The 115,343-nt window shown below is 68.1% G+C and carries 87 protein-coding genes and 1 riboswitch (2 of these 88 only partly in view); of the genes, 29 read left to right on the top strand and 58 right to left on the bottom strand.

Annotation, left to right across the window (positions count from 1 at the left end; translation table 11 throughout):
• From PcP3B5_RS27820 to PcP3B5_RS27860, 9 genes are all read right to left on the bottom strand, one after another.
• Positions 1-314 carry the start of a PqiC family protein gene (locus PcP3B5_RS27820; RefSeq protein ID WP_009613516.1) on the bottom strand. The gene continues 400 nt to the left of window position 1, outside the view, so only the first 314 of its 714 coding nucleotides appear in the window; the start codon lies at positions 312-314; its stop codon lies beyond the left edge, outside the window.
• A 155-nt stretch (positions 315-469) separates the two neighbouring features.
• Positions 470-2,734, bottom strand: coding sequence for a DNA topoisomerase IV subunit A (gene parC / locus PcP3B5_RS27825; protein ID WP_009613518.1), 2,265 nt, complete (start codon positions 2,732-2,734; stop codon positions 470-472).
• 7 nt (positions 2,735-2,741) lie between these two features.
• Complete coding sequence (locus PcP3B5_RS27830; RefSeq protein WP_009613520.1) at positions 2,742-3,266, bottom strand: retropepsin-like aspartic protease family protein; 525 nt, start codon at positions 3,264-3,266, stop codon at positions 2,742-2,744.
• A complete protein-coding gene (locus PcP3B5_RS27835) occupies positions 3,263-4,273 on the bottom strand; it encodes an esterase-like activity of phytase family protein (protein ID WP_061562962.1) in 1,011 nt (336 codons plus the stop codon). Before PcP3B5_RS27835 ends, PcP3B5_RS27830 begins: the two co-directional genes overlap by 4 nt.
• Positions 4,273-6,171 (bottom strand): DNA topoisomerase IV subunit B, encoded by a 1,899-nt coding sequence (gene parE / locus PcP3B5_RS27840; protein ID WP_061562963.1) that lies wholly within the window; start codon positions 6,169-6,171, stop codon positions 4,273-4,275. The genes PcP3B5_RS27835 and parE overlap by 1 nt, the downstream gene beginning before the upstream one ends.
• 11 nt (positions 6,172-6,182) lie before the next feature.
• On the bottom strand, positions 6,183-6,788 hold the full coding sequence (locus PcP3B5_RS27845; protein ID WP_009613526.1) for a YqiA/YcfP family alpha/beta fold hydrolase: 606 nt from the start codon (positions 6,786-6,788) through the stop codon (positions 6,183-6,185).
• A 48-nt stretch (positions 6,789-6,836) separates the two neighbouring features.
• On the bottom strand, positions 6,837-7,649 hold the full coding sequence (gene cpdA / locus PcP3B5_RS27850; RefSeq protein WP_061562964.1) for a 3',5'-cyclic-AMP phosphodiesterase: 813 nt from the start codon (positions 7,647-7,649) through the stop codon (positions 6,837-6,839).
• Positions 7,650-7,805: 156 nt separating this feature from the next.
• Complete coding sequence (locus PcP3B5_RS27855; protein ID WP_009613530.1) at positions 7,806-8,264, bottom strand: DUF1249 domain-containing protein; 459 nt, start codon at positions 8,262-8,264, stop codon at positions 7,806-7,808.
• Positions 8,255-8,872 (bottom strand): NUDIX domain-containing protein, encoded by a 618-nt coding sequence (locus PcP3B5_RS27860; protein WP_061562965.1) that lies wholly within the window; start codon positions 8,870-8,872, stop codon positions 8,255-8,257. Before PcP3B5_RS27860 ends, PcP3B5_RS27855 begins: the two co-directional genes overlap by 10 nt.
• A 193-nt stretch (positions 8,873-9,065) precedes the next feature.
• Between PcP3B5_RS27860 and PcP3B5_RS27865 the strand changes: the two genes are divergently transcribed.
• Positions 9,066-9,821, top strand: coding sequence for an RsiV family protein (locus PcP3B5_RS27865; protein ID WP_061562966.1), 756 nt, complete (start codon positions 9,066-9,068; stop codon positions 9,819-9,821).
• Positions 9,822-10,334: 513 nt separating this feature from the next.
• Here PcP3B5_RS27865 and cytX read toward each other — a convergent pair.
• Complete coding sequence (gene cytX / locus PcP3B5_RS27870; protein WP_061562967.1) at positions 10,335-11,612, bottom strand: putative hydroxymethylpyrimidine transporter CytX; 1,278 nt, start codon at positions 11,610-11,612, stop codon at positions 10,335-10,337.
• A 129-nt stretch (positions 11,613-11,741) separates the two neighbouring features.
• On the bottom strand, positions 11,742-13,622 hold the full coding sequence (gene thiC / locus PcP3B5_RS27875) for a phosphomethylpyrimidine synthase ThiC (protein WP_061562968.1): 1,881 nt from the start codon (positions 13,620-13,622) through the stop codon (positions 11,742-11,744).
• A gap of 112 nt (positions 13,623-13,734) precedes the next feature.
• Positions 13,735-13,842: riboswitch (TPP riboswitch) on the bottom strand.
• Between the two features lie 182 nt (positions 13,843-14,024).
• On the opposite strand from thiC, the gene PcP3B5_RS27880 reads away from it, so the two are divergent.
• Positions 14,025-15,488: a TolC family outer membrane protein gene (locus PcP3B5_RS27880; RefSeq protein WP_061562969.1), complete on the top strand. Its 1,464-nt coding sequence runs from the start codon at positions 14,025-14,027 to the stop codon at positions 15,486-15,488.
• 781 nt (positions 15,489-16,269) lie between these two features.
• Here the strand turns inward: PcP3B5_RS27880 and PcP3B5_RS27885 are convergent.
• Together PcP3B5_RS27885 and PcP3B5_RS27890 are read right to left on the bottom strand one after the other, a co-directional pair.
• A complete protein-coding gene (locus tag PcP3B5_RS27885) occupies positions 16,270-17,055 on the bottom strand; it encodes a class II aldolase/adducin family protein (protein ID WP_061562970.1) in 786 nt (261 codons plus the stop codon).
• Between the two features lie 111 nt (positions 17,056-17,166).
• Positions 17,167-18,210, bottom strand: coding sequence for an ABC transporter substrate-binding protein (locus PcP3B5_RS27890; protein WP_061562971.1), 1,044 nt, complete (start codon positions 18,208-18,210; stop codon positions 17,167-17,169).
• Positions 18,211-18,550: 340 nt separating this feature from the next.
• Between PcP3B5_RS27890 and PcP3B5_RS27895 the strand changes: the two genes are divergently transcribed.
• The 3 genes from PcP3B5_RS27895 (at position 18,551) to PcP3B5_RS27905 (ending at position 21,683) form a co-directional block, all read left to right on the top strand.
• Entirely contained in the window at positions 18,551-18,901 is a 351-nt protein-coding gene (locus PcP3B5_RS27895; protein WP_009613539.1) for a cupin domain-containing protein, read from the top strand.
• Between the two features lie 103 nt (positions 18,902-19,004).
• The gene (locus PcP3B5_RS27900; RefSeq protein WP_237143120.1) at positions 19,005-20,888 is read left to right on the top strand and encodes an oxidoreductase; all 1,884 of its coding nucleotides are present in this window, start codon (positions 19,005-19,007) and stop codon (positions 20,886-20,888) included.
• Between the two features lie 201 nt (positions 20,889-21,089).
• Positions 21,090-21,683, top strand: coding sequence for a helix-turn-helix domain-containing protein (locus tag PcP3B5_RS27905; RefSeq protein WP_009613541.1), 594 nt, complete (start codon positions 21,090-21,092; stop codon positions 21,681-21,683).
• A gap of 322 nt (positions 21,684-22,005) precedes the next feature.
• On the opposite strand, the gene waaA is transcribed toward PcP3B5_RS27905, so the two are convergent.
• Both waaA and PcP3B5_RS27915 read right to left on the bottom strand, forming a co-directional pair.
• Positions 22,006-23,274: a lipid IV(A) 3-deoxy-D-manno-octulosonic acid transferase gene (gene waaA, locus PcP3B5_RS27910; RefSeq protein WP_061562973.1), complete on the bottom strand. Its 1,269-nt coding sequence runs from the start codon at positions 23,272-23,274 to the stop codon at positions 22,006-22,008.
• 190 nt (positions 23,275-23,464) lie between these two features.
• Positions 23,465-24,343, bottom strand: a complete 879-nt coding sequence (locus PcP3B5_RS27915) for a LysR family transcriptional regulator (RefSeq protein ID WP_061562974.1) — start codon at positions 24,341-24,343, stop codon at positions 23,465-23,467.
• Positions 24,344-24,455: 112 nt separating this feature from the next.
• Between PcP3B5_RS27915 and PcP3B5_RS27920 the strand changes: the two genes are divergently transcribed.
• The 4 genes from PcP3B5_RS27920 (at position 24,456) to PcP3B5_RS27935 (ending at position 28,039) form a co-directional block, all read left to right on the top strand.
• A complete protein-coding gene (locus PcP3B5_RS27920) occupies positions 24,456-24,788 on the top strand; it encodes a DMT family transporter (protein ID WP_058488179.1) in 333 nt (110 codons plus the stop codon).
• 56 nt (positions 24,789-24,844) lie between these two features.
• A complete protein-coding gene (locus PcP3B5_RS27925) occupies positions 24,845-26,020 on the top strand; it encodes an NAD(P)/FAD-dependent oxidoreductase (RefSeq protein ID WP_061562975.1) in 1,176 nt (391 codons plus the stop codon).
• Positions 26,017-26,820 carry an aldo/keto reductase gene (locus tag PcP3B5_RS27930; protein ID WP_061562976.1) on the top strand — a complete coding sequence of 268 codons (804 nt, stop codon included), beginning with the start codon at positions 26,017-26,019 and terminating at the stop codon, positions 26,818-26,820. Before PcP3B5_RS27925 ends, PcP3B5_RS27930 begins: the two co-directional genes overlap by 4 nt.
• Before the next feature lie 307 nt (positions 26,821-27,127).
• Positions 27,128-28,039, top strand: a complete 912-nt coding sequence (locus tag PcP3B5_RS27935) for a hypothetical protein (RefSeq protein WP_043268534.1) — start codon at positions 27,128-27,130, stop codon at positions 28,037-28,039.
• Between the two features lie 205 nt (positions 28,040-28,244).
• Here the strand turns inward: PcP3B5_RS27935 and PcP3B5_RS27940 are convergent, their stop codons facing one another.
• The 6 genes from PcP3B5_RS27940 to msbA form a co-directional block, all read right to left on the bottom strand.
• Positions 28,245-29,453: an acyl-CoA dehydrogenase family protein gene (locus PcP3B5_RS27940; RefSeq protein ID WP_061562977.1), complete on the bottom strand. Its 1,209-nt coding sequence runs from the start codon at positions 29,451-29,453 to the stop codon at positions 28,245-28,247.
• 11 nt (positions 29,454-29,464) lie between these two features.
• The gene (locus PcP3B5_RS27945; RefSeq protein WP_058070714.1) at positions 29,465-30,748 is read right to left on the bottom strand and encodes an acyl-CoA dehydrogenase family protein; all 1,284 of its coding nucleotides are present in this window, start codon (positions 30,746-30,748) and stop codon (positions 29,465-29,467) included.
• A 195-nt stretch (positions 30,749-30,943) separates the two neighbouring features.
• A complete protein-coding gene (gene hldE / locus PcP3B5_RS27950) occupies positions 30,944-32,368 on the bottom strand; it encodes a bifunctional D-glycero-beta-D-manno-heptose-7-phosphate kinase/D-glycero-beta-D-manno-heptose 1-phosphate adenylyltransferase HldE (RefSeq protein ID WP_061562978.1) in 1,425 nt (474 codons plus the stop codon).
• Between the two features lie 75 nt (positions 32,369-32,443).
• Positions 32,444-33,859 carry a PIG-L deacetylase family protein gene (locus tag PcP3B5_RS27955; protein ID WP_061562979.1) on the bottom strand — a complete coding sequence of 472 codons (1,416 nt, stop codon included), beginning with the start codon at positions 33,857-33,859 and terminating at the stop codon, positions 32,444-32,446.
• Between the two features lie 113 nt (positions 33,860-33,972).
• Positions 33,973-34,869: a GNAT family N-acetyltransferase gene (locus tag PcP3B5_RS27960; RefSeq protein WP_061563348.1), complete on the bottom strand. Its 897-nt coding sequence runs from the start codon at positions 34,867-34,869 to the stop codon at positions 33,973-33,975.
• 6 nt (positions 34,870-34,875) lie between these two features.
• Positions 34,876-36,696, bottom strand: coding sequence for a lipid A export permease/ATP-binding protein MsbA (gene msbA / locus PcP3B5_RS27965; RefSeq protein ID WP_058070717.1), 1,821 nt, complete (start codon positions 36,694-36,696; stop codon positions 34,876-34,878).
• A gap of 99 nt (positions 36,697-36,795) precedes the next feature.
• On the opposite strand from msbA, the gene PcP3B5_RS27970 reads away from it, so the two are divergent.
• Complete coding sequence (locus PcP3B5_RS27970; protein ID WP_061562980.1) at positions 36,796-37,443, top strand: lipopolysaccharide kinase InaA family protein; 648 nt, start codon at positions 36,796-36,798, stop codon at positions 37,441-37,443.
• Here the strand turns inward: PcP3B5_RS27970 and PcP3B5_RS27975 are convergent.
• The 14 genes from PcP3B5_RS27975 to glnE all read right to left on the bottom strand — a co-directional run bounded on the left by PcP3B5_RS27975 (position 37,430) and on the right by glnE (position 55,085).
• Positions 37,430-38,599 carry an O-antigen ligase family protein gene (locus tag PcP3B5_RS27975; protein ID WP_237143065.1) on the bottom strand — a complete coding sequence of 390 codons (1,170 nt, stop codon included), beginning with the start codon at positions 38,597-38,599 and terminating at the stop codon, positions 37,430-37,432. The two genes, PcP3B5_RS27970 and PcP3B5_RS27975, sit on opposite strands and share 14 nt — an antisense overlap.
• 71 nt (positions 38,600-38,670) lie before the next feature.
• A complete protein-coding gene (locus tag PcP3B5_RS27980; protein ID WP_082656888.1) occupies positions 38,671-39,537 on the bottom strand; it encodes a glycosyltransferase family 2 protein in 867 nt (288 codons plus the stop codon).
• Between the two features lie 50 nt (positions 39,538-39,587).
• Positions 39,588-40,544: a glycosyltransferase family protein gene (locus PcP3B5_RS27985; protein WP_061562981.1), complete on the bottom strand. Its 957-nt coding sequence runs from the start codon at positions 40,542-40,544 to the stop codon at positions 39,588-39,590.
• 25 nt (positions 40,545-40,569) lie between these two features.
• Positions 40,570-41,706, bottom strand: a complete 1,137-nt coding sequence (locus PcP3B5_RS27990) for a glycosyltransferase (RefSeq protein WP_009613568.1) — start codon at positions 41,704-41,706, stop codon at positions 40,570-40,572.
• Positions 41,690-43,447 carry a carbamoyltransferase family protein gene (locus tag PcP3B5_RS27995; RefSeq protein ID WP_061562982.1) on the bottom strand — a complete coding sequence of 586 codons (1,758 nt, stop codon included), beginning with the start codon at positions 43,445-43,447 and terminating at the stop codon, positions 41,690-41,692. Before PcP3B5_RS27995 ends, PcP3B5_RS27990 begins: the two co-directional genes overlap by 17 nt.
• Positions 43,448-44,011: 564 nt before the next feature.
• Complete coding sequence (locus tag PcP3B5_RS28000) at positions 44,012-45,496, bottom strand: lipopolysaccharide kinase InaA family protein (protein WP_061562983.1); 1,485 nt, start codon at positions 45,494-45,496, stop codon at positions 44,012-44,014.
• A complete protein-coding gene (locus tag PcP3B5_RS28005) occupies positions 45,493-46,248 on the bottom strand; it encodes a lipopolysaccharide kinase InaA family protein (protein WP_009613575.1) in 756 nt (251 codons plus the stop codon). Before PcP3B5_RS28005 ends, PcP3B5_RS28000 begins: the two co-directional genes overlap by 4 nt.
• Complete coding sequence (locus tag PcP3B5_RS28010) at positions 46,245-46,979, bottom strand: lipopolysaccharide kinase InaA family protein (protein WP_043268510.1); 735 nt, start codon at positions 46,977-46,979, stop codon at positions 46,245-46,247. Before PcP3B5_RS28010 ends, PcP3B5_RS28005 begins: the two co-directional genes overlap by 4 nt.
• On the bottom strand, positions 46,979-47,785 hold the full coding sequence (gene rfaP / locus PcP3B5_RS28015; protein WP_043268509.1) for a lipopolysaccharide core heptose(I) kinase RfaP: 807 nt from the start codon (positions 47,783-47,785) through the stop codon (positions 46,979-46,981). Before rfaP ends, PcP3B5_RS28010 begins: the two co-directional genes overlap by 1 nt.
• Positions 47,786-47,833: 48 nt before the next feature.
• Positions 47,834-48,955 (bottom strand): glycosyltransferase family 4 protein, encoded by a 1,122-nt coding sequence (locus PcP3B5_RS28020; protein WP_061562984.1) that lies wholly within the window; start codon positions 48,953-48,955, stop codon positions 47,834-47,836.
• Positions 48,952-50,019 (bottom strand): lipopolysaccharide heptosyltransferase I, encoded by a 1,068-nt coding sequence (gene waaC / locus PcP3B5_RS28025; protein ID WP_061562985.1) that lies wholly within the window; start codon positions 50,017-50,019, stop codon positions 48,952-48,954. Before waaC ends, PcP3B5_RS28020 begins: the two co-directional genes overlap by 4 nt.
• On the bottom strand, positions 50,016-51,050 hold the full coding sequence (gene waaF / locus PcP3B5_RS28030; protein WP_061562986.1) for a lipopolysaccharide heptosyltransferase II: 1,035 nt from the start codon (positions 51,048-51,050) through the stop codon (positions 50,016-50,018). Before waaF ends, waaC begins: the two co-directional genes overlap by 4 nt.
• An 80-nt stretch (positions 51,051-51,130) precedes the next feature.
• Positions 51,131-52,054, bottom strand: coding sequence for a branched-chain-amino-acid transaminase (gene ilvE / locus PcP3B5_RS28035; protein WP_043316973.1), 924 nt, complete (start codon positions 52,052-52,054; stop codon positions 51,131-51,133).
• A gap of 82 nt (positions 52,055-52,136) precedes the next feature.
• Positions 52,137-55,085: a bifunctional [glutamate--ammonia ligase]-adenylyl-L-tyrosine phosphorylase/[glutamate--ammonia-ligase] adenylyltransferase gene (glnE, locus tag PcP3B5_RS28040; protein WP_009613589.1), complete on the bottom strand. Its 2,949-nt coding sequence runs from the start codon at positions 55,083-55,085 to the stop codon at positions 52,137-52,139.
• A gap of 243 nt (positions 55,086-55,328) precedes the next feature.
• Here glnE and aceE point away from each other — a divergent pair, with 243 nt between their 5' ends.
• The 4 genes from aceE to msrA all read left to right on the top strand — a co-directional run bounded on the left by aceE (position 55,329) and on the right by msrA (position 63,355).
• Positions 55,329-57,977 carry a pyruvate dehydrogenase (acetyl-transferring), homodimeric type gene (gene aceE, locus PcP3B5_RS28045; protein ID WP_009613590.1) on the top strand — a complete coding sequence of 883 codons (2,649 nt, stop codon included), beginning with the start codon at positions 55,329-55,331 and terminating at the stop codon, positions 57,975-57,977.
• A gap of 11 nt (positions 57,978-57,988) precedes the next feature.
• Positions 57,989-59,638, top strand: coding sequence for a dihydrolipoyllysine-residue acetyltransferase (gene aceF, locus PcP3B5_RS28050; RefSeq protein ID WP_061562987.1), 1,650 nt, complete (start codon positions 57,989-57,991; stop codon positions 59,636-59,638).
• 299 nt (positions 59,639-59,937) lie between these two features.
• Positions 59,938-62,625, top strand: coding sequence for a putative bifunctional diguanylate cyclase/phosphodiesterase (locus PcP3B5_RS28055; RefSeq protein WP_043316982.1), 2,688 nt, complete (start codon positions 59,938-59,940; stop codon positions 62,623-62,625).
• 82 nt (positions 62,626-62,707) lie between these two features.
• Positions 62,708-63,355 carry a peptide-methionine (S)-S-oxide reductase MsrA gene (gene msrA / locus PcP3B5_RS28060; protein ID WP_043268492.1) on the top strand — a complete coding sequence of 216 codons (648 nt, stop codon included), beginning with the start codon at positions 62,708-62,710 and terminating at the stop codon, positions 63,353-63,355.
• Positions 63,356-63,573: 218 nt separating this feature from the next.
• On the opposite strand, the gene PcP3B5_RS28065 is transcribed toward msrA, so the two are convergent.
• Positions 63,574-64,422 (bottom strand): 23S rRNA (adenine(2030)-N(6))-methyltransferase RlmJ, encoded by an 849-nt coding sequence (locus PcP3B5_RS28065; RefSeq protein ID WP_058488163.1) that lies wholly within the window; start codon positions 64,420-64,422, stop codon positions 63,574-63,576.
• Positions 64,423-64,555: 133 nt separating this feature from the next.
• Between PcP3B5_RS28065 and PcP3B5_RS28070 the strand changes: the two genes are divergently transcribed.
• From PcP3B5_RS28070 to PcP3B5_RS28105, 8 genes are all read left to right on the top strand, one after another.
• Positions 64,556-66,373, top strand: a complete 1,818-nt coding sequence (locus PcP3B5_RS28070) for an acyl-CoA dehydrogenase (protein WP_058070728.1) — start codon at positions 64,556-64,558, stop codon at positions 66,371-66,373.
• Between the two features lie 418 nt (positions 66,374-66,791).
• Complete coding sequence (locus tag PcP3B5_RS28075; protein WP_009613606.1) at positions 66,792-68,534, top strand: potassium/proton antiporter; 1,743 nt, start codon at positions 66,792-66,794, stop codon at positions 68,532-68,534.
• Between the two features lie 132 nt (positions 68,535-68,666).
• Positions 68,667-72,035, top strand: a complete 3,369-nt coding sequence (gene mscK / locus PcP3B5_RS28080; protein WP_061562988.1) for a mechanosensitive channel MscK — start codon at positions 68,667-68,669, stop codon at positions 72,033-72,035.
• A 63-nt stretch (positions 72,036-72,098) separates the two neighbouring features.
• A complete protein-coding gene (selO, locus tag PcP3B5_RS28085) occupies positions 72,099-73,559 on the top strand; it encodes a protein adenylyltransferase SelO (protein ID WP_061563349.1) in 1,461 nt (486 codons plus the stop codon).
• 321 nt (positions 73,560-73,880) lie between these two features.
• Positions 73,881-75,158 carry a bifunctional O-acetylhomoserine aminocarboxypropyltransferase/cysteine synthase gene (locus tag PcP3B5_RS28090; protein WP_061562989.1) on the top strand — a complete coding sequence of 426 codons (1,278 nt, stop codon included), beginning with the start codon at positions 73,881-73,883 and terminating at the stop codon, positions 75,156-75,158.
• A 52-nt stretch (positions 75,159-75,210) separates the two neighbouring features.
• The gene (gene trxC, locus PcP3B5_RS28095; protein WP_061562990.1) at positions 75,211-75,645 is read left to right on the top strand and encodes a thioredoxin TrxC; all 435 of its coding nucleotides are present in this window, start codon (positions 75,211-75,213) and stop codon (positions 75,643-75,645) included.
• A gap of 104 nt (positions 75,646-75,749) precedes the next feature.
• Positions 75,750-76,193, top strand: coding sequence for a PaaI family thioesterase (locus PcP3B5_RS28100; protein WP_009613620.1), 444 nt, complete (start codon positions 75,750-75,752; stop codon positions 76,191-76,193).
• Between the two features lie 76 nt (positions 76,194-76,269).
• Positions 76,270-77,079, top strand: coding sequence for a universal stress protein (locus PcP3B5_RS28105; protein ID WP_061562991.1), 810 nt, complete (start codon positions 76,270-76,272; stop codon positions 77,077-77,079).
• 11 nt (positions 77,080-77,090) lie between these two features.
• On the opposite strand, the gene PcP3B5_RS28110 is transcribed toward PcP3B5_RS28105, so the two are convergent.
• Together PcP3B5_RS28110 and PcP3B5_RS28115 are read right to left on the bottom strand one after the other, a co-directional pair.
• Complete coding sequence (locus tag PcP3B5_RS28110) at positions 77,091-77,858, bottom strand: ParA family protein (protein ID WP_009613622.1); 768 nt, start codon at positions 77,856-77,858, stop codon at positions 77,091-77,093.
• A gap of 89 nt (positions 77,859-77,947) precedes the next feature.
• Entirely contained in the window at positions 77,948-78,841 is an 894-nt protein-coding gene (locus PcP3B5_RS28115) for a LysR family transcriptional regulator (RefSeq protein ID WP_009613623.1), read from the bottom strand.
• Positions 78,842-79,024: 183 nt separating this feature from the next.
• Between PcP3B5_RS28115 and PcP3B5_RS28120 the strand changes: the two genes are divergently transcribed.
• Positions 79,025-80,347, top strand: coding sequence for an MFS transporter (locus PcP3B5_RS28120; protein ID WP_058070735.1), 1,323 nt, complete (start codon positions 79,025-79,027; stop codon positions 80,345-80,347).
• A 261-nt stretch (positions 80,348-80,608) separates the two neighbouring features.
• Positions 80,609-82,006 (top strand): GABA permease, encoded by a 1,398-nt coding sequence (gabP, locus tag PcP3B5_RS28125; protein ID WP_058070736.1) that lies wholly within the window; start codon positions 80,609-80,611, stop codon positions 82,004-82,006.
• 151 nt (positions 82,007-82,157) lie between these two features.
• Here the strand turns inward: gabP and hemE are convergent, their stop codons facing one another.
• The 11 genes from hemE to PcP3B5_RS28180 all read right to left on the bottom strand — a co-directional run bounded on the left by hemE (position 82,158) and on the right by PcP3B5_RS28180 (position 97,972).
• Positions 82,158-83,222: a uroporphyrinogen decarboxylase gene (gene hemE / locus PcP3B5_RS28130; protein ID WP_061562992.1), complete on the bottom strand. Its 1,065-nt coding sequence runs from the start codon at positions 83,220-83,222 to the stop codon at positions 82,158-82,160.
• A gap of 289 nt (positions 83,223-83,511) precedes the next feature.
• Complete coding sequence (locus tag PcP3B5_RS28135) at positions 83,512-84,930, bottom strand: FAD-dependent oxidoreductase (RefSeq protein ID WP_061562993.1); 1,419 nt, start codon at positions 84,928-84,930, stop codon at positions 83,512-83,514.
• A 27-nt stretch (positions 84,931-84,957) separates the two neighbouring features.
• A complete protein-coding gene (gene gltB, locus PcP3B5_RS28140) occupies positions 84,958-89,403 on the bottom strand; it encodes a glutamate synthase large subunit (protein ID WP_061562994.1) in 4,446 nt (1,481 codons plus the stop codon).
• A 219-nt stretch (positions 89,404-89,622) separates the two neighbouring features.
• Positions 89,623-91,299 carry an AAA family ATPase gene (locus PcP3B5_RS28145; protein WP_061562995.1) on the bottom strand — a complete coding sequence of 559 codons (1,677 nt, stop codon included), beginning with the start codon at positions 91,297-91,299 and terminating at the stop codon, positions 89,623-89,625.
• 6 nt (positions 91,300-91,305) lie between these two features.
• Complete coding sequence (aroB, locus tag PcP3B5_RS28150) at positions 91,306-92,412, bottom strand: 3-dehydroquinate synthase (protein ID WP_009613636.1); 1,107 nt, start codon at positions 92,410-92,412, stop codon at positions 91,306-91,308.
• Positions 92,413-92,463: 51 nt separating this feature from the next.
• On the bottom strand, positions 92,464-92,955 hold the full coding sequence (aroK, locus tag PcP3B5_RS28155; RefSeq protein WP_043268468.1) for a shikimate kinase AroK: 492 nt from the start codon (positions 92,953-92,955) through the stop codon (positions 92,464-92,466).
• A gap of 35 nt (positions 92,956-92,990) precedes the next feature.
• Positions 92,991-95,078 (bottom strand): type IV pilus secretin PilQ, encoded by a 2,088-nt coding sequence (locus PcP3B5_RS28160; RefSeq protein ID WP_024128058.1) that lies wholly within the window; start codon positions 95,076-95,078, stop codon positions 92,991-92,993.
• A gap of 56 nt (positions 95,079-95,134) precedes the next feature.
• Positions 95,135-95,659 carry a type 4a pilus biogenesis lipoprotein PilP gene (gene pilP / locus PcP3B5_RS28165; RefSeq protein ID WP_009613643.1) on the bottom strand — a complete coding sequence of 175 codons (525 nt, stop codon included), beginning with the start codon at positions 95,657-95,659 and terminating at the stop codon, positions 95,135-95,137.
• Positions 95,656-96,312, bottom strand: a complete 657-nt coding sequence (pilO, locus tag PcP3B5_RS28170) for a type 4a pilus biogenesis protein PilO (RefSeq protein ID WP_009613645.1) — start codon at positions 96,310-96,312, stop codon at positions 95,656-95,658. The genes pilP and pilO overlap by 4 nt, the downstream gene beginning before the upstream one ends.
• A complete protein-coding gene (pilN, locus tag PcP3B5_RS28175; RefSeq protein ID WP_009613648.1) occupies positions 96,309-96,908 on the bottom strand; it encodes a type 4a pilus biogenesis protein PilN in 600 nt (199 codons plus the stop codon). The genes pilO and pilN overlap by 4 nt, the downstream gene beginning before the upstream one ends.
• Complete coding sequence (locus tag PcP3B5_RS28180) at positions 96,908-97,972, bottom strand: pilus assembly protein PilM (protein WP_009613650.1); 1,065 nt, start codon at positions 97,970-97,972, stop codon at positions 96,908-96,910. The genes pilN and PcP3B5_RS28180 overlap by 1 nt, the downstream gene beginning before the upstream one ends.
• Before the next feature lie 185 nt (positions 97,973-98,157).
• Between PcP3B5_RS28180 and PcP3B5_RS28185 the strand changes: the two genes are divergently transcribed.
• The gene (locus PcP3B5_RS28185) at positions 98,158-100,590 is read left to right on the top strand and encodes a penicillin-binding protein 1A (RefSeq protein WP_061562996.1); all 2,433 of its coding nucleotides are present in this window, start codon (positions 98,158-98,160) and stop codon (positions 100,588-100,590) included.
• A 503-nt stretch (positions 100,591-101,093) separates the two neighbouring features.
• Here the strand turns inward: PcP3B5_RS28185 and PcP3B5_RS28190 are convergent.
• The 8 genes from PcP3B5_RS28190 to tkt form a co-directional block, all read right to left on the bottom strand.
• The gene (locus PcP3B5_RS28190; protein WP_043268464.1) at positions 101,094-101,585 is read right to left on the bottom strand and encodes a M48 metallopeptidase family protein; all 492 of its coding nucleotides are present in this window, start codon (positions 101,583-101,585) and stop codon (positions 101,094-101,096) included.
• 61 nt (positions 101,586-101,646) lie between these two features.
• Positions 101,647-102,417, bottom strand: a complete 771-nt coding sequence (locus tag PcP3B5_RS28195; RefSeq protein ID WP_061562997.1) for a class I SAM-dependent methyltransferase — start codon at positions 102,415-102,417, stop codon at positions 101,647-101,649.
• A 42-nt stretch (positions 102,418-102,459) separates the two neighbouring features.
• Entirely contained in the window at positions 102,460-102,882 is a 423-nt protein-coding gene (locus PcP3B5_RS28200) for a hypothetical protein (protein ID WP_009613658.1), read from the bottom strand.
• 71 nt (positions 102,883-102,953) lie between these two features.
• On the bottom strand, positions 102,954-104,018 hold the full coding sequence (gene fba / locus PcP3B5_RS28205; RefSeq protein WP_009613660.1) for a class II fructose-bisphosphate aldolase: 1,065 nt from the start codon (positions 104,016-104,018) through the stop codon (positions 102,954-102,956).
• Between the two features lie 92 nt (positions 104,019-104,110).
• A complete protein-coding gene (locus PcP3B5_RS28210) occupies positions 104,111-104,452 on the bottom strand; it encodes an MliC family protein (RefSeq protein WP_009613662.1) in 342 nt (113 codons plus the stop codon).
• A gap of 105 nt (positions 104,453-104,557) precedes the next feature.
• Positions 104,558-105,721 (bottom strand): phosphoglycerate kinase, encoded by a 1,164-nt coding sequence (locus PcP3B5_RS28215; protein ID WP_043268456.1) that lies wholly within the window; start codon positions 105,719-105,721, stop codon positions 104,558-104,560.
• Between the two features lie 27 nt (positions 105,722-105,748).
• On the bottom strand, positions 105,749-106,795 hold the full coding sequence (gene epd, locus PcP3B5_RS28220; protein WP_061562998.1) for an erythrose-4-phosphate dehydrogenase: 1,047 nt from the start codon (positions 106,793-106,795) through the stop codon (positions 105,749-105,751).
• Between the two features lie 111 nt (positions 106,796-106,906).
• Positions 106,907-108,904: a transketolase gene (gene tkt / locus PcP3B5_RS28225; RefSeq protein ID WP_061562999.1), complete on the bottom strand. Its 1,998-nt coding sequence runs from the start codon at positions 108,902-108,904 to the stop codon at positions 106,907-106,909.
• Between the two features lie 302 nt (positions 108,905-109,206).
• On the opposite strand from tkt, the gene PcP3B5_RS28230 reads away from it, so the two are divergent.
• The 3 genes from PcP3B5_RS28230 (at position 109,207) to ligB (ending at position 113,584) form a co-directional block, all read left to right on the top strand.
• Positions 109,207-110,208: an ArsR/SmtB family transcription factor gene (locus PcP3B5_RS28230; RefSeq protein WP_024128059.1), complete on the top strand. Its 1,002-nt coding sequence runs from the start codon at positions 109,207-109,209 to the stop codon at positions 110,206-110,208.
• 16 nt (positions 110,209-110,224) lie between these two features.
• Positions 110,225-111,415, top strand: coding sequence for a methionine adenosyltransferase (gene metK / locus PcP3B5_RS28235; protein ID WP_009613672.1), 1,191 nt, complete (start codon positions 110,225-110,227; stop codon positions 111,413-111,415).
• Positions 111,416-111,919: 504 nt separating this feature from the next.
• Entirely contained in the window at positions 111,920-113,584 is a 1,665-nt protein-coding gene (gene ligB / locus PcP3B5_RS28240) for an NAD-dependent DNA ligase LigB (RefSeq protein ID WP_061563000.1), read from the top strand.
• 4 nt (positions 113,585-113,588) lie between these two features.
• Here ligB and PcP3B5_RS28245 read toward each other — a convergent pair whose 3' ends face one another.
• Positions 113,589-114,890, bottom strand: coding sequence for a ferredoxin reductase family protein (locus PcP3B5_RS28245; RefSeq protein WP_061563001.1), 1,302 nt, complete (start codon positions 114,888-114,890; stop codon positions 113,589-113,591).
• A gap of 170 nt (positions 114,891-115,060) precedes the next feature.
• On the opposite strand from PcP3B5_RS28245, the gene PcP3B5_RS28250 reads away from it, so the two are divergent.
• Positions 115,061-115,343 carry the 5' portion of a metallophosphoesterase gene (locus tag PcP3B5_RS28250; protein ID WP_061563002.1) on the top strand. 461 nt of this gene lie beyond the right edge of the window, so only the first 283 of its 744 coding nucleotides appear in the window; its start codon is at positions 115,061-115,063; its stop codon lies off the right edge, out of view.

Genomic DNA, 115,343 nt, shown 5'->3' on the forward strand with positions numbered 1-115,343 from the left:
CGGGTGGTGTCCAGGCTACTGGACAGCTGGCGCACCAGCAGCTGGCTGACGTTGGTTTCCAGGCTGCCGGCCCAGCGCGCCTCGGTGGACAGGTTGAGGATGCCATCGGCCTGGCGCTGGACCATGGATTCACGTTGCAGATAGTCGGCCAGCTGCACCGGACCGAGCAGTACGGCGATACCGTTGTCGCGGGTCGGCAGCGGGGTCGCACCGGCATCCAGTTGGTACAGTTGCGTCGGCCGATTCACCGTACAGCCCGCCAGCCCGAGGAGGCCGACGAGGGAAAGACATGCGAGGACGCGCAGGGCGCTCATCGTGCAATCACCGTTAATTCGCCGAAGATCGGCGTCACTTGCTACAAAAAACCACAAACCAAAACGACAATGGAGCCATGGCGCCAGCGTCAAAGGGACCTATCATCCCTTAACCGGCGCCATAGCTCCAGAGGCAGAGTGTATCGCAGAGCGTTTCAGTCCTGAGACAGTGACTCGACCAGCAGCGCATCGACCCTCTGGAAGCCACGCGGCAGCTTGTTGCCGCGCCGGCCGCGCTCGCCCTTGTAGTGCTCCAGGTCGTCGCCGCGCAGCGACAGGGTGCGCTTGCCGGCCTGCAGCACCAGGGTCGCCCCCGGCGGCAGAACTGCCAGGTCGGTCAGGTATTCCTCGCGACTGGCCACGCGCTCGCCCGGCACGCTGATGATCTTGTTGCCCTTGCCCTTGGCCAGTTGCGGCAGATCGGAGACCTTGAACAGCAGCAGGCGGCCTTCGGTGGTCACCGCCGCCAGCCAGTCCTGCTCGACGTCGGCCACCGGCCGCGGGGCCATGACCTGGGCGCCATTGGGCAGACTGAGCAGGGCCTTGCCGGCCTTGTTCTTGGCCTGCATGTCCTCGCCCTTGACCACGAAGCCGTAGCCGGCGTCCGAGGCCAGCACGTACAGGGCATTGTCCTCGGGCAACAGCACGCGCTCGAAGCTGGCGCCCGGCGGCGGCGTCAGGCGGCCGGTCAGCGGCTCGCCCTGGCCGCGCGCCGACGGCAGGCTGTGGGCCGCCAGCGAGTAACTGCGCCCGGTGGAGTCGATGAACACCGCGTACTGGTTCGAGCGCCCCGGCGCTGCGGCCTTGAAGGTGTCGCCGGCCTTGTACGAAAGCCCTTCGGCGTCGATGTCGTGGCCCTTGGCGCAACGCACCCAGCCCTTGTCGGAAAGCACCACGGTGACCGGCTCGGTGGGCATCAGCTCGGTTTCCGAGAGGGCCTTGGCCTCGGCGCGCTCGACGATCGGCGAGCGGCGGTCGTCGCCATAGGTCTCGGCGTCGGCGATCAGCTCGTCGCGCACCAGCTTGCGCAGCTTGGCGTTGGAACCGAGGATCGCCAGCAGCTTGGCGCGCTCCTTGGCCAGCTCGTCCTGCTCGCCGCGGATCTTCATCTCTTCCAGGCGCGCCAGCTGGCGCAGGCGGGTGTCGAGGATGTAGTCGGCCTGCACGTCGGTGAGGGCGAAGCGCTCCATCAGCACCGGCTTGGGCTGGTCCTCGGTGCGGATGATGTGGATCACCTCGTCGAGGTTGAGGAAGGCGATCAGCAGGCCTTCCAACAGGTGCAGGCGCTTCTCCACCTTGTCCAGGCGGAACTGCAGGCGGCGGCGCACGGTGTCGGTGCGGTAGGTCAGCCATTCGCTGAGCAGCTGGCGCAGGTCCTTGACCTGCGGCTTGCCGTCCAGGCCGATGACATTGAGGTTCACCCGGTACGAGCTTTCCAGGTCGGTGGTGGCGAACAGGTGGGTCATCAGCTCGTCGGCGTCCACGCGGTTGGAGCGCGGGATGATGACGATGCGGGTGGGGTGCTCGTGGTCCGACTCGTCGCGCAGGTCGGCGACCATCGGCAGCTTCTTGGCCTGCATCTGCGCGGCGATCTGCTCCAGCACCTTGGCCCCGGAGACCTGGTGCGGCAGCGCGGTGACCACGATATCGCCGTCTTCGACGCGGTACACGGCGCGCATGCGCACCGAGCCGCGGCCGGTCTCGTAGATCTTCTGCAGGTCGGCGCGCGGGGTGATGATTTCCGCCTCGGTGGGGAAGTCCGGGCCCTGCACGTGTTCGAGCAGCTCGCCGACGCCGGCGTCCGGCTGGTCGAGCAGGCGCACGCAGGCCGCGGCCACTTCGCGCAGGTTGTGCGGCGGCACGTCGGTGGCCATGCCCACGGCGATGCCGGTAGTGCCGTTGAGCAGCAGGTTGGGCAGCCGCGCCGGCAGCACTGCCGGCTCCTGCATGGTGCCGTCGAAGTTCGGCACCCAGTCGGCAGTGCCCTGGCCCAGCTCGGAGAGCAGGGTTTCGGCGTAGCGCGACAGGCGCGCCTCGGTGTAGCGCATGGCGGCGAAGGACTTGGGATCGTCCGGCGCACCCCAGTTGCCCTGGCCGTCCACCAGCGGGTAGCGGTAGGAGAACGGCTGGGCCATCAGCACCATGGCTTCGTAGCAGGCCGAGTCGCCGTGGGGGTGGTACTTGCCAAGTACGTCGCCGACGGTGCGCGCCGACTTCTTGTGCTTGGAGTCGGCGTCCAGGCCCAGTTCGCTCATGGCGTAGACGATGCGCCGCTGCACGGGCTTCAGGCCGTCGCCGATGTGCGGCAGGGCGCGGTCCATGATCACGTACATGGAGTAGTTCAGGTAGGCCTGTTCGGTGAACTCGGCGAGGGAGCGACGCTCCACGCCTTCCAGGCTCAGATCGAGGGTTTCGCTCATGCGTGCCTCACGGGGAAGTGTTCTGGCGCAGCACCAGGGTGCCGTCGCGCTGGGAGAATTCGAGTTGTCTGAGGGCGCTCATGCCGAGCAGCACCTCGTTGCCGCCCATGCCCGGGGCGATGATCGCCGGCACGTCCTTCAAGAGGATGTCGCCCAGCTCCAGGCGCTGCAGGCGCGTGCGCCAGCCCCGGGTGCGGCCGTTGGCGGTGTCCAGGTCGATGGGCGCGCCACGCTGCAGTTGCAGGCGCAGGGCCAGGGCTTCCGGCACGGCCACGGCGCTGGCGCCGGTGTCCAGCAGGAAGGTCGCCGGCGCACCGTCGATCAGGCCGTCGAACACGTAGTGGCCCTGGCGGTTGCCCAGCAGGCGCAGCTCCACGTAGCCATCGCCGTGCAGCGACTGCGGCTGCACGTTGGGGTTGTGCTGGCGCTTTTCCCACAGGCCGAAGAAGTGCGTGGCCAGGCCGATGCCGGCCAGCCAGGCGAGCAGCATCATGGCCTTGCCGAGGCGGCGTCCGGGTTGCGCGTCGTTCATTTGCCACCCAGCCAGCCCTCCGCCGGGGCGGCGAAGCGCAGCACGTAGGGTCGCGCATCGCCGTCGGCGCGGGCCGCGTCGCCATTGTCCAGGCCGATCCAGGCGCCCTTGTCGTCGATCACCAGGGCCTCGGCCACACCGTAGGGCAAGGCGTAGCGGCGCTCCGGGGCCAGGGCGCCGTCGGCGAACGACCAGCAGCGCTCGGCGGCGCCGCTCTCGGCGTTGCGCCGGCAGACCTGGTGCACCAGGCGCTCCAGGGTGAACAGCTTGCCCTGGTACAGCGCCAGGTCGGAGAAGTCCAGGGCCAGCGGCTTGTCGCTTTCCAGTTGCGGCGGCGGCAGCGCCGTCCCGGCCTCGCTGAGCAGCACGCAGGCGCCGTCGCATTTCCAGCTGCCGTTGTCGTTGCGCAGGCGCAGCAGGCCGCGGCGCTGGCGTTCGGCGGCGAGCCACAGGCGCTTGCCGTCGGCGTCGATGGCCAGGCCTTCGTAGTAGGCGTTGTTGACCATCAGCAGGCCGCTGGCGCGCGCCTGGCGCAGCAGCGTCGGCGGCAGCTCCAGCCATTGCGCGGCGCCGGCCTCCGGCACCCGCAGCACGCCGGCATAGGCCTCGCTGACCAGGTAGCGGTTGCCCTTGCCGTCGCAGCTGAGGCCTTCGAAGTCCATGGCCCCGCCGCGCACCAGGCCATACAGCCAGGTGCGCGCGCGGGCGCCCCAGGACAGGCCGCTGTCGGGCAGCCCGGGCGCGCTGAAGGTCTCGGCGCGAGCCTGCCAGACGCTGCCCGGGGTTTCGTCCGGGCGCAGGCCGTAGAGGCGGTCGTCGTCGCGGTCGGACACCGTCCACAGCTCGCCGCCGCACAGCGCCAGCCCCGACAGGTTGCCCGCGGGCATGCCTTCCACGGCGTGCTCGGAGAGGAACTGCAGGGCCGGCCCCTGCCCTACCGCGGGTGCGTCCGCCAGGGCCTGGGCGCAGCCGAGCACGGCCGCCAGGGCGGCCAGCGCGCGGCGCATCAGGCCAGGACCTCGGCCAGGTTGCCCTTGGTCTCCAGCCAGGACTTGCGGTCGCCGGCGCGTTTCTTGGCCAGCAGCATGTCCATGATCTCGACGGTGCCCTCGGCGTCTTCCAGGGTCAGCTGCACCAGGCGCCGGGTGTTCGGGTCCATGGTGGTTTCGCGCAGCTGCGGCGGGTTCATCTCGCCCAGGCCCTTGAAGCGGGTGACCTGCGGCTTGCCGCGGCGCTTCTCGGCCAGCAGCCGGTCGAGGATGCCGTCGCGCTCGGCGTCGTCCAGGGCGTAGAAGACTTCCTTGCCCAGGTCGATGCGGTACAGCGGCGGCATGGCCACGTAGACGTGCCCGGCTTCCACCAGCGGGCGGAAGTGGCGGACGAACAGGGCGCACAGCAGGGTGGCGATGTGCAGGCCGTCGGAGTCGGCGTCGGCGAGGATGCAGATCTTGCCGTAGCGCAGCTGGCTCAGGTCGGCGGCGCCCGGGTCGACGCCGATGGCCACGGCGATGTCGTGCACTTCCTGGCTGGCCAGGACTTCGCCGCCGTCCACTTCCCAGGTGTTCAGGATCTTCCCGCGCAGCGGCATGATCGCCTGGAATTCCTTGTCCCGCGCCTGCTTGGCCGAGCCGCCGGCGGAGTCGCCCTCCACCAGGAACAGCTCGGCGCGCATCGGGTCCTGGCCGGCGCAGTCGGCCAGCTTGCCGGGCAGCGCCGGGCCCTGGGTGATCTTCTTGCGCTCGACCTTCTTGCCCGCCTTCAGGCGACGGCCGGCGTTGCTGATGGCCAGCTCCGCCAGTTGCAGGCCCAGTTCGGGGTTGGCGTTGAGCCAGAGGCTGAAGGCGTCCTTCACGACGCCGGAGACGAAGGCCGCCGCCTCGCGAGACGACAGGCGCTCCTTGGTCTGCCCGGAGAACTGCGGCTCCTGCAGCTTCATCGAGAGGACGAAGGCGATGCGCTCCCAGACGTCTTCCGGGGCCAGCTTGACGCCGCGCGGCAGCAGGTTGCGGAACTCGCAGAACTCGCGCATGGCGTCCAGCAGGCCCTGGCGCAGGCCGTTGACGTGGGTGCCGCCCTGGGCCGTGGGGATCAGGTTGACGTAGCTTTCCTGCAGCGACTCGCCGCCCTCGGGCAGCCACAGCAGGGCCCAGTCCACCGCCTCCTTGCTGCCGGCCAGGGTGCCGCAGAAGGGTTCTTCCGGCAGGCGCGGCAGCTCGGACACCGAGTCGGCCAGGTAGGAACGCAGGCCGTCCTCGTAGTGCCATTCGACGCGCTCGCCGCTGCTCTTGTCCTCGAAAGTGACCAGCAGCCCCGGGCAGAGCACGGCCTTGGCCTTGAGCACGTGCTTGAGGCGGCTGACGGAGAACTTCGGCGAGTCGAAATACTTCGGGTCGGGCCAGAAGCGCACGGTGGTGCCGGTGTTGCGCCGGCCGACGCTGCCGATGACTTCCAGGTCGCTGGCCTTGAAGCCGTCGGCGAAGGTCATGCGGTATTCGTTGGCGTCGCGCTTGACGCGCACTTCCACCTGGGTGGAAAGCGCGTTCACCACCGAGATGCCCACGCCGTGCAGGCCGCCGGAGAACTGGTAGTTCTTGTTGGAGAACTTGCCGCCGGCGTGCAGCTTGGTGAGGATCAGCTCGACCCCCGGCACGCCCTCTTCGGGGTGGATGTCCACCGGCATGCCGCGGCCGTCGTCGATCACTTCCAGCGAGTTGTCCTCGTGGAGGATCACCTGCACGCTCTTGGCGTGGCCGGCCAGGGCCTCGTCCACGGAGTTGTCGATGACTTCCTGGGCCAGGTGGTTGGGCCGCGTGGTGTCGGTGTACATGCCCGGGCGCTTGCGCACCGGATCGAGGCCGGAGAGGACTTCGATGGCTTCTGCGGTATAGGCGTTCTGCTGGGCCATGGGGTCCCTTTTCAAAGAGTTGTGAAATCGAGGTCGCGCCACAGGCCCGCCGGCACCCCGGCGAAGGCCAGCAGCGCCGGCAGCCAGCGGGCGAAGCCCTGGAAGCCGTGGTCGCCGCCGGCCTCGATGCGCAAGGCGCAGGCCCGGTAGAAGACCGCGGCGACCTTGTAGTCGAGGGTTTCATCGCCGGTCTGCAGCCACACCTGGTAGCGCGCCGCATCGACCGGCGGCGGCACTTCGAGTTCCGCCAGGGCGTCGACGTGGTCCTGGGTCAGCACCCATTCCTCGCCGCTGTAATGGTTCTTCTGCGGCCCCAGATAGCCGTCGAAACGGCCGTGGGGTAGCACCGCCGGGTTGATCAGCAGGGCCTTGAGACCGTGCCGCTCGGCGAGATGGGTCGCATAGTAGCCGCCCAGGGAACTGCCGACCAGCAAGGGCCGGTCGAGTTCGCCGATGGCCGCCTGCAGCTGGGCCATGGCCTGCCGCGGGTGGTGGTGCAGTTCGGGCACCCGCAGGTGCGCCTGCAAGCCCAGGCGCTCCATGACAGCCGCGAGCTGGCGCGCCTTCTGCGAGGCGGGGGAGCTGTTGAAGCCGTGGATATAGAGGATATCGGTCATGGTGCGGGAGGCTACAAGCAGCGAGCCGCTGCCTGCAAGCCGCACGCGTCAGTAGCCCTGGACGCTGTAGTCCACCTGGAAATCGATGCCGGTGACCCGCGACACGCCGGTCTGCACGCCGCCATCGGGCAGCAGGCGCAGCCAGCGGTAGCCCGGCGCCAGGCTGTCCACGCCGAAGTCCTCGCTGCCCGGGGCGAACTGCACGCAGGTGGAAGGGGACGCCAACAGGCGCACGTCGCCGCGCAGGCGGTCGATTTCCTGGTGCACGTGGCCCCAGAGCAGGCAGCGCACGTGCCGGTGGCGGTCGAGCACGGCGAACAGGTCGTCCGGGTTGCGGATGCCGATGCGGTCCATCCACTGGCTGCCGATGCTCACCGGGTGGTGGTGGAAGGCCACCAGCACGTGGCGATCGCGCGCGTCGTGCAGGGCTTGGTCCAGCAGCGCCAGCTGCTCGGCGGACACCTGCCCGGGCACCGCGCCGGGGATGGTGGAGTCGAGCAGGACGATGCGCCAGGCGCCCAGGTCGAGCACCGGGTCGAGGAGGTCGCTGCCGGCGCAGACTTCGCGCATGGGCGCCAGCTCGTCGTGGTTGCCGGGAAACCAGCGGGCCGGTGCCTGAATGCTGGAACAGATATCCAGGAAACGTCTGTACGACTCTGGGGAACCGTCCTGCGAGATATCACCCGTCGCCAGGACCAGATCGATCTGCGGCTGCTCCTCGAGGACGCGCTTCACCACTTGTTGCAGGCTGTCCGCGGTATCCATGCCGAGAAGCCGGCCATCGTGCTCGGCGAACAGATGGCTGTCAGTGAGCTGTACCAGCAGCACCGGCTCATTTGAGGAAAATTCTTTCGCAGGCAATGCGCCTTCTCCTGTCAGGCGAGGCGTCGTCGTTGAAGGAAGTATGGTGACAGCCCCGGTGCCGGGCAAACCGGGAAAGAGTCACAGTTCACAGTATGCTCGCCGTCGGCCGGACGAACGACATCCTATCATGGCGCAACGCCATCACCCGCGCTTTCAGCGTTGCAGGACCGGTTCCAGCTCGTGGCCGCAGGCCAGGCAGTGGCTCAGCCATTCGCCGAGGAAGAGGTTGAGCTGGCTCTTCTCGTCCGGCTGGTGCATGGCCTGGTTGGGGTAAGGGTAGATGGCCAGCAGGCGGCGCGCCTGCTCGGCGCCGACCACTTCGGCCATGCGCGCGTCATGGTAGACGCGCACTTCCAGGCGCGGCGCGGGCAGCCAGGGCAGGCCCAGTTCCTGGCGCACCTGCAGGGTGGTGGTGTAGGGGCAGGCCTCGATCACTTCCAGGGCCAGCACGCCGAGCAGGCGTTCGCCCTCGCTCAGCGCCACGCGGCGCTGCGACTGCACTTCGCGCATGTCCGGCAGCAGCCGCATCAGGCGCAGGTAGTTGGCCTCGCAGGTGGCTTGCAGCCCGGCCAGGTCGACGCGGTAGCGTTCACGCAGCAGGTTCACACCCATAGGCCACGAACCTCGGCGCGGTTCAGCGCCAGCCATTGCAGGGCGAGCATGCTCGCGGCGTTGTTGACGCGCCCGTCGCGCACGGCCTGCAGGGCATCCTCGAGGGCCAGCACGTGGACGCGGATGTCCTCGCCCTCCTCCTCCAGGCCATGGATGCCCGAGGCCCGGCTGCTGTCGCAACGGCCGACGAACAGGTGCACCAGTTCGTTGCTGCCGCCGGGCGACGGCAGGTACTGGCTGATCGGCCAGAGCGCGCCGAGGTTCAGGCCGGCTTCTTCCACGGCTTCGCGGCGGGCGACCTCTTCAGGTTCTTCGTCCTTGTCGATCAGCCCGGCGACCAGCTCCAGCAGCCAGGGGTTGACCCCGGCCTCCAGGGCGCCGACGCGGAACTGTTCGATCAGTACCACTTCGTCACGCTGCGGGTCGTAGGGCAGCACGCAGACGGCATCGTGGCGGACGAACAGCTCGCGGCTGATCAGCGGCCCCATGTCGCCGGCGAACTGGCGATGACGCAGGTGCAGACGCTCGATGCGATAGAAGCCGCGGAAGCACTCCTCGCGTCGAGTGATCTCCACGTCGTCCGGACCCGCCTTGAAGATATCCGCCATCCCACACACTCATCGATCGGTTGAACTTCGCGCCATCCTATCGCGACGCCGTGCCCCGCGCAGCCTCTTTCCGCCACCGCCCGGCGGGGAGCCGCGCGACACTGCTACACTCGGCGGCGCGGCGAACCCGGCGCGGCTTCGCCGGTCCAAGCCGCGCGGCCGACCGCCGCCGGACACGCAAAGAAGGACACCCATGAATTTTCTGAAAACCCTTGCCGCCGCCGGCCTGCTGCTGGCGCTCGGCGGCTGCCAGAGCCTCTTCGGCCCCGGCCTGGGCGACCCGCTGAGCGCCCGCCACACCGCCTTCGAACACCTGCAGCCGGGCTGCCAGGGCGAGCAGTGCCCGCTGTTCAACCTGGACACCCTGAGCTTCGACGGGGAACCCGCGCTGGACGCCGCTATCGAGGCGCAGTTGCTCGACCTCACCCGCAACACCCCGGACGACCCGCGCCCGGCCAGCCTCGCCGGCTACGAGCGGGATTTCCTGGCCAGCGCCAAGCCGGGCTGGAGCAGCTACCTGCAGGCGAAGATACGCGAGCAGCATGACGGCCTGGTGATCGTCGAACTGTCCAGCTACGTCTTCACCGGCGGCGAGTACGGCCAGCCGGGGCGCGCCTTCATCAACTACGACCGCCGCCTGCACAAGGTGCTGACGCTGCAGGATGTGCTGCTGCCCGGCCAGGAGCAGGCCTTCTGGGACAACGCGCGCCTGGCCCACCAGGCCTGGGTAGTGCAGAACAAGCTGGTGGAGCAGGACGCGAACTTCCTCAGGGACTGGCCGTTCCGGAAAACCCCGCACTTCGCCCTGACCTTCGGCGCGCTGACGCTGAAGTACGACATCGACAGCATCGCCCCGCACTCGGTCGGGCACCCGGAGCTGAAGATTCCGTATCCGCGGCTCAATGGCATCGTCAAGCCGTACTACTTCCCGGGGCGTGGAGCGCAGTAGGGCATCGCACGATTCCCATGTAGGAGCGCGCCCTGCGCGCGATTCGCGGGCAGGGCCCGCTCCTACGGATCACCGTGAGGCATGGCGCTGCCCGTAGGAGCAACTGTCTTGCCGGCCGCGCCGAGACGCGCCTCAACGGATGGGTTGAGCCTTGGCGAAACCCATGCGGTTGCGGTGATGGGTATCGCTTCGCTCAACACCATCCTACGAAAGCCATGCTCGCTCATGCGGTAGGAGCGGACCTTGTCCGCGAACGGTGTTCACCGGCGGCAACGGTGCATCGGACTGACTCCGTTCCCTCTCCCCAACCCTCTCCCGCAAGCGGGAGAGGGGGCTGTCCGGCATGGACGGGAAGTTCGGCATCGACCTGTAGGAACAACTGTCTTACAGGCTGCACCGAAGTGCTCTTCGTAGGATGGGTTGAGCTTGCGAAACCCATGCGGTCACGGTGATGGGTATCGCTTCGCTCAACCCATCCTACGCTTGAGTTTCTCCCGCACTCCGCCAGGCCGCTCAGCCCTTCGCGCCGATACGCCCCAGCGCAAGCTGCAGCACCCCGGCCACCAGCAGCGCCGGCAGGGTGGCGCCCAGGTCCGGGGCGTAGTTGGCCAGCAGGTGGTAGGTGACCACGCCGCCGGCCCAAGCCAGCAGCGAGCCCCAGCGCAGGCCGGGGCGGACTTCGGCGGCGGCGCGGCGGCGCAGCAGGAAGTGGTCGACCAGCACCACGCCGAACAGCGGGGCGAACACCGAGCCGATCAGCAGCAGGAAGTTCTGGTACTGCGCAAGCGGCGCGAACCAGGCGATCAGGGTACAGAGCACGCCGATGATCAGCGCCAGGTGCTCGACCTTCAGCGGCACCAGGATGCCGCTGGAAACCGCCGCCGAGTGGATGTCGGCGAAGGCCTTTTCCGACTCGTCGAGCAGGATCAGCAGCAGCGGGATGCCCATGCCGGCGCCGGCCAGGGCCAGCAGCAGGGCGTTGGCGTCGCTGCCCTGGGCGAACGCCAGGGTGTAGGCCACGCCCAGGCCCATCAGCCAGAAGCAGCCGATGAAGAAGCCCAGCGCGGCGCCGCCGAACACCTGCCCGGCGTGCTTGCCGAAGCGCGAGTAATCGGCGATCAGCGGCAGCCATGACAACGGCATGGCGATGGCGATGTCGAAGCCCACCGCCAGCGGCAGCGAGCCGTCGCCGCCGCGGGCCCAGATGGCCGCCAGGTCCGCGCGGTGCAGCAGGTCCCAGGTCAGCCAGATGCAGGCCGCCAGCAGCAGCCAGATGCCCCATTTGCGCAGCACGCGGCGGACGAAGGCCAGCGGCCCGCTGACCGCCAGCAGGGTGGCCAGGGCGCCGAACACCAGGGTCCACAGCGCCGGGCTGGTCCAGGCGCTGCCCTCGCCGAAGGCGCGCGCGGCCAGCAGGCTGGCGGCATCGCGCATGACGATCACCTCGAAGGCGCCCCAACCCACCAGTTGCAGCAGGTTGAGCACGGCCGGCAGCGCCGCGCCGTGACCGCCCAGGCTGAGCTTGAGCGAGGCCATGGCGGCCAGCCCGGTGTCGCTGCCGATCACCCCGGCGGCGGCCAGCAGCAGCACCCCGACCAGGGTGCCGAGAAAGATCGCCAGCAGCGAGCCGGCCAGTCCCAGGCCGGGCGCCAGCAGCGCGCCGGTCTGCAGCACCATCAGGCCGATGCCGAGGGAGAACCACAGGGAGAACAGGTCGCGCAGGCCGAGCACGCGCTGGGCGGAGCCAACGGCGATGGCCGGGGAATAGTTGGTTGCAGTGGTGGTGGTCACGATGTGCGCAAGGCTCTGGGGTTATTGGGATGTGTCTTCTTCTCGTAGGAGCGAGCTTGCTCGCGAACCGGCCCCGAGCCCGGGCTGTTCGCGAGCAAGCTCGCTCCTACAGGTGCCGCGGTGTAGCGATCAGACCTGCTTGTAGATCACCGAGCCTTCGTCCTTGAAGCGCGCGGCCTGTTCCTGGAAGCCGGCCTCGATGGCCTTCTGCTCGTCGGTCAGGCCGTTCTCCTTGGCGTAGTCGCGGACTTCCTGGGTGATCTTCATGGAGCAGAACTTCGGCCCGCACATGGAGCAGAAGTGCGCGACCTTGGCCGAGTCCTTCGGCAGCGTCTCGTCATGGAAGGCACGCGCGGTGTCCGGGTCCAGGCCGAGGTTGAACTGGTCTTCCCAGCGGAACTCGAAGCGCGCCTTGGACAACGCGTTGTCGCGGATCTGCGCGCCCGGATGACCTTTTGCGAGATCGGCAGCATGCGCGGCGATCTTGTAGGTGATGATGCCGGTCTTCACGTCGTCCTTGTTCGGCAGGCCCAGGTGCTCCTTGGGCGTGACGTAGCAGAGCATGGCGCAGCCGAACCAGCCGATCATCGCCGCGCCGATGCCCGAGGTGATGTGGTCGTAGCCGGGGGCGATGTCGGTGGTCAGCGGGCCGAGGGTGTAGAACGGCGCCTCGTCGCAGCATTCCAGCTGCTTGTCCATGTTCTCCTTGATCAGCTGCATGGGCACGTGGCCGGGGCCTTCGATCATCACCTGCACGTCGTGCTTCCAGGCGATCTTGGTCAGCTCGCCGAGGGTTTCCAGCTCGCCGAACTGGGCGGCGTCGTTGGCGTCGGCCACCGAGCCCGGGCGCAGGCCGTCGCCCAGCGAGAAGCTGACGTCGTAGGCCTTCATGATTTCGCAGATGTCTTCGAAATGCGTATAGAGGAAGTTCTCCTGGTGGTGCGCCAGGCACCACTTGGCCATGATCGAGCCGCCGCGCGAGACGATGCCGGTGACGCGCTTGGCGGTCAGCGGCACGTAGCGCAGCAGCACGCCGGCGTGGATGGTGAAGTAGTCCACGCCCTGCTCGGCCTGTTCGATCAGGGTGTCGCGGAAGATTTCCCAGTTCAGGTCCTCGGCGATGCCGCCGACCTTCTCCAGCGCCTGGTAGATGGGCACCGTGCCGATCGGCACCGGGCTGTTGCGCAGGATCCACTCGCGGGTCTCGTGGATGTGCTTGCCGGTGGACAGGTCCATCACCGTATCGGCGCCCCAGCGGATGCCCCAGGTGAGCTTCTCCACCTCTTCCTCGATGGACGAGCCCAGGGCGCTGTTGCCGATGTTGCCGTTGATCTTCACCAGGAAGTTGCGGCCGATGATCATCGGCTCCAGTTCCGTGTGGTTGATGTTCGCCGGGACGATGGCGCGGCCGCGGGCGATCTCCTCGCGGACGAACTCGGCGGTGATCTCCTGCGGGATGCTGGCGCCGAAGCTCTGCCCCGGGTGCTGGTCCTTGAGCAGGCCGGCGGCGCGGGCTTCCTGCAGCTTCATGTTCTCGCGGATGGCGATGTATTCCATCTCCGGGGTGATGATGCCCTGGCGCGCGTAGTGCATCTGCGTGACGTTCTTCCCGGCCTTGGCCCGGCGCGGGGTGCGCACGTGGGCGAAGCGCAGGGCGTCGAGGCTGGCGTCGGCCAGGCGGGCCTGGCCGAAGTTGGAGGTCAGGCCGGGGAGGATCTCGGTGTCGCCGCGCTCGTCGATCCAGCGCGAGCGCACATCGGGCAGGCCCTTGCGCAGGTCGATGCGCACTTCGGGGTCGGTGTAGGGGCCGGAGGTGTCGTAGACGAACACCGGGGCGTTCTTCTCGCCGCCGAAGGCGGTGGGGGTATCGGCCAGGGAAATTTCCCGCACCGGTACGCGGATGTCCGGGCGCGAGCCGGTCAGGTAGACCTTGCGCGAATTGGGGAAGGGCTGCGCCGACTGGCGATCGAGCTGTTCAAGGCGGGTTACGTTGTTCTTCTGGGTGCTCATCCTGGCTCTCCTGGGTTGATTGTCGGGAGAACCTGGGTGACGCGGGAGCCGCAAGGCACTGCGGAGAAAGGACGCGTCCGGGGAGGGCTGGGGCCGGCCGGAAAGGCACTGGGGACGCGGACTTCTTGTTCCCTACGCGGGTGCTAACCCGATCAGGTTCAACGGGATCCGGAACTATCCGATCTCAGCCCCTCGCAATGGGGCACCCCGACAAGAACGTCCGCAGTCTAAACAAGAGTTCGGCGCTTGGCCAATGCCGCCGGGCCGAAAGTATCGGATGCGACTTCTCGGTCACGCCCCGGCAACTACAATGCTGCAACGAATTGCCCGAAGATGGCGCCTTGACCGCCAATCGGGGCGACCGTAGCCTTGCCCCACCCGCACACTTTCTAGGACGAACGAATGCTGCGCAGACTCTCCCTGGCTGTCGCCGTGGCCGCCTCCACAGGTTTCGTCTGGGCAGCACAGCCCACGTCGAGCGTCGCTCCGCTGCCGACCAAGACCGACCTGATCAGCGTCTACAAGGATGCCGTAGACAACAACGCCGACCTCGCCGCCGCCCAGGCCGACTACCTGGCGCGCAAGGAAGTCGTGCCCCAGGCGCGCTCCGGCCTGCTGCCGCAGATCAATGCCGGCGGCAGCCTGGGCACCAGCCGCACCTCGCTGGACACCCCGGACGCCACCCTCAACCGCAGCAGCCAGCTGGTCCAGGCCAGCCTCAGCCAGCCGCTGTTCCGCGCCGACCGCTGGTTCCAGCTCAAGGCCGCGGAAAACATCAGCGAACAGGCCCAGCTGGAATTCTCCGCGACCCAGCAGCGGCTGATCCTGCAGACCGCCGAGACCTACTTCGGCGTGCTCCGCGCCCAGGACAACCTGGCCGCCAGCAAGGCCGAGGAAGCGGCCTTCAAGCGCCAGCTCGACCAGTCCAACGAACGCTTCGACGTCGGCCTGTCGGACAAGACCGACGTGCTCGAATCCCAGGCCGGCTACGACACCGCGCGGGCCAACCGGATCGTTGCCGAGCAGGCGGTGGAAGACGCCTTCCAGGCCCTGGTGACCCTGACCAACCGCGAGTACAGCGGCATCGAGGGCATCCTCCACTCGCTGCCGGTGGTGGTGCCGACGCCGAACGACGCCAAGGCCTGGGTGGATACCTCGGTGCAACAGAACATCGCCCTGCAGGCCAGCAACTTCGCGGTCACCGCCGCCGAGGAAACCCTGCGCCAGCGCAAGGCCGGGCACCTGCCGACCGTGGATGCGGTGGTGCAGTACCAGAAGGGCGACAACGACGCGCTGGGCTTCACCAACGCCGACGGCAGCCTCCCGCACTACGGCAAGTGGGTCGACCAGACCAGCGTCGGCGTGCAGCTGAACATCCCGATCTACAGCGGCGGCCTGACCAGCTCCCAGGTGCGCGAGTCGTACCAGCGCCTGAGCCAGAGCGAGCAACTGCGCGAAAGCCAGCGCCGCCAGGTGGTGCAGGACGCGCGCAACCAGCACCGCGCGGTGAACACCGACGTGGAAACGGTGAAGGCGCGGCGCCAGGCGATCATCTCCAACCAGAGCTCGCTGGAAGCCACCGAGATCGGCTACCAGGTCGGCACCCGCAACATCGTCGACGTGCTCGACGCCCAGCGCCAGCTGTACAGCGCGGTGCGCGACTACAACAACAGCCGCTACGACTACATCCTCGACAACCTGCGCCTGAAGCAGACCGCCGGCACCCTCAGCCCGGCCGACCTGCAGGCCCTGGGCACCTACCTCAAGGCCGACTACAACCCGGACAAGGACTTCCTCCCCCCGGACCTGGCCAAGGCCGCCGAGCAGCAGCTGGAAAACAGCAGCAAGGCGCGGACCCAGCAGTGAACGACAAGCCCGGCAGAAGCCGGGCTTGTCGCTTGCGGAGCGGGCTCCGTCCGCTCCTACGCCACACCCCACACCATTTCCATGTAGGAGCGCGCCCTGCGCGCGAAATCGCGGGCAGGGCCCGCTTACAGGTTGCCGGGGAGCATGGTATTCCTCCTCCCCCGTAGGAGCGGACCTTGTCCGCGATAACCGGATGCCCCGGCGCGGATCGCGGATGAGATCCGCTCCTACGCCGCCCCACCCACGCCATTTCCATGTAGGAGCGCGCCCTGCGCGCGAAATCGCGGGCAGGGCCCGCTCCTACAGGTTGCCGGGGAGCACGGTATTCCTCCTCCCCCGTAGGAGCGGACCTTGTCCGCGATAACCGGACGTCCCGGCGCGGATCGCGGATGAGATCCGCTCCTACGCCGCCCCACCCACGCCATTCCCATGTAGGAGCGCGCCCTGCGCGCGAATCGCGGGCAGGGCCCGCTCCTACAGGTTGTGGGGAAGCACGGTATTCCTCCCCCGTAGGAGCGGACCTTGTCCGCGATAACCGGACGTCCCGGCGCGGATCGCGGATGAGATCCGCTCCTACGCCGCCCCACCCACGCCATTCCAATGTAGGAGCGCGCCCTGCGCGCGAATCGCGGGCAGGGCCCGCTTACAAGGAACAGGAGAAACGCCGTCGTAGGATGGGTTGAGCGAAGCGATACCCATCACCACGGCCGCATGGGTTTCGCAAGCTCAACCCATCCTACGAAAAGCACCTCGGCGCGGCCGGCAAGACAAGGCCGGTCGCTCAGTCGCGATACCCCGGCGCAATGCGCTCCAGCATGCGCAGCAGCGCCTCCCAGGCCAGGTCGATGCCGTCCGGGTCGCTCAGCTCGCCTTCGGCCTGCGGCTGATGCGGTTCGTTGAACTGGCGCTCGGTGCGCCGGCACACCGCGTCCGGCGGGATCACCAGTTCGCCGCCGACCTGGGCGGCGATCTGGATGTCGCAGGCCTTCTCCAGGTAGTACATGCGCAGGAACGCCTGCTTCACGCTCGCGCCCACGGTCAGCAGGCCGTGGTTGCGCAGGATCATCCCCAGGTGGTCGCCGAGGTCGCGTACCAGGCGCTGCTGCTCGTCGAACGACAGCGCGATGCCCTCGTAGTCGTGGTAGCCCAGGCGCCCGTAGAACTCCATGGACATCTGGTTCAGCGGCAGCAGCCCCGCGGCCTGGGCCGCCACCGCGCAGCCGGCGCGGGTGTGGGTGTGCAGCACGCACTGGGCGTCCTCGCGGGCGGCGTGGATGGCGCTGTGGATGACGAAGCCGGCCGGGTTGACCTTGTAGCGCGTCGGCGCCACCGGGTGGCCGGCCAGGTCGATCTTCACCAGGCTGGAGGCGCTGATCTCGTCGAACATCAGCCCGTAGGGGTTGATCAGGAAATGGTGCTCCGGCCCCGGAAGACGCAGGGAAATGTGGGTGAAGATCAGGTCGCTCATGCGGAAATGGGCGATCAGCCGGTAGCAGGCGGCCAACTCCTCGCGCAGCTTCCACTCTTCGGCGGAGCAGGTTTCACGGGAAGGCATCGGGATGGTCATGCCGGGGTTCCTCTTGTTGTTCGAACGACAGGCTACAGGCGAAGAGCATGTGCGGGGCTCTTCGCTCTTGCTTGCAGCTTGCAGCTTGCAGCTTGCAGCCTATAGCTTGACCTATTGCGCCGCCCAGGCGTTGAAGCGCTCTTCCAGCTCCTCGCCATGGTCGGCCCAGAACTCGTCGTCCATGGCCAGGCCCACCTTGATGTTCGCCGGCGCGGTCGGCACCCAGCGCGCCAGGTCCTGCGGCAGGCGTTCGGCGGCCTGCTTGTTGGTCGGGCCGTAGGGGATGTTGTGCACGTAGTCGACCTGGGCGTCGGCCTGGTTGGCGAAGGCGATGAAGCGCTTGGCCAGGTCGACGTGCTGCGAGCCCTTGATGATCGCCCAGTAGTCCATGCCGTACAGCGCGCCCGGCCAGACCAGGTCGAGGTTGCGCCCGCTCTTGTGGGCATCGGCGATGCGCCCGGTGTAGCTGGTGGTCATCACCACGTCGCCGGCGGCGAGCCACTGCGGCGGCTGGGCGCCGGCTTCCCACCACTGGATCGACGGCTTGATCTGGTCGAGCTTGGCGAAGGCGCGGTCGACGCCGGCCTTGGTGGAGAGCACCTTGTAGACGTCCGCCGGGGCGACGCCGTCGGCCATCAGGGCGAACTCCAGGTTGTACACCGCGCGCTTGCGCAGGCCGCGCTTGCCGGGGAATTTCTTCAGGTCCCAGAAGTCCTGCCAGCCGCTGGGCGCGGTCTTCAGCTTGTCGGCGTCGTAGGCGATGGCCACGCCCCACACCAGCGCGGCCGAGCCGCATTCCTTGGCCGCGTTGGGCACCAGTTGGTCGGCGCCGCCCAGCTGCTTCCAGTCCAGCGGCACGAACATGCCCAGGTCGCAGTTGCGCGCCAGGTCCGGGCCCTCGATCTGCACCACGTCCCAATCGGCATGGCCGGTATCGGTCATCACCTTGATGCGCGCCATCTCGCCGTTGTACTCGGCCTGGGTCAGGCGTGCCCCGCTGGCCTTGGCGAAGGGCTGGAAGAAAGCCACGTCCTGGGCCTTCTGCCCGGCGCCGCCATAGCCGACCACGACCATGGAATCCTGCGCCTGGGCGCTGCCGAGACCGAGTCCCAGGAGCAGCAGCAGGGGTTGCAAAGCGTTCTTGCGCGAAATCATCGAGCGGACCCTCTGTGGATGCGAACCGTGGCCACCGCGGTGGCACGGCGGAGGTGGGTTGGACGTACCGGAACAACTCGCGGATGGAGGCGGCTGGCTGTCAGAGGCGGAGGGGCGCCGCGGCCTGGAGCGGCCGGCGCGGGTAGATACCGTGGGGCACGGTTCATGCGCATCTCCTCTTGTAGTTGTTGTGGAGTACGTCGCTGGGCACGCCTCGTCGGCGACGGGGCGTGGAAATGAAACTACCCAGTCACTTTTAAAAAAACAAGTTGATTTTTTACTGAAGGTAAATTTCCATGGAAATACGTTAGATGACCATCCGCCCACCAGGAGCCCCGCCGTGTCCGACGTCATCCACTTCCAGAAGTCCGCCCTGCAGTTCCAGCCCTATGCCGGCCAGGCGCCGGAAAACGCCGCCATCTGCCGCCTGATCGGCCCGGCCGACAGCCAGACCATGGGCGCCGGCCTGGCCCGCTTCGACGGCTGCTCCATCGAGTGGACGGTGCTCTACGACGAGCTGATCGTGGTGCTGGAAGGCCACTTCCGCCTGCGCCTGGGCGAGCGCGTCATCGAGGCCGCGCCGGGCGACGTGATCTGGGTGCCGGAGCGCACGCCGCTGGCCTACGAGGGCGAGAAGGCCTGCGTGTTCTACGCCCTCTACCCGGTCGACTGGCAGGCCCGCAACGCCTGAGCCCCCCGCAGAACAACAAGAAAGGACGACGTCCGTGAGCCATGCCTTCCCGCACCTGTTCAGCCCGCTGCAAATCCGTGGCAAGCGCCTGAAGAACCGCATCATGTCCACCGGGCACGACACCTCCATGCCCACCGACAACCTGGTCAACGACCAACTGGTGGCCTACCACCAGGCCCGCGCCAAGGGTGGCGTAGGGCTGATCGTGATGCAGGTGGCGGGGGTACACGACAGCGCCCGCTATACCTCCCACGTGCTGATGGCCACCGACGACGCGTGCATCCCCGGCTACCGCCGCGTCGCCGAGGCCTGCCATGCCGAGGGCACCCTGGTGCTGTCGCAGATCTTCCACCCCGGGCGCGAGATCATGGAGTCCAGTGACGGCCTGCTGGCGGTGGCCTACTCCGCCTCGGCCTCGCCCAACGAGCGCTTCCGCGTGATGCCGCGCGAGCTGGACCCGCGCATGATCGACGAGATAGTCGCCGGCTACGCCGCCGCCGCGCGGCGCCTGCACCAGGCCGGGCTGGACGGCGTGGAAGTGGTGGCCAGCCACGGCTACCTGCCGGCGCAGTTCCTCAACCCGCGGGTGAACCGCCGCACGGACGGCTACAACGGCGACCTCGACGCGCGCCTGCGCTTCACCCGCGAGGTGATCGCCGCGGTGCGCGCGGCCACGGCCGAGGACTTCATCGTCGGCCTGCGCATCTCCGCCGACGAGCGCGACCCCGAGGGCCTGACCGAGGATGAGTCGCTGCTGGCCGTGCGCGCGCTGCAGGGCGAACTGGACTACGTGCACATAGTCGCCGGCACCTCCGCCTCCCTCGGCGGCGCCATCCACATCGTCCCGCCGATGGCCATCGAGGCTGCCTACCTGGCCAGCAACGCGGCGACCTTCAAGGCGCGCCTGGACATCCCGCTGTTCGTCACCGGGCGCATCAACCAGCCGCAGGAGGCCGAACTGATCATCACCCGCGGCCAGGCCGACGTGTGCGGCATGACCCGCGCGCTGATCTGCGACCCGCAGATGCCGCAAAAGACCGAGACCGGCCACGTCGAGGACGTGCGCGCCTGCATCGCCTGCAACCAGGCGTGCATCGGCCACTTCCACCGCGGCTACCCGATCTCCTGCATCCAGCACCCGGAAACCGGCCGCGAGCTGCAGTACGGGCGCATCGAGCCGGCCGCGCAACGCAAGCGCGTGCTGGTGGCCGGCGGCGGCCCGGCGGGCATGAAGGCTGCGGCGGTGGCGGCCCAGCGCGGCCATGAGGTGATTCTCTGCGAGGCCGGCGCGCAGCTCGGCGGCCAGGTCAACCTGGCGCAACTGCTGCCGCGCCGCGCCGAATTCGGCGGCGCCTCCACCAACCTGCAGCGCGAAATGCAGCTGGCCGGCGTGGAAGTGCGGCGCAACACCCGCGTCGACCGCGCCCTGGTGGAAGCCGAGAAGCCCGACCTGGTGATAGTCGCCACCGGCGCCAAGCCCTACTGGCCACCCTTCGAGCGCGGCGGCGAACTGCAGGTGGTGGACGCCTGGCAGGTGCTGCGCGGCGAGGTGCAGGTCGGCCGCTCGGTGCTGGTCACCGACTGGCGCTGCGACTGGATCGCCCCCGGCATCGCCGAGCAACTGGTGCGCGCTGGCCACCAGGTGCGCCTGGCGGTGAACGGCACCCATGCCGGCGAGAACCTGCCGCTCTACGTGCGCGACCACCTGGCCGGCGAGCTGCACCGCCTGGGCATCGAGATCAGCCCCTACGCGCGGCTGTACGGCTGCGACGACAGCAGCGTCTACCTGCAGCACAGTGCCAGCGGCGAGCCGATGATCTTCGAAGGCATCGACACCCTGGTGCTGTGCCAGGGCCACCAGCCGGTGGACGACCTGGCCGCCGAGCTGGAAGGCCTGGTGGAATTCCGCCGCATCGGCGACTGCCTGGCCCCGCGCACCGCCGAAGAAGCGATCTACGAAGGCCTCAAGGCAGCCTGGGCAATCTGAGTCGATGGGGTGGGCGTAGGGCGGATAACCGTTCGCGGTTATCCGCCGCCTGACCTTGACCGTCGCGCGCTCGGAGCCGAACCCGAAGCCGCCCCACGCCAAGTCCAGCAACGGCATTCGCGGCAAGCAAGGTGCAGCGACCCACAGGCGCGGCGCATTGTTTAGAATGCCCCACGACCGACTCGCCAGGACCCTCGCCGCATGAGCCCGAAAGCCCCGCAGCAAGCCCCCGCCAGCGCCGAAGCGCAGTTCCTCGGCACGCGCATTCGCGGCCTGCGCAAGCGGCGCGGCATGACACTGGCCGAGCTGGCCGAGCAGAGCAAGCTCACCGCCGGCTACATCAGCCAGCTGGAACGCAACCTGGCCTACCCGTCGATCCCGGCGCTGTTCAACATCGCCCGCAGCCTGGGCGTGACCATCCAGTGGTTCTTCGCCAGCGAGGTGCAGGCCGACCCGGCCGACGCCGGCTACGTGGTGCGGCGCAACGCGCGCACCAGCGTGCACTACGAGGACGGCATCGTCGACGAACTGCTCAGCCCGCAGCCCACCCGCCAGTTGGAAATCCTCCACTCGCGCTTTCCGCCCGGCACCTACAGCCAGCAGAGCTACAGCCACGAGGGCGAGGAAGCCGGCTACCTGCTCAGCGGCACCTTCGAGCTGTGGGTGGGCGAGCGGTATTTCCTGCTCAACGAAGGCGACAGCTTCAGCTACTCCAGCCAGGAGCCGCACCGCTACGGCAACCCCGGGGACGTGGATGCGGTGGTGCTCTGGGTGATTACGCCGCCGACGTTCTGACCGCCGCGTTCTTGTGTAGGAGCGAGCTTGCTCGCGAACGGAGTTCGCCGGGAGTCGTGGGTGCTGGGGTTGAGAGCGCCCTCTCCCTAACCCTCTCCCTGAAGGGAGAGGGGACCGTTGGGCAGGGTTTGATGCTCTGGAGTCAGCCGGCTAGCACGGTGATTTCCGATTGAAACCATTCCCTCTCTCGGCACGGACAAACCCCCTCTCCCTTCAGGGCGGGGCGCGCAGCCGAGGGCTGGGGAGAGGGGACGGTGGTGATCTCATGCGCCGCCATGACCGGGAAACTCCGTTCGCGGGCAAGCTCGCTCCTACAAAGGCCCTAGCCCAACAACCGAGCCAGCCCATCGAGCAGCCGCCGCAACGCCCCCTGATTGGCCTTCAGCACCCCCAACCCAGCCTCGGCCATGCGCTGCGCCACCGCCGGCTCATCCCACAACTGCCCCACTGCCACCGCCAGCGTCGGCGCATCCAGCACCTCGCGCAGGGCGCCGACCTCGCGCAGTTGCGCGGCGATCTCGAGGAAGTTGAACAGCTGCGGCCCGGACAGTACCGGCTTGCCCAGCGCCGCCGGCTCCAGCAGGTTGTGCCCGCCGTTGGGCACCAGGCTGCCGCCGACGAAGGCGACGTCGGCCAGGGCGTAGAGGAACAGCAGCTCACCCATGGTGTCGCCGAGCAGCACCTGGGTGGCGGCCTGCACCGGCTCGCCGCTGGAACGACGCAGCGTGGCGAAGCCCTCGCGGCGGCACAGTTCGAACATGCCGTCGAAGCGTTCCGGGTGGCGCGGCACCAGGATCAGCAAGGCGTCCGAGTGCGTTTCCAGCAGCTTGCGGTGGGCGGCGAGGACGATCTCGTCCTCCCCGGCATGGGTGCTGGCGGCGATCCACACCGGCCGGCCCTCGGCCTGCCAGTCGTGGCGCAGGGCCGTGGCGCGGGCGAGCAGTTCGGCGTCGATGCTCAGGTCGAACTTGATCGAACCGGTCACGCTCACGCACTCCGGACGCGCGCCCAGGCGGCGGAAGCGTTCGGCCTCGGCCTCGGTCTGCACCGCCAGCCAGCTCATCTCGCCGAGCATCGGCCGCGTCAGCCCCTCGAAACGCGCGTAGCCGCGGGCCGAGCGCTCGGACAGGCGCGCATTGGCCAGCGCCACCGGGATGCCGCGGCGGGCGCACTGGTGGATGTGGTTGGGCCACAGCTCGGTTTCCATGATCACCGCCAGGCGCGGCTTCACCCGGTTCAGGAAGCGCGCCGCGGCCCAGGGCAGGTCGTAGGGCAGGTAGCAGTGCTGCACGCTGTCGCCGAACAGCGCGCGGATGCGCTCGGAGCCGGTCGGCGTCATGCAGGTGACGGTGATCGGCAGCTGTGGATAACGCTGCTGCAGGGCGCGGATCATGGGCGCTGCGGCGATGCTTTCGCCCACCGACACGGCGTGCACCCAGATGCCGCCCGGCTGCATGACCGGCAGGCCGAAGGCAAAGCGCTCGCCGATGCGCCGGGCATAGGCCGGCGCCTTGCGCGAACGCAGGAACAGGCGCAGCGCGACCAGCGGCAGGCCCAGGTGGAACAACAGGGTATAGAGAGTCCGGTTCATGGCGGCGGAGAGTAGCAAATAACGCCGGGGGTTCGCGCGGCGCCTAGCTTGCCGACAGGCTCTTCGTAGGATGGTGTTGAGCGAAGCGATACCCATCACCAGGGTCCGATGGGTATCGCAAGCTCAACCCATCCTACGAAAAGCACCTCGCGCTACCGGCAAGACAGTTGTTCCGAAAGTCGTGTTGCGCCTATTCCTTCAGGTGTTCGGCGAAGCATTCGCCCAGCCACTGCGCCGCCGGGCCCAGGGGCTCGTCGCGGCGCCAGACCAGTTCCACCACCAGCGGCGGCGGCGTCCAGTCGCTGGCCAGTTCCACCAGCAGCGGCTGGTAGGCCGGGTACTGCGCCACGTGGCGCGGCAGCCAGGCCCAGCCGAGGTCGCGCATCAGCAGTTCGGCCATGGCGTAGAAGCTGTCGGCGCGCCACACCAGCGGGCTGATCTGCTCGCCGCCGGGGTAGTGGCTGTCCTGCGGCGCCATCAGCAATTGGCGGTGCCGCGCCAGTTCGCGGCGGTCGGCATAGTCCAGGCCAGCCAGGGCGTGGCCGGCGCCGCACACGGTGACCATCTCGATGGTGCCCAGGTGCTGGCGCTCCAGTTCGTCCGGCATGCCCTCGTGGTGGAACAGCAGGCCGAGGTCGGCGCGGCGCTCCAGCAGCTTGCGCGCCACGTCGCCCTGGGCGCCGCTGGCCAGTTGCACCTCCAGGGTGGGGAAGGCCCGGGCCAGCGCCTGCAGGCCGGAAAGCACGGGCTGGTAGGGCATGGCCTCGTCCTGGGCCAGGCGCAGGCGCGCTTCCTCGCCGCGCACCAGGGCCATCGCCCGGCTTTCCAGGCGCTGGCACTGGCGCAGCACCTCGCGGGCCTCGTCAAGCAGCGCCCTGCCCTCCTGGGTCAGCACCGGCTGGCGGCCGCTGCTGCGGTCGAACAGGCTCACGCCCAGGTCGCTCTCCAGCAGCGCGATGGACGAGCTGACCGCCGACTGCACACGCTGGAGCTGGCGCGCCGCCGCCGAGAAGGAAGATTGATCGGCGACGCTGACGAAGAGTCGCAACTGGTCCAGATTCCACTGCATAGCCTATCTCCTTTGCAGATAGGTAATGACTTTATCCCATCGCCGGGAACACTAGAATGTCGCTATTCGCAACATCGGCCGCCCGCCCGGCCGCTCCTGGGGAGGACTGAACATGCCCGGCTATCTCTATCTCGCCATCGCCATCGTCGCCGAAGTCATCGCCACCGCTTCGCTGAAGTCGGTGAAAGGCCTGTCCACGCCGCTGCCCCTGCTGCTGGTGATCGTCGGCTACGCCATCTCCTTCTGGATGCTCACCCTGGTGGTGCGCAGCATCCCGGTGGGCATCGCCTACGCCATCTGGGCCGGCCTGGGCATCGTGCTGGTCAGCGTCGCCGCGCTGGTGCTCTACCAGCAGAAACTCGATGCCCCGGCGCTGCTGGGCATGGGCCTGATCGTCAGCGGCGTGGTGGTGATCCAGCTGTTCTCCGGCAGCGTCAGCCACTGAGCCACAGCCCCCTCGGTTATACTGCGCGCTTCGTTTCACGCGAGGCGCGCCCTTCCATGACCCAACCCCTGAGCACCGACATCCTGGTCGTCGGCGGCGGCATCGCCGGCCTCTGGCTGAATGCCCGCCTGCGCCGTGCCGGCTATTCCACCGTGCTGGTGGAGAACAGCGCGCTCGGCGGCGTGCAGAGCATGCGCTCGCAGGGGATCATCCACGGCGGCACCAAGTACGCCCTACATGGCGCGCTGACCGGCGCCTCGGAGGCCATCGCCGACATGCCCTCGCTGTGGCGCCAGTGCCTGGCCGGCGACGGCGAGCTGGACCTGTGCGGCGTGCGCGTGCTTTCCGACGCCCACTACCTGTGGTCGCCGGGCGGCCTGGCCGGCAACCTCACCAGCTTCTTCGCCAGCAAGGCGGTGCGCAGCCGCGTCGCCCAGGTGAAGGGCGACGAACTGCCACCCGCGCTGCAGGACAAGGCCTTCAAGGGCAAGGCCTACCGCCTCTCCGAACTGGTGCTGGACGTGCCCAGCCTGGTCGCCCACCTGGCGGTGCTGGGCGGCGACGGCCTGCTGGCCGGGGAACGCATCGAGCCGCTGCGCGAAGGCGACGAGCTGGTCGGCCTGCGCGTCGACGGCCGCGACATCCGCGCCCAGCGCGTGGTGCTGGCCGCCGGCGCCGGCAACGAGGCGCTGCTGCGCGAACTCGGCCTGGAGCAACCGGCCATGCAGCGCCGCCCGCTGCACATGGTGCTGCTCAAGGCGCCGACGCTGAAGCCGCTTTACGCCCACTGCGTCGGCGGCGGGCCCAAGCCGCGGGTCACTGTGACCACCCACCCGGCGGCCGACGGCCAGTGGGTGTGGTACCTGGGCGGCGACATCGCCGAGGCCGAAGGCGTGGCCCGCAGCGAAGCCGAACAGATCGCCGAGGCCCAGCGCGAGCTGCGCAAGCTGCTGCCCTGGGTCGACCTCTCCGCCGCGCGCTGGGCCACCCTGCGGGTGGACCGCGCCGAGCCGGCGCAATCCGGCCTGCTGCGCCCGGACAGCGCCTTCCTCGCCGACCAGGGCCGCCTGCTGGTGGGCTGGCCGACCAAGCTGGCGCTGGCGCCGAACTTCGCCGACCGCGTCTTCGAGGCCCTGGACCGCGACGGCATCCGCCCCGCCGCCGGGCAGCCGCTGCCGGAGCTGCCGAGCCCACCCCTGGCCCGCCCGGTATGGGAGGAACTGCTGCCATGAGCGGCCTGCACGCACTGCATCGCCCGCTGGGCCGCACCGGCCTGAACGTCTCGCCGCTGGGCCTGGGCACCGTCAAGCTGGGCCGCGACCAGGGCGTGAAGTACCCCAGCGGCTTCCGCATCCCCGACGACCGCGAGGCCGCCGACCTGCTGGCACTGGCCCGCGAGCTGGGCATCAACCTGATCGACACCGCGCCGGCCTATGGCCGCAGCGAGGAGCGCCTCGGCCCGCTGCTGCGCGGCCAGCGCCAGGACTGGGTGATCGTCAGCAAGACCGGCGAGGAATTCGAAAACGGCCAGTCGCGCTTCGACTTCAGCGCCGCCCACACCCGCCTGTCGGTGGAGCGCAGCCTGCGCCGCCTGGAGACCGACTACATCGACCTGGTGCTGGTGCACTCCGACGGCAACGACCTGCACGTCCTGCAGCACACCGAGGTCTACGAGACCCTCGAACGGCTCAAGCAGGAAGGCCTGATCCGCGGCTTCGGCTTCTCCGGCAAGACCGTCGACGGCGGCCTGCTGGCGCTGCAGCGCGGCGATTGCGCCATGGTCACCTACAACCTCAACGAACAGGCCGAGAAGGCGGTGATCGACCACGCCCTGGCGCACCACCGCGGCATCCTGGTGAAGAAGGCCCTGGCCAGCGGCCACGCCTGCCTGGGCGAGGGCCAGGACCCCGTGCGCGCCAGCTTCGAGCTGGTGTTCGGCCACCCCGGGGTGGGCGCGGCCATCGTCGGCACCATCGACCCACAGCACCTGCGGCACAACGTCGCGCTGGCGGCCGAAGTCCTCGGCGGCTGAGCGCTGGCGGCCGAATCCGGCGGCGCCACGACCGTTGATCGGCAGTCACCCAAGGTTGACACAAAGGGCGCATTCCTGTGCCATGCTCAGACTCCGCGGTGGAAAACCACGGCACGCAAAATTGCCGCCAAAAGCTCGCTGACAGGAAAAACATCCGAAAACCAGGCGCCTTTCAGGGCTAACCTCGAAATAATCGAGGGTTTTCGAAGTTCGCCGTCAACGCCCTAGCCACTGGCAACCCGGAACGATCGGCCAGGCCGCCCACCCTGAAGGCGGCCCGATGCGCCCTGTACGACGAGGACCGCCCATGCCCCGTACGCTCGCCCGCAAGGACCCGACCGCCTTCAAGACCCTGCCGTTGCTGGTCGAGGCCAACCCCGACAGCCTGGTCTACCAGGGCCTCGGCCTGCCGCTGAATTTCTCCCAGGTCCTGGAGCGCCGCCGCCCGGTCGAGGTGGCCGATACCCAGCGCTTCACCGCCGAGCTGGCCAACCTGGGCGTGTCGGTGCGCCTGACGCTCAACTGGCAGGGCCGCGACTACTGGGTGCTGGTGCGCCAGCAACGCGCCGACCGCGGCGACACCGTGCTCAAGCTGATTTCCGGCTACGTGCCGTCCCACGAACTGAACCTGCCGCTGCTCACCGCCATCCAGGAAGTGGCCGAGGAATGCCTGGTGGAAACCGCCGACGGCTGGCTGGGCGGGCGCTTCGGCGACACCTGGCTGCCGACGCCCTACCAGGGCACCCTGCGCTACCGCGAGGCCAGCCATTTCTCGCTGACGCCGCTGTCCGGCGCCGCGCGCCCGGTGCAGGCCGGCGCCCTGCGTCTACTCGAGCGCCCGCAGGCCTACGTGCACCTGCCCACCGCCTCGCTGCAGCTGGTCTACGACCTGCGCATGGAACTGCCCAAGGACGTGCGCGACGTCAGCCTGTTCCACGTCGACGAGCGCCTGGAAAGCGGCCCCCTGGTGGCCCGCCTGGACCGCCGCCGCCCGGACCTGTACCTGCTGCCGCTGGAACACGGCCAGCCCACCGACGCGCTCTTCACCCTGCGCAAGGGCGAACTGGTGAAGGCCGCGACCCGCGGCATCTGGCTCTCGGAAAGCTTCGCCGAACAGGACGGCTGGCTGGTGCGCGACGAACGCATCCGCTTCCGCGACTGGCTCGACAGCCTGCCGCCGGCCAACGGCAATTCCGGCAAGGGCCGGCGCACGGCCTGAGCCCCGCTCCTACGCCCCCGGCAAACACAACCCCCGTAGGATGGGTTGAGCGAAGCGATACCCATCGCCACGACCGCATGGGTTTCGCAAGCTCAACCCATCCTACGAAGAGCACTTCGCGTGCATACGCCCCCGACCTGTAGGAGCAGGCCCTGCCTGCGAATCGCGCGCAGGGCGCGCTCCTACAGGTGAACGGCAGCTCCGGTCACTTCAATTGGCTGGAGGTCTTGCCCAACAGGCGGCGCGCCACGATCAGCAGCTGGATCTGCTGGGTGCCTTCGAAGATGTCGAGGATCTTCGAGTCCCGCGCCCATTTCTCCAGCAGTTCGTCCTCGCCGTAGCCCAGGGCGCCGGCCAGTTCCACGCACTTCAGGGTGACTTCGTTGGCCACGCGCCCGGCCTTGGCCTTGGCGATGGAGGCCTCCTTGGAGTTGGGCTGGCGGTTGTCGGCCATCCACGCGGCCTTCAGCGTCAGCAGGCGCGCCGCTTCCCATTCGGCCTCCAGGCGGTACAGGGTCGCCTCGGCATGGCTGACGGAGAGCAGCGGCTTGGCGTAGTCGAAACGGCAGCCGGCCTTCTTCAGCAATTCGCGGGCGCGGTCCAGCGAGGCCTTGGCCACGCCCACGGCCATGGCGGCCACCAACGGGCGGGTGTTGTCGAAGGTCTCCATCACGCCGGCGAAGCCCTTCTGCACGTCGATCTCGGCATTGCCCAGCAGATTGGCCGACGGCACCCGGCAGTCGCTGAAGCTGATGGAGGCGGTGTCCGAGGCCTTGATCCCGAGCTTCTTCTCCAGACGGGTGACGGTCATACCCGGGGTGCCCTTCTCCACTACGAAGGACTTGATCGCCGCGCGGCCCAGGCCGCGGTCCAGGGTGGCCCAGACCACCACGGCGTCGGCGCGGGCGCCGGAGGTGACGAAGATCTTCTCGCCGTTGAGCACGTAGTGGTCGCCGTCCTTGCTCGCCGTGGCGCGGATCGCCGCCGAGTCCGAGCCACAGCCCGGTTCGGTGATGGCCATGGCCGCCCAGGTGCCGCCGAAGCGTTTCAGTTGTTCGTCGTTGGCCACCGCGGCGATGGCGGCGTTGCCCAGGCCCTGGCGCGGCATGGCCAGCAGCAGGCCGACGTCGCCCCAGCACATTTCCATCACGCCCAGGCAGGCGGAGAGGTTGCCGCCGTTCTTCACGCCCTCCTCCGCCGCCGCGCCCTTGCGCTTGCTGGCCGAGGTGGCGCCCACGGCGTCCGGCGAGCCGGCATTCATGCCGTCCAGCAGCGCGGCCAGCAGGTCCAGCTCCTTGGGGTAGGCGTGCTCGGCCTTGTCGTACTTGCGCGAGATCGGCCGCAGGTAGTTTTCCGCCACCTGGTGCGCCTGGTTGACCAGGCCGCGGAATTTCTTCGGGGTTTCCAGGTACATGCAGGCGCTCCTCAGAGGTGCAGGCCGCCGGCCATCACGGCCACGGCGCGCAGGTCGCGGTACCAGCGCTCGGCTGGGTGTTCCTTGGTGAAGCCGTGGCCGCCGAGCAGTTGCACGGCGTCGGTGCCGATCTTCATGGCCTTCTCGGCACACAGCAGGCGCGCCAGGTAGGCCTCGCGGTGGAACGGCTGGCCGCGCTCGGCCAGGGCGCAGGCGCGCCAGGTCATCAGGCGCATGGCGTCCAGTTCGATGGCGATGTCGGCGACCATGAAGGCCACGCCCTGGCGGTGGCTGATGGGTTCGCCGAAGGCCTCGCGCTCGTTGCAGTAGCCGGTCACGTAGTCCAGCGCCGCCTGCGCGGTGCCCAGGGCCAGGGCGCACCAGGCCAGGCCGCTGAGGTCGAGGAAGGCCTGGTAGTCGAATTTCTCCGCGGCCAGGCGCCGTTCGGCGGCCACCTTCACGCTCTTCAGGCGGATGCGCGCGGTGCCGGCGGCCTTCAGGCCCATGGCCGGTTCGGGGCGGCGTTCCACGCCCCTGGCGGCGGCATCGACCAGGAACAGCGCCGGGCCGTCGGCAGCCTGCGCGGCAACCAGCAACTGGCTGGCGTCCAGGCCGCGCACCACCAGGCACTTCTCGCCGGACAGCAGGTAATGGCGGCCGCGCTTGCGCGCCTGGGTCTTCGGTTGAGCGGCGTCGGCCAGCAGCTGCGGCTCGCCCACGGCGATGCCGATCAGCGGCGGGCCATCCTCGCCGACGAACGCCGGTAGCCACTGCGCCTGCTGCTGTGGGCTGGCCCAGCGACGGATACAGTTGGCCGCCGACAGCGGCACCAGCAGCGCCGCGGCCAGGCTCAGGTCGCCGCGGGCCAGGGCTTCGGCAATCAGCGCGTTGGTCAGCACGGTGCGCTCGCCGGCCATGCCGCCGTGCACTTCGTTCACCCCGTAGTAGGCCAGGCCCAGTTCCTGGGCCTGGTTGAGCAGTTCGGCGGGCACCCCGGCGTTGGCGTCGGCATCGTGGGCGGCCGGGCGCAGCACCTCGGCGGCGAAGCCTTCGAGCATCTCCACCAGCATCTGCTGTTCGTCGGACAACGACAGGTCGAAGAGCCCGTCCGGGTCGACCTTGCGCGGCGTCTTGAGCTGCTTGGCGGCGCGCTGGCTGGCCATGCGGAAGCCGGTGCGGCTGCCGGTGTAGAGCAGTTTCTCGAAGGGTTTGCGCAATTTCAGGCGGTCCGGCCAGTCGGCCTGGGCCACCCGGTTGAGCACGGCCAGGGCGCGGCCCTGCACGTCGGTGGTCATGGCATCTCGCTCCACGCGGGGATGGGATGCCGGGATCATGCGCCGGGAAGCGGCGGGGGGACCATGACCGCTTTGCCGGGACGCGCTGGCGCGGCGGTCAGTGGGTGGGAAGCTGGAAGCTAGAAGCTAGAAGCTAGAAGCTGGAAGTGTGCGGCTCTCGCTTTCAGCTTCCAGCTTCCAGCTTCCAGCTTCCAGCTAATTCTTACGACGTATCTTTTCGACGATGGCGGTGGTGGAGCTGTTCGGCACCAGGCCGAGCACGCGCACTTCGCCGCCGTAGCCGGCGACTATGTCGGCGCCGACCACCTGGTCGACGGAGTAGTCGCCGCCCTTGACCAGCACGTCCGGGCGCACCTGGGCGAGCAGGCGTTCGGGGGTGTCTTCGCTGAAGCTCACCACCCAGTCCACCGCGCCGAGGCCGGCGAGCACCGCCATGCGCCGGTCGACGCTGTTGATCGGCCGGCCCGGGCCTTTCAGGCGGCACACCGAGGCGTCGTCGTTGACCGCCACGATCAGCCGGTCGCCCTGGGCGCGGGCCTGTTCCAGGTAGCTGACGTGGCCGGCGTGGAGGATGTCGAAGCAGCCGTTGGTGAAGACGATCTTCTCGCCGTGGGCGCGGGCGTCCTCGATGGCCAGCAGCAGTTGCTCCAGGCCCAGCACGCCGCGCTCGGAACCCTGCTCGCGCTGCACCGCGCGGCGCAGTTCGGGGGCGCTGATGGCCGCGGTGCCGAGCTTGCCGACCACGATGCCGGCGGCCAGGTTGGCCAGGGCCACGGCCTGCGGCAGGTCCTCGCCGGCGGCCAGGGCGCCGGCCAGGGTGGAGATCACGGTGTCGCCGGCGCCGGTGACGTCGAACACCTCGCGGGCGCGGGCCGGCAGGTGCAGCGCCGGGTGGCCGGGGCGCAGCAGGGTCATGCCGTGCTCGCCGCGGGTCACCAGCAGGGCGCCCAGGTCCAGGTCGCCGAGCAGCTTCAGGCCCTTGGCCACCAGTTCGTTCTCATCCTGGCAGCGGCCGACGATGGCTTCGAATTCGGAGAGGTTCGGGGTGATCAGGCTGGCGCCGCAGTAGATGGAGAAGTCCTTGCCCTTGGGGTCGGCCAGCACCGGGATGTTGCGCTTGCGCGCGGCCTGGATCAGCGCCTGGTGGTTCTTCAGCGCGCCCTTGCCGTAGTCCGACAGCACCAGCACGCGGACCTGGTCCAGCAGCGCCTCGGTCTCGCGGGCCAGGGCCTCGGCGTCGGTCCTGAAGGGCTCCTCGAAGTCCACCCGCAGCAATTGTTGATGGCGGCTCATGACGCGCAGCTTGACAATGGTCGGCTGCCCGGCGATGCGCTGGAAGCGGGTGGTCACGCCCACCGCGCCGAGGCTGTCGGCCAGGCTGGCGGCGGCCTCGTCCTCGCCGGTGACGCCGACCAGGAAGGCCGGGGCGCCCAGGGCGGCCAGGTTCAGCGCGACGTTGGCCGCGCCGCCGGGGCGGTCCTCATGCTGCTCGACCCGCACCACCGGCACCGGAGCCTCGGGCGAGATGCGCGAGGTCGCGCCGTGCCAGTAGCGGTCGAGCATCACGTCGCCGACCACCAGCACAGGGGCCTGATCGAAACGGGGCATGGTCAGTTTCATGGGAACTCCGCAGGTCGAAATCGCCGCGGATAATACCATAGCCGCTCGCCCGGCCTCGCGCCGGGCGCCGGTCGTTCAGCGCAGCGGGCGCACCCAGAACAGCTCGTGGCGGCGCACCGCCTTGCGGAAGAATTCGTCCTCGCCGAAGGCCGGCCAGCGGCGCCCGGCCAGGGCCCGCTGGATCAGCCGGCGCAGGCGCTTCTTGGCCGGCAGCGGGACTGTAAGGTCGTGCTGCATGGCCAGGGCCTGGGCCTTGTCGAGGCGTGTGGCGGCATCCAGCGTCGGGCTCCACAGGGCGTCGGCCGGCAGCGGCTCGATGCACGGCGGCAGGGCCACGCCGCCTTCGGCCGGGCCCATGGGCCAGCGGTCGTTATCGTGCAGGTGGTTGGCGTAGAACAGCAGGGTCTGCGGCTTCCAGGCGCTGCGTTCGATCGCCTCGCACAGCGCGCGCGTGGCGTGCACGTGGTCGGCATGGGGGTCCAGCTGCGGGTGCGGGGTGACCAGCACCTCGGGGCGGAAGTGCTCCAGCAGCGCCGCCAGGTCGGCCACCAGGTTGTTCCAGCTGGGCACGCCGTCGGCGTCGGCCGGCAGCTGCAGCGGGTTGTGCCGGCGCAGGTCGCGGATGTCGCTCTCGCCGGACTCCCGCGAGCCGAAGCCCTTGTCCGGTTCGCCGCACATCGCCGGCAGTTGCAGGCAGTAGTAGCCCAGTTGCACGCAGCGGCTGGCCGGCACCCCGCCCCACAGCGGCACGGCCAGGCTGTCCCAGGTGCGCAGGCGGCCCTTCAGGCGCGCGGCGGCGGCCTTGTCCAGGCCCAGGCGCTGGTAGTACTCGGCCTCGATCTCGCCCTGGGTGAGGGTGACGATGCTGGCCTCGGCGGCGCGGCTGTACAGGCCGAAGGCGGCCAGTTCGGCGTCGTCGGCGTGGGGCGCGATGACCATCAGCCGGCGCTCGGCGTAGTCCGGGTTGTGGAAGGCGTGCAGGGTGCCCTGGCTGTCGAGGCGGCAGTGGCGGCCGCGGATGCGCAGGTGCCCGCCGCGCAGGGCCGCGCACTGGCCGGACAGGTTGAGGTAGCGCACGCCGTTCACGCCGCGCTCGAAGTCCTGGCGATCGATGCCCTCGGCGCCTTCGATCAGCACCTGCGGGTCGAGCCAGCGCCCCAGCCAGTTGGCCTTGACGCGGATCTGCAGCAGCAGTGTCTCGTAGCCCTCGGGCAGCGCATCGGTGGCGACGTGCAGGCCATGCGGGCCGAGGGAGGCCGGCAGGCTCAGCTGGCCTTCCGGGAAGTCGTAGCGGTAGTCGTCGCGCGGCGAGTAGAACAGGTGGTCGGCGAACCAGGCCTCGTGGGCCAGCCAGCCCAGCAGCACGGCCAGCGGCACGCTCCACCAGGGGGCGAACACGCCGAGGGCGACCAGCGCCAGCAGCGCGACCAGCAGCACCAGGCGCTTCTTGCGGCGGTGTTCCTTGAGCAGTTGCTGCTTGCGGGCGCTCATGGGCGTTCTCCGGGGAAGGGACCTATTGCCTTGTGGATGTAGGAGCGAGCTTGCTCGCGAATGAGTCCGCTGCGGAATCTGTTCGCGAGCAAGCTCGCTCCTACGAAGAGCATTTACACCTGGAACACCGGCACCCGGTGGCACCAGCGGTCCTTGTATTCGCGGTCGGCGCGGCCGAAGGAATAGCGTAGCGGCTTGCCCAGCGCCTCGGCCTCGGCCCAGGCCTGCTGGGTGTTGACGTGGGTGAGCACGCTGCCGGGGCTGAACTCGCGGTTCTCCGGGGCCACGCCGCCGTTGATGTATTCGACGCTGATCCACTTCGGCGACTCGACGCGGTAGAGGATCTGGATCGCCACCGGCTCGCCGTCCAGGCGCACCAGCGAGCCGCGCATGAATTCGCGCATCAGCTCCAGCACCTCGGCCAGGCGCGCCTTGCCCGGCACCTCGAAGCCCCAGCGGCGCTGGAACAGCTCGGCGTAGATGCGCGCCTGCTCGGCCGGGCTCAGTTCGTCCATCGGCTGCAGCACTCCGCCCGCCTCTTCCAGCAGGCGCAGTTCGCGGCGCTGGTTGTAGCGGAATTTCTTCGAGAAGTCCGCCGGCGCGCGGTTCAGCGCCAGCTCCTCGTCTTGCCGGCGCGCGTCGGTCACCTGCTGGTGATTGAGCTCGGACAGGTAGCGCACCCGGTGGCGCAGGGCGATGCGCGCGTCCTCGGCGATGGGCAGGATGACCTCGGCGTTGCCCAGGTCGAACAGCGCCTTCTTGCCTTCGCGCTTGAGCACGTCCTTGGACAGCGCCAGGTGCCGGCCCCAGGTGGGGATGGCGGCGCGCAGTTGGCCGTCGGCGACCCAGCCCAGGTAGCGCACCGGGATGCCGGCCAGGCCGGCCAGGCGCTCCACCACCTGCGGGTGGGTGGCCACGCTGCCGCCGAAGCGTTGCCAGGCCTCGGCGTAGGCCGCGGCGTCGATGGGTGTCCAGCCGCGCTCGCGGAAGCAGCGCAGGCGATCTAGCAAGGCCATTCAGACCGACTCGCCGACGCCGTCCTCGGCCGGCTCGTCGGCGAACTGCCTGGCGTGCAGGCGCGCGTAGTAGCCGTTGAGGGCGATCAGCTCGTCGTGGGTGCCGCGCTCGACGATATGGCCCTGGTCCATCACCAGGATCAGGTCGGCGCGCTCGATGGTGCTCAGGCGGTGGGCGATCACCAGGGTGGTGCGGCCCTCCATGACCTTCTCCAGGGCGGCCTGGATGTGCCGCTCGGACTCGGTGTCCAGCGCCGAGGTGGCCTCGTCGAGGATCAGCACCGGGGCATCCTTGAGCAGCGCGCGGGCGATGGCCAGGCGCTGGCGCTGGCCGCCGGAGAGCATCACGCCGTTCTCGCCGACCTCGGTGTCGAAGCCTTCGGCCAGGCGGTCGATGAACTCGCGGGCGAAGGCATCCTCGGCGGCTTTCTCCACCGCGCTGCGCGGCTTGCTGGCGAGGTCGCCGTAGGCGATGTTGTTGAGCACGCTGTCGTTGAACAGGTTGACCTGCTGGGTGACCAGCGAGATGTGCTTGCGCAGGTTGCGCAGGCGGTAGTCCTCCACGTCCACGCCATCGAGGAGGATCTTGCCCTGGCTGTGGTCGTAGAAGCGCGGGATGAGGTTGGCCAGGGTCGACTTGCCGCTGCCGGAGCGGCCGACCAGGGCGACCATCTGCCCCGGCTCGACGCTGAAGTTGAGGTCGTTGAGCACGCGTTTGTCGCTGCCCGGGTAGGTGAAGCTGAGGTTCTTCACTTCCAGGCGGCCCAGCACGCGCTCCTTCTCCACACTGCCGCGGTCCACCTCGGGCTGCTCGTCGAGCTGCTCGAAGATGCTCTCGGCGCCGGCCACGCCCTTCTGGATGGTGGAGCTGACCTCGGAGAGCTGGCGGATCGGCTTGGGCAGCAGGCCGGCCATGGAGATGTAGGCCACCAGGTCGCCGACGGTGGCATCGCCGCGCAGCAGCAGCACCAGGTACAGCAGCACCGCCATGGCACTGTAGATCACCAGTTGCAGCATCGGCGTGTAGATCGCCGAGGTCTTGTTCATGCGCAGGTTCTTGCTGGTGTTCTCGCGGCTCACCTGCAGGAAGCGCTCGCGCTCGTAGGCCTCGCCGCCGAAGCTGCGCACCACGCGGTAGCCCTGGATGGTCTCGGAGGAAACGTGGGTCACGTCGCCCATGGCCACCTGGATCTTCTTGCTCTGCTTGCGGAACTTGCGGCTGGCGCTGGTCACCATCAGGGCGATGACCGGCAGGATGGCGACCATCACCAGGGTCAGCTTCCAGTTCATGTACAGCAGCGAGAGGAACAGGAAGACCACGGTCATGCCTTCGCGGATCACCACCTTGATGGCGTCGGTGGCGGCGCCGGTGACCATGGTCACGTTGAAGGTGATGCGCGAGATCAGGTGCCCGGAGTTGTGGCTGTCGAAGTAGCGGTTGGGCAACGTCAGCAGGTTGTTGAACAGCGCCACCCGCAGGTCGTGCACCAGGCCCAGGGAGACGCGGGCGATGTAGTAGTTGCCGAGGAAGGAGCCGATGCCCTGCCACACCGCGATCATCACCACCAGCAGCGGCACCGCGTAGAGCAGCGAGAGGTCGCGCAGCCAAGGCCAGGGCGCGTTGGGGAACAGCTTGGCGTCCGGGTGCGTCAGGCCGTCGACGAAATACTTGAGGATGCCGGCCAGCATCGGCTGGGTGGCGGCGAAGATCAGGAAGCCGACGATGCTCAGGGCGAACATGCCCCAATAGGGCCGCACGTAGGTGAGCAGGCGGAAGTAGATCTTCAGGCTCGAGGGCTCTGCGGTGTCTTTGCCGGTCATGAAAGAATCGCACGCTGAAAAGGCCGGCGATTATAACACAGGCCTCTCGTTTGCCCGGCGCCTGGGCTACTATAGCCGGCCCCCGTCCAGGAAGCCGGTATGCAAGAGCTCGACCCATCCGCCTACGAATCGCTTCGCGCCGGCGCCACCGTGCTGGAAGCCGACAAGCACGGCGACAAGGTCCTGCGCCTGCCCGACGGCAACTTCGTCAAGCTGTTCCGGCGCAAGCGGCTGATCTCCTCGGCGGCGCTCTACCCCTATGCCCAGCGCTTCGCCGACAACGCCCGGGCGCTGCAGCGGCTGGGCATCCCCTGCCCCGAGGTGATCGGCGTCTACCGCGTGCCCGGCATCGCCCGCGACCTGGTGCACTACCGCCCGCTGCCGGGCCAGACGCTGCGCCAGTTGATCGCCGCCGGCCAGGCCGACAGCGCCCTGCGCGAGCGCCTGGGCGAGTTGATCGCCCGGCTGCACGAGCGCGGCGTGTACTTCCGTTCGCTGCACCTGGGCAACGTGGTGCAAACCCCGCAGGGCGAACTGGGGCTGATCGACATCGCCGACATGAAGACCCAGCGCCGCGCCCTCGGCCGCGCCCAGCGCAAGCGCAACTTCGCGCACATGCTGCGCTATGCGGAGGATCGGCAGTGGTTGCTGGCGGATGAGGGCGGCGAGCTGAGCGAAGGCTACCTGCGCCACGGCACGGTACGCTGGGACGCCCGCGAACTGCGGGGCATCCTCAACGCCGGCTGAGTTCGCTCCCGGCTTCCCCGGCCGCGGCCGGGCGCTTCAGGCTCAGGCCGAGCAGGAACACGCCCCAGGGCATCAGCCACATGGCGCGGGTGCGCTCCCACAGGCTGAACACGTCAAACTGCATGGCCACGCTGGCATAGACCCACAGCAGCAGCAATGCCAGGCCCAGTTGCGTATGGCGGCTGCGCCAGGCCCGCAGGCCCAGCATCGCCCAGAGCACCAGCCAGACGAGCAGCGCTGGGATCCCATACTGCAGGGCGGTGTGCAGCAGGAAGTTGTGGGTGCTGCCATGGTAGCCGCCGGCCCAGCCCTGGACCTCGTAGGTGGTGCCGTAGCCCACGCCGTTCCAGAAATGCTCGCGCAGGATCGGCAAGGCGCTGCGCAACAGCTCCAGCCGCTCCGAATCCCCCCTTGCCATCAGGCTCGGCTCCAGGCAGAACAGCGCGATGCCGCCGGCCAGGGCCGACAGGGCAGCCAGGCGCTTGCGCCAGCCCGGCAGCAACACCAGGCAGAACACTGCCGTGGCCATCAGCGCCAGGAGCGCACCGCGGCTGCCGCACAGGGCGACATAGACCAGTGGGGGGAGCTGCAACAGCAGCCAGGCCAGCCACCAGCCGCGCCTCGTCGGACGCAGCGGCAACGCCATCACCAGCAGGAAGCCCGTGGCGTAGGCGGCCGCGTTGGGGTTGTCGAGGAAGCCTCCGAAGCCGTTCAGGCGCTCGGGCGCATAAGCCGGCGCCCAGAGCAGCGCGGCCAGGCTGTAGAGGCTGTTGAGGACACCGAGCAGCACCAGGGTGCCGCGCAGGCGTGGCTCACTGGCCCGGGCCCAGAGCAGCCAGCCACAGACCAACAATACGAAGAGGCTCGACTGCTTGACCCGCGACAATCGGTCGAAATCGCCGACGGCCCACAACAGCGAGAGGTTGGCCCAGGCGAACAGCGCCAGGAACAACCACATTTCCCTGCGTTCGACGATCAGCCGCCCCAGTTCGGCGCGGCGGGCGATTACCAGCCAGAGCGCCGGCAGGTAAACGAACAGCGCCACCATGGTGTAGTAGAACTTCATGGTCGGCGTCAGCAACACCCCGGCGATGGTCCAGAACACGCCGAACCCCAGCATCGCCTCGGCCACCCGGTCCCTGCGGGCGATTGGCACACCGCCTTGACTCATCGCGGGCCGCCAGGTCTGCCACGCTTGCAACAACATCGACTTCATCCCGGACGCACTCATCCCTCGTGGAACTTGAACATGAGGTGACGCAGGCGGCGCCAGGTCACGCGATTCCAGCGCCATGGCGGCAGCCGCAGAAGAAGCCGCAGAGCATAGGCCTTGTCCGACACCACCGAGTGCTTGAGCGCCTTGTTGATCACGCAGGTCAGGCCCTGCGAGTAGCAGGGATGGCCACGGTAGGGGGCGATGGCCATCAGGTCATAATCGAGCTGGCACTGGTAGGCGGTCTTGGACATGTTGCCCGCATGCCTGCGGTAGAGCGTCACCAGGTCCGGCAGCACATCCGTGCGATAGCCCAGGTGGGCGATCTTCAGGGTGATCTGGAAATCCTGGATGCGGATCGCCGGGTCATAGCCCCCGGCACGGTCCAGCGCCTCGCGTCGATACATGGCCACGGGGGCGCCGATGGCGTGGGCGCGGGACAGCAGCTCGGCGAAGCTGTAGCTGCGCAGCGACTTGCCCTCCTCGGTCTTCAGCCGCCGCCCTTCTGAGTCGACGTAGACCACCCGCGCCCCGACGCAGCCCACCTGGGGATGCGCCTCGAGGTAGGCGGCCTGCAGCGACAGGCGGCCCGGCAGCATGACGTCATCGGAATCGGGCGTGGCGATGAACTCGCCGCGGGCATGGCTCAGGGCCGTGTTCAGCGCGGCGCTGACGCCCTGGTTGGCTTGCCGGTAGAACTGGAAGCCGTAGCGCTGGCGCAGGGCCTCGATCTTCTCGGCGCTGGCATCCTGGGAGCCGTCGTCGACGACGATCAGCTCGAAATTCGGATAATCCTGCTCGAGGATGCTCAGCAGGGCCTCCTCGATGTAGCGTTCGCGGTTGTAACAGGGAACCAGCACGGAGATCAGCGGCCTGGGCACGACCACCTCCGGCCCCGATGGCCGCCACGAAAGCTTCGGCGCATGAATGTTCAAATTCCCAGAGCCCGGCGTAATCGCTCCAGCCTGCCCGGTTGCGGGTGTGGACGCAAGGGTGGCGTCATCGCCTCGACGATGCGCGCCCCGATCTGGCTGAAGCCGAAGCCCTCCTCGGCCAGTTGGCGGCCCTGGGCGGCGATGCGCGCCGCCAGCTCAGGGTCCTCGCGCAGCACCTGCAGCTTGCGGCGCAGCTCGGGAATGTCGCGGTAGAACACCACGTTGCGCATGTCCGCCAGGCCCAGCGCGCGGTTTTCCTCCTCGCCCTGGTCGTAGGCGAAAAGCACGCAGCCGCAGGCCATGGCCTCGAAGTTCTTGATCATGTATTCGCCCATGCCGACGTCCGCGCTGACGAAAAAGCGGATGCGGTTGAGCGTGTTCAGGTAATCCTCGCCGGAGTTGGTCTTGGTGACCAGCAGGTTCTCTACCCTGCCCAGCTCGTCCAGCAGCGCCTTGCGCCCGCTGTAGGCGACGCTGCCGGTGCTGCCGACGAAGGCCAGTTCGATGTCGCGCTCGCGGCCCAGGTCGTGGAGCAGGTCCTGGTCGTAGCCCTTGGGCACGAAGACGGCGTCGAAGCCCTCCTCGCGCAGGCGCCGGGCGACCACCGCGCCGGAGCTGATCACCCGCGCCCAGGGCATGCGCCGGTAGTGGGCGCTGAACTTGCCGGTGTACTTGCAGGGGATGTAGTTCTGGTAGGCATCGTGTTCGAGGATCACCAGGTTCGGCACGCTGGCGATGAAGGAAGCCTGGCGCATTTCCTTCTTGAAGCGCAGGAAGAACAGGATGCGGTCGTAGCGCGTGACGTCCACCTGCTCGCGGAAGTAGCGGCGCAGGTTGGCCTGCTCGTCGCTGCTCAACCAGCGCAGGTCGCAGTCGCAGTGCTCGGCGATGCCGTCGTAGAGGCGGTCGAGAATGGCGCGTTGTTCTTTCTGGACCAGGAACAGGACTTTCAAGATTCACCCTTGGCGGCCGCGGCCGTCATTCGGAAACGCCACGCGTCAGCGCACGGACCATCGGCAGGCTCCAGAACTCCCGGCGCACGGCCTCGTCGGAGAAGCGCTCATGCAGGCGCTCGTCCATCAGCCGGGCGCAGGCCTCGCGCTGCTGCCGGTCGAGCGCCGCCAGGTGCGCCAGGCCCTGGGCCAGGGCCGCGTCGTCGCGCAGCGGGAAGAGGATGCCCAGGCCCTCGACGATTTCGCCGGCGCCACCGCCGGCGGTGGAGATCAGCGGCACGCCGGCGGCCATGGCCTCCAGCAGGACCATGCCGAAGGGCTCGTGGTCGGAACTCAGGGCGAACACGTCGAAGGCCTTGAAGTAGCGCCGCGCGTCCGGCACCTGGCCGAGGAACAGCACGCGCTCGGCGATGCCCAGCTCGCGGGCCAGCGCCTTGAGGTCTTCCTCCAGGCGGCCCTTGCCGAGGATCGCCAGCAGCGCGTTCGGCGGCAGTTGCGGCAGGGCCGCGGCGAAGCCGCGCAGCAGCGTGGCCTGGTCCTTGTCCGGGTGCAGGCGGCCGACGTTGCCGACCACCCAGGCGTTGTCCGCCAGGCGCAGGTGCTGGCGCGCCGGGTAGCGCTCCACCTGCTCGGCCTGCAGGGCGTCGACGTCGACGCGGTTGTACAGCGTCTCGATGCGCTCCGCCGGCCAGGCCGGCAGGCACTGGCGCAGCTCGTCGCGCACGGCATTGGACACCGCCAGCAGGCTCAGGCGCTTGGCGAACAGCTTGGCGAACAGCTTGCGACCGAGCCGGCGGTAGTCGCCGAAGCCATGGTGCACGCCGATCACCGGCAGGCGCGTGCCGAGCATGGCGACCCAGGTGGGCTTGAAGCGATGGGCGATGCAGAAGCGGAAGTCCCGCGAGCGGGCGATCTCGCGCAGGTCGCGGATGGCGCGCAACTTGAGGCCGCGCACGTCCTTCGAGCTGTAGTCGAGGAACAGCACCTCGTCGCTGGCGCAGCCGGCGGCCACCTCGGCATCGGGCGCGCCGGTGAGGAACACCGTGGTCACCCGGTAGCCGGTGCCGGCGAACAGGCTGGCGTACTGGCGGGCGCAATCCAGGAAGGGCCCGTCATAGCCGTGGCAGAACTGCAGGACCCGCGGTTCAGCCGAGCGAGTCATAGGCCGCCGCGCCTTCCTTGACCACCAGGATGTCCTGCATGATCAGGTATTGCAGGTCCGAACCGTAGAACATGTTCAGCGCGTCGGTCGGCGAGCAGATCATCGGCTCGCCGCGGCGGTTCAGCGAGGTGTTCAGCGCCACGCCGTTGCCGGTGAGTTTCTCCAGCTCCTTCATCAGGTCGTAGTAGCGCGGGTTGAACTCGCGCTTGAGCACCTGGGCGCGGGAGGTGCCGTCCTCGTGGACGACTTCCGGCACGCGGGTCTTCCACTCTTCGTTGACTTCGAAGGTGAAGGTCATGAACGGCGCCGGGTGGTCGATCTTGAACATCTGCGGGCCGACGGTATCCAGCATCGACGGGCAGAAGGGCCGCCAGCGCTCGCGGAACTTGATCTGCGCGTTGATGCGGTCGGCCACGCCCGGCACGCTCGGGCAGCCGAGGATGGAGCGTCCGCCGAGGGCGCGCGGGCCGAACTCCATGCGGCCCTGGAACCAGGCCACCGGGTTGCCGTCGGCCAGCACCTTGGCGATGGTTTCGGGCACGTTGTCGATCTTGCGCCAGGCCGGCTTGGCCTCGTGGCGGGCGCAGGCGGCGATGACGTCTTCGTTGCTGTAGGCCGGGCCGAGGTAGACGTGCTCCATCTTCTCCACCGGCACGCCGCGCTCCCAGGACACGTAGGCGGCGGCGCCCACCGCGGTGCCGGCGTCGCTGGCCGCGGGCTGCACGTACAGCTCCTTGACCTCGGGGCGGGCGATGATCTTCTGGTTCAGCTTGACGTTCAGCGCGCAGCCGCCGGCGAAGGCGATCTTGCCGGTTTCGCGGAGGATGTCGCCCAGGTAGTAGTCCATCATCTCCAGCGCCAGCTTCTCGAACAGCGCCTGGATGCTGGCGGCGTAGTGGATGTACGGGTCGTCGGCGATGTCGCCTTCGCGTTTCGGGCCCAGCCACTCGATCAGCTTGGGCGAGAAGTAGTAGCCCTTGCCCTTTTCCTTGTAGCGGCGGAAGCCGATGACGTTGGCGTAGTCGGTGTTGATGATCAGCTCGCCGTTCTCGAACTTGGCCAGGCGCGAGAAATCGTACTTGCTGGCGTCGCCGTAGGGCGCCATGCCCATGACCTTGAACTCGCCGTCGAGCATGTCGAAGCCGAGGTACTCGGTGATCGCGCCGTACAGCCCGCCCAGGGAGTCCGGGTCGTAGAACTCCTTGATCTTGTGGATCTTGCCGTTCTCGCCGTAGCCGAAGAAGGTGGTGGCGTACTCGCCCTTGCCGTCGATCCCGAGGATCGCGGTCTTCTCCTTGAAGCCGGAGCAGTGGTAGGCGCTGGAGGCGTGGGCCAGGTGGTGCTCCACCGGCTGGATCTTGACCTTCTTCAGGTCGAAGCCCAGTTGCTGCAGGCACCACTGGATGCGCTTGTAGTAGCGCTTGTAGCGGCGGTTGCCGAGCAGGATGGCGTCCAGCGCGCGGTCCGGGGCGTAGGCGTAGCGCTTGGCGTAGTGCCAGCGGGCCTTGCCGAACAGGCTGATGGGGGCGAAGGGAATGGCCACCACGTCGACATCGGCGGGCTTGATGCCGGCCTGCTCCAGGCAGAACTTGGCCGACTCGTAGGGCATGCGGTTCTTCGCGTGCTTGTCGCGGACGAAGCGCTCTTCTTCGACCGCCGCGACCAGCTTGCCGTCGATGTACAGGGCGGCGGAAGGGTCATGGCTTACGGCGCCGGACAGGCCGAGGATGGTCAATGACACGGGTAAGAGCCTCTTTGAAAGCAGCTGGAAGCTTGAAGCCGGAAGCTTGAAGCAACAGCGGTGTTCGTCATAGCCCCTGGGGGCTTTCGTCTTCCAGCGTCAAGCCTCGGGCTCGACGCTGGGATAAATTGTCTTAGAAGCAGCTGGAAGCTTGAAGCCGGAAGCTTGAAGCAGCAGCGATGTTCGTCATAGCCCCTGGGGGCTTTCGTCTTCCAGCGTCAAGCCTCGGGCTTGAAACCGGGATAAATTGTCTTAGAAGCAGCTGGAAGCTTGAAGCCGGAAGCTTGAAGCAACAGCGATGTTCGCCATAGCCCCTGGGGGCTTTCGTCTTCCGGCGTCAAGCCTCGGGCTTGAAACCGGGATAAATTGTCTTAGAAGCAGCTGGAAGCTTGAAGCCGGAAGCTTGAAGCAACAGCGGTGTTCGCCATAGCCCCTGGGGGCTTTCGTCTTCCGGCGTCAAGCCTCGGGCTTGACGCTGGGATAAATTGTCTTAGAAGCAGTTGGAAGCTTGAAGCCGGAAGCTTGAAGCCCAAAACACCAGCGCCAACCTCCAGGCTCTTGCTTTCAGCTTCCAGCTTCCAGCTTCCAGCTGCTCTTAGGTATTCGCTCATCCAGCAACCGGTGCAGCGCGCTGCCTTGCGGCCAGTTGCGCAGGAAACGTGCGCGGTCGCGGGCATAGGCGCGCTCGAAACTGGCCTGGCCGTGGTGCTTGTGCATGGCGTCGAGGTCGATCAGCGCCCAGCGCCCCGCATCGCCTTCCCCCTGCCAGAACAGGTTATGGCCCTTGAGGTCGCCGTGGCTGATGCGCTCGCGCCGCAGCGCCGCGAACAGGCTGTCCAGGGCCTTGAGTTCGGCCTCCGGCGGCATGCCGGCCCCGTCCGGATCGTCCAGATGGGGTTTGAAACGGGCAATTATATCCTGCCCGGCCAGGTAATCGGTAATCAGGAAGGCCGGCCCGCGCAGCCACAGCCAGCGCCGTTCCAGCACCGCCAGGGGTTTCGCGGTGGCGATGCCGAGGGCTTCCAGACGGTTGCCCTCGCGCCAGGAGGCCCAGGCGCGGCTGGGGCGCCAGAAGCGCTTGAGCCAGTGCAGCAGGTTCTTGATGTTGTAACGCTTGACTACCAGCGGGCGGCCATCCAGCTCCACTTTCGCCACGGTAGCGGCACCGCCGGTCTTGTAGACATGCCCCCGGTCAATGAAAGCGTCCGGCTCGGCCAGCAGCGGCGCCAGGCCGGCTTCTTCCTCGCGGCGCACCGCGCGCAGGCCGAAGGCGCCGCGGCGCACGCTGAACAGGCTGCAGTCGCGGCCGATCTTCTTCAGCAGGTCGGCCACGCGCCAGCGGCGCACCCGGGCGATCTCCTTCTGCAGGGCCTCCAGCGGCAGCGCGTGCTCGCCGTTGACCAGCAGGTAATGCACCAGCAGTTCTTCGAGGAAGGGGTCGAGGCTGGCCGGCAGTTGGGCGAAGAACACTCCGAGGTTTTCCAGCACGTGCTTGCGCGACAGCGGCTGGCCGGGCGTCTCGGCGCGGATGCCGGCGCCGTCGATCAGGTACAGGCGGCCGGCGTGGCGCAGCAGGTTGTCCAGGTGCAGGTCTTCCTGCCAGAGGCCCTTGGCGTGCAGTTCGGCGATGGCCGCCAGGGCCTCGCCGAGCACCGCCTGCTGGGCGTCGGACAGCGCCGGCTCAGCTTCCACCGCGCGCCAGGCGTCGCCCAGGCTGTGGGCGTCGTCGAGGAACTCGAAGAGCAGCCAGCCACCCTCGCCTTCGCGCAGGCCGTCGGCCAGCAGCAGCGGCGTGGTCAGGCCCTGCTCGGCGAGCAGGCGCACGCCGGCCAGCTCGCGCTGGAAGTGCCGCGCGGCCTTGCCGCCGACCAGCAGCTTGGCCAACACCTGGCGCCCGCGCCAGTCGCCGGCGCCGACGTAGCGCCGGCCCGGCAGCACGCGCAGCAGGCTGTCCAGGCGCAGTTCGGCGGGGCCGGCGCCATCGGCCAGTTCCAGCCGCAGCGGCAGCGTCGGCTGGCGCCCGGCGTTTCGCATCTCGCCCAGCCTCACCCGCGTTTCTCCTTCTTGCGCCGGCGCGCGCCCAGGCGCTTGTACCAGTGGTCCACCTCGGCGCCGCTGGCCGCGCTGCCCAGGTAGGCGGCGAGCAGTTGACGCACGTCCACCTCGCTCCAGTCAGGCGCGCGGCGCAGCAGCGGTTCCAGGTCCTTGACGCGGTCGCGCAGGCCGAACCACAGCGGGCGGGTCTTCTCCAGGTCGATCAGGCAGGCCTGGAAGCCGTCCTCGGCCTCCCGCAGGAAAATGTGCTTGGGATAGAAGCAGCCGTGCATCTGCCCGGCCTCGTGCAGGCGCCGGGCGAGCATGCCGCAGGCGTGCAGGATGGCCTGGCGGCGCTCCGCCGGCAGGCCGGACCAGTCCTTCAGCCAGGCGTCCAGATCGCGCCAGCCGTCCAGCGCGCGGGTCACCAGGATGGCGCGGCGCTCGCCGCCCTCGCGGCGTTCGCCGAAGAAGGCCGCCTGCAACGCCGGGATGCCCAGTTGCTGGTAGCGCTGGATGTTGCGGAACTCGCGGGCGAAGGTCGGCTCGCCGCCCGGGCGCAGCAGGCTGCGCGTGAGGTGGTTGCTCTGCCGCTTGAGGTAGTAGGCGCCGCCGTCCAGCTCCAGGCGGAACACGCAGCTCATGCCGCCGCGCTCGGTGTTGGGCTCGTCCACCGCCTCCAGCGGCAGCGTCCAGAGCGCGTCGAAGTCGGCCAGGCCCTGGCTGTGCAGGCGCTCGCGGTCGTCGTCGGCGATGAAGTCGTTCACTCGCGTCCCTCGTAGAAATGGGCGATGCGCCGCACGCGGACCTTGTCCGAGGCGTTCAGCCGCTCGCGCCGGCGGTACTGCAGGTAGAAGCGCAGGCGCTGGGTGGCGGAAAGGTGGTACTTGGCCACCTTGTCCAAGGTCGCCAGGTCCTTGGTCACGCGATGGCGCAGCATGAAACTGACCCAGTAGTTGCCGATCGGGCAGTCGATGAAATACACGGTGCCGGCGGCGTCGACCAGGATGTTGCGCCACTTCAGGTCATTGTGGGTGAAGTGGTGGTCATGCATCAGCCGCGTGTGCGCCGCCAGTTGCCGGCTGACGTGGTCGACCCAGGCGCGGTCGCGCAGGCGCGGGTCGTCGCGCCGGGCCAGCGCGGCCAGGTCCTCGGTGCCCGGCACTTCGCGGGTGACCATGGCGCCGCGGACGAAGGCGCCGTGCTTGCGCTCCAGGCCCCAGGCCACCACTTCGGCGGTGGGGATGCCCCACTTGGCGAACTGCTTGAGGTTCTGCCACTCGGCCTTGATCCGCGGCCGCGCCAGGTAGCGGTGGTAACCCTTGCCGGCGCTGTTGTAGCGCTTGACGTAGTAGCGCACGCCGTCGCGCTCGACGCGGATCACTTCGGACTTGGGGTCCTTGGTCAGGCGCTCGCCCTGCAGGGCGAATACCGCGTCCAGGCTGCCGAAGTCGGCGGACAGGTGGCTGTAGGCGGGTTCCAGGGTCCAGCCCGACATCAGAGCAGGTCTCCGTAGCGCTGCTTGCGATCGTAGAGTTTGGCGGCCTTGCGCTCCATCCAGGCGAGCAGAGCGGCCTCCTCGCGGAGGATGTCGCGCAGGGGCTTGCGGAAGTAACCGCGCAGGAAGCGTAGCTTGTCGCGTTGCGTCAGGCCGATGTCCAGCGCCGAGAAGTACAGCGCGGCCAGGTCCTTGTCGCGCCAGCGCCGCGGCGTGGCGGCGCGGGTCTGGGCGCGGTGCAGGTCGATCACCGACAGGCGCAGGTCGTCGGGCGTCGGCGGGCGGTCGGTGTGCAGCAGGAAGTGGCAGATGTAGCAGTCGCGATGGTTCACCCCGGCGCGGTGCATGGTGCCGACCATCTTCGCCACTTCGTCGATCAGCGCGCGCTTGAAGCGCGGCTGCGGCGGCTCGCGCAGCCAGTTCAGCGACAGCTGTTCGAGGTCGATGGTGGGGGCCAGTTCCTCGGTGACGATGAAGGAATGCTGGCGCGCCGGGTCGCCGCCGCGCTCGCCGTAGGCCACCGCAGTCATGGTCGCCACGCCGGCCTGGTGCAGGCGCTCCAGGGCGCGCTGCTCCTGGCCGGCGCCGAGCACCGGGAGCTTGGCGCTGAGCAGGTTCTTGAAGATTTCGCCCCAGCCGATGCCGCGGTGGATCTTGACGAAGTAGCCGCGGCCGTCGACCTCGGTGCGCAGGGTGCGGCGGCCTTCCAGCTCGCGGTAGACCTTGCCCTGCAGGCGCTCGACCTCGACGAAGGGGTCCTTGCCGGCCCACAGGCTCCTGAACGGCTCGCGCAGCTCAAGCTTCATGGGCGCCCGCCTTTCGTAGGAGCCCGGGGAAGCCGGGGAGTGGGGTGTTCATGGGCGCTCCTGCAGGATCACGTCCGCGGCGTGCTGCGGCATGGAGTACAGGTCCGCCGTGTCGGCGAAGGCCAGGCCGTTGCGCGACCAGGCGGCGCGCGCCGCGTCGTCCCGGAGCATCTCCGCCAGCATGCGGTTGAAGGCGTCCTGCTCGAAGGGCGACGGCACCACGCGGCCGGCATCGGCTTCGGCGATGTAGTGGGCGTAGCCGCAGACGTCGGTGACCAGCACCGGCAGCCCGGCGACCACCGCCTCCAGCAGCACGGTGCCGGTGTTCTCGTTGTACGCCGGGTGGATCAGCAGGTCGGCGCCGAGCAGAAAGCGCGGGATGTCGCTGCGGCCCTTGAGGATCTGCACGTGGTCCGACAGGCCCAGGGCCTTGACCTGCAGCAGGAAGGGCTTGGGATCGTCCTGGCCGATGGCGATCAGCCGGGTGCGCCTGCGCAGGTCCCGCGGCAGCGCCGCCAGGGCCTTGAGGCTGCGGTCCAGGCCCTTGGTCTTGAAGCCCGAGCCGATCTGCACCAGCAGCAGGTCGTCGTCGGCCAGCTTGAATTCGCGGCGGAAGTCGGCGCGCACCTCGGCGGCGTTGGCCGGCGCGCGGCGGTCCAGGGCGATGCCCGGAGGCAGCAGGTGGAAGCGCTCGATCGGGGTGTGGTAGTGCTTGATGAACAGCGGCTGCTGCACCTCGGAGATCATCAGCACCTCGGTCTTCGACTCGGGGGCGAACACCGCCCGCTCGTAGTCGGCGAAGTGCTTGTAGCGGCCCCAGCGGCGGTAGATGGGGTTGCGCAGGGTCTGCGCCTTGTCCTCGAAGCAGCCGTCGGCGGCGTAGTAGACGTCAAGGCCGGGCATCTTGTTGAAGCCGACCACCCGGTCCACCGGGTCGCGCGCAAGGTCGGCGGCCAGCCAGGCGCTGAATTTCTCGTTGCGGCGATGGTTGAACAGCGCCTTGACCGGCGCCACGCGCACGTCGAAGCCGGGCGGCACCTCGCCCTCCCAGATCGGCGTGTAGACGCGAATGGAATGGCCACGCTTCTGGCATTCCAGGGCGATGCGCATGAAGTCGCGCTGCAACCCGCCGAAGGGGAAGTACTTGTACAGGACGAAAGCCAGTTTCATCGAAGCGTCTCCGGGGCCAGCAGCAGCGCCTCCAGTTGCAGCGCCACGCGCTGCGGGTTCAGGCGCGTGAAGCACAGGGGCTGCTCTTGCCGCAGGTCGAACTGGCGCTTGTCTTCGGCCGTCGGCTGGTAGGTGCAGGTCTTCTGCAGGCAGGGTGCGCAGGGCCAGTCGCTGGCCAGGTGCACCTGGGAACGCCCGTAGGCGCCGGTCAGCCCGGGATTGGTCGGGCCGAACAGCGACAGCGTCGGCACGTCCAGGGCGGCGGCCAGGTGCCCGAGCCCGGTGTCCACCGCCACGCAGGCGGAAGCGCCGGCCAGGACCTTGGCCATGCCTGCGAGGGATAACCTGGGGAGCACCGAGGCGTTTTCCAAGCCCTGGGCGATGCGCTCGGCGCGCTGGCGCTCGTTGTCGTTGCCCCAGGGCAGGCGCACCGACCAGCCGCGCTCGCCCATGCGTTCGGCCAGCTCGCGCCAGTAGGCCTCGGGCCAGTGCTTGGTGACCCAGGTGGTGCCGTGCAGGAACACCAGATAAGGCTCGCCGGCGCTCCCGTCGATCAGCAGGCCGCGGTCCAGGCCGTAGTCGCCGACGCCCGTTGGCAGCGGGTAGTCCAGCGCCTGGGCGAACAGCTGGCGCACGCGCTCCACCGCGTGCTGGCCCCAGGCGACCGGGTAGCCGCGGTCGTAGAAGCGGCTGGCCGCCGGCTCGCGCGCGGATTCCCTGTCCAGCCCGGCGACCGGCACCTTCTTCGCGTAGCGCGTCAGCCAGGCGCTCTTGAGCAGACCCTGGGCGTCGATCACCAGGTCGTAGTCGACCTCGCGCAGGCGCTTCTTGAAACGCCGCCACTCGCCGTTCTTCAGAGTCTGCCAGAGGTTCTTGCGCCAGCGCCGGATGGCCACCGGGATGACCTGGGCCACCGCCGGGTGCCAGGCCGGGATCTCGGCGAAGCCTTCCTCGACCACCCAGTCGAACTGGATGCCGGGGATGGCCCGGGCGGCGTCGGTGAGCGCCGGCAGGGTATGGATGACGTCGCCCAGGGACGACGTCTTGATCAGCAGTACCCTCATTCGACGTCGACCGGGTCCGCGACCAGGCGGTCGAGCGCCTGCAGCACCATCGACGGCGGCAGCTCGCGCAGGCAGTTGTAGTGGCCGAAGCGGCACACGCGGTCGAAGCAGGGGCTGCATTCCAGGCCCAGGCGGACGATTTCCACGGCATCGGCCAGCGGCGGGGTGAACTGCGGCGAGGTGGAGCCGTAGACCGCCACCAGCGGGCGGTTCAGCGCGGCGGCCACATGCATCAGGCCGGAGTCGTTGCTGACCACGGCGGATACGCAGGACATCAGGTCGATGGCCTCGGCCAGGGCGGTTCCGCCGGCGAGGTTGACCGACTCCTCGCGCAGGCCGGGGATCAGCCGCGAGCGGATGTCCTCGCCGCCGGGGTGGTCGTTCTTCGAGCCGAAGATCCACACCTGCCAGCCGGCGCGGATCTTCGCCTCGGCGACCTTGGCATAGAACTCCGCCGGCCAGCGCTTGGCTTCGCCGAACTCGGCGCCGGGGCACAGCGCCAGCACCGGGCGGTCCAGGCTCAGACCGAACTTGGCCAGGGCCGCGTCGCGGCTGGCCGGGTCGATGGCCAGGCGCGGCTGCGGGTAGGGCTTGGGCAGCTCGGCGCCCGGCGGGTAGGCCAGGGCCATGAAGCGCTCGATCATCAGCGGGTAGCGCGCCTTGTCGAGCTTGCGCACGTCGTTGAGCAGGCCGTAGCGCATCTCGCCCTTCCAGCCGGTGCGCCTGGGAATGCCGGCGAAGAACGGCACCAGCGCGGACTTGAGCGAGTTGGGCAGGAGGATGGCCTGGTCGTACCGGCCGGCCAGGGATTTGCCGATGCGCCGGCGCGCGGCGATGTCGAGCACGCCGTGGCCGAGCGGGAAGCTCAGGGCCTGGCGCACTTCGGGCATGCGTTCGAGGATCGGCCGGCTCCAGTCGGGCGCCAGCACGTCGATCTGGCAGTCGGGGTGTTCGCGCTTCAGGCACTCGAAGAGCGTCTGCGCCATCACCATGTCGCCGACCCAGGAGGGACCTACGATCAGAATGTTCATAAGCTGGAGGCTGAAAGCTCGAAGCTGGAAGCCTGTCTGGAACCGCGTTGGCTTCCGACTTCAGGCTTCCAGCTTCCGGCTCATTTGACCAGAGTGCGCCACTCCGGATGGGCGCTGGTCTTGCCGGTGACCAGATCGAAGTAGGCCTTCTGCAGTCGCTCGGTCACCGGGCCGCGGCGGCCGATGCCGATCTGCCGGCCATCCACCTCGCGGATCGGGGTGACTTCGGCGGCGGTGCCGGTGAAGAAGGCCTCGTCGGCGATGTACACCTCGTCGCGGGTGATGCGCTTCTCCACCACCTTGATGCCCAGCTCGTCGGCCAGGGTCAGCACGGTGTTGCGGGTGATGCCGTTCAGGCAGGCGGTGACTTCCGGGGTGTAGATCACGCCGTCCTTGATGATGAAGATGTTCTCGCCCGAGCCCTCGGCCACGTAGCCTTCGGGGTCCAGCATCATGGCCTCGTCGGCGCCGCCGGAGATGGCTTCCTGCAGGGCCAGCATCGAGTTGATGTAGGCGCCGTTGGACTTGGCGCGGGTCATGGAGATGTTCACGTGGTGGCGGGTGAAGGAGCTGGTGCGCACCTTGATGCCCTGCTCCAGGGCGTCGTCGCCCATGTAGGCGCCCCAGTGCCAGGCGGCGACGATCACGTGGACCTTCAGGCCGGCGGCGCGCAGGCCCATGCCTTCGCTTCCGTAGAACACCATCGGGCGGATGTAGGCGCTTTCCAGGTTGTTCTCGCGGACCGCGGCGCGGGTCGCTTCGTTGATCTCTTCCTTGGTGAACGGCATCTTCATGTTCATGATGTGCGCCGAGTCGAAGAGACGGTCGGTGTGGGCCTGCAGGCGGAAGATCGCGGTGCCCTGCGGGGTGTTGTAGGCGCGCACACCCTCGAACACGCCCATGCCGTAGTGCAGGGTGTGGGTCAGAACGTGGGTGGTCGCGTCGCGCCACTGCACCAGTTCGCCGTCATACCAGATCACGCCATCACGATCGGCCATCGACATATTTGCCAGCTCCTCACAGAAATTCGTCGTCCGGTCGCCGCGGAACCCAGCCCCGCCGGCGACCTGTGCGTACTGCCCGGGATCAGGCGAGCTCGAGCTCGCGCCAGATCCGCATCACTCCGCGGCGTTCTTCATGGAAACGGTCGCCGCCCACTACCCCTGGCTGTTTCTGCAGCGCCAGACGGTGCGCGGCTGCGCGATAGGCCTTGTAGGCCTCCTGCAGGAAACGGACGTCCTCGCTGGCGATCAGGCCAGCCCGCTCCAACCCTTCCAGGATGCGGATGTTGTCGGTGAACTGCAGCAACCCAGGGTGCTGCCACGACCAGGCAAGGGCCGCATATTGCACCATAAATTCGATATCGACGATACCACCGGCATCCTGCTTGAGATCGAAGGGCGCCGCGGCTTCGAAGGCATTCGGCGCGGTGCCGGCGGCGGTCGCGGGGGTGCCCAGGTTGTCGCGCATCTTCGCGCGCATCTCGCTGACTTCCCGGCGCAGCTCGGCCAGGTCGCGATGGCGCCCCACCACCGCGGCGCGGATGCCCTCGAAGGCCTCGGCCACCCGCGCACTGCCGGCCAACACGCGGGCGCGCACCAGGGCCTGGTGTTCCCAGGTCCAGGCCTCGTTCTGCTGGTAGGCCTGGAAAGCCGCCAGCGAACTCACCAGCAGGCCGGCGGCGCCGCTGGGGCGCAGGCGCATGTCCACCTCGTAGAGCGCGCCGGAAGTGGTCTGGGTAGTCAGGAAGTGGATGATCTTCTGCCCCAGGCGGGTGAAGAACTGCGAACCGTCGATGGGCTTGGCGCCGTCGGTCTCGCGCTGCGGGTCGCCGTCGTGGATGAACACCAGGTCCAGGTCCGAGCCGTGGCCCAGCTCCAGGCCGCCGACCTTGCCGTAGCCGACGATGATGAAGTCGGTGTCGCAAGGCGTGCCGTCGGCGCGCAGCGGCCGGCCGTGGCGCTGCACCAGCTGGTGCCAGGCCAGGGCCAGGACCTGTTCGAGGATGGCCTCGGCGAGCCAGGTCAGGTAGTCGCTGACCTTCATCAGCGGCAGGGTGCCGGCGATCTCCGAGGCCACCACGCGCAGGCCGTGGGCCAGCTTGAAGTGACGGAGGGTCTCCATCTGCTGTTCGAGGTCGTCCTCGGGGATGCGCATCAGCCGCTCGCGCAGCTCGGCGATCAGCTCCGGCGCCTGCGGCGGGCTGAGCAGGCGCCCTTCATTAAGCAGCTCGTCCAGCAGAATGGGGAACTTGGCGATCTGCTCGGCCACCATCGGGCTGGCCGCGCACAGCGTCAGCAGGCGCTCCAGGGCGCCGGGGTTCTCGGTGAGCAGTACCAGGTAGGCCGAGCGCCGCGCCACCGCCTCCACCAGGGGCAGCACGCGCTCCAGGGTCAGGTCCGGCTTCTCGTGCTCGGCGAGCATGTTCAGCAGCCGCGGGACGAAGGCGTCCAGGCGCTCGCGGCCCAGGCGCTGCATGGCGCGCACCTGGTTGCCGTGACGCAGGTCGATGAGCCGCTTGAAGGCCGCCGCCGGCTCGGCGAACCCGGCCTCGGCCAGTTGCCGGCAGGCGGATTCCTCGTCCATCTGCTCTTCCCACAGCGGCAGCCACTCGGCGCCAGGGGTGGCGCCCTCGTTCTCGCCGCTCTCGTCCTCGTCGGGGTCGGCGATCACCTGGCGGAAGTGCCAGTCGACGCGCTCGCGCCAGTGGTTGATCGCCTCGTGGAACGCCGACCAGTTGGCGAAGCCCATGATGAAGGCGACGCGGATGCGCGACAGCTCGTCCTCCGGCAGCATCTGCGTCTGCCGGTCGTCGATGGCCTGCAGGGCATGCTCGGCGTAGCGCAGGAACTGGTAGCCCTCGCGCAGCTCGGCGACCACCTGCGGCGGCAGGTAGCCCTGCCCTTCGAGGGTCGCCAGCACCCGCAGCAGCGGCCGCTGCTGCAGGCTCAGGTCGCGGCCGCCGTGGATCAGTTGGAAGGCCTGGGCGATGAACTCCACCTCGCGGATGCCGCCGGCGCCGAGCTTGATGTTCTCGCTCATGCCCTTGCGCCGCACTTCCTGCTGGATCAGCTGCTTCATGCTGCGCAGCGCCTCGATGGCCGAGAAGTCCAGGTAGCGCCGGTAGACGAACGGCCGCAGCAGCTCCAGCAGGCGCTGACCGGCGTCCTGGTCGCCGCCGACCACCCGCGCCTTGATCATGGCGTAGCGTTCCCAGTCGCGGCCCTGGTCCTGGTAGTACTGCTCCAGCGCGGCGAAGCTGTGCACCAGCGGGCCGCTGGAGCCGTAGGGGCGCAGGCGCATGTCGACGCGGAAGACGAAACCTTCGACGGTGATCGCATCCAGCGCCTTGATCAGCTTCTGCCCCAGGCGGGTGAAGAACTCCTGGTTGTCCAGGGCGCGGCGGGCGCCCTGGGTCTCGCCGCCCTCGGGGTAGCCAAAGATCAGGTCGATGTCCGAGGACAGGTTCAGCTCGCCGGCGCCCAGCTTGCCCATGCCCAGCACCACCAGTTGCTGCGGCAGGCCGGAGCGGTGGCCGATGGGGGTGCCGAATTGCTGGCAGTGCCTTTCGTAGAGCCAGCGGTAGGCCAGGTCGATGCAGTTGTCGGCGAGGTCGGAAAGGTCGCGGCAGGTGCCGGCCAGGTCGCTGCCGCGGGTCAGGTCGCGCCAGACGATGCGTATCTGCTGGCGCCGGCGGAAGCGGCGCAGGCGGCGGCCCAGTTCGTCCTCGTCGGCGCAGTCGGCCAGCAGCGCCTCCAGTTGCGCGCGCATCTCGCCGCGCTCCAGCGGCCGGTCCAGCTGGCCGCTGGCCACCAGCTCGAGAAAGCCCGCGGCATCGCGCGCCGCCTGCTCGGCGACGAAGTCGCTGGCGGCGCAGACCTGGGCGAAGTCGGCGTGGCGCTCGGCGGACCACTGCTCATAAAGGGCGGCGTTTTCGGCGGGAAGATCGGCTACGGCGGTGCTGAAGGTCTGCCCCGCGCGCTCGGCGAGGGGCTTCAAGGTGGCCGGCAAGGCGGCCCGGGACGGCAGAGTCATGCATCGATCCTGATGAACGGCAACCCCGCGGAAGCCCCGCCATTCGGGCGCCTGTAGTTTTACTACTAACTTTTTTCGCCCAAGGGCTGTATCCAGTCGCGTTTTGTAGTAAAACTACAACCCGCCGGAACCACCCCCGGTGCACTTCCAAGAATTCGCGGCGTCGCCCACGAGGCCGGCGCTGCTATCGGCAACGATCTACTGGCTTTCGATTCTGGAAGCCTTTCCGCCCTGGAGCAAGCCATGCAAGACCTTGATCCCGTCGAAACCCAGGAATGGCTGGACGCCCTGGAATCGGTCCTGGACCGTGAAGGTGAAGACCGCGCCCACTACCTGATGACCCGCATGGGCGAGCTGGCCAGCCGGTCCGGCACCCAACTGCCCTACGCCATCACCACGCCCTACCGCAACACCATCCCGGTGACCCACGAAGCACGCATGCCCGGCGACCTGTTCATGGAACGCCGCATTCGCTCGCTGGTGCGCTGGAACGCGCTGGCCATGGTGATGAAGGCGAACAAGCACGACCCGGATCTGGGCGGCCACATCTCCTCCTTCGCTTCCTCGGCGACGCTCTACGACATCGGCTTCAACTACTTCTTCCAGGCCCCGACCGAAGAACACGGCGGCGACCTGGTGTTCTTCCAGGGCCACGCCTCCCCCGGCGTGTACGCCCGCGCCTTCCTCGAAGGGCGCATCAGCGAAGACCAGTTGAACAACTTCCGCCAGGAAGTGGACGGCCACGGCCTGTCCTCCTACCCGCACCCCTGGCTGATGCCGGACTTCTGGCAGTTCCCCACCGTGTCCATGGGCCTGGGCCCGATCCAGGCGATCTACCAGGCGCGCTTCATGAAGTACCTGGAGAGCCGCGGCTTCATCCCCGCCGGCAAGCAGAAGGTCTGGTGCTTCATGGGCGACGGCGAGTGCGACGAGCCCGAATCCCTGGGCGCCATCTCCCTGGCCGGCCGCGAGAAGCTGGACAACCTGATCTTCGTCATCAACTGCAACCTGCAGCGCCTCGACGGCCCGGTTCGCGGCAACGGCAAGATCATCCAGGAACTCGAAGGCGTGTTCCGCGGCGCCGAGTGGAACGTCAACAAGGTCATCTGGGGCCGCTTCTGGGACCCGCTGTTCGCCAAGGACACCGCCGGCCTGCTGCAGGCGCGCATGGATGAAGTCATCGACGGCGAATACCAGAACTACAAGGCGAAAGACGGCGCCTACGTGCGCGAGCACTTCTTCGGTGCGCGTCCGGAGCTGCTGGAGATGGTCAAGGACCTCTCCGACGAGGAAATCTGGAAGCTCAACCGTGGCGGCCACGACCCCTACAAGGTCTATGCGGCCTACCACCAGGCGGTCAACCACAAGGGCCAGCCGACCGTCATCCTGGCCAAGACCATCAAGGGCTATGGCACGGGTTCGGGCGAAGCGAAGAACATCGCGCACAACGTCAAGAAGGTCGACGTCGAGAGCCTGAAGTCGTTCCGCGACAAGTTCGACATCCCGATCAAGGATGCCGACCTGGAAAACCTGCCGTTCTACCGCCCCGAAGAAGGCAGCGCCGAGGCCAAGTACCTGGCCGAGCGCCGCGCCGCCCTGGGTGGCTACATGCCGGTGCGCCGGCAGAAGAGCTTCCAGGTCCCGGTTCCCCCGCTGGACACCCTCAAGGCCATCCTCGACGGCTCGGGCGACCGCGAAATCTCCACCACCATGGCCTTCGTGCGGATCATCTCGCAGTTGGTCAAGGACAAGGAGCTCGGCCCGCGCATCGTGCCGATCGTGCCCGACGAAGCCCGTACCTTCGGCATGGAAGGCATGTTCCGCCAGCTCGGCATCTATTCCTCCGTCGGCCAGCTGTACGAGCCGGTGGACAAGGACCAGGTGATGTTCTACCGCGAGGACAAGAAGGGCCAGATCCTCGAGGAAGGCATCAACGAGGCCGGCGCCATGTCCAGCTGGATCGCCGCCGGCACCTCGTACTCCACCCACAACCAGCCGATGCTGCCGTTCTACATCTTCTATTCGATGTTCGGCTTCCAGCGCATCGGCGACCTGGCCTGGGCCGCCGGCGACAGCCGCGCCCACGGCTTCCTGGTCGGCGGCACCGCCGGGCGCACCACCCTGAACGGCGAAGGCCTGCAGCACGAGGACGGCCACAGCCACATCCTGGCCTCGACCATTCCCAACTGCCGCACCTACGACCCGACCTACGCCTACGAGCTGGCGGTGATCATCCGCGAAGGCGCGCGGCAGATGATCGAAGAGCAGCAGGACATCTTCTACTACATCACCGTGATGAACGAGAACTACGTCCAGCCGGCCATGCCCAAGGGCGTGGAGGAAGGCATCATCAAGGGCATGTACCTGCTCGACGAGGACAAGAAGGACGCCGCTCACCACGTGCAGCTGCTGGGCTCGGGCACCATCCTGCGCGAAGTGGAAGCCGCGGCGAAGATCCTCCGCGAGGACTTCGGCATCGGCGCCGACGTCTGGTCGGTCCCCAGCTTCAACGAACTGCGCCGCGACGGCCTGGCCGTGGAGCGCTGGAACCGCCTGCACCCGGGCCAGAAGCCCAAGCTGAGCTACGTCGAGGAATGCCTGGGCGGCCGCAAGGGCCCGGTCATCGCCTCCACCGACTACATGAAGCTGTACGCCGAGCAGATCCGCCAGTGGGTGCCGAGCAAGGAGTACAAGGTCCTGGGCACCGACGGCTTCGGCCGCAGCGACAGCCGTCGCAAGCTGCGTGACTTCTTCGAAGTGGACCGCCGCTGGGTCGTCCTGGCCGCGCTGGAAGCCCTGGCCGACCGTGGCGACATCGACGCCAAGGTGGTGGCCGAGGCCATCGCCAAGCTCGGTATCGACCCGGAAAAACGCAACCCGCTGGACTGCTGAGGAGACGCATTGTGAGCGAGCTGATCCGCGTACCCGACATCGGCAACGGTCAGGGTGACGTCATCGAACTGCTGGTCAAGGTCGGCGACAAGGTCGAGGCCGACCAGAGCCTGCTGACTCTGGAATCCGACAAGGCCAGCATGGAAATCCCCTCGCCCAAGGCTGGCGTGGTGAAGAGCCTGAAGGTCAAGGTGGGCGACACCCTGAAGGAAGGCGACGAGATTCTCGAGCTGGAAGTCGAGGGTGGCGCAGCCGAGGCTCCGGCCGCGGCGCCCGTCCCGGCTGCCGAAGCGCCCAAGGCCGAGGCTCCGGCCCCGGCCGCCGCACCCGCGCCTGCCGCCGCCCCGGCGGCAGCGGCCAGCGTCCAGGACATCGCCGTCCCGGACATCGGCTCGGCGGGCAAGGCCAGCGTCATCGAGGTCATGGTGCAAGCCGGCGACACGGTCGAGGCCGACCAGTCGCTGATCACCCTGGAGTCGGACAAGGCCAGCATGGAAATCCCCTCGCCGGCTGCCGGTGTGGTGGAAAGCGTGTCGATCAAGGTCGGTGACGAAGTCGGCACCGGCGACCTGATCCTCAAGCTCAAGGTCGCGGGCGCCGCTGCCCCGGCCGCCGCCGAACAACCGGCCGCCGCGCCGGCTCCGGCTCCGGCTCCGGCTGCTGCTCCGGCCGCTCCGGCTGCCGCGGCCCCGGCTCCGGCCGCCAAGGCCGAAACCCCGGCCCCGGTCGGCGCGCCCAGCCGCGACGGCGCCAAGGTCCATGCCGGCCCTGCCGTGCGCATGCTGGCCCGGGAGTTCGGCGTCGAGCTGGCCGAGGTGAAGGCCACCGGCCCGAAAGGCCGCATCCTCAAGGAAGACGTGCAACTGTTCGTCAAGGAACAGCTGCAGCGCGCCAAGTCGGCCCCGGCCGGCGCCACTGGCGGCGCGGGCATCCCACCGATTCCGGAAGTGGACTTCAGCAAGTTCGGCGAAGTGGAAGAAGTGGCCATGACCCGCCTGATGCAGGTCGGCGCCGCCAACCTGCACCGCAGCTGGCTGAACGTGCCCCACGTGACCCAGTTCGACCAGTCGGACATCACCGACATGGAAGCCTTCCGCGTCGCGCAGAAGGCCGCCGCCGAGAAGGCCGGCGTCAAGCTGACCGTGCTGCCGATCCTGCTCAAGGCCTGCGCCCACCTGCTCAGGGAACTGCCGGACTTCAACAGCTCCCTGGCCCCCAGCGGCAAGGCGCTGATCCGCAAGAAGTACGTGCACATCGGCTTCGCCGTGGACACCCCGGACGGCCTGCTGGTGCCGGTGATCCGCGACGTCGACCGCAAGAGCCTGCTGCAGCTGGCCGCCGAAGCCGCCGAACTGGCGGAAAAGGCGCGCACCAAGAAGCTCTCGGCCGACGCCATGCAGGGCGCCTGCTTCACCATCTCCAGCCTCGGCCACATCGGCGGCACCGGCTTCACGCCGATCGTCAATGCGCCGGAAGTGGCGATCCTGGGCGTGAGCAAGGCGACCATGCAGCCGGTGTGGGACGGCAAGGCCTTCCAGCCGCGTCTGATGCTGCCGCTGTCGCTGTCCTACGATCACCGGGTGATCAACGGCGCCGCCGCCGCGCGCTTCACCAAGCGCCTGGGCGAGCTGCTCGGCGATATCCGCACCCTGCTGCTGTAACCGCATCGGCCCCCATTCGGGGGCCGATCGCTTTCTACCAACGAGCACGCCACGCTCGTTCTCTCCAGCCCTGTCGGATGACGGGGCTTTTTTTATTCGCGCCGGCCGCAATAATGGCAAACAGCCACTACCCATGGCATTCTCCGATCAACGGCACCGCGCATGCCGCTCAAAATCCTCCCGGTCCCGCCGATACAGGCATTGCTTGTCAGACAAAACCGCATCATGCACCCTTGCCTTCGCCCAACAGAAGTCGGCCGAGGCAAAGTACCTCGCCCAGTAGTGGAAAACCGCCGAGCATGAAGAGTCATCCCGATACCGCCAATCGCCCGGCGGTCGAGGCTGTCACCCAGCTCCCCGTCCCGTCGCGGCTGGGGCTGCTGCGCTTCGAGCGGTTGAATGAACCGAGCTGGACCCTGCTGTTCCTCGACCCGGCCTGCGAGCGCGCCTTCGGCGTGCCCGCCGCCGAGCTCTGCGGCCTGCTCGATGCCCCCTACGCTAGCCTGATGGAACCCGAGGCACGGCACCGCCTGCACGAACAGATCCAGCAGCAACTGGTGGAACATGCCCATTACCAGGTGCGCTACGCCCTGCACACGCCCCGCGGCGTGCTGAACCTGCTGGAAGTCGGCGAGGCCTTCCAGCAGCGCGGCCGCCAGCTGCTCCACGGCTACCTGCTGCAGGACGAAGAAGGCGCCCGCCAGGAAACCCAGGGCGAGCTGGCGGAACAGAACCTGCGCCTGCAGATGTCCCTGGAGATGTACCAGCGCTCCCAGGACGAGCACCTGCAGCACCTGGTGCGCTCGCGCGCCCAGCAGAACCTGATCGTGCGCCTGGCGCGGCACCGCTACCAGTCCAGCGACCCGCTGCTGGAAGCCGCGCAACTGATCGCCCAGGCCGCCAGCGAGGCCTACGACGTGGCCCGCGCCGGCATCTGGCGTCTGACCGCCGACGACCACATGGAGCCGATCGCCGTCTACCGCCGCGACATCGACCAGTTCGAGCTGCCGCGCGGCTTCGACGCCAGCCGCTACCCCAACTACCTGGAGGCCATCAACAGCGGCCGCGCCATCGACGCCCACAACGTCCTCCAGGACCCGCGCACCCGCGAGCTGGCCGAGGCCTACCTGCGCCCGCAGGGCATCAGCGCCATGCTCGACGCCACCATCCGCGTCGGCGGCGAGGTGGTCGGCGTGCTCTGCCTGGAGCACATCGGCGAAGTGCGCCTGTGGCAGAGCGACGAGATCGCCTTCGCCGGCGAGCTGGCCGACCAGTACGCCCAGGTGCTGATGAACCACGAGCGGCGCAGCGCCTCCAGCGCCCTGCACCTGTTCCAGCGCGCCGTCGAGCAGAGCGCCAGCGCCTTCCTGCTGATCGACCGCGACGGCGTCATCGAATACGTCAACCCCAGCTTCACCGCCATCACCCAGTACGGCGCCGACGAAGTGCGCGGCCGCCGCCTGGCCGAGGTGCCGGCCCTGGCCAACCTCAGCGAACTGCTGTTCGACGCGCGCTCCACCCTGGTCAACCAGAACAGCTGGCAGGGCGAGTTCCGCAGCCGGCGCAAGAACCTCGAGCCCTACTGGGGGCAGCTGTCGCTGTCCAAGGTCTACGCCGACGACGGCGAGCTGACCCACTACATCGGCATCTACGAAGACATCACCCAGAGCAAGCTGGCCCAGCAGCACATCGAGAAGCTCGCCTACCGCGACAACCTCACGGGCCTGGCCAACCGGCACTACTTCATCAACGTGCTCGAAGAGCGCCTGCGCGCCGGCTCCGGCCCGCCCCTGGGCCTGCTGCTGGTGGACATCGACAACTTCAAGCGGATCAACGACAGCCTCGGCCACCAGACCGGCGACAAGCTCCTGGCCAGCCTGGCCCGGCGCCTGCGCAGCAGCCTGGTGGACGGCACCACCCTGGCGCGCTTCGCCAGCAACGAATTCGCCGTGCTGCTGGAGGAATCCAGCCCCGGCCGCGGCGAGCGGGTGGCGGCGCAGATTCTCGACGTGCTCGACAAGCCGCTGTTCGTCGACAACCAGTTGATCAACATCACCGGCTCCATCGGCCTGGCCTACGCGCCGCAGCACGGCCATGACCCGCAGACGCTGATGAAGAACGCCGGCCTGGCCCTGCACAAGGCCAAGGCCAACGGCAAGCACCAGTTGCAGACCTTCACCGAGGAAATGACCGCCGAGGCCAGCCACAAGCTGTTCGTCGAGAACAACCTGCGCCGCGCCCTGGTGCAGAACGAACTGGCGGTGCACTACCAGCCCAAGCTGTGCCTGCGCAGCGGCCAGTTGCTGGGCCTGGAGGCGCTGCTGCGCTGGCAGCACCCGGAGAAGGGCATGATCCGCCCGGACCAGTTCATCAGCGTGGCCGAGGAAACCGGGCTGATCATCCCCATCGGCAAATGGGTGATCCGCGAGGCCTGCCGCATGGGCCGCGAGCTGGCGGAAAACGGCCTGGGCGACCTCAACATCGCCATCAACCTGTCGCCCAAGCAGTTCAGCGACCCCGACCTGGTCGGCTCCATCGCCGCCATCCTCCACGAGGAACAGGTGCCGGCCGGGCGCCTCGAACTGGAGCTGACCGAAAGCCTGCTGCTGGACGCCACCGCCGACACCAAGCAGCAACTGGAACGCCTCAAGCAGCTGGGCCTGACCCTGGCCATGGACGACTTCGGCACCGGCTACTCGTCGCTGAGCTACCTGAAGAAATTCCCCATCGACGTCATCAAGATCGACCGCAGCTTCATCAAGGACATCCCGGACAACCAGGACGACATGGAAATCACCTCGGCGGTGATCGCCATGGCCCACAACCTCAAACTGCAGGTGGTCGCCGAAGGCGTCGAGACCGCCGCCCAGCTGGCCTTCCTGCGGCGCAACCGCTGCGACATCGGCCAGGGCTACCTGTTCGACAAGCCGATCCCCGGCGCCCAGTTGGCCAGCAGCCTGCAGCGCTATCCCTGCCGCGGCGAGTGAAAAGCTCCACAGCCCGCACAAAGGCTGTAATCTCCAGGGTCTTCGCGCGTCTATCGCCATCCGGACAAAGGAGACCCAGGCCATGACCCTTCGCTCGCAGATACTCGTCAACAAGCAGGAACTGCCCACCCAGGCCCAGGCCCTGCCCGGCCGTGAAGCGCCAATGCCGGTGCCGGAAACCCACTACGTCAACGGCCATCCGCTGTGCCCGCCGTTCCCCGGCGGCCTGCAGCAGATCGTCCTCGGCCTGGGCTGCTTCTGGGGCGCCGAGCGGCGCTTCTGGCAGCAGCCGGGGGTGTGGGTCACCGCCGTGGGCTACGCCGGCGGCCTGACGCCCAACCCCACCTACGACGAGGTCTGCTCCGGCCTGACCGGGCACAGCGAAGTGGTGCTGGTGGTGTTCGACCCGCAGCAGACCAGCCTGGAGCAGCTGCTCAAGGTGTTCTGGGAGTCCCACGACCCGACCCAGGGCATGCGCCAGGGCAACGACACCGGCACCCAGTACCGCTCGGCCATCTACTGGTACGACCAGGCGCAGAAAGCCGCCGTAGAGGCCAGCCGCGCCGCCTACCAGAAGGAGCTCAGCGCCGGCGGCTACGGCGAGATCACCACCGAAATCCGCGAAGTGCCGCCGTTCTACTACGCCGAGGCCTACCACCAGCAGTACCTGGCGAAGAACCCCAACGGCTACTGCGGCCTGCGCGGCACCGGAGTGTGCCTGCCGGCATAACGCGACCCGTAGGAGCGGATTCATCCGCGATGGCGCCGGCCTGCGGCCGGATCGCGGACGGATGGATAGGCGCCCCACGGAAACCTGTAGGAGCAGGCCCTGCCTGCGATTCGCGCGCAGGGCGCGCTCCTACATGGGAGCGGTGTGGGTCGGCGTAGGAGCGGATCTTATCCGCGAAACGCGCCGGAACCCCCGGCTATCGCGGACAAGGTCCGCGCCTACGAAGAGCGCCCTTCTTCCACCAGCCAATCCAGCCGCCAGCCACCTTCGCTCTGCGCCAGCACCTCGGCCAGCCAGGGCAGCAGCTCGCGCAGTTCTTCCTCCAGCGGCCACGGCGGGTTGGCGATGGCCAGGCCGGAGCCGTTGAGGCGGTCGGCGCTGTCCGCCGGGTGCACCAGCAGTTCGACGCGCAGCAGCTTGGGCGCCTTGCTGCGTTCCAGGCCCTGGTAGAAGCGCCTGAGCTGGCGCTCGTCCTTGATCGGGTACCAGATCGCCACCACCGTCTGGCGCATGCGCCCGATGGCCTCTTCCAGGGCGATGACGCAGCGTTCCAGTTCGTCGGCCTCCTCGAAGGGCGGGTCGATCAGCAGCACCCCGCGCTTTTCCGGCACCGGCAGCAGCGCCCGCGGCAGCAGCCAGCCGTCGTTCTGGTGCACGGCGATGCGCCGCTCGCCGCCCATGTTGGCCTTGAGCAGGCGGCCGTCCTCCGGGTGCAGCTCGTTCAGGTGCACGCGGTCCTGGGAGCGCGTCAGGCGCCGCGCCAGCTCGGGCGAGCCGGGGTAGTACTGCAGTTCGCCGTCGGGGTTCAGCGCGCGCACCACTTCCATGTAGTCCGCCGCCAGCTCCGGCACCTCGTCGAGCTGCCACAGGCGGCCGATGCCCGCTTCCCACTCGCCGGTGCGGCTGGCCTCGTCGCCCTGCAGGTCGTACAGGCCGATGCCCGAATGGCTGTCGAGGAAGGCGAAGGGCGTGTCCTTGCGCACCATCAGGGCGAAGATCCGCGACAGGACCAGGTGCTTGAGGACGTCGGCGTGGTTGCCGGCGTGGTAGGCGTGGCGGTAGTTCATGGACGGCAGACTCCTTGGGGGCGTGCAGTTTAGCTGCACCGGCATTGTTTTAGGCCTTTATCACGCTCATGGATGTTGCTGTGCCTGCTTCATTCACCAGACTAGACTGCGGCCATTCCCCTGGAGGCCGACCATGTCCGAGACCCTGCTCAGCTCCCGCAACCTCGCCTTCGAGCTCTACGAAGTGCTCGACGCCGAGGCCCTGACCCAGCGCGAACGTTTCGCCGACCACAACCGCGAGACCTTCGACGCCGCCCTGGCCACTGCCCGCGGCATCGCCGAGGAGCTGTTCGCCCCGCACAACCGCAAGAACGACGAGCACGAGCCGCAGTACGTGGACGGCGCCGCGGTGCTGATCCCCGAGGTCAAGCCGGCGGTGGACGCCTTCAACGAAGCCGGCTTCCAGAATGCCTCGCGCAGCTTCGAACAGGGAGGCATGCAGTTGCCGCACCTGCTGTCGCGCGCCTGCTTCGCGCACTTCCAGTCGGCCAACATCGCCACTTCGTCCTACCCGATGCTGAGCATGGGCTCCAGCCACCTGATCGAGTCCTTCGGCGACGAGGAGCAGAAGCGCCTGTTCCTGCAGCCGATGATCGAAGGCCGCTTCTTCGGCACCATGGCCCTGACCGAACCCCACGCCGGCTCGTCCCTGGCCGACATCCGCACCCGCGCCGAACCCCACGCCGACGGCAGCTACCGCATCCGCGGCAACAAGATCTTCATCTCCGGCGGCGATCACCCGCTTTCGGAAAACATAGTCCACATGGTGCTGGCCAAGCTGCCGGATGCGCCGCCCGGGGTGAAGGGCATCTCGCTGTTCATCGTGCCCAAGTTCCTGGTGAACCCGGACGGCAGCCTCGGCAAGCGCAACGACGTGGCCCTGGCCGGGCTGTTCCACAAGATGGGCTGGCGCGGCACCACCTCCACCGCGCTGAACTTCGGCGACAACGGCGACTGCGTCGGCTACCTGGTGGGCAAGCCGCACCACGGCCTGGCCTACATGTTCCAGATGATGAACGAGGCGCGCATCGGCGTCGGCATGGGCGCCATCATGCTCGGCTACGCCGGCTACCTGTACTCCCTGGAATACGCCCGCGAGCGTCCCCAGGGCCGCCCGGTGGACGCCAAGGACCCGACCTCGGCGCAGGTGTCGATCATCGAGCACGCCGACGTCAAGCGCATGCTGCTGACGCAGAAGGCCTACGTCGAGGGCGCCTTCGACCTCGGCCTGTACGCCGCGCGCCTGGTGGACGACTGCGAGACGCTGCCCACCGAGGAGGCGCGCAAGCAGGCCCACGAGCTGCTCGACCTGCTCACCCCGATCGTCAAGTCCTGGCCCTCGGAGTTCTGCCTGAAGGCCAACGAACTGGCCATCCAGATCCTCGGCGGCCACGGCTACACCCGCGAATACCCGGTGGAGCAGTACTACCGCGACAACCGCCTGAACCCCATCCACGAAGGCACCCACGGCATCCAGTCGCTGGACCTGCTGGGCCGCAAGCTCAGCCAGAACGGCGGAGCCGGCCTCAAGCAGCTGACGCGCCTGATCCACCAGGCCTGCGAACGCGCCCGGGCCTACCCGTCGCTGGACGCCCTGCGCCAGCCGCTGGAGCAACTGCTGGCGCGCCTGTCGGAAGTGACCCTGGCGCTGCTTGGCGACCTGATGCAGGGCAAGGTGGCCCAGGGCCTGGCCAACTCGGCGCTGTACCTGAAGGCGTTCGGCCACACCGTCATCGGCTGGCGCTGGCTGGAACAGGCGATCCGCGCCGAGGAAGGCCTGGCCCTGCTCCACAACGGCGGGGGCAACCCCGCCGACGAGGACTTCTACCGAGGCAAGCTGCAGGCGGCGCGCTACTTCCTGACCTGGGAAGTGCCGTCCTGCCACCACGAGCTGGCCCTGCTCGAAGCCCGCGACGACACCTGTTCCAGCATGCGGGACGCCTGGTTCTAGTCCCGCCTGCCCCTTCCAGCCCCGGTCACGTCCGGGGCTTTTTTATGGGCCAAACCCTGGCGACAGGCTGCCTTTCGTAGGAGCGAGCTTGCTCGCGAACGGAGTATCCCGGTTGCAACGGTGTGCCGGGTTGGGCTCCGCCCCTCTCCCCAACCCTCTCCCTGAAGGGAGAGGGGGCCGATCGGCATGCGCGGGAAGCCAGGCGTCATCCTGGAACCTTCGGCGGTTCGCGAGCAAGCTCGCTCCTACAGGGGGATCCGGCATCGATGAAAGGCCCCCTGAAAGCTCGCTGAAAGGCACTGCAATTAGCCTTTGACAGCCTTGCAAATCCGCAGGTTAGAATCCCTTGGCATGCGGCCTGCATCCTTCCCGTCAACGCCGCCGCTTCCCCCCTCGCCCCGCCAGGAGATCCGCCGCCTTGGATGCCGTCTCGATCAACACCTATTTCCTGGTGGGCGCGGTGCTGGTGGGCATGAGCATCCTGGTCAGCTCGCTGTCCTCGCGCCTGGGCATCCCGATCCTGGTCATCTTCCTCGCCGTGGGCATGGTCGCCGGCACCGACGGCCCCGGCGGCATCGGCTTCTCCAACTACCCCATGGCCTACCTGGTGGGCAACCTGGCGCTGGCGGTGATCCTCCTCGACGGCGGCCTGCGCACCCGCGTGGCGAGCTTCCGCGTGGCGCTCTGGCCGGCGCTGTCGCTGGCCACGGTGGGCGTGCTGATCACCGCCGGGCTCACCGGCCTGGCCGCCGCCTGGCTGTTCAAGCTGAGCTGGATGGAGGGCCTCTTGATCGGCGCCATCGTCGGCTCCACCGACGCCGCGGCGGTGTTCTCCCTGCTCGGCGGCAAGGGCCTCAACGAGCGGGTCACCGCCAGCCTGGAAATCGAGTCGGGCAGCAACGACCCCATGGCGGTGTTCCTCACCGTCACCCTGATCGACATGCTCGCCCACGGCCAGAGCGAGATGAGCTGGAGCTTCCTGGCCCACTTCCTGCGCGAGTTCGGCATCGGCGCCGTGCTCGGCCTGGGCGGCGGCTGGCTGCTGCTGCAGATGATCAACCGCATGCAGCTGGCCAGCGGCCTCTACCCGCTGCTGGCGATCAGCGGCGGCCTGCTGATCTTCGCCCTGTCCAACGCCGTGCACGGCAGCGGCATCCTGGCCATCTACCTGTGCGGCCTGGTGCTGGGCAACCAGCCGATCCGCTCGCGCCACGGCATCCTGCACATGCTCGACGGCATGGCCTGGCTGGCGCAGATCGGCATGTTCCTGGTTCTCGGCCTGCTGGTCACGCCCCACGACCTCTGGCCCATCGCCCTGCCGGCCCTGGGCCTGGCGCTGTGGATGATCCTCTTCGCCCGGCCGCTGTCGGTGCTGGTGGGCCTGGCGCCGTTCCGCGCCTTCCATGGCCGCGAGAAGGTGTTCATCGCCTGGGTCGGCCTGCGCGGCGCGGTGCCGATCATCCTCGCGGTGTTCCCGCTGATGGCCGGGCTGCCCAACGCCCAGCTGTTCTTCAACGTGGCCTTCTTCATCGTGCTGATCTCGCTGCTGGTGCAGGGCACCAGCCTGCCCTGGGCCGCCAAGCTATTGCGCGTGGTGGTGCCGCCGGACCCGGCGCCGATCTCCCGCGCCGGCCTGGAAGTGCACCCGACCAGCGAGTGGGAGCTGTTCGTCTACCACCTGAGCAAGGAAAAGTGGTGCATAGGCGCGGCCCTGCGCGAGCTGAAGATGCCCGAGGGCACCCGCATCGCCGCGCTGTTCCGCGGCACCCAGCTGCTGCACCCCTCCGGCAGCACCATCCTGGAGGCCGACGACATCCTCTGCGTGATCGGCCACGAGCACGACCTGTCGGCCCTCGGCAAGCTGTTCAGCCAGGCCCCGGACCGCGGCCTGGGCGCGCGCTTCTTCGGCGACTTCGTGCTGGAGGGCGACGCCCAGCTCTCGGCGGTGGCCTCGCTCTACGGCCTCAAGCTCGACGGCGTCGACGGCGAGCAGAACCTGGGCCGCTTCATCGCCCAGCAGATCGGCGGCCAGGCGATCATCGGCGACCAGGTGGAGTGGAACGGCCTGACCTGGACCGTGGCCGCCCTGGACGGGAACAAGATCCGCAAGGTGGGGGTCAAATTCCCCGAAGGTCGCCCGGGCCCCGGATTGTTCCTCTGACAGACCACCTCCACGGACGCTAGCCAAGCCAGCCCACGCCCCCTCCGCGGCGGCGCGTCGGCCGTGCCTTGCCGGCGCCGCACCGGGCGCACTACCCTCACTGCAACCTACCGAGAGCCGCTGACCGCGACCATGCAATCCCTGCGCACCCTGCTCGCCGCCGCCCTGCTCGGCGGCTGCCTCGCCGTCCTGCCCGCGCACGCCGAGGACAGCAACCAGCCACCGTCCGCCGAAACCGTCCAGCAAAGCCTCGACGGCCTGGCCGAGCGCAAGCTCGCCGACGCCGATGCCAAGGCCACCAAGGCCAGCCTCGAACGCACCCTGAAGCTGCTCGGCGCCCGCGACGACAGCGAGAAGCAGTTGGCCGAGCTGAAGGCCAGCCTGAGCGACGCCCCCCGGCAGATACTGGAGAACCAGCGCGCCCTGGCGCGCCTGAAGGGCAGCGGCGAGAAGCCGGCGGCCCAGCGCTACGCCGGGGAGAACGTCAGCCGCCTGGAAATGCTGCTCAACGACCGCTCCACCCAACTGGCCGACTGGCAGAAGCAGCTGACCGAGGCGAAGAGCCAGTACATCACCGCGCAGACCCGCCCGGAACGCGCCCAGTCCGACATCAGCAACGCCCAGGCGCGCCTGCTGGAGATCGGCAACATCCTCAAGGCCGGCAAGGAGACCGGCAAGGCGCTGGCCCCCGAGCGGCGCAACGAACTGCTCGCCGAACAGGCCGCGCTCAACGCGCAGATCCAGCTGCTGCGCCAGCAACTGGCCGGCAACAACCTGCTGCAGGACCTGGCCAGCAGCCAGCAGGACCTGCTGGGCGAACAGGTCGCCCGCGCCGAGCGCGAGACCCTCGAACTGCAGGCCATGATCAGCGGCATGCGCCGCGAGCAGTCGGAGAAGACCGTCGCCGAGCTGGCCCGCGACGGCAGCCAGGGCGCCGGCAGCGACAGCCTGCTGAGCCAGGAGAACGCCGAGAACCTGCGCCTGTCCGACTACCTGCTGCGCACCACCGACCGCCTCAACGTGCTGACGCGGCGCAACCTCGAAGCCAAGCAGCACCTGGACAGCCTGACCCAGCTCGACCAGACCCTCGACCAGCAGATCAACGTGCTGCGCGGCAGCCTGCTGCTGTCCAAGGTGCTCTACCAGCAGAAACAGTCGCTGCCGAAGATCAAGACCGACCAGGAACTGGCCGACGAGATCGCCGACCTGCGCCTGTACCAGTTCGAGCTGAACCAGAAGCGCGACGAACTGGCCAACCCGCAGCAGTACATCGACGACCTGCTCGCCCAGCAGCCCCAGGAAGCCGTGACCCCGCAGCTGCGCAAGGACCTGTCCACCCTGGTGGACACCCGCAGCGAGCTGATGGAGCGCCTCAACCACGAGCTCAACGCCGTGCTCAACGAGGCCATCACCCTGCAGCTGAACCAGAAGCAGCTCAAGGACACCAGCGACAACCTGCGCGCCACCCTCGACGAGCAGATGTTCTGGATTCCCAGCAACCGCCCGCTGGACCTGTCCTGGTTCAAGATGACCCCGACGCTGCTGCAGCACCAGCTCTCCGAGGTGCCCTGGGGCTCGGCGGTGGTCGAGCTGGGCGAGGGCCTGATCGACCGCCCGCTGCTGTTCCTGCCGCTGTTGCTGCTGATCGCCGGGCTGCTGTGGAAACGCCGCTACCTCTACGACAAGCTCGCCTCGATCAACGACGACATCGGCCACTTCAAGCGCGACAGCCAGGCGCACACGCCGCTGGCCCTGCTGCTGGCGCTGCTGCTGGCGCTGCCCGGCACCCTGACCCTGGCCATCGCCGGCCTGGCCCTGATGCTCGACGCCCGCGGGCAGAACGCCACCCTGGGCGCCGCGCTGCTGCAGATGGCCGAGGTCTGGCTGGTGTTCTACGCCGCGCACCGCATCCTCAGCCCCGGCGGCATCGCCGAGCGGCACTTCCACTGGAGCCAGGCCCAGGTGCGCTTCAGCAGCAAGCTGATCCGCCGCCTCGGCGTGGTGGTCATGGCCCTGGCCGCGGTGGTCACGGTGGCCGAGCGCCAACCCGGCAGCCTGGCCGACGACGTCATCGGCATCGCCGTGGTGCTCAGCGGCTTCGCGGTGATGACCTGGCTGATGGCGCGCATGCTCTTCGCCAGCCCCAGCACCAGCCGGCCGTCGGTGGTGAAGATGGTGGTCGGCGTGCTCTTCACCGCGCTGCCGGTGCTGCTCTTCGTCGCCGTGTGCTTCGGCTACTACTACACCGCCCTGCGCCTGAGCGACCGACTGATCGACACCCTGTTCCTGCTCATGGTCTGGGTGGTGATCGAGGCCACCTTCGTCCGCGGCCTCAGCGTGGCGGCGCGGCGTCTGGCCTACCAGCGCGCCCAGGCCAAGCGGCAGAACCCGCCGAAGGAAGGCGTCGACGGCAACGAGACCGCGGAGGAGCCGACCCTGGGCATCGAGCAGATCAACGAGCAGTCCCTGCGCCTGATCCGCCTGGGCCTGCTGATCGGCTTCGTGGTGGCGCTGTACTGGGTCTGGGCCGACCTGATCAGCGTCGCCGCCTACCTGGACAACGTCACCCTCTACCAGTACACCGGCGGCAGCGGCGACAGCGCCACCAGCCTGCCGATCAGCCTCGGCGACGTGCTCATGGCGCTGGTCATCGCCGCGGTGACCGTGGCCCTGGCGCGCAACCTGCCGGGCCTGCTGGAAGTGCTGGTGCTGCAGCGCCTGACCCTGGCCCAGGGCAGCGCCTACGCCATCACCACCCTGCTGTCCTACGCCATCAGTGGCGTCGGCATCGTCAGCGCGCTGTCCACCCTGGGCGTCAGCTGGGACAAGCTGCAGTGGCTGGTGGCGGCGCTCTCGGTGGGCCTGGGCTTCGGCCTGCAGGCGATCTTCTCCAACTTCGTCTCCGGCCTGATCATCCTCTTCGAGCGCCCGGTGCGCATCGGCGACACCGTGACCATCGGCAACCTGTCCGGCACCGTCAGCCGCATCCGCATCCGCGCCACCACCATCACCGACTTCGACCGCAAGGAAATCATCGTCCCCAACCAGACCTTCATCACTGGGCAGCTGATCAACTGGTCGCTGAGCGACACCGTGACCCGCGTGACCATCAAGATCGGCCTGGCCTACGAAAGCGACCTGGCCCTGGCGCGCAAGCTCATGCTCGAAGCCGCCCGCGGCAACCCGCGGGTGCTGCGCGACCCCGAGCCGTCGCTGTACTTCCTGGCCATCAGCGCCAGCACCTTCGACTACGAGCTGCGCTTCCACGTGCGCGAGCTGGGCGACCGCAACCCGGCGGTGGACGAACTGCTCACCGCCATCGCCCTGAGCTTCCGCGAGCACGGCGTGGACATGGCCTTCAACCAGCTGGACGTGTTCGTCAAGAACGGCGAGGGCAAGGAAATCCACCTGGCGCAGAACGTCACCCAGTTGCCCCTGGCGCTTCCCGGCGCGCCGCTGAAGGACCAGGACCCGCCGCTGCCGCCCGGCAGCAAGCCCTGAGTCTGGACGGCTCCGGACAAGTCCGAGCACAATGCTCGGACTTACCGGAGCCCGCCTGTGACCGTGAAACAGCTCGACGAACTGACCTTCGACAACCGCTTCGCCCGCCTGGGCGACGCCTTTTCCACCGAAGTCCTGCCCGACCCCATCGCCGAGCCGCGCCTGGTGGTGGCCAGCCCCGCCGCAATGGCGCTGCTCGACCTCGACCCGGCGGTGGCCGGGGAACCGGTGTTCGCCGAAATCTTCTCCGGGCACAAGCTCTGGTCCGAGGCCGAGCCGCGGGCGATGGTCTACTCCGGCCACCAGTTCGGCGCCTACAACCCGCGCCTGGGCGACGGCCGCGGCCTGCTGCTGGGCGAGGTGGTCAACGACGCCGGCCAGCACTGGGACCTGCACCTCAAAGGCGCCGGGCAGACGCCCTACTCGCGCATGGGCGACGGCCGCGCGGTGCTGCGCAGCTCGATCCGCGAATTCCTCGCCAGCGAATACCTGCACGCCCTGGGCATCCCCAGCAGCCGCGCGCTTTGCGTCACCGGTTCGGACACCCCGGTGTGGCGCGAGACCAGGGAAAGCGCCGCCATGCTGCTGCGCCTGGCGCCCAGCCACGTGCGCTTCGGCCACTTCGAGTACTTCTACTACACCCAGCAGCACGACAAGCTGAAGGAACTGGGCGACTTCGTCCTGGCCAACCACTTCCCCGAGTGCCTGGAGCAGCCGCAACCCTACGCCGCGTTCTTCCGCGCCGTGGTGGAAAGCAACGCCGAACTCATCGCCCACTGGCAGGCCTACGGCTTCTGCCACGGGGTGATGAACACCGACAACATGTCGATCCTCGGCATCACCTTCGACTACGGCCCCTACGCCTTCCTCGACGACTTCGACGCCAAGCACATCTGCAACCACTCCGACGACGCCGGGCGCTACAGCTTCAACAACCAGGTGCCCATTGCCCACTGGAACCTGGCGGCCCTGGCCCAGGCGCTGACGCCCTTCGTCGAGGTGGACGAACTGCGCGAGGCCCTCGGCCTGTTCCTGCCGCTGTACCAGGCCCACTACCTGGACCTGATGCGCCGCCGCCTGGGCTTCGCCACCGCGGAGGACGGCGACCTGGACCTGGTGCAGCGCCTGCTGCAGGCCATGCAGAGCGGCGCGGTGGACTACAGCCTGTTCTTCCGCCGCCTCGGCGAGCAGGCGCCGGAACAGGCGCTGGCGCAGGTCCGCGAAGACTTCGTCGACCTCGCCGGCTTCGACGCCTGGGCCACCGACTACTGCGCCCGCGCCGAACGCGAAGGCGGCAGCCAGGACGACCGCCGCGCCCGCATGCACGCGGTGAACCCGCTGTACGTGCTGCGCAACTACCTGGCCCAGGAAGCCATCGCCGCCGCCGAACAGGGCGACTACTCGGTGGTGCGCGAGCTGCACGAGACGCTCAGCAAGCCCTTCGAGGAACAGCCCGGACGCGAAGCCTTCACCCGCCGCCCGCCGGACTGGGGACGGCGCCTGGAGATCAGTTGCTCCTCCTGAGAACCTGTTTACGATCTGCTGCGCGTCGGCATAACTGCGTTAAAAACAGGCGAGCGATGCTCATTTAGCGAACTAAACTGCGCTCTCTCGCCTATTTGACTCGCTGCGCTCGCACTTCGGGCCAGCCTTCGGCTGTTACTCCCGTTGGTCGTTGCGCCTTGTTCTGCTCTAGCTCGCGAGATCGTAAACAGGTTCTGAGGCGGTTATAAGCTCAGGCAAAATCGTTCTGCCGCCGCCCGGCGGGCATTGCTCCGGGTCATTGACCGGCGCTGGCGCCGCTCGCATCCTCAGGGCTTTCTGCCCACCAAGGATGCTCGAACAATGAAACTGGAAACCCTGGCGATCCACGCCGGCTACAGCCCCGACCCGACCACCAAGGCAGTGGCCGTGCCGATCTACCAGACCACCTCCTACGCCTTCGACGACACCCAGCACGGCGCCGACCTGTTCGACCTGAAGGTGGCCGGCAACATCTACACGCGGATCATGAACCCCACCAACGACGTGCTGGAGCAGCGCGTCGCCGCCCTGGAAGGCGGCGTGGGGGCGCTGGCCGTGGCTTCGGGCATGGCCGCCATCACCTACGCCATCCAGACGGTGGCCGAGGCCGGCGACAACATCGTCTCGGTGGCCAAGCTCTACGGCGGCACCTACAACCTGCTGGCCCACACCCTGCCGCGCTTCGGCATCCAGACGCGCTTCGCGCCTCACGACGACGTGGCCGCGCTGGAAGCGCTGATCGACGAGCGCACCAAGGCGGTGTTCTGCGAATCCATCGGCAACCCGGCGGGCAACATCGTCGACCTCCAGGCCCTGGCCGACGCCGCGCACCGCCATGGCGTGCCGCTGATCGTCGACAACACCGTGGCGACGCCCATCCTCTGCCGGCCCTTCGAGCACGGCGCGGACATAGTCGTGCATTCGCTGACCAAGTACATCGGCGGCCACGGCACCAGCATCGGCGGCATCGTGGTCGACTCCGGCAAGTTCCCCTGGGCGCAGCACAAGGAGCGCTTCCCGCTGCTCAACACCCCGGACCCGTCCTACCACGGCGTGACCTACACCGAAGCCTTCGGCCCGGCCGCGTTCATCGGCCGCTGCCGCGTGGTGCCGCTGCGCAACACCGGCGCGGCGCTGTCGCCGTTCAACGCCTTCCTCATCCTCCAGGGCCTGGAGACCCTCGCCCTGCGCATGGAGCGCCACTGCGAGAACGCGCTGAAGGTCGCCCACTACCTGGAGCAGCACCCGCAGGTGGCCTGGGTGAAATACGCCGGCCTGCCGGAGCACCCCGAGCACGCCCTGGCCAAACGCTACATGGACGGCAAGCCGGCCTCGATCCTGTCCTTCGGCATCCAGGGCGGCGCCGAGGCCGGCGCGCGCTTCATCGACGCGCTGAAGCTGGTGGTGCGCCTGGTCAACATCGGCGACGCCAAGTCCCTGGCCTGCCACCCGGCCAGCACCACCCACCGCCAGCTCAACGCCGAGGAACTGGCCCGCGCCGGGGTGAGCCAGGACATGGTGCGGCTGTCCATCGGCATCGAGCACAGCGACGACATCATCGCCGACCTCGAACAGGCCCTGGCCGCCGCCGCGGCTTGATATCCGCCGGGTGCGGCTCCAGATTGGGGGAATCCTCTTCCGGAGCCGCTCCATGACCGACCCCCTGCTGATTCCCTGCCCGCACTGCGGCGGGCTCAACCGCCTGCCGGCCGCGCGCCTGGGCGACCATCCGCGCTGCGGGCGCTGCAAGCACGAGGTGCTGCCGGGCAAGCCCTTCGCCATCGACGAAGCCGGCTTCGCCGCCCAGCTCAAGGGCGACCTGCCGCTGCTGCTGGACGTCTGGGCCGACTGGTGCGGCCCATGCAAGGCCTTCGCGCCCACCTTCGAGCAGGCCGCCGCGCGGCTTTCCGGGCGCTGCCGCCTGGCCAAGCTCGACAGCGAGGCCAACCCGCGCCTGGCCGGGCAACTGGGCATCCGCTCCATCCCCAGCCTGATCCTCTTCAAGGACGGCCGCGAAGTGGCGCGCCAGAGCGGCGCCCTGCCGCTGCCGCAACTGCTCGACTGGCTGGCCCGCCAGGGCCTGTGAGGCGCCGCGACCGCTTCGGTCAGCGCGCCTGAGCGAAGCGGTCATTGCCCGCCGCGGCAGGGCGGCTAGGCTTGCCTGGACAGAACAAGAAGCGGAGCCGCCCGATGTCCTTTCCCGTCGAATTCGTCCGCCAGATGACCGAAGAGCACATCGCCTTCGTCAAGCGCTGCGGGCTCAAGGCCGAAATCCTCGAACGCGGCCACGTGCGCCTGCGTATGCCGCTGCACGGCAACGAGAACCACCTGGGCAACATGTACGCCGGCGCCCTCTTCACCCTCGCCGAGCTGCCCGGCGGCGTCATCACCCTGACCAGCTTCGACAGCCACCGCTTCTACCCCATCGTCAAGGAAGCCGGCCTGCGCTTTCGCCGCCCGGCGGCCAGCGACGTGCGGGTGGAGGCCCGCCTGGACGAGGCCGAGCTCAAGCGCATCGCCGAGGAAGCCACGCTCAACGGCAAGGCCGAGTACGTGCTGGAGCTGCAGCTCAAGGACGCCCACGGCGAGGTGGTAGCGGAAAGCCGCGCCGTCTATCAGCTGCGCAGCCGTTGATCCGCGGCCCTTGCGCTGCGTCAACATGGGCGCGCGCGGCTGGGCCAGAGTGGTGGGACCGCCGGAGGATCCCACCATGCCCAAGCACATCCTGGTCGCCCACGACCTCAGCGTCGAAGCCGACGTCGCCGTGCGCCGCGCCGCGCAACTGGCCGCCGAGCACGATGCCCGCGTCAGCCTGCTGCACGTCATCGAACAGCCCCTGGGCGCGCCGCTGCTGGCCAAGGCCCGGCAGAGCGCCGTCGCCGCGCTGCAGGACAGTGCCCGCAGCGCCGGCCTGGTGGATTACCAGCCGCTGGTCGCCGAGGGCCGCCCGGCCAGCGTGATAGCCGCCACGGCGCAGGAGCTGCAGGCGGACCTGCTGGTCACCGGCACTCACCGCCATGCGCTGGTGGAGCGTTTCGACGGCACCACCCTGGAACAGATCCTGCGCTGCAGCCGGGTGCCCGCGCTGCTGGTGACCGATTCGCAGCTGCGCCCCTACCGGCGGGCGCTCAGCGCCCTGGACTTCTCCGTCGGCGCCTGCCACGCCTGGCGCAGCGCCTGCGCCTGGTTGGCGCCGGGCGGCGAACTGCGGGCCCTGCATGCCTACGACGCCGGCAACGACCCCGCCCGGCTGCGCGAACGCCTGGACGAGCAACGCCAGCTGCTGGAACAGATGATGCACGACGAGAGCCAGCAGGTGGGCGGCCCGCTGCCGCAACTCGAGTGCCTGGTGAGTTCGATGGGGGTTCGCGAAGCGCTGGACCACAGCCTGGCCGACTGGCAGCCGCAGCTACTGGTGCTCGGCAGCCGCGGGCGCGGCGCGCTACAGCAGGCCCTGCTGGGCAGCACGGCGCGCTACTACCTGCGCCGGCCGCCTTGCGACCTGCTGGTCAGTGCCTGAATAGAGCAGCTTCAAGCTTCAAGCAGACCGTGCAGTTCGACGAACTGCTGGGTCAGCTTGTGGCGGGGGTCGAGGTAGATCAGCGGGGTGCAGGCCTGGTGCGACTCGCGCATCTTCACCGAGCTCATCAGGTACACCGGCAGCACCGGCATTTCCTCTTCCACCAGTTCGTCGAGCAGTTGCTGCGGCAGGCTGGCGCGCGGCTGGAACTGGTTGACCACGATGCCCTCCACTTCCAGGTCCTCGTTGTGGTCCTCCTTCAGCTCCTCGATCTCGCGCAGCAGGCCGTACAGCGCCTGGCGGGAGAAGCTGTCGCAGTCGAAGGGGATCAGGCAGCGGTCGGCGGCGATCAGCGCGGATACCGTGTAGAAGTTCAGCGCCGGCGGGGTGTCCAGGTAGATGCGGTCGTAATCCTCGGCCAGCTCGTCGAGCAGTTTGCGCAGCTTGTTGATCTTGTGCTTGGCCTCGAGCTTGGGCTGCAGGTCGGCCAACTCGGCGGTGGCGGTCACCACATGGAGGTTGTCGAACGGCGTCTCGTAGATGTCCACCTTGCCCTTGCGGGCGAAGGGGCCGCCGGAGAGGCTCTGCTTGAAGAAGTCGGCGATGCCCATGGGCACGTCGTCGCCGGTCAGGCCGGTGAGGTAATGGGTGGAATTGCCCTGGGCGTCCAGATCCACCAGCAGCGTGCGGTAGCCCTCGGCGGCGCTCACGGCGGCCAGGTTGCAGGCAATGCTCGACTTGCCGACCCCGCCCTTCTGATTGAAAACCACGCGACGCATGAGCACCCCTCCAAGCCGTTCAAGTGACAGCGGATTCTATGCAATGCCCATGACGAGGGCGAGCACTTGCGCATGCCGTCGGGCGGCGCCTAGGCCGCCGCGCCGCGGGTGACCAGCTCGATGAAGGCCAGCGCCGCCGGGGACCTCTCGCTGCGCCGCCGCACCAGCCATACCGAGCTGGTCGCGCCAGGGTCCAGCAGGGTGCGGTAGACCACCCCGTCCACCCGCGTGCGGCGGAACGAGCCGGGCAGCATGGAAACCCCCAGGCCCGCCGCCACCAGGCCGATGATGGTCATGGCCTCGCCGGCCTCCTGGCTGATGCGCGGGGTGAAACCGGCCTGCCGCGCCAGCGCCTGCAACTGGTCGTAGAGGCCGGTGCCGTAGCTGCGCGGGAAGAACACGAAGGGCTCCTCGGCCAGCGCCGCCAGCTCCAGGCCCTCCAGCGAATCGCGGGCCAGCGGGTGGTCGGCGCGCAGCACCGCCACCAGCGGTTCGCTGAACAGCTCCACCGCCTCCAGCGAGGCCGGCAGCTGGAAGGAGCGGATCACCCCAACCTGCAGGCGCTCTTCCTGCAGCGCTTCGACGATCTGCCGGCTGCTCATCTCCTGCAGGTCCAGGTGCACTTCCGGGTAGGCCTGGCGGAAGGCGTGGATACTGCGCGGGATGGCCGAGGTGAAGGGCGCCGAGGCGGTGAAGCCGATGCGCAGCTCGCCCAGTTCGCCCTGGTGCGCGCGGCGCGCCAGCAGCACCGCGCGGTCGACCTGGGCCAACACCTGGCGGGCCTCGTCGAGGAACAGCCGGCCGGCTTCGGTCAGCGCCACCCGACGGTTGGTGCGCTCCAGCAGGCGCGCGCCTATCTCCTCCTCCAGCGCCTGGATCTGCTGGCTCAGCGGCGGCTGGGAGATGCCCAGGGCCTCGGCGGCGCGGCCGAAATGCAGTTCCTCGGCGACGGCGATGAAGTAACGCAGGTGGCGCAGCTCCATGGGAACTCCGAATGAGTCGAATTACATATCAAACGTGTCGATCAATATATTGGAAATAATAAAAGCCCTTCCTTATCCTTGTCACACAAGCCCAATAACGACTTTCCACTTTCTGCCAGCCTGGCTGCGCGGGCCGATTTCGCTCGCCGCGAGGCACACCCCTTTCCAGAATCGAGGTGAGTTGTGAGTCACTCTGCCGTGCGGGCTTCGTCGGATTCCGAACCCGCCTTGCTGCAGGCCGCCGAGGCGGCCAACCAGGCGCTGGCCGGCGCCGTGAACGACATCGAGAGCTACATCGAGAAAGGCACCCCGGCCTTCATGCGCACCTCGCTTGCGCTGTTCTCCGGCGGCTTCGCCACCTTCGCCCTGCTCTACTGCGTGCAGCCGATGATGCCGGTGCTGTCGCAGACCTTCGCCCTCAGCGCCGCGCAGAGCAGCCTGGTGCTGTCCATCGCGACCATCATGATGGCCCTCGGCCTGCTGGTCACCGGGCCGATTTCCGACGCCATCGGGCGCAAGCCGATCATGGTCGCCTCGCTGGCCTTCGCCGCCCTCTTCACCCTGGCCAGCGCGGTGATGCCGACCTGGCACGGGGTGCTGGCCATGCGCGCGCTGGTCGGGCTGTCGCTCAGCGGCCTGGCGGCGGTGGGCATGACCTACCTGAGCGAGGAAATCCACCCGCAGCACATCGGCCTGTCCATGGGGCTGTACATCGGCGGCAACGCCATCGGCGGCATGAGCGGGCGGCTGATCACCGGCGTGCTGGTGGACTTCATGTCCTGGCACGCGGCCATCGCCATCCTCGGCGGCCTGGCCCTGGTGGCGGCCGTGGTGTTCTGGCGCATTCTCCCGGAGTCGCGCAACTTCCGCCCCACCGCGCTGAACCTCCGGCAACTGGCCGACGGCTTCGCCTCGCACCTGCGCGACGCCGGCCTGCCCTGGCTGTTCCTCGAGGGCTTCCTGCTGATGGGCGCCTTCGTCACCCTGTTCAACTACATCGGCTACCGCCTGCTGGCCGATCCGTACCACCTCAGCCAGGCCGTGGTCGGCGTGCTCTCGCTGGTGTACCTGGTGGGCATTTACAGCTCCGCCTGGGTCGGCTCGCTGGCCGACCGCCTGGGCCGGCGCAAGGTGCTCTGGGCGGTGATAGTGCTGATGCTCAGCGGCCTGCTGCTGACCCTGCTGCCGGCGCTGCCGCTGATAGTCGCGGGCATGCTGCTGTTCACCTTCGGCTTCTTCGCCGCGCACTCGGTGGCCAGCAGCTGGATCGGCCGCCGCGCGCTCAAGGCCAAGGGCCAGGCCTCGTCGCTGTACCTGTTCAGCTATTACCTGGGCTCCAGCGTGGCCGGCACCACCGGCGGGGTGTTCTGGCACCACTTCGGCTGGACCGGCGTCGGCCTGTTCATCGCCGCGCTGCTGAGCATCGCCGTGCTGGTGGCGTTGCACCTGGCGCGTCTGGCAGTGTTACCGCGCACCCTTCCCGCGCTGAGCACCCCGCACAACTGAGTAGTTTCTACACACTCAGTTTCGATTCTGTCGGCGACAGATATGCCAGTGTCGCCTCTGGATATGACATTCCCATGATCGCGACGCCCCTATCCCGGGGCGTCGTGGCACTTCTACCCAACTTTTTCGCGCCTACGACCAAGGTCGTAACAAAATGTGGCGCGCATCTTGCGTTCAGGAAAAGGAACACCTCGTTGGATTATCAAAACGGCTTCGGCTGCGCAGGACGCATTTCCTTCCTTTTCTCGCTGTAGGTAACGCATGAGCAGTACCCCATCCGCCGGTCTGGCCCAGGGCCTGAAGAACCGCCACGTCACCATGTTGTCCATCGCCGGGGCCATCGGCGCCGGCCTCTTCGTCGGCTCCGGCCACGCCATCGCCGAAGCCGGCCCGGGTGTCATGGTCTCCTACCTGGTCGCCGGCCTGCTGGTGGTCCTGGTCATGCGCATGCTGGCCGAAATGGCCGTCGCGCAGCCGGACAGCGGCTCCTTCTCCACCTACGCCGACCGCGCCATCGGCCACTGGGCCGGCTTCACCATCGGCTGGCTGTACTGGTGGTTCTGGGTGCTGGTGATCCCGCTGGAGGCCAACGCCGCCGCCGCCATCATCCACGCCTGGATCCCCGGCGCGCCGATCTGGGTCCTGGCCTTCGTGATCACCGCGGCGCTGACCGTGACCAACCTGTTCAGCGTGAAGAACTACGGTGAGTTCGAGTTCTGGCTGGCACTGATCAAGGTCGGCTCGATCATCGCCTTCCTGGTCATGGGTTGCGCGGCCATCTTCGGCGTCTCGCCGAACCCCGAGGTCAGCGGCATCAGCCACCTGTACGCCGAGGGCGGCTTCCTGCCCAAGGGCTGGGGCGCCGTGCTGGCGGCCCTGCTGACCACCATGTTCTCCTTCATGGGCTCGGAGATCGTCACCATCGCCGCCACCGAGTCCAAGGACCCGGCGCAGCAGATCACCCGCGCCACCAACTCGGTGATCTGGCGGATCGCGCTGTTCTACCTGCTGTCGATCCTGATCGTGGTCTGCCTGGTGCCGTGGAACGACCCGCGCCTGGTGAGCATGGGCTCCTACCAGACCGTGCTGGAGCACCTGCACGTGCCCTACGCCAAGCTGATCGTCGACATCATCGTCCTGGTCTCGGTGACCAGCTGCCTGAACTCGGCGCTCTACACCGCCTCGCGGATGATGTACTCGCTGAGCAAGCGCGGCGACGCCCCGCGCATCGCCCAGGCGACCAGCGCCAGCCGCACCCCGGTGTATGCCGTGCTGCTGTCCACCGCCATGGCCTTCCTGTGCACCTTCGCCAACTACCTGGCCCCGGCCGAAGTGTTCAACTTCCTGCTGGCCAGCTCCGGCGCCATCGCCCTGCTGGTGTACCTGGTGATCGCCATCTCGCAGCTGAACATGCGCAAGAAGCTGCTCGCCCAGGGCCACCAGCTGACGCTGAAGATGTGGCTGTTCCCCTGGCTGACCTGGGCGGTGATCCTGTTCATCGCCGGCGCCCTGGTAACCATGATGATCCGCCCGGACCACCGCATGGAGGTGGTCGCCACCGCCCTGCTGACCATCGTGGTCGTGTGCTCCGGCCTGCTGGTGGCGAACCGTCGCAAGGCCCAGCAGCGCGCCGCCGGCTACGCGGCCGACGCCGCCTGACGCACAGCGCCCATGAAAAAGCCCCGCCAATGGCGGGGCTTTTTCGTTGGGTGCATGTTTTGTAGGAGCGCGCCCTGCGCGCGAATCGCGGGCAGGGCCCGCTCCTACAGATTGGCACCGAATTTCCCGACCATGTCCGCAGGGCGAAGCGTCAGTGATACTGCGCCGACAGCTCGTGCACCGCCTCGAAGAAGGCGCCGGCGTGGGCCGGGTCGACTTCCGGGGTGATGCCGTGGCCGAGGTTGAACACGTGGCCGCTGCCCTGGCCGTAGGCGCCGAGGATGCGCGCTACTTCGCGGCGGATGGCTTCCGGGTTGGCGTAGAGCACCGACGGGTCCATGTTGCCCTGCAGCGCCACCTTGTCGCCGACGCGGGCGCGGGCGTTGCCGATGTCGCAGGTCCAGTCCAGGCCCAGCGCTTCGGCGCCGGTGTCGGCCATGGATTCCAGCCACAGGCCGCCGCCCTTGGTGAAGAGGATCACCGGCACCTGGCGGCCGTCGTGCTCGCGGATCAGGCCGTCGACGATCTTCTTCATGTAGGCCAGGGAGAATTCCTGGTACGCCGCCGACGACAGGCTGCCGCCCCAGGAGTCGAAGATCTGCACGGCCTGGGCGCCAGCGCGGATCTGCCCGTTGAGGTAGCTGGTGACCGACTGCGCCAGCTTGTCGAGTAGCGCATGCATGGCCTGCGGGTTGTCGTAGAGCATCGCCTTGGACTTGCGGAAGTCCCTGCTGGAGCCGCCTTCAACCATGTAGGTGGCGAGGGTCCAGGGACTGCCGGAGAAGCCGATCAGCGGCACCCGGCCGTTCAGCTCGCGGCGGATGGTGCGCACCGCGTCCATGACGTAGCCCAGGTCCTTCTCCGGATCGGGAATCGGCAGCGCCTCGATGTCGGCCAGGCTGGAGACCACCTTCTTGAAGCGCGGGCCTTCGCCGGTTTCGAAGAACAGGCCCTGGCCCATGGCGTCGGGGATGGTGAGGATGTCGGAGAAGAGGATCGCCGCGTCCAGCTGCGGGTAGCGGTCCAGCGGCTGCAGGGTCACCTCGCAGGCCAGCTGCGGGTTCATGCACAGGCTCATGAAGTCCCCGGCCTTGGCACGGGTGGCGCGGTATTCCGGGAGATAGCGGCCGGCCTGGCGCATCATCCACACGGGGGTAACGTCGACGGGCTGCTTGAGCAGGGCACGGAGGAAGCGATCGTTCTTCAGGGCAGTCATGGCGGCATCCGGCAAAAAAGTGCGGGCATTTTCGCAAAGCCCAAAGCAAAAGGCACGGCGGGGGCCGTGCCTTTTGTCCATCGCGGCATTCTGCCGCAGCGCCATACATCTTTTGCAGGAGCGCGCCCTGCGCGCGATTCGCGGGCAGGGCCCGCTCCTACAGGGGCAGGGTTCGCAGTCGTAGGATGGGTTGAGCGAAGCGATACCCATCACCCCACGGCCGCATGGGTTTCGCAAAGCTCAACCCATCCTACGAAAAGCGCCTCGGCGCAGCCGGCAAGACAGCCAATCAGACGCCGAGGTAGTCGAGGATGCCCTCGGCTGCAGTGCGCCCTTCGAAGATCGCCGTCACCACCAGGTCGGAACCGCGGACCATGTCGCCGCCGGCGAAGATCTTCGGGTTGCTGGTCTGGTGCTTGAACTGCGCGGCGGCCGGGGCGATGACGCGGCCCTGGCTGTCGATCTCGACCTGGTGCTGCTCGAACCAGGGCGCCGGGCTCGGGCGGAAGCCGAAGGCGATCAGCACGGCTTCGGCCGGGATGATCTCCTCGGAGCCCGGGATCGGCTCGGGGCTGCGGCGGCCACGGGCGTCCGGTTCGCCGAGACGGGTCTCGACCACCTTCACGCCTTCCACCCTGTCCTCGCCGACGATGGCGATGGGCTGGCGGTTGAAGAGGAACTTCACGCCCTCTTCCTTGGCGTTCTTCACCTCTTTGCGCGAGCCGGGCATGTTCTCTTCGTCGCGGCGGTAGGCGCAGGTCACACTCTTGGCGCCCTGGCGGATGGAGGTGCGGTTGCAGTCCATCGCGGTGTCGCCGCCGCCCAGGACCACCACGCGCTTGCCCTTCATGTCGACGAAGTCCTCGGGGGACTTCTCGAAGCCGAGGTTGCGGTTCACGTTGGCGATCAGGAAGTCCAGCGCATCGTGCACGCCGGGCAGGTCCTCGCCGGGGAAGCCACCCTTCATGTAGGTGTAGGTGCCCATGCCCATGAACACGGCATCGTACTCATCGAGCAGTTGCTCCATGGTCACGTCCTTGCCGATCTCGGTGTTCAGGCGGAACTCGATGCCCATGCCGGTGAAGACTTCGCGGCGGCGCGACAGCACGTGCTTTTCCAGCTTGAACTCGGGGATGCCGAAGGTCAGCAGGCCGCCGATTTCCGGGTTGCGGTCGTACACCACCGGGGTCACGCCGTTGCGCACCAGCACGTCGGCGCAGCCCAGGCCGGCCGGGCCGGCGCCGATCACCGCGACGCGCTTGCCGGTGGGCTTGACCTTGGACATGTCCGGGCGCCAGCCCATGGCGAAGGCGGTGTCGGTGATGTATTTCTCCACCGAGCCGATGGTCACCGCGCCGAAACCGTCGTTGAGGGTGCAGGCACCCTCGCAGAGGCGGTCCTGCGGACACACCCGGCCGCAGACTTCCGGCAGGGTGTTGGTCTGGTGCGACAGCTCGGCGGCGGCCAGGATGTTGCCTTCGGAAACCAGCTTCAGCCAGTTGGGGATGAAGTTGTGGACCGGGCACTTCCACTCGCAGTACGGGTTGCCGCAGCCCAGGCAGCGGTGGGCCTGGTCAGCCGCCTGCTGCGGCTTGAACAGGTCGTAGATTTCCACGAACTCGCGCTTGCGCTGGCGCAGCAGTTTCTTCTTCGGATCCTTGCGCCCGACTTCGATGAACTGGAAGTCATTGTTGAGACGTTCAGACATTTCAAGACCTCTTCAGACTTCAGGCGCTTATTGCGGGTTGGCACGGGTGCTGGTCAGCAGGGAACCGAGGCTCGCGGCCTTCGGTTTCACCAGCCAGAACCGACGCAGGTAGTCGTCGAGGTTCTCCAGCAGGTTCGCCCCCCACTCGCTCGCCGTTTCCTCGACATATTCCACCAGGACCTTGCGCAGGTGGCTGCGCTGGGCCTCCATCGCCTCGCCGCTGATCCGCTGGATTTCCACCAGCTCATGGTTCACGCGGTCGACGAAGGTGTTGTCCATGTCCAGGACGTAGGCGAAGCCCCCGGTCATGCCGGAGCCGAAGTTGTAGCCGGTCTTGCCCAGCACGCAGACGAAGCCGCCGGTCATGTACTCGCAGCAGTGGTCGCCAGTGCCTTCCACCACCGCGTGGGCGCCGGAGTTGCGCACGCCGAAACGCTCGCCCGCGGTGCCGGCGGCGAACAACTTGCCGCCGGTGGCGCCGTACAGGCAGGTGTTGCCGACGATGGCCGACTCCTGGGTCTTGAACGGGCTGCCCTTGGGCGGGGTCACCACCAGCTTGCCGCCGGTCATGCCCTTGCCGACGTAGTCGTTGGCGTCGCCTTCCAGGTACAGGTGCAGGCCGCCGGCGTTCCACACGCCGAAGCTCTGCCCCGCGGTGCCCTTGAAGCGGAAGGTGATCGGCGCCTTGGCCATGCCCTGGTTGCCGTGCACCCGGGCGATCTCGCCGGACACGCGCGCGCCGATGGAACGGTCGCAGTTGCAGATGTCCAGCTCGTACTCGCCGCCCTTGGCGCCTTCGATGGCGCCGCGGGCCAGCTCGACCATCTTCTCGGCCAGCAGGCCCTGGTCGAACGGCGGGTTCTTCTCGACTTCACAGAACTGCGGCTTCTCGGCCGGGATCAGGTCGCTGCCCAGCAGCGGGGTGAGGTCGAGGTTGCCCTGCTTGGCGGTTTCGCCGGGCAGGATTTCCAGCAGGTCGGTACGGCCGATCAGCTCGGCGAGGCTGCGCACGCCCAGCTTGGCCAGCCATTCGCGGGTCTCGCTGGCGATGAAGGTGAAGAAGTTCGTCACCATCTCGACGGTGCCGATGAAGTGGTCCTTGCGCAGCTTGTCGTTCTGGGTAGCCACGCCCGTGGCGCAGTTGTTCAGGTGGCAGATGCGCAGGTACTTGCAGCCCAGGGCGATCATCGGCGCGGTGCCGAAGCCGAAGCTCTCGGCGCCGAGGATGGCCGCCTTGATCACGTCCAGGCCGGTCTTCAGGCCGCCGTCGGTCTGCACGCGGACCTTGCCGCGCAGGTCGTTGCCGCGCAGGGTCTGGTGCGCCTCGGCCAGGCCCAGTTCCCACGGGCTGCCGGCGTACTTGATGGAGGTGATGGGCGAGGCGCCGGTACCGCCGTCGTAGCCGGAAATGGTGATCAGGTCGGCATAGGCCTTGGCCACGCCGGCGGCGATGGTGCCCACGCCCGGCTCGGAGACCAGTTTCACCGACACCAGCGCCTGCGGGTTGACCTGCTTGAGGTCGAAGATCAGCTGCGCCAGGTCCTCGATGGAGTAGATGTCGTGGTGCGGCGGCGGCGAGATCAGCGTCACGCCGGGCACCGCGTAGCGCAGGCGGGCGATCAGGCCGTTGACCTTGCCGCCGGGCAGCTGGCCGCCCTCGCCGGGCTTGGCGCCCTGGGCCACCTTGATCTGCAGGACCTCGGCGTTGACCAGGTATTCCGGGGTCACGCCGAAGCGGCCGGTGGCCACCTGCTTGATCTTCGAGCTCTTCAGCGTGCCGTAGCGCGCCGGGTCCTCGCCGCCCTCACCGGAGTTGGAGCGCCCGCCGAGGCGGTTCATGGCTTCGGCCAGGGCCTCGTGGGCTTCCGGCGACAGCGCGCCGAGGGAGATGCCGGCGGCGTCGAAGCGCTTGAAGATCGACTCCAGCGGCTCGATTTCGTCGAGGCTCAGCGGCTGCGCGGCGGTCTTCACCTGCAGCAGGTCGCGGAGCATCGACACCGGACGCTTGTCCACCAGCGCGGTGTATTCCTTGAATTTCTCGTAGTCGCCCTGCTGCACGGCGGCCTGCAGGGTGTTGACCACGTCCGGGTTGTAGGCGTGGTACTCGCCGCCGTAGACGAACTTCAGCAGGCCGCCCTGCTGGATCGGCTTGCGGTTGTTCCAGGCATCAAAGGCCAGCAGCTTCTGCTCGTTCTCGATGTCGAGGAAGCGCGCGCCCTGGATGCGGCTGGGCACGCCCGGGAAGCACAGGCCGGTGACCTCGTCGGACAGGCCGATGGCTTCGAACAGCTGGGCGCCGCGGTAGGAGGCGATGGTGGAGATGCCCATCTTCGACAGGATCTTCATCAGGCCCTTGGAGATGCCCTTGCGGTAGTACTTGAATACCTCGTAGAGGTCGCCCAGCACTTCGCCGGTGCGGATCAGGTCGGCCAGCACCTCGTAGGCGAGGAACGGGTAGACCGCCGAGGCGCCGAAGCCCACCAGCACCGCGAAGTGGTGCGGGTCGCGGGCGGTGGCGGTCTCCACCAGGATGTTCGAGTCGCAGCGCAGGCCGGTCTGCACCAGGCGGTGGTGCACGGCGCCGACGGCCAGGGCCGCGTGCACCGGCAGCTTGCCGGGGGCGATGTGGCGGTCGGAGAGCACCAGCAGCACCTTGCCGGCGCGCACGGCTTCCTCGGCCTGGTCGGCGATGTTGCGCACGGCCGCTTCCAGGCCGACGGACTCGTCGTAGTTCAGGTCGATGTGGTGGCGGTCGAAGCCCGGGCGCTCCAGGTTCATCAGGCTGCGCCACTTCGCCGGGGAGATCACCGGGGTGGTCAGGATGGCCTGGTTGGCGTGGTGCGGCGACTCTTCGAAGATGTTCTGCTCGACGCCCAGGCAGGTCTCCAGAGACATCACGATGGCTTCGCGCAGCGGGTCGATCGGCGGGTTGGTGACCTGCGCGAAGACCTGGCGGAAGTAGTCGTAGGGCGAGCGGATGCGCTTGGACAGCACCGCCATCGGGGTGTCGTCGCCCATCGAGCCGACCGCTTCCTGGCCCTGCTCGGCCAGCGGGCGCAGCACCTGGTCACGCTCCTCGAAGGTGACCTGGAACATCTTCATGTACTGCTTGAGCTGGTCGCTGTCGTAGCTGGCCACGCCCTGGTCGTCTTCCAGGGTCGCCTGGATGCGCAGCGCGCGCTGGCGCAGCCACTGCTTGTACGGGTGGCGCGACTTCAGGCGGTTGTCGATGTCCTCGGTCTGCAGCAGTTGGCCGGTCTCGGTATCCACCGCGAGGATCTGCCCCGGGCCGACGCGGCCCTTGGCCAGCACGTCCTCGGCCTTGTAGTCCCAGACGCCGATTTCCGAGGCCAGGGTGATGTAGCCGTTCTTGGTGGTGACCCAGCGCGCCGGGCGCAGGCCGTTGCGGTCGAGCAGGCAGACGGCGTAGCGGCCGTCGGTCAGCACCACGCCGGCGGGGCCGTCCCACGGCTCCATGTGCAGCGAGTTGAATTCATAGAACGCGCGCAGGTCGGCGTCCATGGTCTCGACGTTCTGCCAGGCCGGCGGAATGATCATGCGCAGGCCGCGGAACATGTCCATGCCGCCGGTGACCATCAGCTCGAGCATGTTGTCCATGCTGGAGGAGTCCGAACCCACGCGGTTGACCAGCGGACCGAGCTCGTCGAGGTTCGGCATGAACTCGTTGACGAACTTGCTGCGCCGGGCCTGGGCCCAGTTGCGGTTGCCGGTGATGGTGTTGATCTCGCCGTTGTGCGCCAGCAGGCGGAACGGCTGGGCCAGCGGCCACTTCGGCAGGGTGTTGGTGGAGAAGCGCTGGTGGAAGACGCAGATGGCGGTCTTCAGGCGCTCGTCGGAAAGGTCCGGATAGAAAGCGGCGAGGTCCGCCGGCATCATCAGGCCCTTATAGATGATGGTCTTGTGCGAGAAGCTGCAGACGTAATGGTCGGCGTCGGCGGCGTTGGCCACCGAGGAGCGCCGACGGGCGCAGAACAGCTTCACGGCGAAGTCCTGGTCGGACAGGCCTTCGCCGCCGACGAACACCTGCTCGATCTGCGGCAGGCGCTCCAGGGCCAGGCGGCCGAGCACGCTGGTGTCGATCGGCACCTTGCGCCAGCCGACCAGTTGCAGGCCTTCGGCCTCGATCTCGCGATTCATGTTCGCGCGAGCGGCCTCGGCCTTTACCGGGTCCTGGTTGAAGAAGACCATGCCCACCGCGTACTGGGCGGGCAGATCGGTCGCGAATTCGGCCTTGGCCACCGCCCGCAGGAACTCGTCGGGCTTCTGGATCAGCAGCCCACAGCCGTCCCCGGTCTTCCCGTCCGCGTTGATCCCACCTCGGTGGGTCATGCAGGTCAGTGCTTCGATGGCGGTTTGCAGAAGTTCGTGGCTTGGCTCGCCCTGCATATGGGCGATCAGGCCGAATCCGCAGTTATCCTTGAACGTCTCAGGATGGTACAGACCTGCTTTCATAGGGAACTCTCACCGGCAAAACTTTTTTAATTCAGCGACTTCGCCTGTCTTCTCGCTCAAACGGCAAGTTTCCGACAGGCAAAGGGAGGCCATTGTACATAGGTACAAGGCGCCTCACAAATTTTTGGCGAGAGGCTGAAACTGGATGTCGCATTCCTGAAAGAAAAAACCCGCCAGTCGTGCTTGTGACTGGCGGGTTTTCATTTTTGCGACAGCGCGTCAGCGGGCGCTGGCGATTTCCTGCTGGATGCTGGCGAAGGTGCGCGGCCAGGGTTTGCCGCCCTGGGCCTTGGCCGACAGGCTCTTCACCGCGGCCACGGCGGCGGCGCGGCTGGGGAAGCTGCCGTAGGTCACCACGTAGAAGGGCTTGCCCTGCAGGGTCTTGCGGAAGTAGCGGTACTCGCCGCCGCCCTGTTTGCTGATGTAGGCCTTGGCGCTGGCCTCGGAGCCGGTGCCCAGCACCTGCACAGCATAATTCCCCGCGGGCTGCGAGCGATACCACTGGCTACCGGCGCCACCGGCGGCGGCGCTGGCCTTGGCCGGGGCCGCCGGCTTGCTCGGCGCAGCCTTGGCCACGGCCTTGGGTTCTGCCGGCTTGGCCGCGGGCTTGGCGACCGGCTTCACCGGCTCGGCCTTGGCCACCGGCTTGCTGACCGGGGCCGGGGCAGGCGTGGAAGCCACCGGCTGCGCCGGAGCGCTCGCCACGCTCGGCGCCGGCGGCACCGGATTCAGCGGTTGCGGCGCGCTCTTGCCGGCCAGCGGCGCGAGCGGCGGTGCGGAGGTGGTCACGGTCGGCGGCACGCCGGGCGCGGGCATGGCGCCTTCGTCGGCGTCTTCCTGGCCACCGGCCTGGGCCATGGGCTCGCGGATGACCGGCTGGGCCTCGCCCACCAGCGGCAGCGGCACCGGCTGGTTGGAACCGGCGAACTCCACCGAGGGACCGGAGCCCGAGGCCGGCGCCTGGGCGGCGCCCGGCTGCGCGGCGGAACCCATCGGCAACTGCGCGGAAGCCTGGGTGGCGGCGCTATCCGGCTTGCTGGTGCGGCCCTGCATGAACCAGGCGGCGACCACGCCGATGGCGACCACGCCGAGGATCAGCAGATGTTTCTTCGGCAGGCGCAGGCTGGCGCCGGGGGCGGCCTTGCGGGCGCCGCCACGGTCGGCCAGCATCGCCTCGATCAGGGCGTCGCGGGCCACCTGGTTGATCGAACCCGGCCAGCCGCCGGACTGCTCGTGGATGTCGGCCAGCAGGTCGTCGGAAATCAGCTCCGCGCCCTGCCCTGCGCCTTCCAGGCGCTGCGCCAGGTATTCGCGGGTCTCTTCCTCGCTGTAGGGCTGCAACTCGATGGCGTGGAAGCGCTCCTCGCCCTCGGACAGCGCCTCCAGCCGCGACAGCAGCTCGGGCTCGCCGAACAGGAACACGTGCAGGCGCGCCTCGCTGTTGCCGGCGGCCAGCAACAGCAGCACCTCGAGGGCGCCGTCACGCAGTTGCTCGGCATCGTCCACCAGCAGGTAGACGTCCTGCCCGGTGATCGCCAGTTGGGCAACCTTGGCCAGGATGGCCTCGATGCTCACCTGGGTGATGCCCAGGCCCTGGGCCAGCTGGCGCATCAGGGTGGCTTCGTCGGCCGCCGAACGGCCGGAGATCACCACGCTGGACACCGCATCCTTGTTGGTGCTGGCCACCAGGGCCTGGCGCAGCAGCGTCTTGCCGCTGCCCAGGGGGCCGGTCACCGCCAGCAGCAGGTGGCTGTAGCGCGCCAGGTGGTGCAGTTGGCCCAGCACCGGCTTGCGCTGTGCCGGGAAGAACTTGAAGCCAGGAACCCGCGGAGCGAAGGGGTCGTGGCTGAACTGGTAGTGGGCCAGGAAGGCCTCATCGGCATGCAAGCTGGACATGGGACCTCAATGTTCTCCTAACTGATCGACCAGGGCCTGGTAATCAGTACGCAGGGTTTCTTCCAGAATCTCACGAGGGAAGTCCGCAGTGACCACCGCATCCCCCAGCCCTTTCAGCAATACGAGGCGCAGACGGCCGTCGAGCACTTTCTTGTCCACCGCCATGTGCTCGAGGAAGTCCCCGGCGCTCATTTCCTTCGGCGGCACCACCGGCAGTTTCGCCCGCTGCAGCAGGCGCACGCCACGATCGCGCTCGGCGGCGGTCAGCCAGCCCAACAGATGCGACATCTGCAGTGCCATCACGGTTCCCGCACCCACGGCTTCGCCGTGCAGCCAGACGCCATAGCCCATGTGGGTCTCGATGGCGTGGCCGAAGGTGTGGCCGAGGTTCAGGGTGGCGCGCACCCCGGATTCCCGTTCGTCGGCGCCCACCACCCGGGCCTTGGCCGCGCAGGAGCGCTCGATGGCTTCGGCCAGCGCGGCGGAGTCGAGCGCCAGCAGCGCGTCGACGTTGTCTTCCAGCCAGGCGAGGAAAGGCTCGTCGCAGATCAGGCCGTACTTGATGACCTCTGCCAGGCCGGCGGACAGCTCGCGCGCCGGCAGCGTTCCCAGCGAGGCGGCATCGATCACCACCGCCTGCGGCTGGTAGAAGGCGCCGATCATGTTCTTGCCCAGCGGGTGGTTGATACCGGTCTTGCCGCCCACCGAGGAGTCCACCTGGGACAGCAGGGTGGTCGGCACCTGGATGAAGTCGACGCCGCGCTGGTAGCAGGCCGCGGCGAAGCCGGTCATGTCGCCGACCACGCCGCCGCCGAGGGCGATCAGGGTGGTCTTGCGGTCATGCCGCGCCTGCAGCAGGGCATCGAAGATCAATTGCAGGGTTTCCCACTGCTTGTACGCCTCGCCATCGGGCAGGACCACGGCGATCTGCGCGTAGTCGGCCAGCGTCTTCTGCAGGCGCGCCAGGTACAGCGGCGCGATGGTCTCGTTGGTGACGATGGCGACCTGCCGCCCACGGATATGCGGCGCGAAATGACGCGGATCGTCCAGCAGCCCTTCGCCGATGTGGATCGGGTAGCTGCGGTCGCCGAGATCGACAGTGAGTGTGCGCATGAAGCCCCCAGACAGGAAAGGGCACTAGGATAACGCAGAACCGCGCGCCCTTTAATGGCGCTCCAGCCTGCGCAGGCGATCGAGTATCTCCAGCACCACCAGGCGCGGTGGCCGCTCGTCGGTTTCCACCACCACGTCGGCGATCTCCCGGTACAGCGGATCGCGCAGGGCCATGAGGTCGCGCAGGATCTGCCCCGGGTTGGGCTTCTGCAGCAGCGGCCGGTTCCTGTCGCGGGCGGTGCGGGCGATCTGCTGGTCGACCGAGGCGTGCAGGTAGACCACCTTGCCGCCGGCCTTGAGCGCGGCGCGGTTGGCCTCGCGCAGCACGGCGCCGCCGCCGGTGGCGATCACCACGCCGTCGCCGTCGCAGAGCTCGGCGAGCATGGCGCTTTCCCGCTCACGAAAGCCGGCCTCCCCCTCGACGTCGAAGATCCAGGGGATGTTGGCTCCGCAGCGCTGTTCGATCTCCTTGTCGGAGTCCTTGAAGTCGAGGTGCAGCTCTTTGGCAAGAAGACGCCCGATGGTGCTCTTTCCAGCACCCATCGGGCCTACCAGAATCAGATTGGGCACGGCATTGATCAACGATCGATGGCAATGGCCTGATTATTCATGATCCGGGGAGTGAGGAAAACCAGAAGCTCGTTCTTGGTGTCCGTCACATAGTCGTTCTTGAACAGGCGGCCGACGACCGGTACGTCGCCGAGGAACGGGACCTTGGAGGTGGTCTTGGTCTGGGTGTTGGAGAACACCCCGCCGATGACGATGGTTTCACCGTCGTTGACCAGCACCTTGGCGTTGACCTCGTTCTTCTTGATCGGCGGCACGCCGAGCAGCGCGTTCTGGTAGTCGGGCTCGTCCTTGTTCACCTTGACCTGCATGATGATGCGGTTGTCCGGGGTGATCTGCGGAGTGACCTCCAGGGACAGCGCGGCCTCCTTGAAGGACACCGAGGTGGCGCCGCTGGAGCTGGCTTCCTGGTAGGGAATCTCCGAGCCCTTGAGGATCTTCGCGGTTTCCTTGTCCGAGGTGACCACCTTCGGCTGCGACACCACTTCGCCGTTGCCGGTCTTCTCCATGGCGTTGAGCTGCAGGTCCAGGGTGGTGTTGTCGGTGACGAAGCCGATGCCGATGCCGGAGGTCGGGGACGCGGTGCTGACGCCCAGATCGACGAAGGTATTGCTCGTGCTGTTGGCGCCACCGGTGATGTTGAAGTTGCCGCGATTATTCAGCGAACCACCCCACTGCACCCCCAGTTCCTTGGTGTAGTCGACGCTGGCCTCGACGATGCGCGCCTCGATCATCACCTGGCGCACCGGGATGTCCAGCTGCGAGACGATGCGTCGCAGCTCGTCCAGGCGGTCCTGGGTCTGGTAGGCGATGATGGCGTTGGTGCGGTCGTCGACGGTGATGGAGCCACGGTTGTCGGTGCCGGCGGCAGGCTGGGCGCCCGGGCCGGAACTGGTGCCGGTCACGGACTGGAACAGCTTGGCGATGTCGGAAGCCTTGGCGTAGTTCACCTGGATCAGTTCGCGACGCAGGGGCGCCAGTTCGGCGATCTGCTTCTGCGCTTCCAGCTCCTGGCGCTCGCGCGCGGCGATCTCGTCGGCCGGCGCCACCAGCAGGACGTTGCCGACCTTGCGCTTGTCCAGGCCCTTGGTCTTGAGCACCAGGTCCAGCGCCTGGTCCCAGGGCACGTTCTGCAGGCGCAGGGTGATGTTGCCCTGCACGGTGTCCGAGGCCACCAGGTTGAGGTCGGTGAAGTCGGCGATCAGCTGCAGCACCGAGCGCACGTCGATGTCCTGGAAGTTCAGCGACAGCTTCTCGCCGGTGTAGGCGAAGCTGTCCTTCTTGCGCTTCTCGGCCTCGTTGGCGGTCATCGGCTTGATGCTGACGGTCATGCGGTTGTCGGTCTGGAACACCAGGTAGTCGTACAGGCCGCTGGGCTCGATGACGATGCTGGCCTTGTCGCCGGCCGCCGAGGCGTTGACGAACTGCACCGGGGTGGCGAAGTCCTTCACGTCCAGGCGCACGCGCAGGCTGTCGGGCAGCTGGGTGCGCGGGAAGTCCAGGCGGATCTTGCCGCCCTGCTCCTGGATGTCCGGGCTGACGCTCGGGTCGGACAGATCGATGACCACGTTGCCCTCGCCCTGCTCGCCGCGCTGGAAGTCGATGTTGCGGATCGCCTTGCCCACCGGCACGTAGGGCTTGGGCTGCGCCGGGCGAGGCGCCGCGGCATAGGCCGGGGCCGCGCTCGGTGCGGAGCTGGCCGCCGCGGCGGGCGCGCCGCCCCCCTGGCCGACCAGGATGATCAGGTCGTTGCCCTGGGCGCGGGTGGAATACGGCACCAGGGTGGTCAGGTTGATGATCAGGCGGGTGCGGTCCTTGGCCTCGACCACGGTCAGGCTGCGCGCGTTGCCCACGCCCAGCTCGCGGTTCTTGCTGCCCAGCTTGTTCTGCACGCCCGGCAGGTCCAGGGCGATGCGCGCCGGCTGCTCGATGGTGTAGCCACGCGGCGCGGCCACCGGCTCGTCGAAGCCCAGCTTGAGCTCCACGCGATCCCCCGGCAGCGAGGCCACGTCGACGCGCTGCAGGTTGGCGGCGAGCAGGCTCGGCGCGAAAAGGCCGGCCAACAGGGCAAAGCCCAGGCGGGTCATAGTTCTGTTCATCGTCGTCTGTATCCGTCGTGCAGACAGCAGTTTGTTATCCATGGTCATCCCCGCCCTTAGGAGCGCTCCTTGAGAGTCAGGCTGCGCGGACGTTCGAGCCAGCCACCCTCACCATCAGGAACGATCTCGACTACATCGATCTTGCCTTCGCTGATGGAAACGATCTTCCCATCGTTGCGCCCCAGATAATCCCCCACCTTGACCCGGTGCACCCCTCCTGCACCGCGGACCAGGGCGAACGTACCCTCCTGGTTGGACAGTGTCCCCACCATCTCGAAGGTCTCGATGTTGAAACCTTCGAGGAACTGCTTGACCCGCGTTTCGTCGGGCTTGACCACCTTGGAGCCCTTCTGCTTGATCGCCAGGTCGATCTTCACCGGCGGCTGGAACGGGCTGCGCAGGGACGAGGCGTTGTAGGTGAAGGCCTCGTAGGGCTGGAACTTGGGCAGCGGCTCGATGGAGCCCTTGGGCCGCGCACGGACTTCGTCCATGTACGCCTGCAGGTCGGCGAAATCGCCACCCGAACCGCAACCATTCAGACTCAGCAGCAACAGGCCACACAGCATCAGGCGCTTGTTCATTTCTTCGCCCCCGCCTTGTTGGCCGCCGGCTTGGCCTGCACGCCCTTGTCGTTGTAGCGGTAGGTCTTGGCCACGATGGTCATGCGCAGCTTGGTGGTACTGTCCGCACTCACGGGTTTGATCTCGAAGTCGTGCAGGGTGACGATCCGCGGCAGGCTGGCCACGCCGCTGACGAAGGTCGCCAGGTCGTGGTAGCCGCCGACCACGCTGATCTGTATCGGCAGCTCGATGTAGAACTGCTGGGTGACTTCCGGCAGCAGCTTGATTTCCTCGAACTCCAGGCCGCTGCCCAGGCCGGTGCGGGTGATGTCCTCGAGCAGCCCGGGCACCTCGGTGTCGCTGGGCAGCTGGCGCAGCAGCGCGCCGAAGGACTCTTCCATCTCCTTCATCTGGTTCTTGTAGGCTTCCAGGTTGGCCGCCTGGAAGGCCTTGGTGCCGAACTGCTGCTTGAGCGTCTCTTCCTCGGCCCGGCGCTGGTCCAGCTCGCCTTGCAGGTCCTTGAGGTGGAACTGGTAGCCGAGCACCAGCACCAGCACCATCAGCAGCGCGCCGGCGATCACCTTGGCCGCGGCGGGCCAGGAACCGACGTTGTTGAAGTCCAGCTCGTTGATGTCGATCTTGCGCAGGCTTTGCAGGGAATCGGCCAGACTCATTTCTTGGCTCCTTGCGCGACTGTCTTCTTCTCCTGCTCCTTGACCTTCTCGCCAGGCTGCGTCTGCTGCACGGTGAGCTGGAAGGTGTTGGCCTGGTCGACGGCGCCCTGGGTGACCGCCTTGACCTCGGTGAGGTTGGGCGAGGTCAGCCAGTCGGAGGCGTCCAGGTTGCGCATCAGGTTGGACACGCGGTTGTTGGACTCGGCGGCGCCGGCGATGGCGATGGTGTGGCCGTTCATCTTCAGGCCGGTGTAGTACACGCCGTCGGGCAGGGTGCGCACCAGTTGGTCGAAGACGCGCCCGATGATCGGCCGGTTGCCCTGCAGGTCCTGGATGATCTTCATCCGCTCCAGCAATTGCTGGCGGCGCGTCTTCAGCTCGCTGATCTCCTTGATGCGCGCGTCCAGCACGGCGATTTCCTTGCGCAGGAAGTCGTTGCGCGCGCTCTGGTTCTCGATCGCCGAGCTGAAGTACTGGTCACCGAGGAACACCAGGCCGCCGGAGACCAGCAGCACGCCGCCCAGGGCAACCAGGAAGCGCTGCTTGCGCTCCTCGCGCAGCTGCTCCCGCCATGGCAGTAGGTTGATGCGTGCCATCAGTCGAAACTCCTCATCGCCAGACCGCAGGCAATCATCAGCGCCGGCGCATCACTGGCCAGCGCCCCGGCATTCACCTTGTTGCTCAGCACCATGTCGGCGAAGGGGTTGGCCACCAGCGTCGGGGTGCCGATCTTCTGCTGGATGAGCCGGTCCAGGTCGGGAATGGAAGCCGTGCCGCCGGCGAGCAGGATGTAGTCGACGTCGTTGAACTGGCCCGCGGCGAAGAAGAACTGCAGCGAACGCGAGACCTGCTGCACCACCGCATCCTTGAACGGTTGCAGCACTTCGCTGTCGTAGTCATCCGGAAGACCGCCCTGCTTCTTGGCGAGGCCGGCTTCTTCCACCGACAGGCCATAGCGGCGCTGGATCTCCTCGGTGAGCTGGCGCCCGCCGAACAGTTGCTCGCGGGTATAGATGGTGCGGCCGTGGTGCAAGACGCTGAGGGTGGTCATGGTGGCGCCGATGTCGACCACCGCGACGGTCAGCTCGTCGGCGTTGCCGCCCAACTGGTCGCCGAGCAGGCCGAAGGCGCGCTCCAGCGCGTAGGCCTCGACGTCCACCACCTTGGCGGTGAGCCCGGCCAGGGCCAGCGCGGCCTCGCGCACCTCGACGTTCTCCTTGCGGCAGGCCGCCAGCAGCACGTCGACGCGCTCGGCGTTGCGCGCGGATACGCCCTGGACCTCGAAGTCGATGGCGACTTCCTCCAGGGGATAGGGAATGTACTGGTCGGCTTCGATCTTGAGCTGGTTCTCCAGCTCGTCTTCGGAAAGCCCGCCGTCCATCTCGATGGTCTTGGTGATGACCGCCGAGCCGGCGACCGCCACGGCAGCCGTCTTCACGCCGGTGCGCGCCTTGGCGACCACCCGCGACAGCGCCTGGCCGACCCCCTCCAGTTCGGCGATGTTCTTCTCGACTACCGAGTTCGGCGGGAGCGGCTCTACGGCGTAGGCCTCTACCTTGTAGCGCCCGCCCGAACGGCTCAACTCGAGGAGTTTGACCGAAGTCGAACTGATGTCGATCCCCAGCAGTGTGTTCGCTTTCTTAGTGAAGAGCCCTAGCACGACTGATTTCCTATCAGCATCCGAGACTTACGGACGATTTATGTTTTTTGACATTAGATACCAGACTTGACACCCGCGCAAATAGCTCGCTGGCAAAAAAACTGCTTATAATGTGATCAGCTTTTCCCTTTTCGCCGCGCCTTTCGCTTAACTCTCTCTTTTCCCTGGAAATCCAAGACCTGCCAATGCGCCTGCTGAAGTTTCTGTGGTGGACTTGCGTCACCCTTTTTTGTGGAGTGCTGCTCGGTTTAAGTGGCGCCTACCTGTACCTGAGCCCCAGCCTGCCTTCGGTCGACGCCCTGCGCAACGTGCAGCTGCAGATTCCGTTGCGGGTTTATAGCAGTGATAACAAATTGATAGCAGAGTTCGGCGAGATGCGCCGCACGCCTATCCGTTTCGCTGACATCCCGCCGGATTTCATTCACGCCCTTCTGTCGGCCGAGGACGACAATTTCGCCAATCATTATGGCGTGGACGTGAAGAGCCTTATGCGCGCTGCCGCGCAATTATTGTCGACCGGTCACATCCAGACCGGCGGCAGCACCATCACCATGCAGGTGGCGAAGAACTACTTCCTGACCAACGAGCGCAGCTTCTCGCGCAAGATCACCGAGATCCTCCTGGCCCTGCAGATCGAGCGCGAGCTGACCAAGGACGAGATCCTCGAGCTGTACGTCAACAAGATCTACCTCGGCAACCGCGCCTACGGCATCGAGGCCGCCGCCCAGGTCTACTACGGCAAGTCGATCAAGGACCTGAGCCTGGCGCAGATGGCGATGATCGCCGGCCTGCCCAAGGCGCCCTCGCGCTACAACCCGCTGGCCAACGTGGCGCGCAGCATGGAGCGGCGCAACTGGATCCTCGAGCGGATGAACAAGCTCGGCTTCATCGACCAGGCCCGCTACCAGGAAGCCGTCGCCGAGCCGGTGGGCGCCTCCTACCACGTGGCGAGCCCGGAACTGGCGGCCCCGTACATCGCCGAGATGGCCCGCGCCGAAATGGTCGGCCGCTACGGCGGAAACGCCTACACCGAGGGCTACCGGGTCTACACCACGGTGCGCAGCGACCTGCAGCAGTACGCCAACGACGCCCTGCGCGAAGGCCTCCAGGAATACGACCAGCGCCACGGCTACCGCGGCCCCGAGGCGCGCATGCCGGGCAAGTCGCTGGACGCCTGGCGCCTGGCGGTGGCCCAGCAACGCCCGATCGGCGGTCTGGAGCCGGCCATCGTCACCCGCGTGGAGAAGAGCGGCGTGATGGTCGTCACCCGTGACGGCAAGGACGACACCATCAGTTGGGACAACATGAAGTGGGCCCGCCCCTTCCTCAGCAGCAACAGCATGGGCCCGGCGCCGCGCCAGCCCAGCGACGTGCTGCAGCCCGGCGACCTGATCCGCGTGCAGCGCAAGGACGACGGCGCCCTGCGCCTGACCCAGGTGCCGGCGGCGCAGAGCGCGCTGGTCTCGCTGAACCCGGACAACGGCGCCATCATGGCCCTGGTCGGCGGCTTCTCCTTCGAGCAGAGCAGCTACAACCGCGCCGTCCAGGCCAAGCGCCAGCCCGGCTCCAGCTTCAAGCCGTTCATCTACAGTTGCGCGCTGGACAACGGCTTCACCGCCGCCAGCCTGGTCAACGATGCGCCCATCGTGTTCGTCGACGAGTACCTGGACAAGGTCTGGCGGCCGAAGAACGACACCAACACCTTCCTCGGCCCCATCCCGCTGCGCGAGGCGCTGTACAAGTCGCGCAACATGGTCTCGATCCGCACCCTGCAGGCCCTGGGCGTGGAGCGCGCGCGCCAGTACATAAGCCGCTTCGGCTTCGATGCCCAGGAACTGCCGCCGAACCTGTCCATGGCGCTGGGCACCGCGAACCTGACGCCCCTGGAGATCGCCGGCGCCTGGAGCACCTTCGCCAACGGCGGCTACAAGATCAGCCCCTACGTGGTCGACCGCATCGAAAGCCGCGACGGCCAGGTGCTGTACCAGGCCAACCCGCCCAGCGTGCCGGTGGAGGACAACCCGCAGGTCGCCGACAAGGAGGCCGCGCAGCCCGTCGCCGCGCCGGCGGAGGACAACGACCCGGCCCACGCCAGGACCACCATCGAGCCGACCCCGGCCGAGCGCATCATCGACGCCCGCACCGCCTACATCATGACCAGCATGCTGCAGGACGTGATCAAGCGCGGCACCGGCCGCCGCGCCCTGGCCCTCAAGCGCGACGACCTGGCGGGCAAGACCGGCACCACCAACGACTCCAAGGACGCCTGGTTCTCCGGCTTCAACGCCGACTACATGACCACCGTGTGGGTCGGCTTCGACCAGCCGGAAAGCCTTGGCCGCCGCGAGTTCGGCGGCAACGTGGCGCTGCCGATCTGGATGCGCTACATGGGCGCGGCGCTCAAGGACAAGCCCTCGCACACGCTGCCCGAGCCCTCCGGCCTGGTCAGCCTGCGCATCGACCCGCTCAGCGGCCGCGCCGCGCCACCGGGCACGCCGGGCGCCTACTTCGAGCTGTTCAAGAGCGAAGACACCCCGCCGCCCATGAGCGAACTGGGCAGCGGCGCGCCGGGCACGCCGCTGCCGGCCGACGAAGGCGCGCCGATGGATCTGTTCTGATCGCCTGCGCTGGCTTTACGGGAACGCCGTTCTCCTGAGGGGGACGGCGTTTTTCGTAGGGGGCTCTTTTAGGAGGTCGGTGCTCACCTGGGGCTTCGGTGCTATGACTTGGCGCCGTTCCCTCTCCCTAACCCTCTCCCTGAAGGGAGAGGGGACCGTTCCGTGTGAAGCGTTAGTTCGACGCTCGCCGGAAATAGCGGACTTGCGGGGTGACTCAGAACTAACCGGCAGCACCGTACGGCTCCCTCTCCCTTCAGGGAGAGGGCTGGGGAGAGGGTGCGAAGGTGAGCCAGTACACCGAAGCCGCAGGTGATCCACCTTACGTCCGCGACGATTTTTCCCCCAAATGGGAAAAAATTCCGAAAAGACTGATGGCAATATGCCAAATCTTTTGATTACTCTCCGGGTGCGGCGGGGAAGGCTCCTGTGCGGTCGACCCCCATCCGATCGCCGGGAGCTTCCCGCGGCAACCCGGCCTCCGTGGCGCGCAAGGCGCCAGGGGCTCAGTCCAGCTCGCGCCAGGTCAGGTAGACGCGCAGGTCGAATTCCAGCTGGTGGTAGCCCGGCAGCATATATTCGCAGAGCTGGTAGAAGGCCTTGTTGTGGTCGCGCTCGCGCAGGTGCGCCAGTTCGTGCACCAGGATCATCCTGAGAAATTCCGGCGCCGCATCCTTGAACAGCGAGGCCACGCGGATTTCCTTCTTCGCCTTCAGCTTGCCGCCCTGCACCCGCGAGATCGCGGTGTTCAGCCCCAGGGCGCGCTGCACCACGTCCAGCTTGCTGTCGTAGAGCACCTTGTCCACCGCCGGCGCGTTGCGCATGTGCTCCTGCTTGAGCTGCATGGCGTAGGCGTACAGCGCCTTGTCGCTCTGCACCTCGTGGCGCCCGGGGTAGCGGCGCTGCAGGTAGTCGCCCAGGCGGTCCTCGGCGATCAGCTGGCGGACCTGGTCCTGCAGCTGTTGCGGGTAGGCCTGGAGGTAGCGGAGCGGTTGCATGAAGGTCGGTTCGCGGTGACGGGGCGCGCAGTCTAGCCGATCCGCGCGCCCCTTCGCAGGCTCAGTCCAGCACCACCGCCGAATAGGCCTCGGTGCGGTAGGGGAAGGCCACCTCGGCCTGGCCCTTGAGCGCCGGGTGGGTGGCGATCAGTTCCTGCAGGCGCTGCTCGACCCGCGCCTTCTGCTCCGCCGGCAACGCGGCGATGAAGCTGATCGACAGCGTCCGCGCCACTATCACCTGTTCCGGCGGGCCGATGTGGCGGTAGCTGAATTCGCGCAACTGCAGCGGGCCAAAGGGCGCGTCGGCAAAGGCCCGGCGCCATTCGCCGGTGTGGAAGCGCGGGGTACTGCCCTCGTAGGGCGCGACTATGTGGGTCAGCTCGGCGACCCAGTCCACCCGCTCGTCGCGGACGTTCCATACCAGCCCCAGGTGGCCGCGCGGGCGCAGCACGCGATGGATCTCGCGCAGCGCCTCGGGCTTGGCGAACCAGTGGAAGGCCTGGGCGCAGAGCACCGCGTCCAGGCTGGCGTCGGCCAGCGGCATGCCCTGGGCGGTGCCTTCCAGCACACGCACGTCGGGCAGCTCCTCGTGCAGGCGTTCGCGCATGGCCGCCACCGGCTCGATGGCGGTCACTTCGGCGCCGGTGCGCAGCAGCAGGCGGGTGAACTTGCCGGTGCCGGCGCCGAGGTCGGCCACCTTGCTGCCGGCCTTGATGCCGAGGCTGCCGTCGAGCCAGCCGAGCAGCTCGTCGGGGTATTCGGGGCGCCCGTGGGCGTAGGTCTGGGCTTCCTGGCCGAAGCCCTGCTGGGCGCTGGCGTGGACGCTATCCATGGACGGCTCTCCTGTACGGTGTCGCCCTCCGGTATAGCACACTCAGCGCAGCCGGCAGGCCTTGCCTTCCAGGTAGTCGCGGTAGCAGGCGAGCAGCCTGGCTTCGCTGATCCGGCAGCGCTTCTGCCGGCACTGGCTGTGGAACTCGAAGCGCCCGCCATCGGGCTCGGCCAGTTGGATACGCAGCGCCGGCCAGCCCTTGTTCGGCGCCTTCTCCGGGGTGCTCAGCAGGCGGCCTTCGCTGACCACCAGGGGCGCGCCGGCCGCGGCGTAGTCGAAGACGAACAGCAGCGAGCGCGAGGTCTTCAGCGTGCACTCGGTGTGGCTCAGGCAGTTCTGCGCATCCACCGGCAGGTCGACCGCCGACGCTCGCGGCGCGGGGGCTGCGGCGGGCGCGGGCGCACCGGGCGGCTGCGCGGCGCAACCGGCGAGCAGGAGCATCAGCAGGGGAACGAGCCAACGCATGGCAGCCTCTGTGTCTGGCATGGATACGAAAGAGCCCCGCCGGGGCGGGGCTCTTCAGGGGCGGGGCCGGATCAGTTGATCTTCGGCTCCAGTTCGCCCTTGGCGTAGCGCTGGAACATGGCTTCCAGGGAGATCGGCTTGATCTTGGAGGCGTGGCCGGCGGTGCCGAAGGCTTCGTAGCGGGCGATGCAGACATCGCGCATGGCCTCGATGGTCTTGGCGAAGTACTTGCGCGGGTCGAACTCGCTCTTGTTCTGCGCCAGGAAGCGACGGATGGCGCCGGTGGAGGCCAGGCGCAGGTCGGTGTCGATGTTCACCTTGCGCACGCCGTACTTGATGCCTTCGACGATTTCTTCTACCGGAACGCCGTAGGTTTCCGGGATTTCGCCGCCGAACTCGTTGATGATCGCCAGCCAGTCCTGCGGCACCGAAGAGGAGCCGTGCATCACCAGGTGGGTGCCCGGGATGCGCGCGTGGATCGCCTTGATGCGGTCGATGGCGAGGATGTCGCCGGTCGGCGGCTTGGTGAACTTGTAGGCGCCGTGGCTGGTGCCGATGGCGATGGCCAGGGCGTCGACCTTGGTTTTCTTGACGAAGTCGGCGGCTTCTTCCGGGTCGGTCAGCAACTGGCTGTGGTCCAGCACGCCTTCGGCGCCGACGCCGTCTTCCTCGCCGGCCATGCCGGTTTCCAGGGAGCCCAGGCAGCCCAGCTCACCTTCCACGGAGACGCCGCAGGCATGGGCGAAGGCCACGGTCTGCTGGGTCACGCGGACGTTGTATTCGTAGTCGGCCGGGGTCTTGCCGTCTTCCTTCAGCGAGCCGTCCATCATCACCGAGCTGAAGCCCAGCTGGATGGAACGCTGGCACACGTCGGGGCTGGTGCCGTGGTCCTGGTGCATGCACACCGGGATGTGCGGGAATTCCTCGATGGCCGCCAGGATCAGGTGGCGCAGGAAGGGCGCGCCGGCGTATTTGCGGGCGCCGGCCGAAGCCTGCACGATCACCGGGGAATCGGTCTTGTCGGCCGCTTCCATGATGGCGCGCATCTGCTCGAGGTTGTTGACGTTGAAAGCCGGGACGCCGTAGCCGAACTCGGCGGCGTGGTCCAGCATTTGGCGCATGCTGATGAGTGCCATGTTTTCACTTCTCCCAGGAAGTTGGGCTCGTTCTATGGTTCGACAGCCTGCCGCAGGGGCAGGCCGCATTCAAGTCTGTTGCGCCGCGCGGTCTAGCGTGCGCGGCAGCCGCGGCCGATCAGGTCGTTGCTTTCCACCCAGTAGATCAGCCCCTGGTCGCCGGTGATGCTGAAGCCGACCAGTCCATCGCTATAGAAAGCACCGGACCCGCCGGGTTCCTCCTCCAGATGATGGACGACGTCGTCCTCGCCCAGGCGCAGGTCCACCACCGACGAGCGGGTGCCTTCGACGTAGCGCCAGATCACCACGGCGCCGCTGTCGCAGGTCCAGTGGTTCCAGCCGCCTTTGGCGGTGCCGGCGCCGCTTCCCGCGGGGTGGCTGGAGCAACCGGCCAGCAGGGCGCCCAGGGCCAGGGCGGCGAGGTAACGCTTCATCGGGCAATTCTCCCTCTCACGGCGATGCCGTATGTCCATTCAGCCCCGCGCCGCGCCGGCGCCCCGGTTCAGGGGTATTTCACCGGGGGTCGGACGCCGCCAGGCTCACTGCTTGGCGCGTTGCTCCAGCACTTCCACGGCCGGCAGGACCTTGCCTTCGACGAACTCGAGGAAGGCGCCGCCACCGGTGGAAATGTAGGAGATCCGCTCGGCCACGCCATACTTGTCGATGGCCGCCAGGGTGTCGCCGCCGCCGGCGATGGAGAACGCCGGGCTCTCGGCGATGGCCAGGGCCAGGGTCTTGGTGCCTTCGCCGAACTGGTCGAACTCGAAGACGCCGACCGGGCCGTTCCACAGGATGGTCTTCGACGACTTCAGCAGCTCGGCGAACTGCGCGGCGGTCTGCGGGCCGATGTCGAGGATCATGTCGTCGTCGGCGACGTCGGCGATGGCCTTGACGGTGGCGGCGGCGCTTTCGGCGAACTCCTTGGCCACCACGACGTCGACCGGCAGCGGCACGCTGACCTTGGCCGCGATGGCCTTGGCGGTGTCGACCAGGTCGGCCTCGTACAGCGACTTGCCGACCTTGTAGCCGGCCGCGGCGAGGAAGGTGTTGGCGATGCCGCCGCCGACGATCAGTTGGTCGCAGATCTGCGCCAGGCTGTTGAGCACGTCGAGCTTGGTGGAAACCTTGGAGCCGGCGACGATGGCCGCCATCGGCCGCGCCGGGTTGCCCAGGGCCGTGCCCAGGGCGTCCAGCTCGGCGGCCAGCAGCGGGCCGGCCGCGGCGACCTTGGCGAACTTGGCCACGCCGTGGGTCGAGCCCTCGGCGCGGTGGGCGGTGCCGAAGGCATCCATGACGAAGACGTCGCACAGGGCAGCGTACTTCTGCGCCAGCTCGTCGGCGTTCTTCTTCTCGCCCTTGTTGAAGCGCACGTTCTCGAACAGCACCAGCTCGCCCGGCTTGACCTCGACGCCGTCGAGGTAGTCGCGCACCAGCGGCACGTCGCGGCCCAGGGCCTTGCTCAGGTAGTCGGCGACCGGCTTGAGGCTGTTCTCCTCGGAGAACTCGCCCTCGGTGGGGCGGCCCAGGTGCGAGCAGACCATCACCGCCGCGCCCTTCTCCAGGGCCAGCTTGATGGTGGGCAGCGAGGCCAGGATGCGGGCGTCGCTCTTCACCACGCCGTCCTTCACCGGCACGTTGAGGTCCTCGCGGATCAGCACGCGCTTACCTTGGAGGTCGAGGTCGGTCATCTTCAAAACGGTCATGACATCAGTCCTGTCTGGGCTGGTTGTTTAACGTTCGCTGGCGGCGACCCGCAGGAAGTGCCCCGCGGTGTCGAGCATGCGGTTGGCGAAGCCCCACTCGTTGTCGAACCAGGCCAGCAGGTTCACCAGGCGCGGCCCGGAAACGCGGGTCTGGCTGCCGTCGACGATCGCCGAGTGCGGGTCGTGGTTGAAGTCGCAACTGGCGTGTGGCAGCTCGGTGTAGTCCAGCAGGCCCTTGAGCGGCCCGCTGCCGGCGGCCTCGCGCAGCACCCTGTTGATTTCCGCGGCGGAAGTGTCGCGGGAAACCTGCAGGGTGATGTCCAGGGCCGAGACGTTCACCGTCGGCACCCGGATGGCTTTGGCCTGGATTCGCCCGGCAAGTTCCGGGAGCAGGCGCTCGATGCCCCGCGCGAGCCCTGTCGATACCGGGATCACCGACTGGAAGGCCGAGCGCGTGCGGCGCAGGTCCTCGTGGTGGTAGGCGTCGATCACCGGCTGGTCGTTCATCGCCGAGTGGATGGTGGTGATCGAGACGTACTCGATGCCCACGGCCTCGTTCAGCAGCTTGAGCAGCGGCACGCTGCAGTTGGTGGTGCAGGACGCGTTGGAGACCAGCTTCTCGGCGCCGGACAGCTGTTGCTGGTTGATGCCGAAGACCACAGTGGCGTCGACGTCGGTCTCGCTGGCCATGGGCTGGGAGAACAGTACCCGCGGCGCGCCGGCGGCGAGGAAGCGCTGGCCATCGGCGCGGCTGTGGTAGACGCCGGAGCACTCCAGCACCAGGTCGACGTCCAGCGCCGCCCAGTCGATGGCCTCGGGCTCGGCCTGGCGCAGCACCTTCACGCAGTCGCCGCCGACGTGCAGGCAGCCGTCGGCCACGCTCACCTCGCCGGGGAAGCGGCCGTGGGTGGAGTCGAAGCGGGTCAGGTATTCCAGGCTCGGCAGGTCGGCCAGGTCGTTCAGCGCGACGATGGAAAAGCCGGCCTTCGCGCCGCGCTCGTGCAGGGCGCGGAACACGCAGCGGCCGATGCGGCCGTAGCCATTGAGGGCGACACGGTAAGGGCGTTTGGGCATAAGCCTTCGGAAGCCGAAAGCAGGAAGCTGGAAGCTGGAAGCCGAGAGCAAAAGCAGCCAGGGGCATGCTTGCGCTTCAAGCTTCCAGCTTCAGGCTTCCAGCTATCAGGCTCAGTCCTCCAACAATTCCTGGGCAGTGGAGAGAACGTTCTCGACGGTAAAGCCGAAGTGCTCGAACAGCGCCGGCGCCGGGGCCGACTCGCCGAAGGTGGTCATGCCGATCACGCGGCCTTCCAGGCCCACGTACTTGTACCAGTAGTCGGCATGGGCGGCCTCGATGGCGATGCGCGCGCCGACCTGCACCGGCAGCACGGCCTGCTTGTAGCCGGCGTCCTGCTGCTCGAAGACGCTGGTGGAGGGCATGGAGACCACGCGCACCTGGCGGCCTTCGGCGCTGAGCTTGTCGTAGGCCTGCACGGCCAGGCCGACTTCCGAGCCGGTGGCGATCAGGATCAGCTCCGGCTCGCCGGCGCAGTCCTTGAGCACGTAGCCGCCGCGGGCGACGTTGGCCAGCTGCTCGGCGTCGCGCGCCTGGTGCGGCAGGTTCTGGCGGCTGAAGATCAGCGCCGAGGGGCCGTCGTTGCGCTCGATGGCGTATTTCCAGGCCACCGCGGATTCGACCGCGTCGGCCGGGCGCCAGGTGTCCAGGTTCGGCGTCAGGCGCAGGCTGGCCAACTGCTCGATGGGCTGGTGGGTCGGGCCGTCCTCGCCCAGGCCGATGGAGTCGTGGGTGAACACGTAGAGCACGCGCTGCTTCATCAGGGCGGACATGCGCACGGCGTTGCGGGCGTATTCCATGAAGATCAGGAAGGTCGCGCCGTAGGGGATGAAGCCGCCGTGCAGGGCCACGCCGTTCATGATGGCGCTCATGCCGAACTCGCGCACGCCGTAGAACACGTAGTTGCCCGAGGCGTCGGCGGGGGTCACGCCCTTGCAGCCCTTCCACAGGGTCAGGTTGGAGCCGGCCAGGTCGGCGGAGCCGCCGAGCAGCTCCGGCAGCAGCGGGCCGAAGGCGTTCAGCGCGTTCTGGCTGGCCTTGCGGCTGGCGATGGTCTCGCCCTTGGCGGCGACTTCGGCGACGTAGGCCGCGGCCTGCTCGGCGAAGTCGGCCGGCAGCTCGCCCTTGACGCGGCGCTGGAACTCAGCAGCCAGTTCCGGGTGCGCGGCCTGGTAGGCGGCGAAGCGCTGGTTCCACTCGGCCTCGCGGGCGGCGCCGGCTTCCTTGGCGTCCCACTCGGCGTAGATCTCGGCGGGGACTTCGAACGGGCCGTGGTTCCAGCCCAGGGCGGCGCGGGTGGCGACGATCTCGTCATTGCCCAGCGGCGCGCCGTGGCACTCTTCCTTGCCCTGCTTGTTGGGCGAGCCGAAGCCGATCACGGTCTTGCAGCAGATCAGCGTCGGGGCGTCGCTCTTGCGCGCGGTCTCGATGGCGGTCTTGATCTCGTCGGCGTCGTGGCCGTCGACGTTGCGGATCACCTGCCAGCCGTAGGCTTCGAAGCGCTTCGGGGTGTCGTCGGTGAACCAGCCGTGGACCTCGCCGTCGATGGAGATGCCGTTGTCGTCGTAGAAGGCGATCAGCTTGTTCAGGCGCAGGGTGCCGGCCAGGGAGGCGACCTCGTGGGAGATGCCTTCCATCATGCAGCCGTCGCCGAGGAAGGCGTAGGTGTAGTGGTCGACGATGCCGTGGCCTTCGCGGTTGAACTGCGCGGCCAGCACCTTCTCCGCCAGGGCCATGCCCACGGCGTTGGCGATGCCCTGGCCGAGCGGGCCGGTGGTGGTCTCCACGCCCGCGGTGTAGCCGTACTCCGGGTGGCCCGGGGTGCGCGAGTTGAGCTGGCGGAAGTTCTTCAGGTCCTCGATGCCCAGGTCGTAGCCGGTCAGGTGCAGCAGCGAGTAGATCAGCATCGAGCCGTGGCCGTTGGACAGCACGAAGCGGTCGCGGTCGGCCCACTGCGGGTTGCCCGGGTTGTGCTTGAGGTAGTCGCGCCAGAGCACTTCGGCGATGTCCGCCATCCCCATGGGGGCGCCTGGGTGGCCGCTGTTGGCTTTCTGCACGGCATCCATGCTCAGTGCGCGGATGGCATTGGCTCGCTCACGACGGCTGGGCATCGCTGAATCTCCTGCGGGGGCTGCTTCGATTGATCGAAGGGATGAAAAAAGGCGGCCATTTTCGCCCAGCCGGCCATCGCGGGGCAATGACAATCGGGCCGCAGGCTACAGGCGGCAGGTTTCTTGCGCGAGCCGCCTTTGGCAGGAGCGAGCCTGCTCGCGAACAAGCGCCGTGCCAGGCCGGTTCGCGAGCAAGCTCGCTCCTGCAGTCCTGGCGTTGCCGCTACCTTCCGTCTCCAATATCAAAACTTTTTGATACAGCCGTTGCCACCATCCTCCCGGGGCTCTAGACTCCGCCCCCTATGAGCCTGCGCATGCCCCTGATCCGCCACGATGCCTGCGACGAGCTGGCCGCGCTGTGCAAGGCCGGCGGCGACCCGCTGCGGCTGAACGTGCTGCGGGTGCTGGCCAACGATTCGTTCGGCGTGCTGGAGCTGGCGCAGATCTTCGCCATCCGCCAGTCGGGCATGAGCCACCACCTGAAGGTGCTGGCCCAGGCCGGCCTGGTGGCGACGCGCCGCGAAGGCAACGCGATCTTCTACCGCCGCGCCCTGCCCCAGGCCGACAGCCTCGGCGGCAAACTGCACGGGGCGCTGCTGGCGGAAGTGGACGAGCTGGCGCTGCCGGCCGAGGTGGACGCCCGCGTCGCCGCGGTGCATGCCCAGCGCGCGGCGGTGAGCCGCGACTACTTCGCCCGCAGCGCGGAGAAGTTCCAGGCCACGCAGGACCTGATCGCAGGGCTGCCGCAATACCGTGAAAGCGTTCTGGCGCTGCTCGACGCACTGAGCTTCGCCCCCGGCGCCACGGCGCTGGAAGTCGGCCCCGGCGACGGCGGGTTCCTCCCCGAGCTGGCCCGGCGTTTCGCGCGGGTGACCGCGCTGGACAATAGCGTGGCCATGCTCGATCTGGCCCGCCGGCGCTGCCTGGAGGCAGGGCTGACGAACGTGCGGCTGGACCTGGCCGACGCCCTGCAGGACGCCGCCGAACCGGCCGACTGCGTGGTGCTGAACATGGTGCTGCACCATTTCGCGGCGCCCGCCGAGGCCCTGCGCCAGTTGGCGCGCCTGGTGAAGCCGGGCGGCAGCCTGCTGGTGACCGAACTGTGCAGCCACGACCAGAGCTGGGCCCGCGAAGCCTGCGGGGACCTCTGGCTGGGGTTCGAACAGGAAGACCTGGCCCTTTGGGCCGATGCCGCGGGGCTCGCCCCCGGCGAGAGCTTGTACATTGGTTTACGTAATGGCTTTCAGATCCAGGTGCGGCATTTCGCCAAGCCGGATTCGCGAAGCGTCCTCACCCACCGGTAAAGACAGGAACCGTTAGATGAGCGAATACTCGATTTTCACCTCCGAATCCGTATCCGAAGGCCATCCGGACAAGATCGCCGACCAGATCTCCGACGCGGTGCTGGACGCCATCATCGCCAAGGACAAGTACGCCCGCGTGGCCTGCGAGACCCTGGTGAAGACCGGCGTCGCCATCATCGCCGGCGAAGTCACCACCTCGGCCTGGGTCGACCTCGAAGACCTGGTGCGCAAGGTCATCATCGACATCGGCTACAACAGCTCCGACGTCGGCTTCGACGGCGCCACCTGCGGCGTGCTGAACATCATCGGCAAGCAGTCGGTGGACATCAACCAGGGCGTCGACCGCGCCAAGCCCGAGGACCAGGGCGCCGGTGACCAGGGCCTGATGTTCGGCTACGCCAGCAACGAGACCGACGTACTGATGCCGGCGCCGATCTGCTTCTCCCACCGCCTGGTCGAGCGCCAGGCCGAAGCGCGCAAGTCCGGCCTGCTGCCGTGGCTGCGCCCGGACGCCAAGAGCCAGGTCACCTGCCGCTACGAAGGCGGCAAGGTGGTGGGCATCGACGCCATCGTGCTGTCCACCCAGCACAACCCGGAAGTCTCCTACGCCGACCTGCGCGAAGGCGTGATGGAACTGATCATCAAGCACGTGCTGCCGGCCGAGCTGCTGCACAAGGACACCCAGTTCCACATCAACCCGACCGGCAACTTCGTCATCGGCGGGCCGGTGGGCGACTGCGGCCTGACCGGGCGCAAGATCATCGTCGACTCCTACGGCGGCATGGCCCGCCACGGCGGCGGCGCCTTCTCCGGCAAGGACCCGTCCAAGGTCGACCGCAGCGCCGCCTACGCCGGCCGCTACGTGGCCAAGAACATCGTCGCCGCCGGCCTGGCCGAGCGTTGCGAGATCCAGGTGTCCTACGCCATCGGCGTGGCCCAGCCGACCTCCATCTCGGTGAACACCTTCGGCACCGGCAAGATCAGCGACGAGAAGATCGTCCAGCTGGTTCGCGAGCACTTCGACCTGCGTCCGTACGCGATCACCAAGATGCTCGACCTGCTGCACCCGATGTACCAGCCCACTGCGGCCTACGGTCACTTCGGCCGCAATCCGTATGAGCTGACCTACGGTGACGATACCTTCACCGCCTTCACCTGGGAGCGCACCGACAAGGCCGCCGCCCTACGTGATGCGGCTGGCCTGTAAGGTCCGTCCGACGGAATAGCCCTGCTCCAGCGGGCCGTTCATGGTAAGAAAGAATGCCGTTTCTCTGTCTGGGGGAAACGGCATTTTTCGTATGGGGTGGGCCATGGCTTCGCGCGCGCATCCTGTCCTTCGCTCCGACCTCAATCCCATCGCGGACAGAGTCTCCTACCGCATGAGCGAGCATGGCTTTTCGTAGGATGGTGTTGAGCCAAGCGATACCCATCAGCGCAACCGCATGGGTTTCGCAGGCTCAACCCATCCTACGTAAAGCAGCTCGGCGCAGTCGGTGAGACAGTTGCTCCGACGATTCAGGGAAGCTTGGGCGTAGGAGCGGACTCTATCCGCGATTGGATTCACCGTTTGGCGTGAAGTGAAATCACGACGGTCCCTGAATCCTGTTCGCGATGGCGCCGCATCCCGGAAGCCTCCCACACTCCACCCGGCCCCTTCGCGGCGGCGGCGCACCTAGTCTGGAACCCCCTCCAGGCGCAAGGAAGCCCGCCGATGAAAGCCCTGCTCGCCTCAGCCCTGCTGCTCCTCCCCAGCCTCTCCCTGGCCTGCCCCGACTGGCCCGAACAGCGCGCCCGCGAAGAGCTGCTGGGCCTGCGCCAGCAACTGGAAGCCTGGGACCAGGCCTACCACCAGCGCGGCGAAAGCCCGATCGCCGACGAACTCTACGACCAGGCCCGGCAACGCTTCAGCCTTTGGCGCAGCTGTTATCCACAGCTCGCCATCGAGCCGCCCCCGCCGCTGCCGGCCACCCGCGGCAAGCTGCGCCACCCCGCAGCCCATACCGGCCTGGACAAGGCCGCCGACGCCAACGAAGTCCGCCAGTGGATGGCCGGGCGCGAGGACCTCTGGGTGCAGCCCAAGGTCGATGGCGTGGCTGTGACGCTGGTCTACCAGGACGGCGAACTGGTCCAGGCCATCAGCCGTGGCGACGGCATCCATGGCCAGGACTGGACCGCCAACGCCCGCCGCCTGCCGGCCGTGCCGCAACGTCTGCCCGCCACGGGGCGGCTGGTGTTGCAGGGCGAGCTCTACTGGCGCTTGCCGGGCCACGTGCAGGCGCAAAAGGGCGGCCTCGGCGCCCGCGGCAAGGTCGCCGGACTGATGGCGCGCAGCGAGCCGGGCGAACAGGTTTCGCAGGTCGGCCTGTTCGTCTGGGAATTGCCTCACGGCCCCGGGAACATGACGCAACGCCTGGAGCGCCTGAAGGCGCTGGGCCTTGCGGACAGCGCGGCCCTGACGCTGCCGGTGACGGGCTTCGAGGACGCCCAGCGCCAGCGCGAGCACTGGTACCGCAGTCCCCTGCCCTTCGCCAGCGACGGCATCGTCCTCCGCCAGGGCTCGCGCCCCGCCGCGAAGGCCTGGCAGGCCGGCAGCGCCAGTTGGGCGCTGGCCTGGAAATACTCCTACCGCCAGGCCCTGGCCGAGGTGCGCCGGGTGCATTTCCGCATCGGCCGCACCGGACGGGTGACGCCGCTGCTGGAATTGCAGCCGGTGACACTGGACGAGCGCCGCATCGCCCAGGTCAGCCTCGGCTCGACGCGGCGCTGGCAGGCCCTGGACATCCGCCCCGGCGACCAGGTGGCCATCGCCCTGGCCGGCCTGACCATCCCGCGCGTGGAAAGCGTGGTCTGGCGCTCGCCGCAGCGTCTTGCGGTAGAGCCGCCGCAGCCCGGGCGCTACCACGCGCTCAGTTGCTGGCGGGCAACGCCCGGCTGCGAGGAACAGTTCCTCGCCCGTCTCGCCTGGCTGGGCGGCGAACAGGGTTTGGCCTTGGAAGGCGTGGGACCGGGCACCTGGCAGGCACTGCTGGAAGCCGGCCAGCTTGCCGGCCTGCTCGACTGGCTGGAACTGCCGCCGGAAACCCTGCGCCAATTGCCGGGCTTCGCCGAGCACAGTGGCGAACGCCTGCACGCCCAGTTCCGCGCCGCGCGGCAACGTCCCTTCCAGCACTGGTTGCGGGCGCTGGGTGTGCCCCAGGTCGACAGCTTGCCGGCCACCGAAGGTTGGGCCGAACTGAGCACCCGGCAGGCCAGCGACTGGCGCCAGCTGCCGGGCGTCGGGCCGGTCCGGGCCCGGCAACTGCAGGCCTTCTTCGCCGACCACGAGGTGCAGCGCCTGGGCGCCCAGCTCGCCGCGGCCGGGGTAGCCGGCTTCTGAGTCCTCAGCGCAGGCGGAAGGCTTCCTGGTGGAAATTGCGCGCCGGCATGCCGCGCCGGCCGAGGTCGCGCCGCAGCAGGTCGGCCAGGCCCTGCGGGCCGCAGAACCACAGGCTCGGCCAGCGACCGGAGGCGTCCGGCGCCATGCTCAGGTCGTCGCCGCGCAGGTAGCCCTCTTCGGCGCTGTAGTGGACCTTCAGCGCCACGCTGGGCAGGCCGTCGCACAGCTCGCGCAGGCGCCCGGCGTAGATGGCGTCGGCGGGGCTGCGCACGCAGTAGTGCAGCTCCACTTCCGGCGCATCGGCCGGGTGCTGCTGCAGCGCCTCCAGCCAGGCCAGGAAGGGCGTGATGCCGATGCCGCCGGCGATCCACACCTGGCGCTCGCCGCCGCGGCGGAAGTCGAAGCAGCCATAGGGCCCCTCGACCTTGACCGCATCGCCCAGCGCCAGGGCGTCCTGCAGGCGCCGGGTGTAGTCGCCCAGGGCCTTGATGCTGAAGCGCACCTCGCCGTTGCCCTGGTCGGCGCTGGAAATGCTGAAGGGATGCTGCCCCTCCAGGCGGTCGCAGGTGAGGAAGGCGAACTGCCCGGCCTTGTGCCGCCAGTTGCGGCCGAGCCGGCAGGTGACTTCCAGCATGCGCTCGCCGGGCCGCGCCACCGCCACCACCACGCCCTGGTGCGTGCGCCGCCGGCCGATGCGTCCGCTCAGGGCAATCAGCGCGCACAGCGAACCCAGCGCCGCGCACAGCGCCAGCAGCCAGCCCAGCGGCTGCGCCCAGTAGCCGGCCGGCGCCAGCACCACGCCATGGAAGGCCAGCACCAGGTAGACCAGCGCCAGCGCTTTATGCACGTAGCGCCACAGGTGGTAGGGGAAGCGCTGCCAGAGCGTCAGCACCAGCATGGCGGCGAGCAGCCAGGCCGACCACTCGCCCAGTTCCTTGGCCGAGCCGCGGAAGACCTCGAGGAAGGTCTCCACCCGCGGCCCCTTCGCCGGCTTGGCGACGAATTTCGCCAGCAGCGGCCCGCCCAGCTCCAGCAGGTAGTGCAGCAGGCCCAGGCTGATGGCCAGGATGCCCGCCCAGCGGTGCACCCGGTACATGCGGTCGAGCCCGCCCAGCGGCCGCTCCAGCCAGGCCGGGCGTACCGCCAGGAGCATGATCAGCGACATCAGCGCGAAGGCGACGACGCCGCTCAGCAGGATGGCCTGCTTGCGCAGGACCCAGATATCGAAAGTGGCCGGCGGATCGAGCGCGAGCGCCAGCCCGAACGCCGCCAACACGGTGGCGATGACGATGCCTACGAACTTCATATGGCCTCCCTGGTTGCGAGCCTGGTCCGAGACTGGGCGCGCGGCCTTAATCATCCCTGAAGTTCGTATGGGAATTTTCCGCTGTTCGGCCTTGCCATGATCCAGGTCAAGCGCTGGGCAAGGCCGCGGGCGTGCCGCACAATGCCGGACCCGGCCAGGAGACAACCCGCATGCGTATCCGCGTCCTTTCCGACCTGCACCACGAGCACTTCGGCGGCCGCCGCGAGCTGCCCGCGGTGGACGCCGACCTGGTGGTGCTGGCCGGCGACATCCATGAGCACCTGCAGGGCCTGCACTGGGCCCGCGAGGCCTTCCCGGACACGCCGGTGGTCTACGTCGCCGGCAACCACGAGTTCTACGACTCCGACCTGCCCGAGCTGACCCAGGCCATGCGCAACCTGGCCCGCGCCCTGGACATCCACTTCCTGGACAACGACGCGGTGGTCATCGACG

Source organism: Pseudomonas citronellolis, assembly GCF_001586155.1.
In the GTDB taxonomy this organism is placed as follows: Bacteria; Pseudomonadota; Gammaproteobacteria; order Pseudomonadales; family Pseudomonadaceae; genus Pseudomonas; species Pseudomonas citronellolis.

What these genes read in the sequence shown, in the direction of transcription:
- PcP3B5_RS28135 (WP_061562993.1), bottom strand. Translation starts at nt 84,930, where the DNA reads ATGTCTGAACGTCTCAACAATGACTTCCAGTTCATCGAAGTCGGGCGC.
- PcP3B5_RS28065 (WP_058488163.1), bottom strand. Translation starts at nt 64,422, where the DNA reads ATGAACTACCGCCACGCCTACCACGCCGGCAACCACGCCGACGTCCTC.
- PcP3B5_RS27855 (WP_009613530.1), bottom strand. Translation starts at nt 8,264, where the DNA reads ATGGGTGTGAACCTGCTGCGTGAACGCTACCGCGTCGACCTGGCCGGG.
- PcP3B5_RS28070 (WP_058070728.1), top strand. Translation starts at nt 64,556, where the DNA reads ATGTCCGAGACCCTGCTCAGCTCCCGCAACCTCGCCTTCGAGCTCTAC.
- parE (WP_061562963.1), bottom strand. Translation starts at nt 6,171, where the DNA reads ATGGCCCAGCAGAACGCCTATACCGCAGAAGCCATCGAAGTCCTCTCC.
- waaF (WP_061562986.1), bottom strand. Translation starts at nt 51,050, where the DNA reads ATGAACATTCTGATCGTAGGTCCCTCCTGGGTCGGCGACATGGTGATG.
- parC (WP_009613518.1), bottom strand. Translation starts at nt 2,734, where the DNA reads ATGAGCGAAACCCTCGATCTGAGCCTGGAAGGCGTGGAGCGTCGCTCC.
- PcP3B5_RS28055 (WP_043316982.1), top strand. Translation starts at nt 59,938, where the DNA reads ATGAAGAGTCATCCCGATACCGCCAATCGCCCGGCGGTCGAGGCTGTC.
- trxC (WP_061562990.1), top strand. Translation starts at nt 75,211, where the DNA reads ATGACCGACCCCCTGCTGATTCCCTGCCCGCACTGCGGCGGGCTCAAC.
- PcP3B5_RS28145 (WP_061562995.1), bottom strand. Translation starts at nt 91,299, where the DNA reads ATGTCCAGCTTGCATGCCGATGAGGCCTTCCTGGCCCACTACCAGTTC.
- ilvE (WP_043316973.1), bottom strand. Translation starts at nt 52,054, where the DNA reads ATGTCGATGGCCGATCGTGATGGCGTGATCTGGTATGACGGCGAACTG.
- mscK (WP_061562988.1), top strand. Translation starts at nt 68,667, where the DNA reads ATGCAATCCCTGCGCACCCTGCTCGCCGCCGCCCTGCTCGGCGGCTGC.
- fba (WP_009613660.1), bottom strand. Translation starts at nt 104,018, where the DNA reads ATGGCACTCATCAGCATGCGCCAAATGCTGGACCACGCCGCCGAGTTC.
- metK (WP_009613672.1), top strand. Translation starts at nt 110,225, where the DNA reads ATGAGCGAATACTCGATTTTCACCTCCGAATCCGTATCCGAAGGCCAT.
- PcP3B5_RS28110 (WP_009613622.1), bottom strand. Translation starts at nt 77,858, where the DNA reads ATGCGTCGCGTGGTTTTCAATCAGAAGGGCGGGGTCGGCAAGTCGAGC.
- PcP3B5_RS28100 (WP_009613620.1), top strand. Translation starts at nt 75,750, where the DNA reads ATGTCCTTTCCCGTCGAATTCGTCCGCCAGATGACCGAAGAGCACATC.
- aroB (WP_009613636.1), bottom strand. Translation starts at nt 92,412, where the DNA reads ATGCGCACACTCACTGTCGATCTCGGCGACCGCAGCTACCCGATCCAC.
- PcP3B5_RS27920 (WP_058488179.1), top strand. Translation starts at nt 24,456, where the DNA reads ATGCCCGGCTATCTCTATCTCGCCATCGCCATCGTCGCCGAAGTCATC.
- waaA (WP_061562973.1), bottom strand. Translation starts at nt 23,274, where the DNA reads ATGAACCGGACTCTCTATACCCTGTTGTTCCACCTGGGCCTGCCGCTG.
- PcP3B5_RS28105 (WP_061562991.1), top strand. Translation starts at nt 76,270, where the DNA reads ATGCCCAAGCACATCCTGGTCGCCCACGACCTCAGCGTCGAAGCCGAC.
- ligB (WP_061563000.1), top strand. Translation starts at nt 111,920, where the DNA reads ATGAAAGCCCTGCTCGCCTCAGCCCTGCTGCTCCTCCCCAGCCTCTCC.
- glnE (WP_009613589.1), bottom strand. Translation starts at nt 55,085, where the DNA reads ATGACTCTGCCGTCCCGGGCCGCCTTGCCGGCCACCTTGAAGCCCCTC.
- PcP3B5_RS28160 (WP_024128058.1), bottom strand. Translation starts at nt 95,078, where the DNA reads ATGAACAGAACTATGACCCGCCTGGGCTTTGCCCTGTTGGCCGGCCTT.
- PcP3B5_RS28230 (WP_024128059.1), top strand. Translation starts at nt 109,207, where the DNA reads ATGAGCCTGCGCATGCCCCTGATCCGCCACGATGCCTGCGACGAGCTG.
- PcP3B5_RS27830 (WP_009613520.1), bottom strand. Translation starts at nt 3,266, where the DNA reads ATGAACGACGCGCAACCCGGACGCCGCCTCGGCAAGGCCATGATGCTG.
- aceE (WP_009613590.1), top strand. Translation starts at nt 55,329, where the DNA reads ATGCAAGACCTTGATCCCGTCGAAACCCAGGAATGGCTGGACGCCCTG.
- msrA (WP_043268492.1), top strand. Translation starts at nt 62,708, where the DNA reads ATGACCCTTCGCTCGCAGATACTCGTCAACAAGCAGGAACTGCCCACC.
- thiC (WP_061562968.1), bottom strand. Translation starts at nt 13,622, where the DNA reads ATGAGCACCCAGAAGAACAACGTAACCCGCCTTGAACAGCTCGATCGC.
- PcP3B5_RS27860 (WP_061562965.1), bottom strand. Translation starts at nt 8,872, where the DNA reads ATGGCGGATATCTTCAAGGCGGGTCCGGACGACGTGGAGATCACTCGA.
- hemE (WP_061562992.1), bottom strand. Translation starts at nt 83,222, where the DNA reads ATGACTGCCCTGAAGAACGATCGCTTCCTCCGTGCCCTGCTCAAGCAG.
- PcP3B5_RS27915 (WP_061562974.1), bottom strand. Translation starts at nt 24,343, where the DNA reads ATGCAGTGGAATCTGGACCAGTTGCGACTCTTCGTCAGCGTCGCCGAT.
- PcP3B5_RS27990 (WP_009613568.1), bottom strand. Translation starts at nt 41,706, where the DNA reads ATGACTCGCTCGGCTGAACCGCGGGTCCTGCAGTTCTGCCACGGCTAT.
- PcP3B5_RS27900 (WP_237143120.1), top strand. Translation starts at nt 19,005, where the DNA reads ATGTCCACCGGGCACGACACCTCCATGCCCACCGACAACCTGGTCAAC.
- PcP3B5_RS28215 (WP_043268456.1), bottom strand. Translation starts at nt 105,721, where the DNA reads ATGACCGTTTTGAAGATGACCGACCTCGACCTCCAAGGTAAGCGCGTG.
- PcP3B5_RS27940 (WP_061562977.1), bottom strand. Translation starts at nt 29,453, where the DNA reads ATGTACCTGGAAACCCCGAAGAAATTCCGCGGCCTGGTCAACCAGGCG.
- hldE (WP_061562978.1), bottom strand. Translation starts at nt 32,368, where the DNA reads ATGAAACTGACCATGCCCCGTTTCGATCAGGCCCCTGTGCTGGTGGTC.
- rfaP (WP_043268509.1), bottom strand. Translation starts at nt 47,785, where the DNA reads ATGAAGCTTGAGCTGCGCGAGCCGTTCAGGAGCCTGTGGGCCGGCAAG.
- PcP3B5_RS27835 (WP_061562962.1), bottom strand. Translation starts at nt 4,273, where the DNA reads ATGCGCCGCGCGCTGGCCGCCCTGGCGGCCGTGCTCGGCTGCGCCCAG.
- tkt (WP_061562999.1), bottom strand. Translation starts at nt 108,904, where the DNA reads ATGCCCAGCCGTCGTGAGCGAGCCAATGCCATCCGCGCACTGAGCATG.
- epd (WP_061562998.1), bottom strand. Translation starts at nt 106,795, where the DNA reads ATGCCCAAACGCCCTTACCGTGTCGCCCTCAATGGCTACGGCCGCATC.
- PcP3B5_RS28010 (WP_043268510.1), bottom strand. Translation starts at nt 46,979, where the DNA reads ATGTCGGGCTGGACCCTGGAACCCGCCTACAGCCACCTGTCCGCCGAC.
- PcP3B5_RS28210 (WP_009613662.1), bottom strand. Translation starts at nt 104,452, where the DNA reads ATGAAGCGTTACCTCGCCGCCCTGGCCCTGGGCGCCCTGCTGGCCGGT.
- PcP3B5_RS28090 (WP_061562989.1), top strand. Translation starts at nt 73,881, where the DNA reads ATGAAACTGGAAACCCTGGCGATCCACGCCGGCTACAGCCCCGACCCG.
- waaC (WP_061562985.1), bottom strand. Translation starts at nt 50,019, where the DNA reads ATGAGGGTACTGCTGATCAAGACGTCGTCCCTGGGCGACGTCATCCAT.
- PcP3B5_RS27865 (WP_061562966.1), top strand. Translation starts at nt 9,066, where the DNA reads ATGAATTTTCTGAAAACCCTTGCCGCCGCCGGCCTGCTGCTGGCGCTC.
- PcP3B5_RS28245 (WP_061563001.1), bottom strand. Translation starts at nt 114,890, where the DNA reads ATGAAGTTCGTAGGCATCGTCATCGCCACCGTGTTGGCGGCGTTCGGG.
- PcP3B5_RS27845 (WP_009613526.1), bottom strand. Translation starts at nt 6,788, where the DNA reads ATGACCGATATCCTCTATATCCACGGCTTCAACAGCTCCCCCGCCTCG.
- aroK (WP_043268468.1), bottom strand. Translation starts at nt 92,955, where the DNA reads ATGGGTGCTGGAAAGAGCACCATCGGGCGTCTTCTTGCCAAAGAGCTG.
- PcP3B5_RS27905 (WP_009613541.1), top strand. Translation starts at nt 21,090, where the DNA reads ATGAGCCCGAAAGCCCCGCAGCAAGCCCCCGCCAGCGCCGAAGCGCAG.
- pilN (WP_009613648.1), bottom strand. Translation starts at nt 96,908, where the DNA reads ATGGCACGCATCAACCTACTGCCATGGCGGGAGCAGCTGCGCGAGGAG.
- PcP3B5_RS28195 (WP_061562997.1), bottom strand. Translation starts at nt 102,417, where the DNA reads ATGGATAGCGTCCACGCCAGCGCCCAGCAGGGCTTCGGCCAGGAAGCC.
- PcP3B5_RS27930 (WP_061562976.1), top strand. Translation starts at nt 26,017, where the DNA reads ATGAGCGGCCTGCACGCACTGCATCGCCCGCTGGGCCGCACCGGCCTG.
- PcP3B5_RS28190 (WP_043268464.1), bottom strand. Translation starts at nt 101,585, where the DNA reads ATGCAACCGCTCCGCTACCTCCAGGCCTACCCGCAACAGCTGCAGGAC.
- PcP3B5_RS28115 (WP_009613623.1), bottom strand. Translation starts at nt 78,841, where the DNA reads ATGGAGCTGCGCCACCTGCGTTACTTCATCGCCGTCGCCGAGGAACTG.
- PcP3B5_RS28185 (WP_061562996.1), top strand. Translation starts at nt 98,158, where the DNA reads ATGCGCCTGCTGAAGTTTCTGTGGTGGACTTGCGTCACCCTTTTTTGT.
- PcP3B5_RS27935 (WP_043268534.1), top strand. Translation starts at nt 27,128, where the DNA reads ATGCCCCGTACGCTCGCCCGCAAGGACCCGACCGCCTTCAAGACCCTG.
- PcP3B5_RS27970 (WP_061562980.1), top strand. Translation starts at nt 36,796, where the DNA reads ATGCAAGAGCTCGACCCATCCGCCTACGAATCGCTTCGCGCCGGCGCC.
- gltB (WP_061562994.1), bottom strand. Translation starts at nt 89,403, where the DNA reads ATGAAAGCAGGTCTGTACCATCCTGAGACGTTCAAGGATAACTGCGGA.
- PcP3B5_RS27880 (WP_061562969.1), top strand. Translation starts at nt 14,025, where the DNA reads ATGCTGCGCAGACTCTCCCTGGCTGTCGCCGTGGCCGCCTCCACAGGT.
- PcP3B5_RS28020 (WP_061562984.1), bottom strand. Translation starts at nt 48,955, where the DNA reads ATGAAACTGGCTTTCGTCCTGTACAAGTACTTCCCCTTCGGCGGGTTG.
- PcP3B5_RS28200 (WP_009613658.1), bottom strand. Translation starts at nt 102,882, where the DNA reads ATGCGTTGGCTCGTTCCCCTGCTGATGCTCCTGCTCGCCGGTTGCGCC.
- msbA (WP_058070717.1), bottom strand. Translation starts at nt 36,696, where the DNA reads ATGACCGGCAAAGACACCGCAGAGCCCTCGAGCCTGAAGATCTACTTC.
- pilP (WP_009613643.1), bottom strand. Translation starts at nt 95,659, where the DNA reads ATGAACAAGCGCCTGATGCTGTGTGGCCTGTTGCTGCTGAGTCTGAAT.
- PcP3B5_RS27890 (WP_061562971.1), bottom strand. Translation starts at nt 18,210, where the DNA reads ATGATTTCGCGCAAGAACGCTTTGCAACCCCTGCTGCTGCTCCTGGGA.
- PcP3B5_RS27945 (WP_058070714.1), bottom strand. Translation starts at nt 30,748, where the DNA reads ATGACCACCGACGTGCAGGGCCGCGCCCTGGCCGTGCTCAACCGGGTG.
- PcP3B5_RS27955 (WP_061562979.1), bottom strand. Translation starts at nt 33,859, where the DNA reads ATGAGCGCCCGCAAGCAGCAACTGCTCAAGGAACACCGCCGCAAGAAG.
- gabP (WP_058070736.1), top strand. Translation starts at nt 80,609, where the DNA reads ATGAGCAGTACCCCATCCGCCGGTCTGGCCCAGGGCCTGAAGAACCGC.
- pilO (WP_009613645.1), bottom strand. Translation starts at nt 96,312, where the DNA reads ATGAGTCTGGCCGATTCCCTGCAAAGCCTGCGCAAGATCGACATCAAC.
- PcP3B5_RS27925 (WP_061562975.1), top strand. Translation starts at nt 24,845, where the DNA reads ATGACCCAACCCCTGAGCACCGACATCCTGGTCGTCGGCGGCGGCATC.
- PcP3B5_RS27885 (WP_061562970.1), bottom strand. Translation starts at nt 17,055, where the DNA reads ATGACCATCCCGATGCCTTCCCGTGAAACCTGCTCCGCCGAAGAGTGG.